Annotated in this window: 72 protein-coding genes, 1 pseudogene and 1 other annotated feature (1 of these 74 cut by a window edge); of the genes and pseudogenes, 23 read left to right on the top strand and 50 right to left on the bottom strand. The window is 41.6% G+C overall.

Going from position 1 to position 84,869, the window contains the following annotated elements:
• On the top strand, positions 1 to 221 hold a 221-nt coding region (locus A5868_RS19200; RefSeq protein WP_087654066.1), incomplete at its 5' end, for a transcriptional regulator.
• 616 nt (positions 222 to 837) lie between these two features.
• Here the strand turns inward: A5868_RS19200 and A5868_RS19285 are convergent.
• The 4 genes from A5868_RS19285 to A5868_RS01990 form a co-directional block, all read right to left on the bottom strand.
• Positions 838 to 987 (bottom strand): hypothetical protein, encoded by a 150-nt coding sequence (locus tag A5868_RS19285; RefSeq protein WP_254908392.1) that lies wholly within the window; start codon positions 985 to 987, stop codon positions 838 to 840.
• Positions 988 to 1,345: 358 nt separating this feature from the next.
• A complete protein-coding gene (ytpR, locus tag A5868_RS02000) occupies positions 1,346 to 1,957 on the bottom strand; it encodes a YtpR family tRNA-binding protein (protein ID WP_086306036.1) in 612 nt (203 codons plus the stop codon).
• A 210-nt stretch (positions 1,958 to 2,167) separates the two neighbouring features.
• The gene (locus A5868_RS01995) at positions 2,168 to 2,623 is read right to left on the bottom strand and encodes a universal stress protein (protein WP_010781949.1); all 456 of its coding nucleotides are present in this window, start codon (positions 2,621 to 2,623) and stop codon (positions 2,168 to 2,170) included.
• Between the two features lie 9 nt (positions 2,624 to 2,632).
• Positions 2,633 to 2,950, bottom strand: coding sequence for a thioredoxin family protein (locus A5868_RS01990; protein ID WP_010781950.1), 318 nt, complete (start codon positions 2,948 to 2,950; stop codon positions 2,633 to 2,635).
• Positions 2,951 to 3,240: 290 nt separating this feature from the next.
• On the opposite strand from A5868_RS01990, the gene A5868_RS01985 reads away from it, so the two are divergent.
• Complete coding sequence (locus A5868_RS01985) at positions 3,241 to 3,576, top strand: hypothetical protein (RefSeq protein ID WP_010781951.1); 336 nt, start codon at positions 3,241 to 3,243, stop codon at positions 3,574 to 3,576.
• Positions 3,577 to 3,618: 42 nt separating this feature from the next.
• Here the strand turns inward: A5868_RS01985 and A5868_RS01980 are convergent, their stop codons facing one another.
• The 3 genes from A5868_RS01980 to pepV all read right to left on the bottom strand — a co-directional run bounded on the left by A5868_RS01980 (position 3,619) and on the right by pepV (position 7,187).
• Positions 3,619 to 4,512, bottom strand: coding sequence for an SDR family oxidoreductase (locus tag A5868_RS01980; protein WP_086306035.1), 894 nt, complete (start codon positions 4,510 to 4,512; stop codon positions 3,619 to 3,621).
• Between the two features lie 196 nt (positions 4,513 to 4,708).
• Entirely contained in the window at positions 4,709 to 5,641 is a 933-nt protein-coding gene (locus A5868_RS01975) for a nucleoside hydrolase (protein ID WP_086306034.1), read from the bottom strand.
• Between the two features lie 133 nt (positions 5,642 to 5,774).
• On the bottom strand, positions 5,775 to 7,187 hold the full coding sequence (gene pepV / locus A5868_RS01970) for a dipeptidase PepV (protein ID WP_086306033.1): 1,413 nt from the start codon (positions 7,185 to 7,187) through the stop codon (positions 5,775 to 5,777).
• 299 nt (positions 7,188 to 7,486) lie between these two features.
• Between pepV and A5868_RS01965 the strand changes: the two genes are divergently transcribed.
• Together A5868_RS01965 and A5868_RS01960 are read left to right on the top strand one after the other, a co-directional pair.
• On the top strand, positions 7,487 to 8,326 hold the full coding sequence (locus tag A5868_RS01965) for an NAD(P)H-hydrate dehydratase (RefSeq protein ID WP_010781955.1): 840 nt from the start codon (positions 7,487 to 7,489) through the stop codon (positions 8,324 to 8,326).
• Between the two features lie 4 nt (positions 8,327 to 8,330).
• A complete protein-coding gene (locus tag A5868_RS01960; protein ID WP_086306032.1) occupies positions 8,331 to 8,765 on the top strand; it encodes an acyl-CoA thioesterase in 435 nt (144 codons plus the stop codon).
• A 42-nt stretch (positions 8,766 to 8,807) separates the two neighbouring features.
• Here the strand turns inward: A5868_RS01960 and A5868_RS01955 are convergent, their stop codons facing one another.
• The 5 genes from A5868_RS01955 to A5868_RS01930 form a co-directional block, all read right to left on the bottom strand.
• The gene (locus tag A5868_RS01955) at positions 8,808 to 10,157 is read right to left on the bottom strand and encodes an APC family permease (protein ID WP_086306031.1); all 1,350 of its coding nucleotides are present in this window, start codon (positions 10,155 to 10,157) and stop codon (positions 8,808 to 8,810) included.
• 246 nt (positions 10,158 to 10,403) lie between these two features.
• On the bottom strand, positions 10,404 to 11,405 hold the full coding sequence (locus A5868_RS01950) for an NAD-dependent epimerase/dehydratase family protein (RefSeq protein ID WP_086306030.1): 1,002 nt from the start codon (positions 11,403 to 11,405) through the stop codon (positions 10,404 to 10,406).
• A gap of 38 nt (positions 11,406 to 11,443) precedes the next feature.
• A complete protein-coding gene (locus A5868_RS01945) occupies positions 11,444 to 12,649 on the bottom strand; it encodes a glycine C-acetyltransferase (RefSeq protein WP_010781959.1) in 1,206 nt (401 codons plus the stop codon).
• A 688-nt stretch (positions 12,650 to 13,337) separates the two neighbouring features.
• Entirely contained in the window at positions 13,338 to 14,264 is a 927-nt protein-coding gene (locus A5868_RS01935) for an aldo/keto reductase (RefSeq protein ID WP_086306028.1), read from the bottom strand.
• Between the two features lie 125 nt (positions 14,265 to 14,389).
• Positions 14,390 to 14,692, bottom strand: coding sequence for a hypothetical protein (locus tag A5868_RS01930; protein ID WP_086306027.1), 303 nt, complete (start codon positions 14,690 to 14,692; stop codon positions 14,390 to 14,392).
• A gap of 159 nt (positions 14,693 to 14,851) precedes the next feature.
• Between A5868_RS01930 and A5868_RS01925 the strand changes: the two genes are divergently transcribed.
• Entirely contained in the window at positions 14,852 to 16,300 is a 1,449-nt protein-coding gene (locus A5868_RS01925) for a helix-turn-helix domain-containing protein (RefSeq protein WP_086305775.1), read from the top strand.
• A gap of 9 nt (positions 16,301 to 16,309) precedes the next feature.
• Here the strand turns inward: A5868_RS01925 and A5868_RS01920 are convergent, their stop codons facing one another.
• From A5868_RS01920 to infC, 5 genes are all read right to left on the bottom strand, one after another.
• Positions 16,310 to 18,865, bottom strand: a complete 2,556-nt coding sequence (locus A5868_RS01920; RefSeq protein ID WP_086305776.1) for an HAD-IC family P-type ATPase — start codon at positions 18,863 to 18,865, stop codon at positions 16,310 to 16,312.
• 165 nt (positions 18,866 to 19,030) lie between these two features.
• Positions 19,031 to 19,159, bottom strand: coding sequence for a hypothetical protein (locus tag A5868_RS19280; RefSeq protein ID WP_010781964.1), 129 nt, complete (start codon positions 19,157 to 19,159; stop codon positions 19,031 to 19,033).
• 208 nt (positions 19,160 to 19,367) lie between these two features.
• Positions 19,368 to 19,727 carry a 50S ribosomal protein L20 gene (gene rplT / locus A5868_RS01910; RefSeq protein ID WP_010781965.1) on the bottom strand — a complete coding sequence of 120 codons (360 nt, stop codon included), beginning with the start codon at positions 19,725 to 19,727 and terminating at the stop codon, positions 19,368 to 19,370.
• 61 nt (positions 19,728 to 19,788) lie between these two features.
• Positions 19,789 to 19,989 carry a 50S ribosomal protein L35 gene (gene rpmI, locus A5868_RS01905; RefSeq protein WP_010742869.1) on the bottom strand — a complete coding sequence of 67 codons (201 nt, stop codon included), beginning with the start codon at positions 19,987 to 19,989 and terminating at the stop codon, positions 19,789 to 19,791.
• Between the two features lie 73 nt (positions 19,990 to 20,062).
• Positions 20,063 to 20,587 carry a translation initiation factor IF-3 gene (infC, locus tag A5868_RS01900; RefSeq protein ID WP_010747120.1) on the bottom strand — a complete coding sequence of 175 codons (525 nt, stop codon included), beginning with the start codon at positions 20,585 to 20,587 and terminating at the stop codon, positions 20,063 to 20,065.
• A gap of 27 nt (positions 20,588 to 20,614) precedes the next feature.
• Positions 20,615 to 20,742, bottom strand: a sequence feature (ribosomal protein L20 leader region).
• A gap of 133 nt (positions 20,743 to 20,875) precedes the next feature.
• On the opposite strand from infC, the gene A5868_RS01895 reads away from it, so the two are divergent.
• From A5868_RS01895 to A5868_RS01885, 3 genes are all read left to right on the top strand, one after another.
• Positions 20,876 to 21,910 carry an FUSC family protein gene (locus A5868_RS01895; RefSeq protein ID WP_086305777.1) on the top strand — a complete coding sequence of 345 codons (1,035 nt, stop codon included), beginning with the start codon at positions 20,876 to 20,878 and terminating at the stop codon, positions 21,908 to 21,910.
• 198 nt (positions 21,911 to 22,108) lie between these two features.
• Positions 22,109 to 23,215 (top strand): glycerol dehydrogenase, encoded by a 1,107-nt coding sequence (locus tag A5868_RS01890; RefSeq protein WP_176281385.1) that lies wholly within the window; start codon positions 22,109 to 22,111, stop codon positions 23,213 to 23,215.
• 137 nt (positions 23,216 to 23,352) lie between these two features.
• A complete protein-coding gene (locus A5868_RS01885; protein WP_086305779.1) occupies positions 23,353 to 24,162 on the top strand; it encodes a Cof-type HAD-IIB family hydrolase in 810 nt (269 codons plus the stop codon).
• Between the two features lie 64 nt (positions 24,163 to 24,226).
• Here the strand turns inward: A5868_RS01885 and A5868_RS01880 are convergent, their stop codons facing one another.
• Positions 24,227 to 25,132 carry a magnesium transporter CorA family protein gene (locus A5868_RS01880; protein ID WP_010781969.1) on the bottom strand — a complete coding sequence of 302 codons (906 nt, stop codon included), beginning with the start codon at positions 25,130 to 25,132 and terminating at the stop codon, positions 24,227 to 24,229.
• Between the two features lie 194 nt (positions 25,133 to 25,326).
• Complete coding sequence (locus A5868_RS01875; protein ID WP_279625398.1) at positions 25,327 to 25,983, bottom strand: deoxynucleoside kinase; 657 nt, start codon at positions 25,981 to 25,983, stop codon at positions 25,327 to 25,329.
• Positions 25,984 to 26,361: 378 nt separating this feature from the next.
• On the opposite strand from A5868_RS01875, the gene mvk reads away from it, so the two are divergent.
• The 4 genes from mvk to fni are packed head-to-tail and all read left to right on the top strand — an operon-like array spanning position 26,362 to position 30,407.
• On the top strand, positions 26,362 to 27,303 hold the full coding sequence (mvk, locus tag A5868_RS01870) for a mevalonate kinase (RefSeq protein ID WP_086305780.1): 942 nt from the start codon (positions 26,362 to 26,364) through the stop codon (positions 27,301 to 27,303).
• Positions 27,296 to 28,285, top strand: coding sequence for a diphosphomevalonate decarboxylase (gene mvaD / locus A5868_RS01865; RefSeq protein ID WP_086305781.1), 990 nt, complete (start codon positions 27,296 to 27,298; stop codon positions 28,283 to 28,285). Before mvk ends, mvaD begins: the two co-directional genes overlap by 8 nt.
• The gene (locus A5868_RS01860) at positions 28,286 to 29,374 is read left to right on the top strand and encodes a phosphomevalonate kinase (protein ID WP_086305782.1); all 1,089 of its coding nucleotides are present in this window, start codon (positions 28,286 to 28,288) and stop codon (positions 29,372 to 29,374) included.
• The gene (fni, locus tag A5868_RS01855) at positions 29,364 to 30,407 is read left to right on the top strand and encodes a type 2 isopentenyl-diphosphate Delta-isomerase (RefSeq protein WP_086305783.1); all 1,044 of its coding nucleotides are present in this window, start codon (positions 29,364 to 29,366) and stop codon (positions 30,405 to 30,407) included. Before A5868_RS01860 ends, fni begins: the two co-directional genes overlap by 11 nt.
• 86 nt (positions 30,408 to 30,493) lie before the next feature.
• Here fni and A5868_RS01850 read toward each other — a convergent pair whose 3' ends face one another.
• The 4 genes from A5868_RS01850 to tgt all read right to left on the bottom strand — a co-directional run bounded on the left by A5868_RS01850 (position 30,494) and on the right by tgt (position 35,698).
• The gene (locus A5868_RS01850) at positions 30,494 to 30,967 is read right to left on the bottom strand and encodes a hypothetical protein (protein ID WP_010781975.1); all 474 of its coding nucleotides are present in this window, start codon (positions 30,965 to 30,967) and stop codon (positions 30,494 to 30,496) included.
• A 209-nt stretch (positions 30,968 to 31,176) separates the two neighbouring features.
• Positions 31,177 to 33,777: a bifunctional acetaldehyde-CoA/alcohol dehydrogenase gene (gene adhE / locus A5868_RS01845; protein WP_010781976.1), complete on the bottom strand. Its 2,601-nt coding sequence runs from the start codon at positions 33,775 to 33,777 to the stop codon at positions 31,177 to 31,179.
• 321 nt (positions 33,778 to 34,098) lie between these two features.
• Entirely contained in the window at positions 34,099 to 34,467 is a 369-nt protein-coding gene (gene yajC, locus A5868_RS01840) for a preprotein translocase subunit YajC (protein ID WP_254908379.1), read from the bottom strand.
• An 85-nt stretch (positions 34,468 to 34,552) separates the two neighbouring features.
• Positions 34,553 to 35,698: a tRNA guanosine(34) transglycosylase Tgt gene (gene tgt, locus A5868_RS01835; protein ID WP_086305784.1), complete on the bottom strand. Its 1,146-nt coding sequence runs from the start codon at positions 35,696 to 35,698 to the stop codon at positions 34,553 to 34,555.
• Positions 35,699 to 36,107: 409 nt separating this feature from the next.
• Between tgt and adhE (A5868_RS01830) the strand changes: the two genes are divergently transcribed.
• Complete coding sequence (gene adhE / locus A5868_RS01830) at positions 36,108 to 38,708, top strand: bifunctional acetaldehyde-CoA/alcohol dehydrogenase (RefSeq protein ID WP_086305785.1); 2,601 nt, start codon at positions 36,108 to 36,110, stop codon at positions 38,706 to 38,708.
• 55 nt (positions 38,709 to 38,763) lie between these two features.
• On the opposite strand, the gene A5868_RS01825 is transcribed toward adhE (A5868_RS01830), so the two are convergent.
• Positions 38,764 to 41,406, bottom strand: coding sequence for a cation-translocating P-type ATPase (locus tag A5868_RS01825; protein WP_086305786.1), 2,643 nt, complete (start codon positions 41,404 to 41,406; stop codon positions 38,764 to 38,766).
• Between the two features lie 597 nt (positions 41,407 to 42,003).
• The gene (queA, locus tag A5868_RS01820) at positions 42,004 to 43,035 is read right to left on the bottom strand and encodes a tRNA preQ1(34) S-adenosylmethionine ribosyltransferase-isomerase QueA (protein ID WP_086305787.1); all 1,032 of its coding nucleotides are present in this window, start codon (positions 43,033 to 43,035) and stop codon (positions 42,004 to 42,006) included.
• A 416-nt stretch (positions 43,036 to 43,451) separates the two neighbouring features.
• Here queA and A5868_RS01815 point away from each other — a divergent pair, with 416 nt between their 5' ends.
• The 6 genes from A5868_RS01815 to A5868_RS01790 all read left to right on the top strand — a co-directional run bounded on the left by A5868_RS01815 (position 43,452) and on the right by A5868_RS01790 (position 48,582).
• Positions 43,452 to 44,624, top strand: coding sequence for a betaine/proline/choline family ABC transporter ATP-binding protein (locus A5868_RS01815; protein WP_010781982.1), 1,173 nt, complete (start codon positions 43,452 to 43,454; stop codon positions 44,622 to 44,624).
• A 2-nt stretch (positions 44,625 to 44,626) separates the two neighbouring features.
• Complete coding sequence (locus A5868_RS01810; RefSeq protein ID WP_010781983.1) at positions 44,627 to 45,262, top strand: ABC transporter permease; 636 nt, start codon at positions 44,627 to 44,629, stop codon at positions 45,260 to 45,262.
• Positions 45,263 to 45,265: 3 nt separating this feature from the next.
• Positions 45,266 to 46,183 carry an osmoprotectant ABC transporter substrate-binding protein gene (locus tag A5868_RS01805; protein WP_086305788.1) on the top strand — a complete coding sequence of 306 codons (918 nt, stop codon included), beginning with the start codon at positions 45,266 to 45,268 and terminating at the stop codon, positions 46,181 to 46,183.
• A gap of 5 nt (positions 46,184 to 46,188) precedes the next feature.
• Positions 46,189 to 46,851, top strand: a complete 663-nt coding sequence (locus A5868_RS01800) for an ABC transporter permease (protein ID WP_010781985.1) — start codon at positions 46,189 to 46,191, stop codon at positions 46,849 to 46,851.
• A 149-nt stretch (positions 46,852 to 47,000) separates the two neighbouring features.
• Entirely contained in the window at positions 47,001 to 48,008 is a 1,008-nt protein-coding gene (locus tag A5868_RS01795) for a DUF4947 domain-containing protein (RefSeq protein ID WP_086305789.1), read from the top strand.
• Positions 47,998 to 48,582, top strand: a complete 585-nt coding sequence (locus tag A5868_RS01790; RefSeq protein WP_254908381.1) for a hypothetical protein — start codon at positions 47,998 to 48,000, stop codon at positions 48,580 to 48,582. Before A5868_RS01795 ends, A5868_RS01790 begins: the two co-directional genes overlap by 11 nt.
• Before the next feature lie 65 nt (positions 48,583 to 48,647).
• Here the strand turns inward: A5868_RS01790 and A5868_RS01785 are convergent, their stop codons facing one another.
• The 10 genes from A5868_RS01785 to A5868_RS01740 form a co-directional block, all read right to left on the bottom strand.
• Complete coding sequence (locus tag A5868_RS01785) at positions 48,648 to 50,480, bottom strand: ABC transporter ATP-binding protein (protein WP_086305791.1); 1,833 nt, start codon at positions 50,478 to 50,480, stop codon at positions 48,648 to 48,650.
• Positions 50,481 to 50,494: 14 nt separating this feature from the next.
• Positions 50,495 to 52,876 (bottom strand): ABC transporter ATP-binding protein, encoded by a 2,382-nt coding sequence (locus A5868_RS01780; protein ID WP_086305792.1) that lies wholly within the window; start codon positions 52,874 to 52,876, stop codon positions 50,495 to 50,497.
• Positions 52,876 to 53,322: a MarR family winged helix-turn-helix transcriptional regulator gene (locus tag A5868_RS01775; protein ID WP_010782001.1), complete on the bottom strand. Its 447-nt coding sequence runs from the start codon at positions 53,320 to 53,322 to the stop codon at positions 52,876 to 52,878. The genes A5868_RS01780 and A5868_RS01775 overlap by 1 nt, the downstream gene beginning before the upstream one ends.
• Before the next feature lie 229 nt (positions 53,323 to 53,551).
• Positions 53,552 to 55,375 carry an APC family permease gene (locus A5868_RS01770; protein WP_010782002.1) on the bottom strand — a complete coding sequence of 608 codons (1,824 nt, stop codon included), beginning with the start codon at positions 55,373 to 55,375 and terminating at the stop codon, positions 53,552 to 53,554.
• 261 nt (positions 55,376 to 55,636) lie between these two features.
• Entirely contained in the window at positions 55,637 to 58,363 is a 2,727-nt protein-coding gene (locus A5868_RS01765; RefSeq protein ID WP_176281386.1) for a YhgE/Pip domain-containing protein, read from the bottom strand.
• A gap of 163 nt (positions 58,364 to 58,526) precedes the next feature.
• On the bottom strand, positions 58,527 to 58,850 hold the full coding sequence (locus A5868_RS01760) for a hypothetical protein (RefSeq protein WP_010782004.1): 324 nt from the start codon (positions 58,848 to 58,850) through the stop codon (positions 58,527 to 58,529).
• A gap of 1 nt (position 58,851) precedes the next feature.
• Complete coding sequence (locus A5868_RS01755) at positions 58,852 to 59,784, bottom strand: NADP-dependent oxidoreductase (protein WP_086305794.1); 933 nt, start codon at positions 59,782 to 59,784, stop codon at positions 58,852 to 58,854.
• A 145-nt stretch (positions 59,785 to 59,929) separates the two neighbouring features.
• Positions 59,930 to 61,810 (bottom strand): ABC transporter ATP-binding protein, encoded by a 1,881-nt coding sequence (locus A5868_RS01750; protein ID WP_086305795.1) that lies wholly within the window; start codon positions 61,808 to 61,810, stop codon positions 59,930 to 59,932.
• Positions 61,800 to 63,539, bottom strand: a complete 1,740-nt coding sequence (locus A5868_RS01745) for an ABC transporter ATP-binding protein (RefSeq protein ID WP_086305796.1) — start codon at positions 63,537 to 63,539, stop codon at positions 61,800 to 61,802. Before A5868_RS01745 ends, A5868_RS01750 begins: the two co-directional genes overlap by 11 nt.
• 219 nt (positions 63,540 to 63,758) lie before the next feature.
• Entirely contained in the window at positions 63,759 to 65,213 is a 1,455-nt protein-coding gene (locus tag A5868_RS01740; protein ID WP_086305797.1) for a helix-turn-helix domain-containing protein, read from the bottom strand.
• Positions 65,214 to 65,446: 233 nt separating this feature from the next.
• Between A5868_RS01740 and A5868_RS01735 the strand changes: the two genes are divergently transcribed.
• Positions 65,447 to 66,469, top strand: a complete 1,023-nt coding sequence (locus tag A5868_RS01735; RefSeq protein ID WP_254908382.1) for a sortase domain-containing protein — start codon at positions 65,447 to 65,449, stop codon at positions 66,467 to 66,469.
• A gap of 19 nt (positions 66,470 to 66,488) precedes the next feature.
• On the opposite strand, the gene A5868_RS01730 is transcribed toward A5868_RS01735, so the two are convergent.
• The 11 genes from A5868_RS01730 to A5868_RS01680 form a co-directional block, all read right to left on the bottom strand.
• Positions 66,489 to 66,713 (bottom strand): hypothetical protein, encoded by a 225-nt coding sequence (locus tag A5868_RS01730; RefSeq protein WP_086305799.1) that lies wholly within the window; start codon positions 66,711 to 66,713, stop codon positions 66,489 to 66,491.
• A complete protein-coding gene (locus tag A5868_RS01725; protein WP_086305800.1) occupies positions 66,688 to 67,005 on the bottom strand; it encodes a helix-turn-helix domain-containing protein in 318 nt (105 codons plus the stop codon). The genes A5868_RS01730 and A5868_RS01725 overlap by 26 nt, the downstream gene beginning before the upstream one ends.
• A 256-nt stretch (positions 67,006 to 67,261) precedes the next feature.
• Positions 67,262 to 67,633 carry a type II toxin-antitoxin system PemK/MazF family toxin gene (locus tag A5868_RS01720; protein WP_010782013.1) on the bottom strand — a complete coding sequence of 124 codons (372 nt, stop codon included), beginning with the start codon at positions 67,631 to 67,633 and terminating at the stop codon, positions 67,262 to 67,264.
• A gap of 39 nt (positions 67,634 to 67,672) precedes the next feature.
• Entirely contained in the window at positions 67,673 to 68,803 is a 1,131-nt protein-coding gene (gene alr, locus A5868_RS01715) for an alanine racemase (RefSeq protein WP_086305801.1), read from the bottom strand.
• A gap of 19 nt (positions 68,804 to 68,822) precedes the next feature.
• Positions 68,823 to 69,173: a holo-ACP synthase gene (acpS, locus tag A5868_RS01710; RefSeq protein WP_086305802.1), complete on the bottom strand. Its 351-nt coding sequence runs from the start codon at positions 69,171 to 69,173 to the stop codon at positions 68,823 to 68,825.
• Between the two features lie 149 nt (positions 69,174 to 69,322).
• Positions 69,323 to 70,882 carry a degradosome RNA helicase CshA gene (gene cshA, locus A5868_RS01705; RefSeq protein ID WP_176281376.1) on the bottom strand — a complete coding sequence of 520 codons (1,560 nt, stop codon included), beginning with the start codon at positions 70,880 to 70,882 and terminating at the stop codon, positions 69,323 to 69,325.
• A 331-nt stretch (positions 70,883 to 71,213) separates the two neighbouring features.
• Positions 71,214 to 72,569, bottom strand: a complete 1,356-nt coding sequence (locus A5868_RS01700) for a UDP-N-acetylmuramoyl-tripeptide--D-alanyl-D-alanine ligase (protein WP_086305804.1) — start codon at positions 72,567 to 72,569, stop codon at positions 71,214 to 71,216.
• A gap of 167 nt (positions 72,570 to 72,736) precedes the next feature.
• A complete protein-coding gene (locus A5868_RS01695; RefSeq protein WP_010782018.1) occupies positions 72,737 to 73,801 on the bottom strand; it encodes a D-alanine--D-alanine ligase in 1,065 nt (354 codons plus the stop codon).
• A 100-nt stretch (positions 73,802 to 73,901) separates the two neighbouring features.
• Positions 73,902 to 74,351 (bottom strand): YaiI/YqxD family protein, encoded by a 450-nt coding sequence (locus tag A5868_RS01690; RefSeq protein ID WP_086305805.1) that lies wholly within the window; start codon positions 74,349 to 74,351, stop codon positions 73,902 to 73,904.
• Positions 74,335 to 75,681 carry a hypothetical protein gene (locus A5868_RS01685; RefSeq protein WP_086305806.1) on the bottom strand — a complete coding sequence of 449 codons (1,347 nt, stop codon included), beginning with the start codon at positions 75,679 to 75,681 and terminating at the stop codon, positions 74,335 to 74,337. The genes A5868_RS01690 and A5868_RS01685 overlap by 17 nt, the downstream gene beginning before the upstream one ends.
• Positions 75,682 to 75,702: 21 nt before the next feature.
• Positions 75,703 to 76,602 (bottom strand): metallophosphoesterase, encoded by a 900-nt coding sequence (locus A5868_RS01680; protein ID WP_010782021.1) that lies wholly within the window; start codon positions 76,600 to 76,602, stop codon positions 75,703 to 75,705.
• A gap of 130 nt (positions 76,603 to 76,732) precedes the next feature.
• Between A5868_RS01680 and A5868_RS01675 the strand changes: the two genes are divergently transcribed.
• Positions 76,733 to 77,131, top strand: a complete 399-nt coding sequence (locus A5868_RS01675; protein ID WP_086305807.1) for a hypothetical protein — start codon at positions 76,733 to 76,735, stop codon at positions 77,129 to 77,131.
• Between the two features lie 50 nt (positions 77,132 to 77,181).
• Positions 77,182 to 77,409 (top strand): annotated as a pseudogene (locus A5868_RS01670) (LOG family protein); the annotation flags it as partial.
• A gap of 32 nt (positions 77,410 to 77,441) precedes the next feature.
• Here the strand turns inward: A5868_RS01670 and gshAB are convergent.
• Entirely contained in the window at positions 77,442 to 79,703 is a 2,262-nt protein-coding gene (gene gshAB / locus A5868_RS01665) for a bifunctional glutamate--cysteine ligase GshA/glutathione synthetase GshB (RefSeq protein WP_086305809.1), read from the bottom strand.
• A 178-nt stretch (positions 79,704 to 79,881) separates the two neighbouring features.
• Between gshAB and A5868_RS01660 the strand changes: the two genes are divergently transcribed.
• Positions 79,882 to 80,091 carry a hypothetical protein gene (locus tag A5868_RS01660; protein ID WP_086305810.1) on the top strand — a complete coding sequence of 70 codons (210 nt, stop codon included), beginning with the start codon at positions 79,882 to 79,884 and terminating at the stop codon, positions 80,089 to 80,091.
• Between the two features lie 24 nt (positions 80,092 to 80,115).
• On the opposite strand, the gene ftsY is transcribed toward A5868_RS01660, so the two are convergent.
• The 3 genes in view from ftsY to smc are tightly spaced (at most 12 nt apart) and all read right to left on the bottom strand, a layout consistent with a single transcriptional unit that may run on beyond the window.
• Entirely contained in the window at positions 80,116 to 81,504 is a 1,389-nt protein-coding gene (ftsY, locus tag A5868_RS01655; protein ID WP_010782026.1) for a signal recognition particle-docking protein FtsY, read from the bottom strand.
• Between the two features lie 12 nt (positions 81,505 to 81,516).
• The gene (locus A5868_RS01650) at positions 81,517 to 82,338 is read right to left on the bottom strand and encodes a Cof-type HAD-IIB family hydrolase (RefSeq protein WP_086305811.1); all 822 of its coding nucleotides are present in this window, start codon (positions 82,336 to 82,338) and stop codon (positions 81,517 to 81,519) included.
• Positions 82,335 to 84,869: the 3' portion of a chromosome segregation protein SMC gene (gene smc, locus A5868_RS01645; protein ID WP_086305812.1), read on the bottom strand. The gene runs 1,059 nt beyond the window's last position; 2,535 of the gene's 3,594 nt are visible here — the last part of the coding sequence; its start codon lies beyond the right edge, outside the window; the stop codon is at positions 82,335 to 82,337. Before smc ends, A5868_RS01650 begins: the two co-directional genes overlap by 4 nt.

The raw sequence follows: 84,869 nt of genomic DNA, 5'->3' as shown, positions 1-84,869 counted from the left end.
TATCCTACTTAGGAAAAATTGAACGGGGACAAATTGAGAATATAAAAATTGAGACACTTGATAAAATTATTAAAGCATTCAAGATTGACTATCCTTCTTTCTTTGCCTTCAAAAAGGAAGATAATGATATCAGTAGAATAATTCATGATTTGAATTCTATAGATAAACGAAATGATATAATTAGAGTATTTAAGCAGATAATAGCGATTAGTAAAAATTGAGGATTACTTGTTTATTAAATTTATAAATCAACGTACATACCTCTACATTTTCCTTGTTTTCGACATAATAAAGATGTGGCAGAATAGCATCCTCTTCTCATTCATTTATGAAGAATTAATCCTTAAATAGACGCACAAAGAAGCTGCAGAAATTATCCGCAGCTTCTATTTATTTCTAATCCAATTGATGTTACCCATTGCCATTATGAGGCTAAAAATATTCTGTTCGACATGCCCAATCACCTCTCATTGGGATGTTGCTAAATTCAAAATCATAGATTACTTCCCGTCTTCTATGATTGAGTTGATCTTGTCGTGCACGTAAACGATCACTCTACTGTCCATTTTGTAATGAAGCTAAACCAACTTTAAATTCAATCCTAATTTTAGCGCCATGTTCCTTCGATTTCGTATAATCGTTCAACACCTTCAGCTTCGTTTCAAGAGTTGCAGTATAGCGTAGATTCCACATATCGCATAGTATCCGTTTTTTTTTTCATAAACTCGAATTAGGCTTCTTTGAATTGCTTTTGAAACAACAAAAAAAGGGGAATGATTAATAAATGAAATCCCTCTTCAGTTTTCGGCGAAGTGTATTCAAAAATATGTATTAAGATCAAATCCAGCTTAATTTCTTGCACGCTTTATAGATTCCGTCATCGACAGTTAGATCCGTTACATAATCCGCCAGTCCCTTTAATTCGTCCACCGCACTACCTATTGCGATAATAGTCCAGCTCTTATCAAACACCACCAAATCAATCATGTCATCGTTAAAGACCACCACATTTTTTTATGGTCGGTTAAATAATCAAAACATCCAGGATGCCCTGCTTCTTATTGCCATGTTGATGCTCGCATATTCTTAAACAAAATGCAGCTTAGCGAACTTTTTCGGTTCAGGGAACAGATTATCCTGCTCGTTGGATAACGCCGAGTAAAACTTGAAGATGTCCTTCACCCCACCTATGCTAAAAAGTCGAATCAATGAAATGCTTTATCGGTTCTTGTTTTGATCTATATAAGTGATCGCGATTTTCGACTGTTAGATTCCACAAGAATTCTCTGAAGAATCATTCGCTGACAGCCTATTCAGAGGAGAAATTATCCGCCAAATTTGTTTTTTATTTCCCTATTTCGAACAGTTCCCCTGTTTTAGCATCGTCGTCTAAAACGAGAATGCCTTTTTTCTCAGGTGCGTTTGGCAGGTGTAATTCTTTGGCTGAACAAATCATCCCAAAGCTGTCTACGCCGCGTAGGTTCCCTGGCCAAATCATTTGCCCGTCTGGCATCATCGCGCCTGGTTTTGCGACAACGACTTTTTGTCCCGTTTCAATATTTGAAGCACCGCAAACGATCTGCAAGGTTTCACCGCCATCGACCTCTGTTTCCGTGATATGCAGATGGTCTGAATCTGGATGGTCCACGCAAGTCTTCACATAGCCCACCACAAATTTTGGAGAAAGGTCTGCTGCTAAGCGCTCTTCAAAGCCGGCACGTTTCAATTGTTCATTCAACACGTCAATGTCTTTTTCTGTTAGCGCCACCTGACCATTTCCATGGATCATTAAGTAGTCTGAAACATTGAAAAAATTCCAAGCAACGGTTGTTCCTTCTTTTGTTTGGATGCGTGCGACATTCTCTTTACGCTCCGCAATGTTTTCTTTATTTTCGTCATTTTTGACGATCACCATTAATGTGTCGCCAACATTTTCTTTATTATACGCAAAAATCACGTTTATACCTCCAGTCATAGTCCTCTCGTATCTTAACAAATCTAGTGGGACTTTTGCATGAGAGTTTTTTCATTTCTAAAGTTGTGAACTAGCTTTATGAACACTAAAGCAAAAATTAGAACGTATTTGTTGAGAAATTTGAGACTGTCACGTTCCTCTCATAGGCGTTCGATTCTTTTTCTCCAAATAAAAAGCTGGTTAGACCAGCTTTTATTCGGCACTTGGATGAACGATCAAGACATCGCAAGAGGCTTCTTTGATCACGTAGCTGGCTACACTGCCGGTCATGAAGCGTTCTACAGCATTCAACCCCGATTGCCCAACCATCACTAAATCAATGTTGTATTTTTCCGGCAATGTTTTAGCCATTGCTTCTTTGGCAGAACCATATGCAATGATCCCTTCGATCTTCGTATAGCCGAAGTCCTTGCCGATCGCTTTACATTGATTGATCAATTCTTTTGCATCCGCAGCCAATTGATCCATAATATTCTCATTTAAAGGCGAATAGCTCATAAATGTATAGATTTGATGATCGATCACATTCGCTACATAGACCGTTCCTTGGTTTCGTTTAGCAACGGCCAACGCTTTTTTGAAAGCCTCTGTGGCTTGATCGCTGCCATCGATCCCAACTAAAATATTTTGATATGATTGTGTGAACATGACAATCTCCTACCCTTCCACTCGTTGCAAGAAGCCAGCGATTTCATCCTTTGTTTTACGATTTTTATTGACCAATCGACCCAATTCTTCTCCGTCATTGACTACGACAAAACTAGGAATCCCAAAGATACTCCACTCGGCTGCCACATCAATGTACTCGTCCCGATCCACTTGAATAAATTGAAATTGTGGAAACATGGATTCGATCTCCGGCATTTGTGGTTTGATAAAATTACAATCGCCGCACCAATCCGCAGTAAAGAAGAAAACATTCTTCCCTTTTTCTGCATAACCAGCTAGTTCTTCGATACTTTTAGGGATAATCATTTCGTCACGACCTTTTCTTTTACTACCTCCAATTATACACGTTTCATTCTTTTTGAGAAAGAAGCTTACTTCAAGACAGCCTTTCGATGGTCGGATAGTTTTACAGCTCTCTCACTCAGCCTTTCGATTATTTTGTCTGTAAGAATGGCATATATTTTTCAATTTGCTTTGCAACAATGGTAGAATAGAGCGTAGACAAGGAACAGACAGGGATTAAGGATGTCTGATCCTAACATAGACATAGAAATTTCATGATCTATCACGAGAAAGCAAGGAGGTTACACTGTACCATGGAAAAAGCAAAAAAATTCGCGCAAGGTCTCGCGGTAGGGTCATCCATTGGCTTAGCTGCTGGAATTGCCGCAAATCACTATTACAAAAAAAATCAAAAAATGTCTCCAGACAAAATCTTAGACCAAATCAAAGCAGACTTTTTAAAAGAAGGACCGATCGAAGGTTCTTGGATCTCTTTCGATACGGAGCATCTTCAAAAATTTGCGATTACGATGGATGTTCTCTCAGGTGGGATCACTCGATCCGAGGATGATCAGTTAGTCGCTTACGAATTCAAAGCAGATGCTAAAACAGGGGCTGTTTTAAGTATCGATCGTATCATCAATGACTAAAAAAGCGTATGCCGTAATCCTGGCATACGCTTTTGCTTTCTTCTAAAGATTGATTGGTTCCCCGCCGGTCACTCCGTAAATTTGAGAGGTAACGTAACTGGCATCATTTGATGCTAGGAAAACATACACTGGCGCTAATTCTGCAGGCTGTCCCGCACGCTCTAATAATGAGTCTTGACCAAATTCAGGCAAGGCCTCTTTTGGTTGTCCGTGGTCCAACTGCAACGGCGTCCAGATCGGGCCAGGAGCCACACCGTTTACCCGAATGCCTTTTTTCGCTAGCTGACTGGCTAAACTGACCGTGAAATTCGCGATCGCTGCTTTGGTTGACGCATAATCCATCAAATGATCGCTTGGATTGAATGCTTGAACAGAGGTTGTTGTAAGGATGCTGCTTCCTGCTGGTAAATGTGGCAAGGCTTCTTGCACGATCGCAAACATTGAGACAATGTTTACTTTGAACGTATCCTCCACTTGCTGAACAGGCAATTCTTCAATAGATTCTCGTGAAATTTGTTGCGCGGCATTTAATACAAGTGTATCTAGACCGCCGAATGCTGCCACCGTTTTTTCTACCATTTCTTTTGGTGCATGATCTTCACGCAGATCATACGGCAGCAACAGGGATTTTCTCCCAGCTTTTTCAATATATTCAGCCACTTCTTTCGCGTCTTTATCTTCTCCAGGGAAATAATGGATCGCAACATCAGCGCCTTCTCGCGCATAGGCGATCGCAGCCGCACGTCCAATCCCAGAGTCCCCTCCGGTGATCAATACGCGTCGATTTTCTAATTTCTTGCTTCCGACGTAGCTGTCTTCGCCACAGTCTGGTTTAGGTGCCATATCGTCTTGTAGTGCAGGAGTATCTTGGTCTTGTTTCTTAAATGGATTCTCATGAAACATTCTTCTTGGGTCGATCAAGTTCGGTTCGTTCATCGTCTCTCCTCTTTCACACGTTAGATTTAATTTTCCTAGGATAATTTCCTTCGATTTTTATTCCGTCAATCATTCCAATGATTTTCCACTTTCACAGCGTGAACTGGCAGTCAGAAAAAGTTAGAATATGGAACTGGCATCTTCACTTCCTAAATACAACCCTACGTGATATTTTCAAAAATTGACAATTATCTGCTTAACGCGACGAAGATTCCTTTATTTTTGCAAAAGTATCGACAAACCACTCCTCAAACTGCTTTGGCTCTACACTTACCGCAACTTCTGCATTGGCTGGCAACTGGAGATACCCTTCCAGATCAATCAATGACGCGCCATACGTCAATGATGGTACAGTCTCGATATCAATCCTTGTAGAAGTAAGTTCAAACATGTCTGGTCTTACAATCAAAGCGATGGCAAGAGCATCATACATATTTAGCCCCTCTTGGTAACTGCCGCTGCGGTATTTCGTAAATAACTGGTAAACCATTTCCCCAATCTCCCCGAAGCTTCTCACCTTATTTGTGATCTCCGGTAAAATTTTTGCTTGATCGCCTACTTCCAGCGGCGCAACTTGAATGGGCACACCGCTATTGAAAACGATTTTGGCCGCTTCAGGGTCTGCCGCAAAGTTAAATTCTGACAAAACGCCATAATTCCCACGACCCAAACTGCCGCCCATGACGACGATGCGTTCGATCTTCGCTAAATCTTCCGGATAAAGATGAAGGAACAACGCAATATCTGTCAATGGGCCAATACCCACTAACGTCGTTTTTTCCTCTTGCTGGACGACCTCATGCATCGCCGCCACTGCGGTAAGAGAATCGTCTGCAAAAACAGTAGTAGGCGGAAAGTTATAGCCGTCCATGCCAGATTCGCCATGGATCTCACTAGCATCGATCGCTTCTCTTAAAAGCGGCCGATCACTTCCTACTACAACTTTCGGTGCTTTCTTATATAAGGTCAGTAATTTCTCTGTATTGGCTTTTGTATGTGCCAGACTGACATTTCCGAAAATAGGACAAATCAATTTGATCTCCAACTCGTCGCTAAATAACGCCAGTGCAATCGCTACTGCATCATCGATCCCAGGATCAGTACTAATAATTAATGGTTTTCGCGTCATTTTTACACTCCTTCTCTTCATGAATGAATCCCTCTCAAAAATCATACAATACCTGCGGCTATTCTGCCAATCAAGAGGCGGCATACAAAAAAGCCACTTACAATTTTTCATTGCAAGTGGCTTTTCTAAAAATCTATTTTACCAAACGATAGATGGCATCTGCATAAATGACTGCAGAATTCAAAATGTCTTCAACTGACATGTACTCATTTGCTTGGTGCATTGTATCTTCGAAACCTGGGAATTGAGCGCCGTAAGCAACACCGCGTTCTAGTAAACGACCGAATGTTCCGCCGCCGATAACTTTTTCTTCCCCTTTAATACCTGTATGTTCTTCAAACGTATCTAGCAAAGTAGCTACCAATGGATCATCCGCTGGGACATAATGAGGCAGCATGTGGTGCGCGCCTTCTGTCACTTTCACGTCTGAACCGAATAATTCTTCTAATTTTGCTTTGATTTCGTCATTCGTCGTACCTTTAGGGTAACGGAAGTTCAATGTAATATGGTTATCGTTGTCTTGACCATCTTTGAAGCTGAAGATTCCAGCGTTCATGGTTAATTCGCCCATTTTTTCATTGTTGAAATCAACGCCTAGTTTTTTACCATACACATCTTCATGGATATAGTTTGCGCTGTTTTCGATGAAGGCTTTTGCCCCTTTTTCGAAATCATAGTTGTTCAAGAAGACTGCTAAGAAAGTACCAGCATTTGTTCCTAATTGAGGAGAAGCACCATGCGCTGCTTTTCCGTCTAAATGAAGCGTGACTGTTGAACCAGCTACTTCAGCTTTTCCGCTAACTGGGTTGTTTTCTACATAATCTGCAAAGTCTTTCGCTAATTTTTCAGCAGCGTCTGCATCGGCAACTTTCACTTCTGCCATTGCATTGCCGGGAACCATGTTTTCACGAAGACCAGCTTCGAAGTTCACTAACACATAGGATGTGCCGTTTGTGCCATCAAAGTGAGGGATCATCGTTACATTCCCTTTTTCACCATTGATGATTGGGAAATACGCATCTGGTGAGAAGCCAAAGTCAGGTTTTTCTTCATGTTCGAAGTAGTAATCCATATCTCCCCAGCCACTTTCTTCGTCCGTACCAAAGACAAAACGGATTTTTTTAGAGATTGGCAAGCCTAATTCTTTGATGATTTTTACTGCATAGTAAGCCGCAACTGATGGGCCTTTGTCATCGCTTGAACCGCGGGCATACAATTTGCCATCGCGAATTTCTGGTTCGTAAGGATCTGAATCCCAACCGTCGCCAGCAGGTACCACGTCTAAGTGACCGAAGATTCCTAAAGTTTCATCGCCATCACCATAATCAAAGTGGCCGGCATAGTTGTCGACATTTTTTGTTGTGAAGCCATCGCGTTCTGCGATCTCCAGCATTTTTTCCAATGCTTCCACCGGTCCAGGTCCGAATGGTGCTTCTTTTGTTACTTTGTCGTCTTCACGCTCACTTTTGATACGCAATAAAGTGAATAGATCTGCTAATAGATCGTCTTTGCGTGCTTCGACCTCTTTCTTAAAATCGATTGTCATTGAAAGATTCCTCCTTATTCGTTTTAAAGAATTAATTTTTCAGGAAAAATTAGTACCATTCGAATGCCGGTCATCTTTTTTTAAATACGCCAAAGCGTAAAGAAAAACGGGCAAAGTTGAATGGACATTCTTTAATTTAAACCACTCTAATGATAGCATTCTATTCAATAGAATAAAAATGAAAACTCTTTAAGAAATGCTAGGAAAATTTCTCCTTTTTCCCTTATAATGATACCCATAGCGAGTTTTGTTTTACTCTTCCTACTGAAACTAATCATTCAACGAAGGCAGGTGGCTCGATGGTTCAATTGAGCGAAAACATTTTACATAAAGTCATCACGAAACGACCGGAAATTTCTCATAAAGGAACGTTTGGACGGGCCGTGTTGATTGGCGGCGATCATCAATATGGCGGCGCGATCATTATGAGTGCCGAAGCTTGTATCAAGAGTGGTGCTGGTCTCACAACAGTCATCACTGCAGAAAAAAATCACGCACCGTTGCACACACGTTTACCTGAAGCAATGGTCGTTGATCTCAGTGAATCACAGACGATCTATGATGTCCTAGATACCGCAGACGTCATCTTGATCGGGCCAGGTCTTGGATTAGCCAAGGAAGCACTAATGCTTTTAAAATATGTCTTAAAAAATCAAAAAGAAGACCAGTGGCTAGTAATTGACGGGTCCGCTATTACTCTATTCAGCGAGCAAGAACTCGAACTAAAGGTTGCTGACCACACCATCTTCACTCCTCATCAAGCCGAATGGGAGCGGCTGAGCGGACTAACGTTTGTACAGCAGACAGACGAGAATAATCGTGCCCAGCAAGCCTTGTTAGGGGCGCGAATCGTTTTGAAAAGTCATCGAACGACCATCTATGACGAAGCGGTCGCTTATTATCAGAATCCGCTCGGGAACCCTGGCATGGCTACTGGCGGTATGGGTGACACCCTGGCTGGTATGATCACTGGATTTTTAGCACAATTTGAAAAAAATACCGATACGATCGGTGCAGCTGTTTATCTTCATAGTCTGATTGGCGATGCATTAGCTGAAAAAAACTATGTTGTTCTTCCCACTGCAATCAGTGAAGCCTTGCCTCACTACATGAAAAAATACGCCGTTGAAAGGAAATAACCTAATGGAAAAATATCCCGGCTACCTCCGCAAGCCCTTCTACTACGAAACAGATAAGATGGGCATCATTCATCACTCAAATTACATCCGTTGGTTTGAAGAAGCCCGCGTGGATGCTCTGACCTTTATGGAGTGTCCCTTTGAGAAAATCGAGGCTGATGGCATCATGATCCCTGTATTAGGTGTCAGCTGCGAGTATAAAGAAATGGTTCGCTTTGGAGATCAAATTTTGATCCAGCCAATCGTCACGAAATATACCGGCACGCGCCTAGACTTCGAATACCGCGTCTACAATGGTGAAAAATTGGTCACTACAGGCACAAGTCAGCATTGCTTTATGTCTTATGAAACCAATCGTCTAGTCCATCTGAAGAGAACGCACCCTGCGCTGCATGAATTATTTTTGACCTATTATGAAACAACCAAAGAAGACGTTTAAAAAAACACGCTCCGATGATGGGAGCGTGCTTTTTATCGTTTACTATTTGTATTTTTTCTTCAAGTACATATAGAAAGGAATACCCAATGCTGTGATCAAAATACCGATCATCGCTAATTGGAATTGGTTGATCAACGTCATTACTAAGATGAAGAGTCCACCAATGATCGCAACAATTGGAATGATTGGGTAAAGCGGCACTTTGTAAGGACGAACCAAATCTGGTTCTGTTTTTCTCAATTTGATAACCGCGATAAATACGAGCGTGTAGAAGATCCAGATTACGAATACTAACATATCTGTCAGCATATCGAAGCCGCCGATCATCATCATACCGATAGCGATTACTAATTCCAAAATCCCTGCAATGTAAGGAACTTGGTTTTTATTCAGCTTCACTAATTTATCAGAGAATGGCAATTGTTTTTCAAGACCCATTGTATACGGCAAACGCATACCAGTCATGGTGTAGCCGTTGATCGTCCCGTAAACAGAGATCAAAATACCGATCGTTACTAACTTACCGCCCATGCCGCCAAAAATCGTGTTGGCTACTTGCATCGCTGCATTGTCATTTCCAGCTAAGTCAGAAATATTCATCGTACGTAGGAAAGCAAACTGAACCAATAGATAAACGACCATGATCCCTAAGATTCCGCCAGCAATGGCACGAGGAAGGTCACGTGCTGGTTTTTTCAATTCTCCAGCGATATTCCCAACATGAATCCAGCCATCATAAGCGAACATTGTAGCTAATAGACCTGCACCTAAAGCTGGAGCAAACCCACCAACAGCAGGACCCGCAGTGACTGGGAACAAGCTCACCGTTACATCACCCTGACGCATCAATCCGAAAATAACGATCAATGCCAAAGGAACAAGCTTACAAACTAACGTGATTGATTGGAACATCCCGCCGGCTTTTGATCCCAAGAAGTTGATCAGCATGATCGAAGTCGCAGCAACGATCGCGATCGGCACTAATAATGAAGGACTCATACCGAACAAGTTGATAAACTGTGTTGAAAAAATGATTGCCAAAGCGGCTACATTTGCCGGGAAATAAATAATTACTTGCGCCCAGCCTAATAAGAAACTCCAGAATTCTCCATACGCGCGTTCGATATAGCGCAACATCCCGCCTGTTTCTGGGATTGCTGCAGCTAATTCCGCACCCGTCAATCCGGCACAGACACTGATCAAACCACCTAAGAACCAAGACAACATGTGTAAGCTGGTGGAGCCTGTCACTGCAGCAACACTGGCTGCTTTAAAGAATACCCCTGCACCGATTACAGTACCCATTACTGTTGAAAGTGCCGGAAAGAACGTCATCGTTCGTTTCAATTCACCTTTTGGCGAACCAACGACTTCTGTTTGGTCGACTGCCATAAATTTTCCTCCTTAAAATTCGAAGTGACTGTTTGTTCACTTCTTAACTTGACATCCAAAACAAATAGTAAAAGTTATTAGACAATAGAAATAAGACAAAAAATTGCGATATACCAAGGGTTCAATAACTTTCTTTATTTGTTCGGACATTATTTTAACATGGAGAAAGAAAAAGGGAAACGTTATTTTAAACATTTCCTTTTTTCTTATTTCCCCCTCATGTTCTATTAAGAAATCCTTGCCATTTTATGAATTGACTTTATCAAAAGAAATCTTTGTTTCTACACCTTCAGCCTTAAATTTTGCTGATAAACGTTCTAACATTTCATCTGTCATTTTATCTAAGTCAAAATTAGGACTGAAATCCCATTCTTTACGAGCATCACTATCATCAATCGAATTTGGCCAAGAATTAGCGATTCCTTGACGAACTGGATCTACATCATACTTCATTTCAAAGTCAGGAATACGACGGCGAATTGACGCTGCAATTTGTTCAGGTTCAAATGCCATTGCCGTAATGTTGAATGAATTGCGGTGTTCCAAGCGATCTGCATCCGCGTTCATCAATTTCACGATTCCTTCGATCGCGTCATCCATGTACATCATATCCATATAAGTCCCTTTGTCGATGAAGGACGTGTATGATTTGTTTTTCAATGCTTCATAATAAATATCTACCGCGTAATCTGTTGTACCGCCGCCAGGTTCCACTTTGTATGAGATCAGGCCTGGGAAGCGAACCGAACGGCTGTCCACATCATACTTATCATGGTAGTAATTTTCTAATAATTCACCTGCAACTTTTGTCACTCCATACATGGTTGTAGGGTGCATCACTGTATCTTGCGGTGTGTTGTCTGGTTCGCAGTCTGGACCATAGGCTGCAATGGAAGATGGTGCGAAAAATTTTGTTTTCGGTCCGATTTCACGTGCAACTTCTAATGCATTCATTAATCCTGTCATGTTCAAATTCCATGCAAATGCTGGACGTTTTTCAGCAGTTGCAGATAATAATGCTGCTAAATGGATGATCGTATCCACTTCATAACGTTTAGCGATATCTAAGAAGCTGTCATAGTTCGTTACATCTAATTCTTCAAATTGACCATTTTCAACAACTGGGCTGCCTTCAACAGTACGAATATCTGTTGAGATAACATTTTTAACACCTAGATCTTTGCGTAATCTTTCTGTTAATTCTGAACCGATTTGTCCTAATGCGCCTGTGATCAATACTTTTTTCATGAATGTCTCTTCCTCTCTGTCTCTCGTATAGTTGGTTTTTATTTGACTGTTTCTTTGATGATTCCTAATTCTTTACCGACTTTTTCATATACTTTGATAGCATCGTCTAGCATTTCTTTCGTATGTCCTGCATTCGGCATGTTCCGTACACGGCCTGTTCCTAATGGCACCGTTGGGAATACGATAGGTTTTACATAAACACCGTTTTCTAATAATTTCTTAGAGAACTCTTGTGCTAATTTTTCATCACCGACGATTACTGGAGTAATTGGTGTTTCTGATTGACCGATATCGTAACCGATTCGTTTCAATTCGTCTTTAAAGTAATTGGCATTTTCCCACAATGTATCCACATATTCTGGATGTTCTTCGATTAAATCAATTGCTTTGATACAAGCACCAGCAGCACCAGGCGTTAAAGATGTAGAGAATAAGAATGGGCGTGCTTGCGATTTCAACCAAGTGATCAATTGTTTTGTACCAGCCACATATCCGCCGACAACACCGATCCCTTTTGATAATGTTCCCATTTGGAAATCGATATGATCTTGCATATCAAAATGTTTTACTGTTCCGTGACCATGACCCATAACACCTGTACCATGTGCATCGTCCACATAAGTAATGACATTGTATTTTTCGCAAATTTCTACGATTTCAGGAATTTTTGCTACGTCGCCGTCCATTGAGAAGACACCGTCAGTAATATACATCACCTTGTTGTATTCGCCGCTTTCTGTCGCAGCCTTTGCTTTCGCTTCTAAATCTTCCATATCTTGATGATTTACACGAATGATCTTCGCACCAGATAAACGACACCCGTCAATAATAGAGGCATGATTCAATTCATCTGATAAAATCGCATCCCCTTTTTTCATTACTGCTGAAATGGCACCCATGTTACAGTTGAAACCAGATTGGAACGCGATCGCTGCTTCCGTTCCTTTAAATTCAGCGATTTTTTCTTCTAATTTTTGGTGAATGTCTAAAGTTCCATTGATTGTTCGAACAGCGCCTGCGCCTGCTCCGTAATGTTTTGTTGCTTCTACGTCTGCTTCGATCATTTCAGGTCGAGTAGCAAATCCTAGATAGTTGTTAGAAGCCAGGTTGATCATTTTTTGGTCATTGACAGTAATGATTGGACCATTGCTTCCCTCCAAAACATCAATAGTGTTGAACAATCCTTTTGCTTTTAGATCTTCCAAGTTCGTTTCTAGAAATTGGTCAAGAACTTTTGAACTCATAACGATTCTCCTCCATACTTGTTATTGCGCAAACCGATTTGTTATTTTTTCCACTCAAGCAAAACGAAAAGCTGAGTTGCTGTTTGCGCTTTCGTAACTTACACCCTTAGTTTATAAGCGATTGATAACGTTTACAACCTGTCTCTTATACACATCTAGATGTGTATAAGAGACAGGATTATAAAGTTCATATATTCACAATAAAATCCCAAAACGGCTTCGATAATTTTTAATATACCTTTAAAAGCTAGTATACCAATCGCTATAAAATCATTTTGTTAACGATTACAATCACAACTTCTACTTTGTTGTGTTTTTACTGGTTCAAAAACAGCCTCTTTCCCCTCCCTCCATCCTTCTAATCATTTTCAAATAAAAACCGTTATTATTTTCATACAAAAATTCAAATTCATCTTTTTTTATCGAATCACCCAAAAATAATATGAGATTCTTATTAAAAAAGCGCTCTTTCTCTTTGTCGCGTGACTCCTTTTCTTTTAGTTGATAGACCAAAGCCTTCTTTTTAGAAGCAAGCTCTCTTTGATTGGTCTCTCGTTATTTCGTAAAAAGCTTTCTATTATATAGATGAATAATCTGCTTGTTGCTTATCTATTTGTCTTCAACAAAAAACCTCCTCAACGGTAGAAGAGTTCTACCACTGAGAAGGTTAGTAAACAGGTATCACTTATTACGGCAAATCATTCCCTGCCGCAAAGTACACATCGTACCACTCTTGTTTCGTCAAGGTCACATCGCCGCCCGCTGCGCTTTCCTTGATTCTCGTCGGATTCATCGTACCGAGGATCACTTGCATATTCGCTGGATGACGTAAAATCCAAGCAGTCGCGATCGCGTTTTTGTTCGTGTCGTATTTTTTAGCCAGTGTCGCTAATAACTCATTCAATTCTGGGAATTTCTCGTTATCCACGAAGACGCCTTCGAAGAAACCATATTGGAATGGTGACCATGCTTGGATCGTCACACCTTTGCGACGAGAAAATTCTAGTACGCCACCATCATGATCGAAGGAACGTGTATCGGTCATGTTCGTATGCATACCATAATCGATCATTCCTGTGTGCATAATTGAAAACTGCAGCTGATTGATCAATAATTTTTGATCAACATGAGATTGCAGCAACTGAAATTGTTCTGGATTAAAGTTAGACACGCCGAAATGACGTACTTTTCCGTTTGCTTGCAACATGTCAAAGGCCTCTGCGATTTCTTCCGGTTCCATCAATGGATCTGGCCGGTGCAATAAGTAGCTGTCTAAGTAGTCAATACCCATCCGTTCTAAGATGCCATCTACAGAGTCTAGTAAATGTTGCTTTGAAAAATCATAGCGCTTGTCATCGCCTGTGACAATGCCGCCTTTTGATTGAATAAAGAAGTTGTCACGAGAAATTTTTGCTTCTTTTAAAGCTGCACCAAAAACTTTTTCTGATTTTCCATCGCCATACATATCTGCTGAATCGATGAAGTTGATTTTACTTTCTAATGCTGTCTCTAAAACCTCTGCCGCTTTTTGTGGCGTTAGCGCTGTCATTCGCATGATCCCTAAAGCAATCGCTGAAGTTTCCCAATAGCTGTTCCCGATTTTTCGTTGTAACATCGTGTCCATCCTCTCTGATAAAACATTTTTACTTACCTATAGAAGTATAGACTATTTTAATGATAAAAAAAATCCCAAACTCTTGTGAGTAAGGGAACCTTCTTCTAAACGAGTAAATCCTTCGGCTACAATACATCAAATACGTCGACGCTGACTTCCGTATGTTTGATGTCTGGTGCAAACCATAATGCGTTCCATTCGGGCAAACTTCTTTCAAAACGCGTTCTTTCTTCAAACTCTTCCCTCGAATTGTAATAGATATCTAACACGATATAGACATCTTCTCCATCCGTTCGTTGAAACATCTCAATTTTTTGATTGGTTACCTCTGAATGAAACTTGGGATTGCGGCCTGATTCAGCAAATTTTTCCATTAACTCAGGTAAATCTTTTTTAGTGGTTCGATACGTAAACACAACTTTGATCATAATGATCTCCCTTTCTTCTATAATACTTTAACTCAGAACTTCAGCCTACTTTACCATACAACCAAAAAAACCCCTACTTTATATACCCACTCGAATAAGGTGCAGCTTGACCTACCCCGCCCTTCTTTCGTATGCTTATTTTTGAAGGAGGGTTCCTCTATGTATTCCATGTTAAAAAAAATCATCACTGAAAAAGATATCTATCGTCAAATTTTACTTTTAGAGCAACTTCTCAACCATTCACAGTTAACAGCTAAAGAATTAGCAAAAAAAATCGGTACTACGGAACGAACGATTTTTTCTGATCTCCAGCTTATTCGAGGGTACTTGCCCGAAAATTGGCAATTAGATTCTGATAACAACGGCATTCGATTAACGGCCCAAGAACATTCCCTGACTAATGAAATTTGGGAAGCCTTCTTGCCGCATTCCGTGAGCCTGCAGTTGGTCAAAGACCTTTTTTTCACCAAAGAATTGAATGTTCCGCGATTTCTTGATGAGACGGGTGTGTCCTATGAAACACTCAAACGTCAGCGAACCAAAATCAACCGCGAATTGCAGCCATTTAATATCAGGATTCGCTTAACGTCAACAAGTGCCTATCTTACAGGTGAGGAAAGCGCGATCCGAATTTTTTATCATCGTTTGCTGGTACCTTTCACTCACAACAATTACTTTTTTGAAGATTATTCCATCCACGAGGAGCACTACTTGTACTTTTTGACCAAAGACCTCAAGGATGAGCTCACGGTGGATACCGAACAGATTTTTGGAATTTGCTGGTTTTTTATCAATAACATTCGGATCAAAGCCGGATGCCCCATTGATAATTTTGCTTTTGACGCCAACGATCCTTTGTTTAGTCTTTATGGTCCGCTTTTAAAGAGGCTTTACGAAAAAGAAGGTGTTTACTTGCGAGACGAAGAAATCTTTTTTGCTTTTTTCTGCTTTTTAGAAAGTTGGAACTACAATAATTTTCTAGGAAATCGGGTCTCAGAGGTTTTGAAGACTGAGTATTCCGAATTACGTGAGAAAGCGGAACAAACCGTCCAAGAAATCGCCGACGAACTAACATTGAAATCGCTCCTCCAAACAAATCTTTCCACAAACATCTTACTGCTGTTATTGAAATATGCAGAATCGCCTACTTTATCGAGACAATTTCAATTAGAATACCAGGAACTGTTGGTACAAAGAAATGAAGAATACACCATTTTAAGCGAGAAGAGCACGCTGCTGTTTAATAGCTTGCCACAATTTTCTACTATCGGGGATCAAACGTACTTTATCAATCTTTTCTCTCTATTGAGCCAGCAGGCAATTTTTATGATTCAGCCCCATATGCGGACCGTCTTCTTTGTATTTCAAGGAGAACCTGCCTGGAAAGCCTTTCTACAACAGGAATTAGATGATCTTTTGGGAAAACGGATCAATTTGATTCCGCTCGAGCCTTCGCAACTAAATGGTCTGCGAGTCCATTCGGGAGATATGATTCTCTCAAATATTCCATTGGATTCTACGCCATTACCAGTACTCTATATTTCTACGATGCCAACAAAAAATGAGCTCAGTCAATTGACTGAACTCACCTCTCGTTCCTATTTATAAGCAACTCGGTTAGTCATTTTGGTAATGACTGACCGCTTTTTCTTTTCTTTGGAAAATCCCTTTGCTGATTCGCTTCTCGATTTCTACAACCAAGAATAATAGTAGCGCATTTCCAGCAATAATCCCCTGTTGGACCAAACTAAGTGCGGTCGTTCCAATTAATTGTTGTCCAATTGGTAAGAAGACGACGCCTAATTGAAGAACAAAGAGGATTCCTAATGAAAGGAACAAGAAGTTATTTTCGAAGAAACGACGATTAATTGCCCGATCAAACATTTCACGACAATTGATCATGTAGACTGCCTGTCCCAAAACGATGCTTTGTAAAAGAATCGTCTGTTGCAGTGCGACTCCCTCGAACTGCATCGATAAGAAGTAAGCTGGGATCATGATCAACAAGGACACATATAGGATTCTGAAGAAACTATATCCTGACAGGATCCCCATCTTCGTGTCTCTTGGCGGACGTTTCATCGTGTCATCACTTGCTTTTTCAAAGCCTAATGCGTAAGACAGCGTGATGGTCGTCACCATATTGACCCATAAAATCTGGATTGGCGTCAATGGCAATGGTTGATTCATCAATAAGGCTAAAATTACGATTAACCCTTGTGCCAATGCGGTTGGTAAAAAGAAGTTAATTGTCTTTTGCAGATTATCAAAAATCCTGCGGCCTTCTTTGACCGCTTTTACGATCGTGTAAAAATTGTCATCCGCTAAGACCATATCTGCTGCCTGCTTACTGACCTCACTGCCTTTGATTCCCATAGCGATTCCAATATCTGCTTGCTTCAAAGCGGGTGCGTCATTGACCCCATCGCCAGTCATCCCCACAATTTCCTCTTTCTTCTGCAAGGCTGTTACGATACGCAATTTGTGATCCGGTGTTGTCCGAGCGAATACATCGACTTTTCCAACAACCTTCGTTAGCTCTTCATCCGTCAGGCCATCAATATCTGAACCTTCAAGTACTTTGGATGTGTGCTTCAAGCCAATTTGCTCACTGATTGCTTGTGCGGTCGCCTTATGGTCGCCAGTGATCATTTTCACTGAGATGCCCGCCTCCTGAGCCTGGGCTACTGCACGAATCGCGCTTTCCTTCGGCGGATCAATAATCCCTGCCAACCCAGCAAACGACAATTCTTCTAATGCGTCATGCGTCAATTCGTCACTAGAGGATACTTTCTTGTAAGCAAATCCCAAGACCCTTTGACCTTTACTAGCTAGATCTAGACCGCTTTTCTCCCATTTGGCTTTTTCTTCCGTGGACAATGCAGATTTTTCCAATAGAACTTCTGGGGCACCTTTAACAAAAATCACCCGTTCCTCATTCTCATCATGCATCGTTGCCATGTACTTGTAGCTTGAGCTGAAAGGAATTTTACCTAAAACAGGCTTTAATAGCTGCTCGTCTTCTGCTACATAATTCAGCAACGCTAATTCCGTTGGGTTTCCATGGATCTCTTCTATTTTCTGACTGTCTTTCGTCTTCAATTCTTGCGTGTTGTTCATAATTTCTTTGACTATAGGCAACTTGTCCGTTACAACTTCCTGTACAGTCATCTCATTTTTCGTAAGTGTTCCTGTTTTATCCGAACAAATGACAGTCATTGATCCTAACGTTTCTACTGCTGGCATTGCTTTGATGATGGCATTCTCATCCGCCATTTCTTTCACGCCCATTGACAAGATCATGGTCAAAACGGCTGGCAGTCCTTCCGGGATCATCGCAACGATCAAGGCAATACTTGCCGAGAACATCAAGCTCCAATCCATCCCGTACCTGAAACTCGTAAAGAATAGCAGGAAAACGATCAATGCTAAAATGCCGCGAAAGATTTGCTGGTTTAATTGATGCATCTTTTTTACTAACGGTGTTGTCTGTGCTTGGATCGATTGCAGCGCATGATTGATTTTTCCTATTTCAGTAGCATCTCCAGTCTCGACCACTAAACCACGTGCTGACCCGGTCTGTACGAGCGTTCCAGAAAAAGCCATGTTCAACTGATCTCCCGCCTGTGCCTCTTGAGAGATTGCTTCCACCGATTTTTCAACAGCTTCAGATTCCCCCGTCAAGATAGACTCTTCTACAGCAAGATCATGAACCTCGATCAAACGTAAATCAGCAGGGATGATATCCCCGGCCTTTAAAACGACGACATCTCCTTGAACTAAGGCTTCAGAATCAACCGTTATCGGCTGACCATCATCCAAAACGGTCGCCTCTTGTCCCATCATTTGCTTTAATCCATCTAAAGACTCTTCTGCTTTGCGTTCTTGCCAGTAACCGACAAATCCGTTGACGATCACCACTAAGAAAATAATTCCGCCTTCAACCACTTCACCCGTCGCAAATTTCAGCAAAGCAGCGGCGATCAATACGATCATTAACAGATCGGTAAAATGCTTACCAATTTTTCGCCACAGTTTGACCTGCTCCTTTTCTGCCATCTTATTCGGTCCATGATTTTCTAAACGGGCTTTACGTTCTTGTTTATTTAATCCCGTGGGTTTCGCTTCTAGTTTATTCAAAACTTCTTCAGTTGATTGTTTATACCACTTCATATTCATTCCTCCATCTCATTTATCTGATACCTTAAGTATACGGATTTCTGGCATTTTTTAAGGTCGATAATTTCATGGAGCCCTGAAATAATTGTGTTTACGACAAAAAACAGTCACGCACCAAATGAAATGGCACGTGACTGTTCAATGATTAATAGAAAAAGATTAATGTAAAAAGTTTTGCAGATCGTCCCCGTATTCATCAATCTTCTTCGTTGTGAAAATAGTTCCTGCAACCAATACGCCGCCTACGACCAATGTGCTGGCTACCATAAATTTAAACAATGTTTTCATGCTATTTCCCTCCTAATACTTCGTTTATGACCAAAGAAAATGAAACAGTACAACGAAATAACCGTTCAAGTTATTCTATGTATTAACCATAGCACAAGTGTTTCAATGTATCTTCTAATATGCTTGCGCACACGTGCCTCTTGCTCTTCATTCAGACAATAAAAAAAGCCCGCTCACAAGAGCAGGCTAAAAGATTGTTTCGCAACAATTATTTGTTTAATGAATCTTTTGCTTGGTCAGCTAGTGCAGTGAAAGCAGCTGCATCGTTAACTGCTAAATCAGCTAACATTTTGCGGTTGATTTCGATACCGGCAACTTTAAGACCGTGCATTAATTTTGAGTAGCTCAAGCCGTTCATACGAGCTGCAGCGTTAATACGTGCAATCCACAATTTGCGGAAGTCGCGTTTCTTTTGACGACGATCGCGATATGCGTAGTTGTATGAATTCATTACTTGTTCTTTAGCTGTTTTAAATAGAGTGTGTTTAGAACCGTAGTAACCTTTAGCTAGTTTTAATGTCTTTTTACGACGTTTACGAGTTACAGTTCCACCTTTAACACGTGCCATGTTTAATTCCTCCTAATAAATAAATCATTGAATTTTTAAAGTTGTAAAGCGGGTTGCGCAATTATTTCATGCGTGCCAATTGTTGGCGGATACGTTTGTAATCGCCTTTTGATACCATAGACGCTTTACGTAATTGACGACGTTGTTTTTTTGTTTTACCGTGGAAACGGTGACTTGTAAATGCGCGGAAACGTTTTAAACCGCCGTTACCGGTGCGTTTTACACGTTTTGCTAAACCGCGATGTGTTTTTTGTTTTGGCATGACTAAAATTCCTCCTACTTTTCATTTCGCATACTCTTTAACCAGAGTCAAAGATGCATTCTCAAAATTATTGCTAGTCTTTCTTCTCTTTCGGTGCAAGCACTAAGAACATGCTACGTCCGTCCATCTTCGCTTTTTGTTCCACTGTCGCGATATCGGCAGTTTCTTCAGCTAAGCGATCAAGAACTTTTTGACCAATATCTTTGTGGGTAATGGCACGGCCCTTGAAACGGATCGAAGCTTTCACTTTGTCGCCTTTTTCCAAGAATTTACGTGCATTACGAAGTTTTGTATTAAAATCGTTCACGTCGATTGTTGGGCTCAAACGAACTTCTTTAACGTTGATCACTTTTTGCTTCTTGCGCGCTTCACGTTCTTTTTTCTGTTGTTCGAAGCGATACTTCCCATAATCCATAATACGTGCTACAGGTGGTTTCGCACCAGGAGCTACTAGGACTACATCAAGGTTTGCTTGTTCAGCAATTTTTAAGGCTTCAACTTTTGATTTAACACCTAATTGTTCGCCGTCTTGTCCGATCAAACGTACTTCACGTGCACGAATGCCGTCGTTAACCATCATATCCTTTGCTATGGTCATTCACCTCCAAAATTTTTGAGAGAAAAAAAACAAATAAAAAAACGAGTTCTTTACGAACCCGCACGTAGTCGACTCATCGAAAAGATCAGTCATTAACTATCTAGCCCAGCGAGATATTCGCGTAAGGCGAGAAGCGGGTGCTTCTGCTTTCATTTCTCAACTTTACAAGTATACAATCTATTCTATGGAATGTCAACCTTTTTTTCTTAACAAACAATCGTTTTCAGAAAGTTTCTATTGAACTTTCTTTTATTTTTGTGCTAGCCTATATAAGAAGGATGTGATGAAATGGAGCAATCTTTTTTTAAAGAATTGATTCATTATAATAAAACAAAGGATTCCCCGTTTCGCTTAATTGGCGCCGGCCTTTGTATGATCAGCGTTTTACTCACCGGGTATTTATCCCATCAACTTGCCATCTCCAGTTTTGGTTCTTTAGGTATTTTTACTTTTCTCTATTATCAACGACTTCCATTAAAACAATTAATGTCTCGCTTGATGATTGTTGGTCTTTTTTTGATCTCGAGCAACTTTTTAGGAATGCTCTCCACTCATGCAGCCTGGACAGCACCTATTGTGGTCGCTCTTGTCGGCTTTTTGGGTCGCTTTTTCTTTCGTCTTTATGGCATTTCTAAGCCAGGACCATTCTTTATCATTATGGTTACAGCTATGGGTACTAGCACAAAGATTCCTTTACATAAAATCCCCGTGATGAGTGGCTACTTTTTTCTCGGTGTATTGTTTGCATTGATCATTGCATTGCTTTTGCACTTTGTAGAAACATCCCCCCTACCGGCCGAGACTGCCTCACGATCATTAAAAAGTCGGATAAATGATGATCCTGCAGTTATTATGGACAGTCTTTTGTATAGCGGGATACTCTTTTTTGCTGTGTATTTGAGTGTGGGCCTGCAACTAAGAAATCCTTATTGGCTAGTCGTTTCCTGTGCCTCTATTTTGCAGGCAGATAATCTGCGCGCGATGGCGCATCGAAATGTACAGAGAATTTTCGGAACTGCAGTCGGATTAGCAATTGCTGCTTTACTGTTAAATTTACACTTATCCATTTTTGCAACCTTACTCGTGATCACCACCTTGTTCGTCACAGTTGAATATTTTATTAGACGTAACTATGCGATCGCCCAATTCTTTTCTACGCCGATGGCATTGATGCTTTCGTTATTGGTTCGACAACAATATCTTTATAGTTTAATCCAATTTCGTTTCTTAGGAATCGTGATTGGTAGTTTGATCGGACTTTTAGCCGGTTGGCTCATGAGCACCAGTTTGACATTCTACAATCGGAAATTTCATTCTAAGTAACTCTCATGTCCCATATTGGACAGTAGAATATTTACATAACTTTACTTTTTAAATTAAGCGCGTGGGGAATAATTCCTGCGCGCTTTCTTTTGTACTTTTCTTATTCAAAATAGGCTGAGTTCAATAAAATAACTAAGCGTATTTTTTGAAATCGATTTCTTTCTGTGCAACACTGAATATAATCAATTATTGGAGGTTATTACTAAGGAAAGAATTTTTGCAAGTCCGTCTCGTTATGTTCAAGGCAAACGCATGTTGCAAGACGGCATAAAGTACATCAAAGCCTTAGGAGAGACCCCCTTACTTATTACCGACGAAGAAGTTTGGGAAATCGCCGGCAAAGAACTTTTTAAAACAATGGAAGAGAACGGGATGCATCCGGTCAAAGAAATTTTTGGCGGTGAAGCCTCAGAAAAAGAGATTGATCGGATCTCTGAAGATGCAAAAGGAAAAGATCTTGACGTGATCGTAGCCTTAGGAGGAGGAAAAGCGATCGACACAGGAAAAGCCGTCGCCGATGATGTTCAATTACCGTTAGCTGTTTTACCGACGGTTGCTTCCACTGATGCTCCTACCTCTGCGCTTTCCGTCATTTATTCGCCAGAGGGCGTTTTTGAAGGGTATCGTTTCTATGATAAAAACCCTGATCTAGTATTGGTTGATACCGAAGTCATCGTAAATGCGCCTTCTGAACTATTGGCAGATGGGATCGCTGATGCTTTGGCTACCTTTATTGAAGCACGCGCTGTCGCACAAAAGCGTGGGAAAACTATGGCCGGAGGTTCTCAAACTTCTGCCGGAATGGCGATTGCAGAAAAAGCAGAAGAAGTACTTTTTGAAAATGCGCTCAAAGCAATTGAGGCAAACAAGGCGCATGTGGTCACTGAGGCATTCGAACAAATCGTTGAAGCCAATACCTTGTTAAGCGGCCTTGGCTTCGAAAGTGCTGGATTGGCCGCTGCACACGCCATCCACAATGGCTTCACTGTCTTAAACGGCGATATCCATGAGCTTTCCCATGGCCAAAAAGTAGCCTATGGTACCCTCACTCAACTCATGCTAGAAAATGCGGAAGAAGCAGAATTGAATGAATATATCGACTTATATCAATTACTCGGATTGCCTACCACGTTGGAAGACCTGCATTTAAAAGACGCTTCTTATGACAATCTTTTAAAAGTAGGCAAACAAGCAACCATTGACGAAGAGACAATTCACGAGATGACCATGAACGTTACCGCGGAAGATGTAGCAGCGGCTTTAAAAGCAGTTGATACATACGTCACGACTTATTTTCCAAAATAAGCACTATACTAACACGCCATGAAACCGGACAACGCGTCCCTTTCATGGCGTGTTTTTCTATAGAAAGTTTGTAAAACCAAATACCTTCCCTTGGTTTTTGCTATAATGAGGACAAGAAAAATGAAGGAGGCTCTTCTATGTACCGATTAATTGCTTGTGACTTGGATGAAACATTATTAGATAAAGGCCGACATGTATCCGAAAAGACACGAGAAACGATAAAAAAAGCAGAGGCAAACGGTCTTGTATTCGCACCTGCGACTGGTCGCGGATTTTATTCGATCAAACAAACTTTGGAAGAATTGGACGCTGCAAATAAAGCGGCGCATTACATGATTGGATTCAACGGCGGTGTTGTCGTGGAAAATCAAGGCCCGACGATTATCAAAGACTTTCCCATGAATTTTGAAACACTTGCTCGTTTGTTTGAATTTGGATCAAATTACGAAGTGGCAATTCATCTTTACACGTTTGATCAAACCTATGTTTATCACAGTAACCCGGATGAGGACGCCTACTTATTAACGATTCCCCATGAAAAAAGACTAGATGATGATTTTGGTTTTCTAAAAGATCAGACTTGCTACAAAGCTTTATTTCAAAATTTAGATCGCAGCTATTTAGAAAAAATAGAAAAAGAAATGCCTCTTGACCTGCGGGAATCATTAGAGATCAGTTATTCTTCCAACCGCTACATTGAGTTCAACCCCAAAGGTGTGAATAAAGGGATTGCGCTACAGACACTGGCGGAACACTTAGCTATTCCGATGAATGAAACCATTGCTATCGGTGATAATACCAATGATCTGGCAATGATTCGTGCAGCAGAATTAGGAATCGCTGTGGCAAATGCCGTACCCGCAGTCAAAGAGGCGGCACAGCATACTACTAACGCCAATCATGAACAAAGTGCGGTAGCTGAAGTCATCGAATCCTTTATACTTTAAGTTAAATCCTGCTTTCTTCGTTATTAACACAAAAAAAGCGAAGCGATCGATGATCGCTTCGCTTTTAACGTATTCTTCGCCATAAAATCAAAATTAACCAGATTGAGAGTGCCACACTAATCACTACAGTAACGATCCAACTCGCTTCTGAATGCGTAAAAGGAAGCGGCATATTCATCCCAAAGAACCCTGTTACAATAGTCGGGATGGTTAACAACAATGACCAAATCGTCAAAATTTTCATCGTATCATTCAAATTATTGTTTAATAGATTATTGTACGTGCCAGATAACTGATCTAAAATCTCACTAGACAATCTTGTCATTTCTACCGCTTGTCTTGCCTCGATCAAAGCATCATCTAACTCTTCTTTTTCCTTATCAGTGAAGCTAGAAAAAATCGCCTGCGCCTTCACTTGTTCTAGCAGCACCGCATTCTGCTTAGTCGCGGTCACCAGATAAACCAATCCTATCTCCAAATCAGAAAGTGCCAACAGATTTTTGTTGGTGGTCTTTTCTCGAAGCTTTTTATTCAACTGAATTCTCTGACTATCCACTTCTTCAACTAATGGAAAATAATAATCAGAAATCAAAAATAGCGTGTGGAAGAGTAAGCTCGCAGTGCTTTGATTGGGTTCATTCGACAATAAGTTCTCGATGATATTTTCAACATACGCAGTTCGTTCATTCACAAAAGAAAAAAAGTATTGATCCTTTAAAATAAATGCCATGGGACTAGTCTCATAATGATTGTCCTTTTTCAAGAGGTTCGGCACATTAAAAATTAACAAAAAGGCCTTTTCCAACGGGTCATACTCTACCCGCGCGCGTTCATTATCATCCAAGGCATACGTCAGCATTTCATCACTAATCGCATAATCAGCTCGTAATTTTTTTATTTCATGCGCTTGGGTACTATCTACGCGGACCCATGAATACATCCCCTGATTGAACGTCTTTTTTATATCCATTAGAAACCTCCTTACTCCTAAACAACCTTACTTTAGTATAACAAAAAATATCTTATTGTATTCATTTCAAGTCGTTCATTTATCGCAGTGTTCAGTATGTCCTTATTATTTATGAAATCTCTCTCTTAGTTTTGATTAAATCAAAACTAAAAAAGCTTTACCAGAAAAAAATCTGGCAAAGCTTTTTTAACTTATTAATCTACGGAAACTCCTTGAACCTCTAAAATTTTTTCATCAATCAAACGAATCACTTCGTCCCGAGCAACTGCATCGTCAACAAAATTCAAGCGATCGCCATCAATTTGGATTTTAGGGCTTTCGTTATATTCTTCATACCATTGGTCATAACGACTATTCAATTCTTTATAGTAATCATACAAAGTTGGATCAAATTCCAATTGTTCATATTCCCGTCCACGCTTTTGGATACGTTCCATCATCGTTTCAAAAGAAACACGAATGTGAACTAACAGATCGGGATGCTTCTTATGTGCAGCATATGGTAGTTCTTGCATCATGTTAGCCAATAATTCATCATAGACCTTTACTTCTGTCTCTGTTGCTCGACCAAGATCGGCATTCAGATGGAACAATAAGGAATCCTCATAAATGGAACGATCCAACACATTATTGTCATCTTGCATCGCCTTTTTGATGCTATCAAAACGCTTATTCAAAAAATAAATCTGCAATAAAAAGGCATATTGTTCTGGATCCGCGTAAAACAACGGCAATACCTCATTATCTTCAATTGATTCATAAAAAGCTTGACTGCCTAAATGTTCTGACAACATCGCCGTCAAACTTGATTTCCCTGCTCCAATAGTTCCTGCTAATACGATCACGCTCATAAACCCCCAGCTCATTTCATACAAAATATAGTGCGTATTTTTCAACTTATCTAATATACCCCCAATATCTTGTGTCGTCAAACAAAATAACCAAAAAAATCTGATCACTTTTTCTTCTAAAGAATGTTTAAAAAAGCGTTGATTTTCAAAAACTTTTCAACGCTTTCGTTTACTTGTCCGCTGACTCTGAGTAAAATGGAAAGAGACAAAAAACAGACACCTACTGATAAGTAAAGATTCTTACAGTATTTTCTTCCAAAAGATAAAAAGAAAACAAATTGTTTTTGCTATAAGAACGATTCAATTAAAATGAATATTGAAGAGAAATAAATTATTTTCTAATATCTACTTACTCTAAAACGAAACAGGGGTTTTTTTATGAAATCGATTGGCTCGGGTTATGCCAGCGGAAAAATCATATTAATGGGAGAACATTCGGTTGTCTATGGAGAGCCAGCCATCGCTTTTCCGTTTTCCGGGACAGGCATCCAAGCAACCATCCAAGCGAATGACTTGGAATCATGGATTGAATCTAGTTTCTTCCACGGGCCGCTTTCTAAAGCTCCCAATACAATGCGTAATGTAACGGTGTTACTCTGGTACTTAGTAAAACATTTCAAGATTCCAGAACCGTTCTATTTAAAAATCGACAGCTCTATTCCAGCAGAACGCGGAATGGGGTCTAGCGCAGCGGTTGCCGTTGCGATCACCCGCGCCGTTTTTGATTGGATGGAGGAAGCTGCAACTCAAGAACAAGTGTTGCATTTCGTAAATCAGGCAGAAGCGGTTGCTCATGGGAACCCTAGCGGTATTGATGCGACAACCATCAGTGGTACTGAACCCATTCTTTATCAAAAAGGCATTGGATTTCGGCCTTTTCAACTAAATATGGATGCTTTTTTAGTCGTTGCGGATACTGGTGTAAAGGGTCAAACACGCAAAGCAGTCAAGGACATCGCAAAATTGATGGAAATGCGTCCTTACGAAACGAATAAACAAATGCGGTCATTGGGGAAACTGACTGCTCAGGCGCAACAGGCGATCTTAAAAAATCGACCACAGATTCTAGGGGATTGTATGAATCAAGCACAAGGTCTATTACGTTTGTTGGGAACTAGCAATTCCCACTTAGATCATTTGATTCAAACGGCTTTAGAAAACCAAGCATTAGGTGCTAAATTAACTGGCGGCGGACGCGGCGGCTGTATGATTGCTTTAGCCGAAAATGAAACTAGCGGACGTCGGCTGCAACGTATTTTGTTGGATGCAGGCGCCCGAAATACATGGATCGAAGGGTTAGGTGTGTACGCACATGTATAGTGGTAAAGCTCGGGCTTATACGAATATCGCCTTGATCAAGTATTGGGGCAAAGAAAATCAGGAATTGATTATTCCGATGAATAATAGCTTGTCGTTAACACTGGACGCTTTTTATACAGAAACGGAAGTTACTTTTTCTAAAGAACTAAAAGAAGACCAATTTTATTTAGACAACCAATGGCAAGATTCGAAAGCGACCTTAAAAGTGAGTCGCTTTCTTGATTTCGTGCGTTCAAAAACAGATTCCTCCCTACGTGCAGTCGTCAAAAGTAAAAATTTTGTCCCAACTGCGGCAGGATTAGCTTCTTCTGCGAGCGGCTTGGCCGCTTTGGCTGGCGCTGCGAGTGATGCCCTGAATCTAAATTTGACTCCTGAAGAGCTGTCTCGTTTGGCTCGCCGCGGTTCTGGATCTGCTTGCCGTAGTATTTATGGCGGGTTTGCAGAATGGCAAAAAGGAGATTCCGACGAAACTTCTTATGCCGTACAAATTCCAAGTTCGGATTTTGAGAACGACTTAAGCATGATTTTCGTCGTGGTTAACGACGCTCAAAAGGACATTTCTAGTCGTGACGGGATGCAGCGTACTGTGGAGACCTCCGCTTTTTATGATGGCTGGTTGCAAACTGTACCACAAGATTTAGCCAAAGCAAAAAAAGCTATAAAAGAAAAAGATTTTATCGCACTCGGTGAAGTTTCTGAGTCCAGTGCCTTAAAAATGCACGGAACAACTTTGGCAGCAACCCCGCCATTTACCTATTGGTCGGCGGAAAGTATGAAAGCTATGAACCTTGTTCGCCAGATCAGAAACGGGGGCTTACCCTGCTATTTCACAATGGATGCCGGTCCAAATGTTAAACTATTAGTAGAACGAAAAAATGAAGCGGCCCTACTATCCGCTTTGAGTGCTCATCTTGATGCCAAGCAATTAGTGGTCGCTCACGCAGGACCCGCAATCGAAATCTTATCGAAGGAGGATGCCTAAATGATCGAAGTATCCGCACCAGGAAAATTATATATTGCCGGTGAGTACGCTGTCGTAGAACCCGGACATCCCGCGATTATCGTAGCGATCGATCAATTTATTTCCGTTTCTATCGGTCCGGCAAAAAAAAGCGGAAGTATTCAATCTGCGCAATATAGCGACCTTCCTGTACGATGGACACGACGCAAAAACGAATTGGTTCTGGACATCCGAGACAATCCATTTCATTACATTTTAGCGGCGATCCATTTTACTGAAAAATTCGCTCAAGAAAAAGGGAAAAAACTCGCCTTCTTCGATTTAAAGGTGACTAGCGAATTGGATAATTCCAATGGTCGAAAATATGGGTTGGGTTCAAGTGGTGCAGTCACTGTAGCTACTGTTAAAGCGTTGAATGCTTTTTACGATTTACAGCTTTCACAACTTGAGCTATTCAAGCTAGCTACATTGGCTCACTTAAATGTCCAAGGCAACGGTTCTTGTGGCGATATTGCCGCAAGTTGTTATGGCGGCTGGTTGGCTTTTTCCACTTTTGATCATGAATGGGTGTTAAATAAACTGGAATCCGAAAAAATGACGACATTGATCGAAAGTGACTGGCCAAATTTAAAAATAGAACCTTTAAAAGTCCCAGAGGATTTACGCTTATTGATTGGCTGGACTGGAAGTCCCGCATCCACATCTGATTTAGTGGACCAGGTCCATCAATCTCGCGACGAAAAGAAAACCTCTTATGAGAATTTTTTACGCGACAGTACAGACTGTGTGGATCAAATGATCCAAGGGTTCAAGCAAAATGACATTACTCTGATTCAAAAAATGATTCGGAAAAATCGCCAACTATTGAATCAATTGACCAGCTTGAGCAATGTATCTATTGAAACAGAAGAATTGAAACGATTGAATGATCTCGCTGAAAAGTACGGCGGTGCAGCGAAATCTTCGGGTGCTGGCGGCGGTGACTGCGGTATCGTTATTGTTGATAAGCGTGCTGGCATTCTTCCTCTGATGAGTTCTTGGGAAAAAGCCGGTATTACGCCCCTGCCTTTACACGTCTATCACTTCACGGAGGATCGCCATGAATCGTAAAGATGAACATGTTTCCTTAGCTCGTGCATTTCACCAAAAGCCAAAAGAAAATGACTTTGATGCTGTTCGCTTGGTACATTCTTCTTTAGTCTCTGTACGACCGGAAGAAATCGATTTAAGTACAGAAATTCTTGGGCTTAAGCTTACTGCACCGTTTTATATCAATGCGATGACGGGCGGTAGTGAGAAAACAAAAAAAATCAACCATGATTTAGCAATTATCGCACGTGAAACAAACTTGATGATGGCAACAGGCTCTGTTAGTGCCGCATTGAAAGATCCAACTGTCGTAGACTCTTACACTGTCGTTCGCGAAGTCAATCCGAACGGGCTTATTTTGGGCAACATGGGTGCCGGCCGAACAAGTGAGGATGCACAAAAAATCATGGATCTGCTGCAAGCAGATGGTATGCAGATTCATTTGAATGTACCGCAAGAGCTCGTGATGCCTGAAGGAGACCGAGATTTCCATGAGTGGTCTCAGAACATACATGATACCGTTCAGAAATTGTCTGTCCCTGTAGTCGTTAAAGAAGTTGGATTCGGTATGAGCAAAGAGACGATCCGACAGTTACAAGCACTCAGTGTTCACGCCGTGGATGTTTCAGGTCGCGGAGGGACAAGCTTTTCACAAATTGAAAATGCTCGTCGAAAAAAGAGAGAATTGTCTTATCTAGACGATTGGGGCCAATCAACAGTTATCTCTCTCTTGGAAGCACAAGCCATTAGCGATATGACGATCCTTGCTTCTGGCGGCATTCGCGATGCCTATGACATATTTAAAGCGTTGTGTTTAGGCGCAAAAGCCGTTGGTCTTTCTGCGACAATCTTGAATCATCTAATCAGCAATGGTATCGATGATACGATCGAAATGATCGAGGATTGGAAAGTTCAGCTTCATCGCTTGTATCTTATGACAGGCAAAGCCACGACAGCAGAATTGACGCGTAACCCTATTATCTTGAGCGGCGCGCCAAAAGAATGGTGCCAGGCAAGGGAAATTGATTATACAGCATTCGCTTTACGTAAGTAATATGCGGACGCACAAAAAGGAGGAGATCAAGCGATCTCCTCCTTTTTGTTTTGACTGATCCGTCTTGCATATCGGACCGGCCGTATCTATCGTTTAAATAGGCGTTGAAGCCAACTCTTTTTCTCACCAATTCGAATGTTGCCGCTGATTTTTTTGTCATCCAGCATAGATTGGAAAAAGATATTGTCTTGCAATAGCAATTGATTAATAATTTGCAACCGTCTAAAATGTTTCTTCTTCCGTTCGTCGAAAGTCAGATCTTCTGGTAGATTCCCTGAAACTTCAAGTCGTGCATAGTCTCTTCGAATAAGCTTCATTAATTCATACTGTTTAGTAAGCAAATGATTGATTTGTTTGATTTCTGGCAATGTCACCGATACTTTCGAATCTGAGGGAGCGAGTCGCCCTAATGCCGCCACATAGTCTTGCATATCCAACATAAAAATGTGGTTTGCTTTACTTGCCATTAATTTCTTTTCATTTGCTAAATAATCAATCAATGCACCTAATCGCGCATTCGATTCAGCTAACTCATTTATCTCTCGTTTCAGTTTCTCCATGACCTCGAACCTTTCTTCTTATCCTGATTTCTAGTCTATCGTTTTTCACAGGCTATAACAATCAAAGAGATTCATTTTATCTAAAAAAAATGAATGTTTTAAATAAAAACAATCAAATTTATTTTTTTCTAAAAAATAGGAAAATTACTCTGCCTATCATGCACTAAAAAAAGGCCCTCATCTCATGAGGACCTTCCTGAATTTCTAATTTACGCTTTGTAATCGTACGCTGTTACGATAATTTCTTTTAGTTCGCTGATCAACGGTTCTTTCGGATTCGCTGTTGTACATTGGTCTTCGTAAGCCAATTCAGCCATACGATCAACCGTTGTATTCAACGTCTCTTGAGTCACGCCTTGTGCCTTCAAGTTCATGTCGATGCCTGTAGTTACACCTAAGTTGTAAACTGCTTCGATCAACGCTTCTACTAATTCTGCTGTTGTATTGCCTTTAAGTCCTAAGAACTTCGCAATATCTGCATAGTCAGTATCCGCACGGAAGTAGTCGTATTTAGGGAACATCGCATGTTTTTGAGGGTCCTTGGCATTGTAACGGATGATATGCGGCAATAGAATTGCGTTCGTACGTCCGTGAGGAATACCGTATTCTCCACCGATTTTATGTGCCACTGAGTGACAAATTCCTAGGAATGCATTGGCAAATGCCATACCCGCCATCGCTGATGCGTTATGCATTTTTTCACGCGCTTCTGGGTCAGCTGTTTTAACTGATTTTTCAAGGTTTTCGAAAACAAGCTTGATTGCTTGTAAGCTCAATCCACGAGTATAATCAGAAGCCATTACAGATACATAAGACTCGATCGCATGTGTTAACACATCCATACCAGTGTCTGCTGTTACTGAAGCAGGCACTGTCATAACAAATTGAGGGTCAACAATCGCAACATCCGGTGTCAACGCATAGTCAGCCAATGGATACTTCACGTGTGTTTCGCTGTCTGTGATAACTGCGAATGGTGTTACTTCCGCTCCTGTACCAGAAGTGGTTGGGATACATACCAATTTTGCTTTTTCAGGCTTCGCAATTCCGTAAGTACGTTTGCGAATATCCAAGAATTTTTGTTTCGCGCCGAAGAATGACGTGTCTGGGTGTTCAAAGAACATCCACATTCCTTTTGCCGCATCCATTGCAGAACCACCACCAAGAGCAATAACTGTATCAGGTTGGAAGTCGTTAAACATTTCCAGTCCTTTATAAACAGTATTCGTTGAAGGGTTTGGTTCAACATCTGAGAATACTTCAACCTTCACATCGTTTTCACGACGGCCTAATACTTCACGAACGATGTCTGCATAGCCGAATTGAACCATTCCTGGGTCACAAACTAACATGACGCGTTCAACGTTCTCCATTTTTGTTAGATACAATAGAGAGTTCTTTTCGAAAAAGATTTTTGGTGGAAGTTTAAACCATTGCATATTATTTCTCCGTTTCGCTATAGTTTTAACATTGATTAAGTTAATAGCAGATACGTTCTTAGATACAGAGTTTTTACCGTATGAACCACAACCAAGAGTCAATGATGGGATCATTTCATTGTAGATATCACCGATACCGCCTTCAGCAGATGGTGAGTTCACTAAGATACGGCAAGCTTTCATACGTAAGCCGAATTTTACTTGTAAGTCTTCGTCTTCGGTATGGATCACTGCTGTATGTCCTAATCCGCCTAATTCCAACATGCCTTGGCAAAGGTCGAAGCCATGTACATGGTCGTTTGCTTTAATCATAGCTAAAACTGGAGAAAGTTTTTCACGAGACAATGGATAATCTGCACCCACACCGTCTAATTCTGCAATCAGAATCTTTGTGCCTGCAGGAACTTTGATGCCTGCGCGTTGCGCGATATCTTCAGCTGAATGACCAACGATCGCAGGGTTTACTGCGTATTTGCCTTCGTTCATTACAGCGTCTTCTAATCTCTTCAATTCAGCTTTCTTCACTACGTATACTTGATGCGCTTGGAATTCCGCTTTTACTTCTTCGTAGACTTCTTTGTCAACAATGACTGCTTGTTCAGAAGCACAGATCATCCCGTTATCAAAAGATTTTGAAACGATCAAATCGTTTACTGCACGTTTGATTTTCGCCGTTTTTTCGATGTATGAAGGGACGTTACCCGCACCTACACCTAAAGCTGGTTTTCCAGTTGAGTAAGCTGATTTAACCATGCCTGGTCCGCCAGTCGCAAGAACGATGGCCACACCTGGGTGGTTCATTAACATTGATGTTGCGTCGATCGATGGCTTTTCGATCCATTGGATACAGTTTTCAGGAGCGCCGGCCGCGATAGCCGCATCACGAACGATACGCGCAGCTTCAGCTGAACATTTTTGAGCACTTGGGTGAAACGCAAAGACGATTGGATTTCCTGTTTTTAAAGCAATCATTGATTTGAAGATGGTTGTAGAAGTTGGATTTGTTGTAGGTGTTACACCACAAACAACACCAACAGGTCCAGCAACTTCGATCAACCCTTTTTGCTTATCTTCACCGATGACACCCACTGTTTTGTCATGTTTGATGCTGTTCCAGATATATTCTGATGCATACATGTTTTTGATGGCTTTATCTTCAACAACACCACGGCCGGTTTCCTCAACCGCCATTTTTGCTAACAGCATGTGTTTGTCTAGGGCAGCCATCGCCATTTCGTGAACGATATGGTCTATTTTTTCTTGATCAAAATCTTCCATTTCCTTCAGTGCAACATTTGCTTTTGTTGCTAATTCGTCAATCACTTGCTCAACGCTGACTGCGTCTTTTTCTTTTTCAATCGCTTTAGCCATGTGTATCCTCCTAAAAATTTTTGTGTTACTTTTCACATACACATCATACAACACACACAAGAGTTTGTAAATACTTTTTGTGATTTTTTTCACACCCGTTTTTATTATTCACAAAATCCATAATATACAGGCATTCTTAACATTTGCCTTTAAAGTATTTTAAACCTATAGCAACACGCCGCTCTTAGAACTTTTTTCACAAAATTGGGTTGGTTTTTTTCTAATGAATTGATTTCTCCTTCTTTCTAATTCTTTAGACGCAAAAAAGGCACGTATTTACATACGCACCTTTTTTAAAATTCTTTACGTAAGAGCTTCGTCTTACTTTTCTTCTGTTTTGTCTTCAGGTTTTTCTTCTACTAATGGTTCAGTTGGTTCTGTTGTCTCTGGTTCAACGACGTTTGTTTCAACAGGAGCAGCCACTGGACGAGCACCAGATTGTACGGTTCTGATTGAAGAACGGTCGAATACTAAATAGATACCTTCACAGTCTAATGTAACTGTTTTGTCGTCACTGTTGATCTCTGAGATCACGCCATGCAGACCGCCGATAGTTACAACACTATCTCCAACCTTCATTGCATCTAATAAACCTTGACGTTCTTGCTGTTGTTTCTTTTGAGAGCGGTTCATCATAAAGAACATCCCAAGCATCAACACTAGCAAAATAATCATTGAAAAGTTTCCCATTTTATATTTCCCCTCGCATTCATAGTAAATCCACTTTTAACTGTAACAAAATTTGTAAGCTTACACTAGCATTTTTAATCATACTTTAGAAACTTTTTGCGTTTTGCTTATTAAATCCGTACTCTTCAAAAAAGGCTTGGCGGAATTCTAATAGGTTGTCATCCATGATTGCTTGACGAACTTGTTTCATTAAATTAATCAAGAAGTATAGGTTGTGGTAAGAGGTCAATCGAATCCCAAAGGTTTCATCACAATGGATCAAGTGGCGAATATATGCCCGAGTATAATTCCGGCACGTATAGCAATCACATTTTTCATCCAACGGACGGAAATCATGGGCATACTTCGCATTCTTAACAACTAAACGTCCGCCAGAAGTCATGCATGTTCCGTTACGAGCGATACGTGTCGGCAATACGCAGTCAAACATATCCACCCCGCGGATTACACCGTCGATCAATGAATCTGCTGCACCAACACCCATTAAGTAGCGAGGCTTGTTCTCTGGGATCAACGGTGTCGTAAATTCTAAGACACGGTTCATTTCTTCTTTTGGTTCACCCACTGAAAGTCCGCCAATCGAGTACCCTGGAAAATCCATACTTACAAGATCTTTCGCACTTTGGCGGCGCAGGTCTTCAAAGCCGGCACCTTGAATGATTCCAAATAATCCTTGTGTCGCTGGATTTGCGTGCGCTTTTAAGCCGCGCTCCGCCCAGCGTGAAGTCCGTTCCACAGATTTCTTCACGTAATCATAACTTTCATCAAATGGCGGGCATTCATCAAAGCTCATCATGATGTCAGAGCCTAGTTTATTTTGGATATCGATTGCTTTTTCTGGTGACAAGAACATCTTTGAGCCATTCAGATGGTTCTTAAAATGGACCCCTTCTTCTACGATATTTCGCATATCTGCTAATGAGAAGACTTGGAAACCACCAGAATCCGTTAAGATCGGTTGATCCCAATTCATGAACTTGTGCAATCCACCGGCTTCTGCAACTAAATCTTCTCCGGGACGCAGCCACAGATGATACGTGTTACTCAAAATAATGCCTGCCCCCATCTCCTTCAAATCTTCAGGAGACATTGTTTTTACGGTAGCCAAAGTTCCTACGGGCATAAACATTGGTGTCGGGAACGTTCCATGAGGGGTGATGATCTCCCCTAAACGCGCCCCTGTATGTTTTTCTTTCTTTATTAAACGATAAGAAATCGCAGGTTCAGTCATTCAATTTCCTACTTTCTTCTATATATGTATAAGTGTGCAACTTGTATCATAATACTGGTTTTAGAGCGCTTTTGCAACTTTCTACGAACAGCTTAAAACTATTTATAAGATAAGGAAGAAGGATTGTTCAAAAAAACACAAAAAACGTCTTTTTTATATTTTTCAAATAAAAATAAATTCATCCTTATACCTTTTACAAAAAAATGGTTGCATACTCATTGATAAAAAAGCTTATTGTAAAAGATAAAATCTATACCAATACATATTGAATACTATATTTATGAGACAACGCACATGAAAACTCTCACATTAAATGAATTGTGAAATAAATATTTATTAAAAGATAGCGTTTACATTGCTAACTAGACCGATTAAGATGGAGGTGTTAAAAAATATTAGGAGGTAAGAAATGGTTAAAGCGGCAGAGAAGAAACAGGAACCAATCAATGTTGAGGCAATGATCAACGATCTAGCACAGAAAGGCAACGAGGCATTAAAGGTTTTATCTAGCTTTGATCAAGAAAAAGTGGACCGAATCGTTCACGAAATGGCGATGGCTGCATTAGACAAACACATGCTGTTAGCAAAAATGGCGGTCGAGGAAACGGGTCGCGGTGTTGTTGAAGACAAGGCAATCAAAAATATGTACGCTTCTGAATACATTTGGAACAATATCAAAAACAACAAAACCGCTGGGGTAATCTATGAGGACAAACAAAAGCATCTTGTTCAAATAGCTGAACCTGTAGGGGTTGTTTGTGGTGTGACGCCGACGACGAATCCGACCTCTACAACGATCTTCAAGTCCTTGATTGCTATCAAAACACGGAATCCTATTGTCTTTGCTTTCCACCCAAGTGCTCAAAAATGCTCAGCCGAAGCGGCACGAATCGTTCGTGATGCAGCCGTTGCTGCGGGTGCACCTGAAAACTGTGTACAGTGGATCGAAAAGCCATCTCTGGATGCGACACAAGGATTGATGAACCATCCTGATATCGCGATTGTATTAGCCACAGGCGGCGGTGCCATGGTAAAATCTGCCTACTCGACTGGCAAACCGGCTCTAGGAGTAGGTCCAGGGAATGTACCTGCTTATATCGAACGGACTGCCAATATCAAACGCGCAGTGAATGATCTGCTTGTTTCCAAAACCTTTGACAGTGGAATGATTTGTGCTTCTGAACAAGCGGTGATCGTTGACAAAGAAATCTATGACGAAGTGAAGAAGGAATTTCAAGCGCATCAAGTGTATTTTGTTAAGAAAAATGAATTGCGCCAATTAGAAGCCGTCGTAATGAATGAAGGAAAATATGCCGTTAATCCAAAAATTGTGGGCCTCTCTGCAATGACGATCGCTGAATTGGCTGGGATTGGTGTCCCAGAAGGCACAAAAATGCTGATTGCTGAAATTGACGGAGTTGGACCGGATTATCCACTATCCCGCGAAAAGCTTTCTCCTGTTTTAGCCATGATTAAATCAGAGAGTCGCTCTCATGGCCTTGACCTATCTGAAGCAATGTTGGATCTAGGTGGTTTAGGCCATACCGCAGTGATCCATACAGAAGATCCTGATATTGAATTGGATTTCAGTTTGCGAATGAAAGCTTGCCGTATCTTGGTGAATTCGCCATCCTCAGAAGGCGGGATCGGCGACATCTACAATGAATTGATTCCATCATTGACTTTAGGGTGTGGATCTTACGGGAAAAATTCAGTTTCTCATAACGTATCTGCCCTTGATTTGATCAATATCAAAACTGTAGCGAAACGGAGAAAGAACATGCAATGGTTTAAACTTCCACCTAAAATCTACTTTGAAAAGAACTCTTTACTGTATTTGACTCAAATGGAAAATGTGGAACGCGTCATGCTCGTTTGCGACCCTGGAATGGTCCAATTTGGCTATGCGGACATTGTACGTGATGCGTTAGGCAGACGTTCAAATGATGTGAAGATCGAAGTCTTTTCAGATGTCGAACCTAACCCATCGACCAACACCGTTTATAGAGGCTTGGAGATGATCGTGAACTTCCAACCTGATACAATCATTGCATTAGGCGGCGGCTCTGCGATGGATGCGGCAAAAGGAATGTGGATGTTCTTTGAACACCCGGACACCTCCTTCTTCGGAGCGAAACAAAAATTCTTGGATATTCGTAAACGGACATACGGCATCGCACCACCTGAAAAAACACAATTAGTATGCATTCCAACGACCTCAGGGACTGGGGCCGAAGTAACACCCTTCGCGGTTATCACAGATAGCGAAACACACGTAAAATATCCATTAGCAGACTATGCGCTGACACCAAATGTAGCGATCATTGATCCACAATTTGTACTAACTCTTCCATCTTCAATCGCCGCGGACACTGGGATGGACGTACTGACACACGCAATCGAATCCTATGTATCCGTGATGGCCTCAGATTACACACGTGGTTTAAGTCTGCAGGCAATCCAAATCGTCTTTAATTATCTGGAAAAATCAGTAAAAAATGGCGACGAAGAATCTCGCGAGAAGATGCATAACGCGTCTGCGATGGCTGGAATGGCATTCGCCAATGCATTCTTGGGAATTTGCCATTCCATTGCTCATAAGATCGGTGGAGAATATGGTATCCCTCATGGCCGTACCAATGCGATTCTTTTGCCGCATATCATCCGCTACAATGCCAAAGATCCGCAAAAGCATGCGATGTTCCCTAAATATGATTATTTCCGGGCAGATTCAGATTACGCAGACATTGCAAGATTTTTAGGCTTAAAAGGAAAGACGACTGCGGAATTAGTCGAAGCATTAGCCACTGCTGTATATGATCTAGGCGTATCGGTGGGCATCGACATGAGTCTGAAAGCGCAAGGTGTCACACAAGAAAAATTAGACACTACTGTAGACCATTTGGCCGAACTTGCCTACGAAGACCAGTGCACGACTGCCAATCCGAAAGAACCATTAATCAGTGAGCTAAAAGACATCATCGTGACTTGTTACGATTACAAAGTCTAGCAGACACACAAAAGCCCCCTTCGATGACGGTCATCGAAGGGGGCTTTGCTAGCTATTAAATATTCTCTGGATCAACTTCTGGTGCTCTATGGAACTTAATCAGTTCCGTCACAATAATCGGAACAATTGAAAGCAGGATCGCAATCATCCAGTGTGTCATACTGATCGGAACCAGATAGAACAATTCTTGTGTTTGTGGAATCAAGGCAATGGCTGTTGTGATCGCTAATGCTAACCAAGCCATTTGTGCTAACGATTTATTAGTCGCCAAATCTATTTTGAAAATCGACTTACTGCTGCGTACGTTGAATACGTGCAAAATCGATGAATAAGCCAATACTAGAAAGGCAACCGTTTGACCTACTTCTAAACTAGGCGGTGTAAAGTAGCTTACGTGCTCAACAAAGGCGCCTACATAAAAACCAATAAGAGTCACTACGGTAAAAATAGCAGCATTTAAACCAATCTTTTGCCACAATCCCCGTGCAAAAATCCCTTCATCACGCGGAATCGGCTTCTCATCCATAATCCCAGCTTCTGCCGGTTCTCTTCCTAAAGCAAAACCAGGCAATCCATCAGCTACTACGTTAACAAACAATAATTGAACTGCTGTAAATGGCGCTCCCCATCCTAGCAGCATTGCGATAACTACGATAAATATCTCGGAGATATTACAGCTCAATAGGAAATTGATTGCTTTACGAATCCCTTGGTAAACTGAGCGTCCTCGCGCTACAGCATCAACGATCGTTGCAAAATTATCATCGGTTAAGATCATATCAGCTGCACTTTTCGCTACGTCTGTCCCGGTAATTCCCATGGCACAGCCAACATCACTAGCCTTCAGCGCAGGGGCATCATTCACCCCATCACCGGTCATTGCGACAACGGCTCCAGTACGCTGCCATGATTTAACAATACGAATTTTATCCTCTGGCGTTACTCGTGCGTAAACAGATAAATCCTTCACGCGTTCATCCAGTTCATCATCGGTTAATTTTTGTAATTCTGCGCCGGAAAGAGCTTCTTTCCGAGACTTCATGATCCCTAATTCTTTGGCAATCGCTCCAGCCGTCACCACGTGATCTCCGGTGATCATAACTGTTTTGATTCCCGCCTTTTTAGCACGGGCAATGGCATCTTTTGATTCTGGGCGCGGTGGATCGATCATACCGATCAGTCCCATCAAACGCAAATCTTTTTCCAACGCCTCGGAAGTGATCTCTTTTGGTTCTTCATCGTGAATCGCAAAACCTACCGCAATCACGCGCAACGCCTTTTTCCCGAAACGGTCATTGACAATTGCCGCTTGGTCAACATCTCCATAATGGAATTTCGGCAAAAGAACGTCAAAAGCCCCTTTTGTAATAGAGATAAACTTTTTCCCGCGCTTATGTACAGTCGTCATCATTTTCCGATCAGAGTCAAAAGGAATTTCACCGATTCGCGGATATTTTTCTTCAAGTTCAGCTTTTGTATGGTAATTTTCTTCTACAGCGCGAACAATCGCCGCTTCCGTAGGATTCCCTTTGATTTCAAGTTCGTTGTCGTCATTTTCTACGAGGACATCGGTACATAAAGCTGCGATACTAAGAACTTCCATCGCCTCATCGGTCATGCCTTCTTCAGTATCTACCACCGAATCGCCATGCGTCCAGACTCGGCGGACACGCATTTTATTTTGCGTCAGCGTTCCTGTCTTATCTGAACAAATCACATTCGCAGAACCTAATGTTTCAACAGCAGGCAATTTGCGGATAATGGCATTTTTCTTCGCCATTTTTTGTACCCCATATGCCAAGGTTAATGTAACGATAACTGTCAGCGTCTCTGGAACCGCGGCGACGGCTAATGAGATAGCTGTAATGAACATGTCTAGCATAGGTTCGCCTTGCATTTCACCAATAAAAAACACAAAAGCCGCAGCTGCTAAAGCGATTAAACTAATACGCTTCCCTAAGTGATTTAATCGTTTTTGCAGAGGTGTTTTTTGCGTCTCATCACTATTCAAAAGACCTGCAATTTTCCCCATCTCGGTTTGCATGCCTGTCGCAGTAACAACCGCTTTTCCGCGTCCGTTCACTACGGTTGAGCCTTTGTACAACATATTTACTCGATCGCCAAGGGCTGCTCCATCCTCACCTATGTATTCAGGATCTTTCATCACAGGTTCACTTTCACCTGTTAAAGCGGATTCTTCCACGCGCAACTGAGAGGCTTCAACAATACGAGCGTCAGCGGTAATCAATGAACCAGATTCAAGCAATAAAGTATCTCCCGGAACTAATTCTTCCGCATCCACTTGCTCTTGCTTTCCATCTCGCATGACACTTGCGGTTTGCTTGTTCATGTCTTGCAAAGCAGATAATGCCTTTTCCGCATTTCCTTCTTGTACAATGGCTAATACAGAATTAATTACTACGATAGCAATAATCAAAAAACTCTCAAAATAATCGCCATGGTCAGTAGCAATCGCTGTATAGAGCGAAATTACTGCCGCCACTAATAAAATAATCGTCGTAAAATCAGTCAAACTAAGAAAGAATTTTTTTGCCAAAGATTCTTTCGGGGCTTCTTCAAACTTATTTTTACCGTTATTTTTTAATTTTTCTTCAACTTCTGAGCTACTTAAGCCATTCTCTAAATTGGCATCATATTCATTAGTTACAGTTTCTATTTTTTCTTTGTATGGATCCATCCTATTCCTCCTTATGTTATAAAAATACCGCCTATATAATTACTATAACATAGAAAAGTCAGTGAATTCAAAGTATACACCTTGAAATTTACTCAAAAAGTAACAAAATAAATTATTCAAAATAACTAAGTGAAATCGCTTCCAAATTTAAATAGGGTGTGCTATATTATAGATACAAGGAAGGAGGAACTTAGATCATTCGAAGGATTTCTCGATAAGAAAGTAGAAAAAAGTAAACAATAAAATTGTTAGTAATACAAGATTCACCGAAAAAGTTGTCAATAGTATGCGTGTGAAGTATTTCTTTATAAATAGTGAATGCGTATCACAGGTTGAGTAGTACATCAAACACACAAGTAAAAAAGATACGTAAGAAAAAAAGTTTCTTTAAAACTGAATAAAAGTGAAAACGTAGTAAAAACAAATATTTATGTTTATAGTCAAGAAATTCATGTAATACTTTGCATGTATCATTAAAAGTAATATAAAATTCGAATGAACTAATCCTTCCGATATTCTAAGAGCCAGGCAGTCGAGAGCCTGGCTTTTTTTTACGCAAAAAAACCAGCGAACAGATCGCTGGCCTCCTCTTTTCCTCTATTTTACGAACATCGCATCTCCAAAACTGAAGAAGCGATAGCGTTCTTCGATGGCATGGTGATAAGCCGCCAACGTCTTTTCACGACCGGCAAACGCACTGACTAGCATGACCAATGTCGATTTTGGCAAGTGAAAGTTTGTTGAAAAGGCTTGGACGACTTTAAACTCATACCCTGGTGTGATGAATATGTCTGTCCATCCACTGTCCGCCTTGATCTCTCCATTGAATTTCGTACCAATTGTTTCTAGTGTACGAATCGATGTCGTCCCAACTGCGATGATTTTTCCGCCGCTGTCGCGCACATCATTTAATTGTGCAGCAGCTTCTTCCGTCAGACGATAGAATTCACTGTGCATCTGGTGTTCCGCAATATTGTCTACACTGACTGGTCGGAAGGTCCCTAACCCTACGTGTAAGGTTAAATAAACCAGCTTCACTCCTTTTGCTGCAATTTTCTCTAACAATTCTGGTGTAAAATGCAATCCTGCTGTTGGTGCCGCTGCAGAACCGTTCTCTTTAGCGTAAACGGTTTGATAGCGTTCAGGATCTTCTAACCGTTCTTTGATATAAGGAGGTAACGGCATTTCCCCCAGTGATTCTAAGTTCTCTAAAAAGATGCCTTCATAAGAAAACTCCACGATCCGTCCTCCGTGTTCAAGCTCTTTCTTTACCTCCGCACGTAAACGGCCGTCTCCAAAAACAATCTCTGTTCCTACTTTTGCACGACGGGCAGGCTTGATCAACGTCTCCCACTCATCCCCTTGCGTATTGTTTAATAGCAAGACTTCTAAGTGTCCCCCCGTTTCAGGCTTTTCTCCATATAAACGAGCAGGCAGTACACGTGTGTCATTCATGACCAACGCATCTCCAGGGTTCAGCTCTTCAATAATTTCATCAAAATGTTTATCCTCAATATCGCCGGTTTCACGATCTAAGATCAATAATCGCGAACTGTCCCGTTTTTCTAGAGGGGTTTGGGCAATTAATTCTTCAGGCAACTCAAAATCAAAATCTTCTGTGGTTAACATAGCTTCTCCTCTTTTCCTCCGCTATTCTATCATGGGAAATCGGCATTGAAAAGTACGAGGCTGTCTTCTGTGACTTAAAAAAACGGATAGCAATCAACAGAAAATGCAGAATTGTTTTCTCGACTTAAAAAAACGTTTTTTATCTCTACGATTTATCGTCTTTAACTAATAAATAATCCCGACATCTCTCTTTATGAAAAGGTTATTTTATAATCAAAAACAACTTGTGACAGCGCTTAGTTCTGACTAAAAATGAGCTAGTTATTTGTTTTTAATCAGGCTTTATTGCATACTAAAATTATAAACCTGTTCATTTTTGTACAGGTAAATTGTCAGTTTTATATACTGTTTGAGAAAAATATTTTATGAAAATAATTAAGGAATCCTTTTCCTTAACATGAAGAAGGAGCGAAAAAATGATTAAATTTGACCATGTTTCTAAGATATATAATGGAAACAAAGTAGCTGTCGAAGACGTTAACCTCTCTTTTGATAAAGGTGAATTCATTTGTTTGATTGGTACTAGTGGTAGCGGAAAAACAACGACGATGCGAATGATCAATCGAATGATCGATCCAACAAAAGGGACCATTACCATCAACGGTGAAGACATTCAAAAGAAAAATCCTGTTGAGTTGAGACGCCAAATTGGGTACGTGATCCAAAATATTGGGCTTATGCCCCACATGACGATCCGTGAGAATATCACGCTTGTCCAACGGTTATTAAAGGTAGACAAAGAAGAGCAAAATAAAACCGCAGAAAAAATGATCGATTTAGTTGAATTGCCTCGGGATATGCTTGACCGTTATCCTCATGAGTTATCTGGCGGACAACAACAGCGGATCGGGGTTGTTCGTGCGCTCGCTGCCGATCAAGATGTCATTTTGATGGATGAACCCTTCGGTGCTTTGGACCCAATTACCCGTGACTCTCTGCAAGACCTTGTGAAAGACTTACAGGAACGTCTAGGAAAAACCATCGTTTTCGTTACACATGACATGGATGAAGCATTAAAATTATCGAGTCGTATTGCCATCATGGATGATGGAAAAGTGATCCAATTTGATACACCCGAAAATATTTTGCAAAATCCTGCGAATGATTTCGTGGAAGAATTATTAGGAGAAGATCGCTTGCTTCAAGCAAAACCCGACACAACGACTGTTGGCGAGATCATGATGAACACTGCCGTTTCTATTACTCCTGAGAAGAGCCTGCAAAATGCGATTCGCTTGATGCGTGAGAAACGTGTAGATACGTTGCTGATCGTGGATGAAGACAACATTTTGAAAGGCTTTGTTGATATTGAAACCATCGACCAGGAACGACGTCGTGGAAAAGCCTCTAGTATCGGAGATATTATCAATCCGAACGTCTTTTATGTAAAAGAATCTGCGCTGGTTCGAGACAGCCTGCAGCGTATTTTGAAACGCGGCGTAAAATATGTGCCCGTAGTAGACGACGCGAAACACCTTGTAGGTATCCTTACAAGAGTCTCATTGGTAGATATCATTTATGATGTGCTATGGGGCGAAGAAGAAACTTTCGGAGATGCGGCTGAAAGCATAACAAGCGAGGAGGCGTAATCATGCAAGCATTCTTCAATCAATACGGAAGTCAAATGCTGACAAAAAGCGCGGAACACTTGTACATCTCCGCTCTTGCGCTAGGACTCGGTATTTTAGTAGCCGTTCCTTTGGGCATTTTGTTGACACGTTTACCAAAAATCTCTAGTTTTGTGATCGGTGTTGCCAGCGTCCTGCAAACAGTCCCATCACTTGCTTTACTAGCACTGATGATTCCCATCTTTGGCGTCGGAAAATTTCCCGCAATCATCGCGCTATTCATTTATTCGTTATTGCCAATTTTGCGTAACACCTTTATTGGGATGAAAAACGTCGACAGCAACTATCGCGATGTCGCTAAGGGCATGGGGATGACAAACTTGCAGTCGATCTTTACTGTGGAACTCCCCATTGCGGTTCCAACAATCATGGCAGGAATTCGCTTGGCCGCTGTCTATGTTATTGCATGGGCGACGCTTGCTTCATATATCGGAGCTGGCGGGCTGGGAGACCTGATTTTCAGTGGTCTAAACAACTTCCAGCCTCCGCTAATCATTGCAGGTACGGTTCCTGTCATTTTGATGGCACTAATCGTCGACTTATTGTTGGGGCTCTTAGAAGACCGTATGACACCCGCAGCGCTAAAGGAGGAGGAGTAAAGAATGAAAAAATTAAAAATCTTGGCTTTACTCGGACTCTCGCTGCTCTTTCTGAGTAGTTGCTCTTTTCCTGGATTGGCCTCGAATGATAACGAAGATACGATCGCGGTTACGGGCGGGATCACTTCTGAAATGCAAATATTAGGAAGTATAGTTGCAGGCATGGTGGAACATTACACAGACAAGGACACCACCGTGATTAATAATTTGGCAACAAATATGATCAATCATCAAGCCATGTTGAAAGATGACGCTTCGATTTCTGCCGCGCGTTATACAGGAACGGATTTGTCTTCGATTTTGCAATTACCGGCTGAAAAAGATCCGAAGAAAGCCTTCGATATCGTACACAACGAATTTGAAAAGCGTTTTGATCAAACCTGGTTCCCTTCTTATGGATTTGACAATACGTATGTCTTTTTAGTTCGAAAAGACACTGCGGAGAAATATAATCTAAAAAAAGTCAGTGATTTGAAACGCGTAGCTGGTGAGTTAAGTGCAGGTGTGGATACCTCGTGGATCACTCGTAAAGGCGATGGCTATGAAGGATTCAAGCAAGCATATGGATTTGAATTTTCTTCGATCTTGCCTATGCAAGTCAGCTTGGTCTATGATGCATTAGCAGCCAAAAGAATGGATATCGTACTAGGCTATTCTACGGATGGACGGATCGCAAGCTATGATCTTGTCATGTTGGAAGATGATTTACGTTTCTTCCCTCCTTACGATGCAGCACCGATCGTATCTAATAAATTATTAAAATCCGATCCAAAAATCAAAGATGCGATGGAGCGCTTAGGTGGAAAAATATCTACTGAAGAAATGCAAAAATTAAATTATAAAGCAGATAATGATTTGGTTGAACCGCAAATTGTGGCAGAAGAATTTCTAAAAGAACATAACTATTTCGAAGGGGAGTGAGCGTAATGGAAAATCTGAATACCTTTCAACAATTTATCCAATATTATCAAACAAATGGCAGCATCATTTTCGCTCAATTTGTCCGCCACTTCTTGATTTCGATCTATGGTGTGATCTTCGCTGCGATCGTGGGAATTCCACTAGGGATTTTCATCGCCCGCCACACGAAGCTGGCTAGCTGGGTCATTCGTTTGGCCAATGTGATCCAAACGATTCCCTCATTAGCCATGATCTCAGTCTTAATGATTGGAATGGGACTTGGTGTCAATGTTGTAATCTTAACGGTTTTCTTATACTCCTTGTTACCGATCATCAAGAACACCTACACTGGAATGCGGCAGGTGGATAGAAATGCCTTGGATGTCGGAACAGGAATGGGCATGACGAATTGGCAACGATTATATATGATCGAGCTGCCGCTATCTGTCTCAGTTATCATGGCAGGTATCCGTAACGCGTTAGTTGTTGCGATAGGGATCACTGCAATCGGTGTATTCGTTGGTGCCGGTGGACTTGGTGACATCATTATTCGGGGAACAAATGCGACTGACGGAACAGCCATCATCTTAGCTGGTGCGTTACCGACAGCTTTAATGGCCATCATGACTGACTGGCTCTTAGGTCTGGTAGAACGCAGATTGGACCCAGCAACAAAAACGAGTAGATAGTTACTAAATAAAAATCCCTTCAAGCTTTCGAGCTTGGAGGGATTTTTTAAGCGCCACTCTCTTTCATCTCACAATCCCTCCATGGTATCATTTACTAATAGCAACTGTCTTAATGACGTTGCGAGTAGAAAATAATTGGGGAGTAAACTATGAAAGGGTTAGTTTGTAAGTATTGTGGCGGCAATCACTTTAATAAAACAAAAAAAGGGTATGAATGCAATTACTGTCACACCGTATATGAACTAGATGAAGAGGAACACCCACAGGAAAAAAACAGGCGTCAAAAAAGACCGCCAATCATTCGGATCACGTTATTGGTCCTCGTTGCCCTGCTGGCACTCACTTCTAGCCTTATTTCTGAACCAAAAAAGGTTCCACGGACAACTAAGCCCCACTCACTCACCTCGTCCGAGTCGAAGCCTCTTGAGAAAAAAGAGTATTCCGCCAATGAATTGAGCAACCCGGAGCGGAATGTCCGAATCGCTGAGCTTTCACTGAATCAAGAAGCCATTGAATTAGCCGAAGCTTCGATTGCCGAATATGGTGGAGAAAAGACCGCTGAGTTTGAACAACGCGTAGCAGCTGCTCAAAAGGATCATGACACATTTAAAAAGGAACGCGTGAAGCAACCACCAAAAGAGGATATGATCATCGAGAACCCGGATTCTGAATTTTCCGTTACAATGTATTACCGCGAAGGAGGCTTTTTTACTGCTTACGGACCGGACTTCGATCAATACTCCAGCCAAGATATTTTAAAGCTTTGGGGGAAGCCCGATGAAATCATCACCGACGCTGAAAAAATCAAACAAAATTTAACGATTTCCTTTGACGAGAATAACAAATCCTCTTCTTATGAGGTCAAAATGATCAGAAAGAGCTGGCAGCAAGGACTTTTAACTTGGCGGGAAGTCCGAGCACTTCTCATTATTGCCTATGATCGTTCTCATGGAAATTATTCCAAACAATTCGTGTATGAAAAGCAGGGAAAGCCGAACGTTTACTTTGAAGGGGATAAAGTAAGCTACGTGACACCTCTCGTGAGATACGTGGCGTTTAATCGCCTCCCGGAAAAATACCCTCGTGCTGGATTAGGAAAATATCCAGATGATTTCCCTGAAAATTATGGATCGGATGGCCGTTATCATGAAAAATAAAGAATGTATGAACTGCGGGAGCAAAACGTTTCATCAGGTGGAAAATGGTTGGAAATGCGATTATTGCGGAACGGTTTATCTGAATCCAAAAAAACCTTCAACTAAAACACCACCTGTCGACGTCTCCCCACATAAAAAAAATAAGTCGAGAATTATTCTAGGCATTGCTTTTCCCATCATGGCATTACTACTCGGGCTTATATTTTTCAAAGGAAATGAATCGCCGAAACAACCTTATTCGCCAACTTCCCCTGCTGCTAGCCAATCCAAACCAGAGGACGGTTTCCCTGGTGGTTGGACCCAAGAGCTTTACGAGGGGGTGGTTGTTGCTACGAAAAATTATGATGCAGACAATGAAAAATATTCATTCGAAAATGGGTCAAACTTTGAAGAACTGGAAAAGCAAGTAGGAAAGCCCGATACTGTCACCAGTTGGGAAAAGGAAGACTATGGAATGCCGCCAAGAGCCAGTGCTACGTGGAACAAATCAAAAGCTGGGGAGTACTCAGGCCATTCCATCACGATCACTTATAATAAAAACACAGGAATGATTACCGATAAAAACCGCTACTAATTTCTTTTATCAAAAAAAACGATCAAGCGCGCCCTATCAGGCATGCTTGATCGTTTTTATTCTGTTTATTCCTCAAACTGCGAATTATACAATGCCGCGTAAAGACCATTTTTAGCCAAGAGTTCTTCGTGGCTTCCTTGCTCCTTGATGTCTCCATTTTGCATATAGAGAATCTTGTCTGCATCTTTGATCGTTGATAAACGGTGAGCGATAACGAAGGAGGTTCTGCCCTTCATTAAATTGTTCATCGCTTCTTGGATCAGTCCTTCTGTTCGTGTATCGACAGACGAAGTAGCCTCATCCAGAATCAAGATCGGTTTATCTGCCAAGATCGCACGCGCAATTGTTAATAATTGCTTTTGGCCTTGGGAAATATTGGAGGATTCTTCATTCAACTCCATATCATAGCCGCCAGGAAGCGTCTTGATGAAATGATCCACGTGAGCCGCTTTTGCTGCTGCGTAGACTTCTTCATCCGTTGCATCTAAACGACCGTAACGAAGATTGTCCATGATCGTCCCTTTGAACAACCATGTATCTTGTAACACCATCCCAATATTTTTACGTAAATCTGCACGATTGAAATCTTTGATGTTATGCCCATCAATCTTGATCGCACCAGAATTGACATCATAGAAACGCATCAATAATTTGACCATGGTTGTTTTTCCGGCCCCTGTTGGACCAACGATCGCAACTGTCTGACCTGGATCGACATGAGACGTAAAGTCTTGGATGACGATCTTGTCAGGTGTATACCCGAATTGAACATGCTCAAAATCAACCATTCCTTTTGCCTTGTCAATTTGGACAGGATTTTCAGCCAGTTGATCTTCTTCCTCTTCAGATAAGAATTCAAAGACTCGTTCAGCCGCTGCAGCCATTGATTGCAGCATATTTGATACCTGGGCCAATTGTGCAATTGGTTGTGTCAAATTACGAACGTATTGAATAAACGCCTGTATATCCCCAACGGTGATCGAACCATTATACGCCATGATCCCGCCGACGATCGCCACGCCAACATACCCTAAGTTACCGACAAAGTTCATGATCGGCTGCATCAATCCAGAAAGAAATTGTGATTTCCATGCTGACTTGAATAAGATATCGTTTTGTTCCTTAAATTCAGTCAACGAGTTTTCTTCGTCATTGAACAAACGAACGATGGTGTAGCCGCCAATGGTTTCTTCTACTTTTCCGTTGATCACACCAAGGTATTCTTGTTGTGTCTTGAAGTATTTTTGCGAATTTTTTACAACGATCATGATCAAAATCAGTGAGATCGGTAGGATCAAGATCGCCACACCCGTCATCTTCACTGAAATCGAAAGCATCATGACGATAACCCCAATGATCGTGAAGGTTGAAGTGATCAGTTGTGTCAAACTTTGGTTCAAGGATTGTCCGAGCGTATCCACGTCGTTTGTGATGCGAGACAACACTTCACCCGTTGTACGGCTCTCAAAATAATTCATCGGCATCCGATTGATTTTTTCAGAGATTTCTTTTCGCATCCGGTACGTGATCTTTTGCGAGATCGTTGACATGATCCATCCTTGGATGATCCCAAATACAGAAGCTGCCACGTAGAGACCTAGCATGAATAATAGGATACCGCCGATTTTATCAAAATTGATATCGCCCGTTCCTTGATATTTTTTGATTAATCCATTGAATAATTCAGTAATCGCCTTTGATAAGATTTTCGGGCCCCAAATATTAAAAATCGTTGAGGCAATCGCGAAAATCATTACAAAGAACACACCGATTTTATAAGCACCCAGATAAGAGACTAATTTCTTAATGGTTCCTTTGAAATCTTTGGCTTTTTCTACTGGTGCGCCCACAGGTCCATGTCCGCCACCACGAGGGCGATTTTGTTTTTGTTCTGCCATTCTTTTCGCTCCTCCTAATCTGCTTCTTCTATGCCCAATTCAGCATTGCTTAATTGAGACTGTGCAATTTCTTGATACACTTTTGATGATTCCATCAATTCTTCGTGACGTCCTTGTGCAACGACACGTCCTTCATCTAAAACAATGATGTTGTCTGCATGAAGGATCGTTGATATTTTTTGCGCCACAATGATTTGAGTCACACCTTTAATGTTTTCAGCCAATGCTTTTCGCAAAGCAACGTCTGTCTTATTATCAAGTGCTGAGAATGAATCATCAAAAATCAAGATCTTAGGATTTTTAGCAATGGCACGTGCAATAGATAACCGTTGCTTCTGACCACCAGATACGTTTGTTCCGCCTTGAGAAATCTCACGGTCAAAGCCTTTGTCATTTGCATAGATAAATTCATCCGCCTGTGCAATCTCAGCTGCCTTTTTCATTTGTTCGTCTGAAATAGTAGCATCACCAAACTTGATATTTGATGCGATATCGCCTGAGAAAAGTACCCCTTTTTGCGGAACGAATCCCATGATCTCATGCAGCTTGTGCAAACTCATCTGGCGAACATCGACGCCATCAATAGTGATGCGCCCACCTGTTACATCAAATAGACGCGAGATCAAATTGACGATGGTCGATTTACCAGATCCCGTCGAACCAATCAAGGCCGTCGTTTGTCCAGGTTTAGCGATAAAGTTGATATGATGCAACACATCCGCATCTGCGTCACCATAGCGGAATTCAACCCCTTCAAATTTCACTTCTCCTTTGAAGTCATGGTCGTCTTCAGGATGTTCAGGGTCTTTGATGGTAGGTTCCGTGTTCAATACTTCGTCGACACGTCCTGCTGCTACATTAGAACGAGGCAAGATGATCGATACCATCGACAGCATCATAAAGGCCATAACGATCTGCATCGTATACGTGATAAAGGCCATCATATCTCCGACTTGCAGTTGACCATTATCCATATTGTGTCCACCGACCCAAACGATCAGCACAGAAATACCATTCATCAATAGCATCATGATTGGCATCATCAAGGACATCGCCCGGTTTACGAACATTTGTGTGTTCATTAAATTCGTATTCGCTACATCAAAACGGTCTTCTTCGAATTTTTCACGAGAGAAGGCGCGAATAACAGGGAGACCTGTGATGATTTCGCGAGAAACCAAGTTAACACGGTCAACTAAGTTTTGCAGAGCTTTAAATTTCGGCATCGTTGTTAACAGCAGTGTCAATACTAGGACTAAAACAGCCCCTACTGCTACACCAACGATCCAGCCCATCCCCGTTCCCGTCTTGTAAACTCGATAGATCCCGCCGATTCCGAGAATTGGCGCATACAGAACCATCCGCATGATCATGACGATCCCCATTTGAATCTGTTGAATGTCATTCGTATTACGAGTAATCAATGATGCGGGAGAAAATTTATCCATTTCGTTGTTTGAAAAAGACAACGTCCGTTCATATTGTCCGACACGTAAATTTTTACCGACAGTCGCGGCTACCAATGACGCAATCAGTCCAACGATGATTGCTGCTACCGCAGAGACCAAGGTTAAACCGACCATCTTAGCTCCTGTCTTAATCATATAATCATTTTGGATCGTCTTCGTATTGACATCCAACGCTTTGTATTCTGCCAATGTCATCTGAATCCCGACAGTCTTCAACGAATCTGCGCCTAAATCGCCTAAACTTTCTTTTGTCGCTTTTCGAGCAGAGTCAACCTTTGCTGGTAATGCCTCATTTTTAGCTTTGATCGCATCTCCAAGTTTCTGTGCCTCCGCACCTTTGGCTTGTGCCTGTTCCGCTAAGCTTTGTGCTTCGGCGCCTTTTGCTGCAGCCGTTGCTCCGTCTGTGGCTGTGGCTGCTGCTTGACCAGCTGCTTGGGCTTGTTCACCTAATGTTTTGGATTCTTTTCCAAGCGCTTGTGCTTGTGCGGCGTCTTTCGCAATTGCTTGGTAGTCTTCCATGACGCCCTTCGCTTCTTTCGCATTATCGACATCTTTCGATTGAGTCGAAGCGATCATCATCATTGGCAGATTGAAGATATCTGCTAGTTTTTCTTTCGTCATACCTTTTTGAAGATCTAATTTGTAAATGTCGACTTTTTTACCGTCAACGGTTTGAGTTGCTTCTTTATAATTGTCTTGGATCGTCTGCTTCTCTTTTTCGGTCATGAAAATTTCAATTCCTTGAAGCGTAGACTTTCTAATTTTGTCAGGCGTTGATTGTTCTAGTCCTCCTTGTTGGATACCGACGTCGACGATATCTGACGTTAAACTCGGTAAGCTCAAATCACTGGACGCTTGTACGATTAAAAGTAATAACACTGCGATGATTGCATACCAGTATTTGATAAGGTATTTAAAAATTTTCACTATTGATCACTTTCCCCTTCCGCAGATAATTTTTTAGAGTAGTCAACGAACTTAGCCGTCAATTCAAGATACTTCTTGGTATCTTCTTCACCCATCAGCTCGAATACTTGAATGATTTTATTCCGCATCTCCTGCTTTTCCGCTTTTGCTACTTCTTTTCCGCTTTCCGTCAAACTGACATTGATTCGGCGACGGTCATCAGGATCCATCGTCCGGCTGATCAAGCCACGCTTTTCAAGATTACCTAGTACGGCTGCAATGCGTGCGGTGGACAAATTCAATGTATCCGCCAAATGTTTGGGATTAGTGGGTTCGCCTAATCGATCAAGCACTTTAATAACGATATTCGCGCCTTTGCTGCTCTTTTCGATTTTGCTGAATGCACCATGACGATTCTTGACCATCAACTGCATCAGTTCACGCTCCGCTTCTTCCGCGAATGACATAAGACTCCTCCTTCTCTCAATTCATTTCTTATCCATTAATACCTAATAGTGTTAGTAATTAATGCTGTTTGATATTAACTCTATTTGGAATCAAAATCAACCATTTTTACTCAAAAAAATAAATGAATCCGTTTTATTTTTATATTCTTTGATTTTTTATTTATATGTGCCGCAACGTCTTTTTCTGAACACAAAAAAGTGCATCGATTTACCGATGCACTTTTTGTATTTATTTCTTCAAATGATAATTGTACGTACTGATGATAATGTCATCTCGATAAGATAAACGGAAGCGTAAACGCAACGCCGTTTGATTATGCAAGGAACGTTTCCATGTTCGATTCGGAACAAATTCTGGAATTAAGACAGTCGTTGTATAATTATGTTGTTTTGCATTTTTACATACGCGATCGACGTAACGGCTGACCGGATTAACGATCGAACGGTAAGGTGAACGAACAACTGAGAAACGAACATCCGGGAATTTTTCGCGGAATTCTCGGCGAATCTCTTTTTCTTTCTCCTCATTTTCCTCTAAAGAAACATGCATCGCAATGACATAATCCCCAATGGAACGTGCGTAGTTGATGGCGCCGATATTTACCTGCGTGACATTTCCGACTAATACAATAACGGTATTGCCGTCGTATTCATGCAGTTCGACATCGTCTGCCAGACGCAACTGTTCAGCGACGTTTTTATAATGTCCATGGATTTTATAAAAACCAAATATCAGAATTGGCATAATGATAAAGAAGGGCCAAATATCAGGTAAACGATACACAAACAAAATCACTACGATCGCAAAGGAGATACAAGCACCGATAATGTTGGCGATTGATTTTCTGATCCAATGGTGCCCTTCTTTGTGCCATTTCAAGACCATCCCTGTTTGAGAAAGCGTGAATGGAATAAACACACCTACTGAATACAATGGAATCAAGCGCTCTGTTGACCCTTGGAAAATCAACAATAGCACAATAGACCCTAGAGCCAAGGTAATGATCCCGTTAGAGTACCCTAACCGGTCGCCTCGGTCCTGGTAACGGTGAGGCAGGAACTTGTCCTTCGCTAAGTTGTACGCCAAGACAGGAAAGGCTGAGAAGCCTGTATTGGCTGCCACAGCTAAAATCAGGGCTGTTACAAATTGCAGCACATAATACATGATCCCTTTCCCAAAGACAGCTTCACCGACTTGTGATAAGACGGTTACTTCAGCCGTTGGTACGATCCCGAACCAATAGTTCAAAAACGTGATCCCAGTGAAGAAGAACCCCAAAATTAGTCCCATCATAGCTAACGTACCAGCCGCATTTTTTGCACGTGGTTTTTTAAAGAACGGCACCGCATTGCTGATCGCTTCAACACCAGTCAACGAAGAAGAACCCGAAGAAAAGGCTCTTAACAAGAGCGCCATTGAGATCCCCGGTACGACAGCTCCAACCTGAGCAGTCGAGTGAAGAGGTGCAGCCCCTGTAACAATTTTGAATACTCCTACAATAATCAGAATTGTAATAACCGCGATGAAGCTGTACACCGGCGTCATCAACAGGCCGGCACTTTCACGCAGGCCACGTAAATTCATCAGCATCAATAATAAAACTATAATGACAGAAATCAAGACGCGATGATGATACAACGCTGGAATTGCCGAAGCAATCGCCTCAGCACCCGCTGATACGGATACAGCAACTGTCAGCATATAATCGACCAGAAGCGAGCCTCCAGCGATCAAGCCGGCATTCTTCCCTAAATTCTCACTACTGACGACATAGGCGCCGCCTCCATGAGGATAAGCATGAATAATTTGACGATAAGATAAAATCAATGATGCTAATAAAATCAGTACCACAAATGCGATTGGCAATGAATACCAAATCGCCGCTGCAGAAAGGGTAACCAAAACGACTACAATCTGTTCTGTCCCGTACGCAACAGAGGATAACGCATCTGATGAAAGCATCGCCAAAGCCGCAAAACGAGATAAATTTTGATCATCATTTTCAGAAGACTTCAGTGGCCGACCAACCAGCAAGCGCTTAAGATAATCCACTAGACTCACTCCTTGTTCCTATTAATATATTTTTTCAAGATATTATTGTCTTTTGCATGCACCGATTTCCCAATCGAAAAAAATGGAAAAGGATCTTCTTTTATTCGCTATAAACGCCCTTAAAAAAAATGCAAACAAGCGAAATATTACTCGCACTCCAACCAAATGTCAATGACTTTTTTCAACGACTTTTCGTACCCTTAGTAAAACACGAAAACAGGCAAAACAACAGTAATACGCTGTTGTCTCACCTGTTCATTTTTAATGGAATATTTTACTTTCATGAGCGACTTTCGTCAGCTTCGTCAAATGCGGTTGCAGCACTGGATATGCCCATGTTCCTAAAATACCGAACACTACGAATAATCCGATCATAATAAGAATATCTCCTGTCGCATTTGGCCAATAGATCCCGCCCGCACTCTCGCGTAACAAGTTGACCGCGTGAGTGAACGGCAACCACGGATTGACTGCCTGGAAGAACTTCCCTGATACTTGAATCGGGTAATTCCCCCCGCCTCCGGAAATGGAGAGGACAAGGATAATAATCGCGATCCCCTTACCGACTGTGCCGAACAATCCGACGAGTGTATAGACGATCATCATGAAGGCCAAAGCCACTAGCACCGCAAAAAGCACACTGTACACGGGGTTCTTGACATAAACACCTAATAAGAACATATTTCCTAGCGTTACAATCAACGCTTGCCCAATGCTTACGACTAAATAAGTCAGCATACGAGCACCAAATTGTTCACGTTTCGTGTATTTGCCGCGGTCCTTTTTGTCTAAGAAAAATTCTGTGGTCGTAACACTTGAGAATAATACTGCGCCCACCCATAAACACAAAGCGGTATAGAATGGGGTACTGGCAGAACCGTTATTCTCGATTGGATACATTGTATTGGTTTGCAGATCTACCGGTGTCGTAAAGAAATCACTCTCTTTTTGCGCGTCCAGCTTCAACAGTTTCAAGACTTGACCAAAGTCGATCGTTTGATCCCCTTGTTGGATTGCATTGGCAGCTTTTTGAATTCCTGCACGCAAGGATGGGTAATCATTTTTGATCAAATCTGTCGCAAGGTTCAGAGCACTTTCTACCTCAGGCATTTTATCATTCGCTACTTTTAATCCACCTGTTAGATCACTTTTCACACCCGGCCAATCATTTTGCATAAAGTCCGCAGCCAATCCTAATTTCTGTTCGACAACGGGCAATTCATTGTTGTAAAGGTCTACGCCGGTATTGATGCCATTAACGATATCGTTCATATGACCATTTAATAGTACGTTTGCATCGTGCACTTCTTGACCAATTGCTGGCAATTGTTTTTGATATTTCTCTAAGAAGGTAATGGCATTGCTGACAGTTCCCTCAGTAGAGTTCAGCAGAGAAGCAAAATCAATTTGCTGTGCTTGATTCAAAACGCCTTGCGCAGTAGTAATCGTCGCTATCAATTTATCAAGGATCGTGCTGACCGTTTGTCCGACTTGTTCTGGGTTGATACTGCCGACTGCGGAAGCGACATTATTCGCTGCATCCTGAACTTGCTGTAAGAAATTTTTTGCTTGTTCAATATTTCCACTTTGAATGGCATTGTTTAAGTCTCCCAAACGACCGTTCAAATTATCTAGAGCTTGTTTAGCGTTTGTTAGCAAGGTTAAAATGTTTGCAAGTTTTTGACTCGCATCTGTGTCACCATTTTTATCTGCTAAGTCTTTCATATTTTGAATTAAATTTGCAACTGAATCAATTGCTGTCTGCTGATCTTTATTTCCTTGAATGAGGCTATTAATCAGTTTGCCTAAATTATCTTTTTCATCTTGAGTCAACTGATTATCTTCCAATGCAGTTTGGATCGAAGCAGCTAGGGAATCTGTCGTTTTAGCAACTTCCCCAATCGACTCCAGCGTCACTTGAACACTGCTTGAGATACTTGGAACAGCTGTCTTCAATTTTTCTGCACCATCTTTTGTCGTTGAGGCTAAATCGTTCGCTTGATTGCCTAGTTTTTGAATGTCTGGCAGAATCGTTTGGACTTGCTGGATGATCGTTAACCCTTGCTTGGCTTCGTTGATGCCGTCATTCAGCGTTTTTTCGATTTGGGCAAAGTCACTATCCACTTGCGCCAATTGATTTCCCGCCTGTTGAATCTCTGGTATTTTTTGCTGCAAGGTTAAAATCACACTTGCCTGTTGTTTGATCTCCGGCATTTTTTGATTCAATGCGATCAATTTTTGGCCCATTTCATCAACTTGCGGCAAGTATGCCTGCAATTCATTGGCTTTTGCCAGCTTGTCCTTTAATTCCGGTAATTTTCCTTGAACTTCAACTACTTCTTGTGTGTATTTATTGATTTCGCCCAAATTATCATTGGTTGTCAAAATCAGATTTTTTACTTTATTAATGCTGACTAAATTTTCATCAATGTTGTAGCCAATCTCATTAAAAACCTTTAACAATGTTGAACTAGCCGTTTTGATAAATTCTTGACTGATTTCTTGCTGGATCGAGCCAGCTCCCTTGTCGGTAATTTTCGGTGCGATCGCATTGATTTTTTGGTTCAAATAATATTCGATCTTCGGCTTTTGTATATCTCCGGTAGTAAAACTCAGCAGATCTTTGGAAAATTCTTTTGGTAAATAGATCCCCGCGTAATACTTGCCGGACCGGACACCGTCCACCACTTCTTTTTTTGAATCGACAAAACGCCAACCAAGTTGCTTGTTCTCATGAAGATTTTTGATGACTTCATTCCCGATTTCTACATCCTTGTCTTGGAATTTTGCTCCAGCATCCGCACTGTATACGGCGATTGGAAGCTCCCCAGTATTGGAATATGGGTCCCAAAGTGCCTTGATATTAAACCAAGCATACAATGATGGAATGATGATTAATGCTGCCATTAACAAAACAGCGATCGGGTTTTTAAAAATTCGGCGCCAGTCTAATAAAAAAAGACGCCACGTATGTTTAAGAGATTGAATAACTTTCATTGATTTCACCTACTATTTTTTCTCGCTGAACTAATGTAGCATGGAATTTCGGCTAATTTCAATTCTAGTGAGTGCCTGAAATCACCTTTTTTGACATTCCTAACGATTTGTCATAATTGTATCCCTTTTCAACAGCGAAATACTAAAGAAATGCTTAAAGACTAAGGTTTTTAATCTTTATGAAACGGTCTAAAAGCTGATCTGTCAGCTCTTCGATCTTCTCGCCGTCGCCCGTTTCTTTGGATAAATTTAAGATTGGGTTTGTTTCTAAATCTCGTAGACGGACTGGTTGGACTTGATTTCCTTCTTGGCGCAAGGTCACCTGTGGATGAGGCAGCTTGTCACCACATGGTCCAGCCGTTAAATACGCTAGCTGATACTCCCCACCCTCTACTGCGCGCAACCGATAATAACCATCGGCTAAGTCTTCCGTTCCCTCAAAATTTGCTGTTACTAACAGCCATTTTTGTTGATCCATATCATTCCATCCTTTTAATAATGATTTTTCCTGCTGCGGGATGCCCCTCAACGGTTTCATGCGCTGCGATCACATTGGCTAAATCGAATTGACGTACCTCCGCAATCGGCACATGAATTTCATCTGAAAGTTCTGTCAATGCAGTTAACGCTTCGGCATCTGAATAGTCTTTGGATGGACCGAAAGCAACATAGTTTCCAGCTTTCTTCTGCTCTTTTGGCAACTCGTTCAGCGCTACGAAGTTTCCTCCAGCCTTCATGATTTTCATTCCTGCCTCACTGGCACGTCCACCTTTAGTGGCATCAATTACTGTATCTGCCATGTCCGCAAATACCTCTCCTGCATCCACTTCATCGTAAGCAGCGAATTGATCCGCACCTAGCTGACGTACAAGTGCTTCATTTTGTTTAGAGGCAGAAGTTAAGACCCTCTTTCCTTGATGTTTTAAGAATTGAACCAGCAATGAGCCTACTGCACCAGAGGCACCTTGAACCATTACTGTCTCGCCAATCCGATCCTTCAATAAATGAGTAGTCAGATTATACGTTGTCAGCCAAGGTGTCACTGCACCAGCCGCGGATTCCCAAGTCATTGATGCGGGCTTCTTCACTACTTTTTTACCAGGAACGACAATTTCCTCCCCGTAAGTACCACTGACTGCATGAACGATCACTTCGTCACCCACAGTTACATGCGTGACCGCGTCGCCCACTTCTGTCACGATGCCTGCACCATCATTTCCTAAAACGTAAGGAAATTTCACGGTTCGAAACGCACGCATCGCACCTTGCCGAAGCGCGATATCATAAGGGTTGATCGCAAATGCTTGTATTTCTACACGAACATGGGTCTCATCGACGGTTCGGGGCTCTGCCTCGATCGTGATCATTACATCCTTCGCTACCCCGTAGTCTTTTATCGCAAAACGCTTCATTATATACACCCTCTCTAAAAAATCTCTCTTTCCATTTTAGCGGTATACACCGATTTGTACCAATCATATCCATTTAAAAGAGATATTTTTTTCGATAAAAAAAAGCGCGACTTGCAAATGCAAGTCGCACTTCCGAAAAAAGTCACTAATCTAGTTCCACTTTTCCTGTGTACAATTGGTAATACATGCCGCCTTCTGCCAGTAGACTGTTATGGTCTCCTCGTTCAATGATTCGTCCATGATCCATCACCATGATGACATCCGAATTTTGGATCGTCGACAAGCGATGGGCAATCACGAATACTGTGCGGCCTTCCATTAAACGATCCATTCCGGACTGCACGATGCTTTCTGTTCGAGTATCGATACTTGACGTCGCTTCGTCCATGATCATTACTGGCGGGTCAGCGATGGCTGCACGGGCAATGGCTAGCAACTGCCGTTGTCCCTGTGACAATCCTTCGCCATCACCAGTGATGACCGTCTCATATTTCTCTGGTAAATGTTGAATAAATGTATCGGCATTGGATAGTATTGCTGCTTGATAAACTTCTTCATCCGTTGCTCTCAGATTTCCATAACGAATATTCTCTTTCACGGTTCCTGTGAATAGGTGCGTGTCTTGGAGTACGATCCCTAATGAAGCGCGTAAAGAATTCTTTTTGATTTTCTTCACATTCACACCATCGTAGCGGATTTTTCCTTCTTGAATATCATAAAAACGATTGATCAGATTTGTAATCGTCGTTTTACCTGCACCCGTCGCGCCTACAAAGGCCACCTTCTGCCCTGGCTCAGCGTAAAGATTAATGTCATGCAAAACTAAATGATTATCTGTATAGCCAAAGTTAACATCCTCAAAGCGGACATCTCCTGTTAAACGAACATAAGAAATCGTTCCATCCTCATGAGGATGTTTCCACGCCCAGATTCCTGTTCGTTCCGCAGTTTCGACGAATTCTCCATCCACTTCTTTGACATTTACCAATGTAACGTACCCGTCATCCACTTCTGGTTTTTCATCTAGCAATTGGAAGATTCGATCTGCACCCGCTAATGCCATAATAACGAAATTAATTTGTTGCGAGATTTGACTGATCGGGCCATTTAACGAGCGGCTTAATTGTAAGAAAGAAGCAATCATTCCGACTGTCAATGCAGAAACACCATAAACCGCAAACAGCCCGCCGATGATCGCGACTAATACATATTGAATGTTCAAAAGGTTCATCATGATCGGCATCAAAGTATTCGCCGTCGCGTTGGCCTTAGCTGCACTTTCCTGCAACTGGTCATTGATCACATCAAATTCTTCCATCGCTTTTTCTTCATGATTGAAGACTTTTACTACTTTTTGTCCGTGCATCATCTCTTCAATGTAGCCGTTGACTCGCCCAAGCGAACGCTGCTGTTCCCCGAAATAACGCCCGCTGCGGTTGGTAATGAAGCGCAACATCACAAACATCAAAGAAACAGAAACAATTACAAAACAAGTCAAAGGAATACTTAATGAGAACATAGCGATAAAGACCGAGATGAAGGTCACGAGCGCCATCATCAAATTCGGGATACTTTGTGAGATCATCTGTCGCAAGGTGTCCGTATCATTGGTAAAATGACTCATGATATCGCCATCAGCATTTGAATCAAAATATTTGAGGGGCAACGTTTCTAAATGCTCAAACATCTGATCACGAATTTTTTTCTGAGTTCCCTCTGATACCTTTACCATAATCAGATTATACGAGAGTGTTCCTATGATCCCCACGACATAAATCAATGCCATCGTTGAAATTGCTTTTAACAACCCGCTGAAATCTGGATTGTTCTGACCAACTAGCGGCGTGATATAATCATCGATCACGACTTGCAGGAACAACGAGCCGCGAACATTGGCAAAGGCACTCAGCAAGATCATAAAAAAGACGATCACTAACTGTGTTTTATGTTCCTTTGCCATGATTTTCAGCAGACGTTTGATGGTTTTTACAGAACCGGATTTGGGTGCTGGTCGTTTATTCATCATGATCACCAAACCCTTTCTGTTGCGAATTGAAGACTTCCTGATAGATCACATTGCTTTCCATCAATTCTTCGTGTGTGCCGATACCGTTGATTTTCCCATCATCGAGAACAACGATGCGGTCGGCATCTTGGATCGAACTAATTCGCTGAGAAATGATGAAAGTCGTCGTCCCAGGAATTTCCTTGGCTAAGCCTTCACGAATCGCGCGGTCTGTTTTTGTATCCACCGCACTCGTTGAATCATCTAAAATCAGAATTTTCGGTTTTTTCAGCAATGCTCGAGCAATCGTTAAGCGTTGCTTTTGCCCGCCGGAAACATTGTTCCCGCCTTCTGAGATCATCGTGTCATACTTATTTGGAAACTCCTGGATGAATGAATCTGCTTGAGCAATCGTCGCAGCACGAACGACTTCTTCTTCAGTGGCGCGAGCATCTCCCCAACGCAGATTATCGGTGATCGTCCCGCTGAACAGAACATTGTTTTGCAAAACCATTCCGACTTGATCTCGAAGTGTCTCCAAATCATAACTGCGCACATCATGCCCGCCGACCTTGATTTCCCCGTGGGTGACATCATACAGACGAGGAATCAACTGAACCAAACTAGATTTCGAACTGCCAGTTCCCCCGACGATCCCAATCACTTCACCAGAAGCAATGGTCAAATCAATGTTCTCCAGCACTAATTTATTCATATCATCTTTGTAGCTAAAACAAACGTCGTTAAATTCCACCGAACCATCCGGCACTTCAGTTAACGGCTGGTCCCCATTTTTCAAATCACTTTCTTCACTCAAGACTTCTGTGATCCGCTCAGCAGAGGTACGAGCAATCATCAATTGCACAAATGTCATAGACATCATCATTAAACTCATTAAGATCTGCATTGTGTAGTTGAACATGCTGACCAATTCACCCGTCGTTAAATTTCCTTTGTCTACGATCAATTCAGCACCCAACCAAGACAACAGCAGCATACAGGTATACACTGCGATCTGTAAAAGCGGCATATTAAATGCCACGATCCGTTGCGCTTTCGTGAAATTATCATAGACCTTCTTTGATACTTGGCTGAACTTTTCTTCTTCATGCTCTTCCCTGACGTAGGACTTCACGACCCGAATCCCTTGAAGATTTTCTTGCACGACATTGTTCAAACGGTCGTATGTCCGAAAAACCTTTTCAAATAATGGATGGGCAAAACGAATGATCAATCCCAGCCCCACGATCATGATCGGCACAATCACCAAATAAATCATGGACAGTTCTCGGTTGATATGGAACGTCATCACCAACGAAAAAATTAAAATCAGGGGCGAACGAACCAAGATTCGGATCACCATTTGATACGCATTTTGTACATTGGTCACATCTGTCGTCAAACGAGTAATCAAACTCGAACTTGAGAAACGATCAATGTTTGAAAAAGAAAAACTCTGAATGCGTTCGAATAAATTATGGCGCAGATTTTTCGCAAAACCAGCTGAAGCAATCGCCGCTGTTCGCCCGCCCAAAGTTCCCATTGCTAAGGCAATTAGCGCGCACAAAAAAAGCAAACCGCCATAGCGCAGGATCGTATTCGAATCACTTTTTTCGATTCCATTATCGATCAATCCCGCCATGATCAAGGGCATGATCACGTCCATCAATACTTCCCCCATTGTAAATAGAGGCGTTTGCAAACTTTGCTTTTTATATTCACCGACATTTGCCAGTAATTTTTTTAACACGTACTCACGTCCTTTCATTAACAATTGCTTACTATAGTATAGAGAGTTTTGCTCAAAAATTCTAATAAATCATCTCTTTTCTCATAAAAAAGAACCCTCCCGCTTTTAGGAAGATTCTTTCTGCCTGCTGAATGGTCATTCCTCGTTACAATCACTCATTGGCCACGTTCGTTGTTCGTCAAAATAACGCGCCTCTGCCCGTGCCAGATCTACTATTTTTTAACGAATTTCTTTTACAAATGTTCCGATAGAGGATAGGTCACTTTCTGTTAAAAAGTCGTCAACAATTTTTAGGTTTCTGTAGGAGTAATTTTTGATTGGATAGTTTGCAATGACAAGATCGTACGCTTTGAAACTCTCGTCGTGTTGGAAATCCAATGCCGAACCTTTATGCGTCTCAATGACGACTCGATAATAAAAGCGGCTTCGGATCAGTTCTGCGATCATATTCGCATGACTCTCTCCAGAATCACTTACTACGAAAATCTTGACCTTCGATGAATGAACATCCAGGGAATGCGCCAGTCCCTTCCATTCCTTAAAAAGAACCGTTAAGACTGAAAAATAAAATTGGCTGAACCATGGATCGCCTGTCGTTCGTTCCATTTTCAAAAGCAGCTGTTGAATGCATTTAGTAAAATGCGGGTACTGTACCTTCGCATTCCGAGAAAAGTAAGCGGCTGAATCAAATAAGATTGAACGCGGATAGGGACACACTTGATACGCTGCTTGAATTTGCAGAAGCTTTTGCAGCATGCTTTTCCTTCGTTTGCCAGATAGCGTCAACCCATAAAACTTTGACAACTCATTTAAAAAAAGTTCTAAATATTTTAATGTCAACGCGCAACTAGGATCAAACCGGCTAATGAAACACGCACAAAATAAACTGTTCGCGACCTCATAATGCCAATCCTTTATCACGATGTATTCTGAACCTTCCACCGTTTCATCTGCTATAGGCCGTAGGGACAAGAGCGCAGTGATCATAGGCGGTTCCAGCTCCAATTTTTCGTGTTCTGTCAAAGCGAATCCCTGCGAAGCTCTCACGATGATCACTGCCAATAGGTAACTGCTCTCCAATAATTCGCGATCGTTGTAATCCATATCGAATGAGTGCGTCGCAACTCTGATAAAATCAATGATCTTCTCGCGTTCCAAATTAAAGGGCCACTCATTGACACCATACTTTTCTAAAAACAATTGCACATAAAATACACGTACCCATCCTTCATTTTTCGCAGTGATCCGAAATGGTCTGCGTTCAAGAACAAGTCCTTTTTCTTTCAACACTTTATCAAGTTGTTTGATCATTCGATAAAAGGTCGCTTCACTGACAAATAATTCATTGATCCAGTAATCCATATCCTCATTTGGCTGGAAGAAGATTCTTTCCAAAAAAGTAAATGCTTCCGATTCATCCATCAAATCTCGCGCTAACTGACGCGTCTTATTATGAAGAGCATCATTTAATCTTAAGCCATTCGTACGGGAATACTCAACGCCAACATGTTCTCCCCAATGATCATTGATTGCATCAACATCTGATAAGATTGTTTTTACGGAACAATCTAATAGATCTGCAATCATTTCTGGATTCTGCCACCCTATTAAATCTCTTAAAACACCGATGATGGCTAGACGCCGCTGTGTTGTGTTTTTAAGTAATCTTCGCACAAAAGTCCCCTCCTAAGCCGATCGTCATTATTCTTCAAAAACGATAATATTTTTTCATTATTTGGATTATAACATTACTTGGTCATTATATCATAAAATAACTCTACGAAAACGGAAAAATATCGGTATTTATTTAACTAAAATTCACAAATAACAACCAATATTAATAAATATGTTATTTTTATTTTTTTTTTTTTGCCCTGCTTTATTATCTAGGCAAATAAGAAAAAGGAGTGTTTTTCTTGAAAATCCCCAGAAGAAAACAATTCATCACTTCCGTTGTTATTGTATGTCTCTTATTACTGGCTGGTCCCTTCCATTTTTATTCTGTCGCTGAAGCGAAAGCGACCCCTAAAGACAAAACAGCACAGGAAAATCAAGTAAAAATCCATGGTGATGATACCATTACGATCGTACCAACCGATTCCTTTCACCCTTACCAATACTACAAAGCGGTTAACGAAAACCTCCGTCCAATAAAAATGACCTTTAATACGATCGATGCAAGCAAGCCAGGACACTATGAGTTGACCCTGAGTGCTAAAAATAAGCAAGATTACGATGAGCGGAAAGTTTCGATCATTGTTGAAGAGGCAACCACTGAAAATAAAGCGGCGACAAATCAAGTAAACGAATCGTCCATTGCAAAACCAAGTGCTCCAGAGCCTTCCTATCAAGCGCCAGTAGAAGCAACGACACCAACTGAAACGCAGCAAAAAGACAGTGAGGGAACACAAGAAGCACCTCCTCAACCAGAGCAATCCAATACACAGCCGTCGGTTCCACCTCAAGAAACGCCACATGAAGCAAAGACAACTGAACCCACGGTACCAGAGACACCCGCAATGCCCGCAAATCAAATTTCATTTTTAAGCTATTCTCTGCCTTACCAAAATGCCGGTCAGGGGAGTGGGCAAGGAATCATTGATGGCGGCGGTACCGCAGCAACTTGGGGCGGCAGTCCAATACAATCCGGCAGTGGCAATCAAAACACTCATTTCATCGGACATAACCCAGGCGTCTTTTCAGCGATCCTATCCCTCAGCGCAGGACAATCCATCACTGTTACTGATCAAGCGGGCAACGCGGTATTCTATGTCGTAACTGGCGTAGTCCAAGTAGACGACAGCGGACGAGATATTCATTCGGGTCAGGATCATTGGGGCCAGATTACTTCAGCCGGCGGCGGGGAACGCATTACCTTGCAGACCTGTTTAAGTGATACGGTTAATCAAATCGTCTTTGCACAAGGATAACTAAAAAACAGTCTGACACTTAATACATGTCAGACTGTTTTTGTACTTTTTTCTCTAAAATAAAACGGATGCTATGCGCCAAAATCATCGTAGAAAAGACGAGGATCGTTATGAGTTTCAACCATGCCGGGATATAGCCAGTAGGAGCACCAATTCCTCTCATGTGTCCAATAAGGATCAAACACAAACCGCCCAAATTATACGTGACTAGCAATAACTTATTGAGTATCCTGATCTTTTCCACGCTCTTCTCCTCCTTCTAAAAGAGATAGGCCATCCAATCCAAAACCTCTTACGACACTCCGCGGATCTGTTAAATAATCCAAAAAACTAGGTTTGGCTTGTCCCAACAATGCATCTGTACTTTTACGGAAAATTTTACTCAGAGCAATCAATTGATCATAATCTGGCGCGCTTTTGTCCAACTCCCATTTTGATACTGTTTGTGGTGTGACATGCAAACGGTTCGCGAGTTGTTTCTGACTCATTTTCTCCTTTTGCCGAAAATATCTAAGCTGTGATCCGATCTCAACCATGATTTCCCCCACCCATCTCAATGTTCCTTCTATAGATAGTATACAACGAAATATTTCTATGCAGCTACAAAGGAGCGGTAGACAATTCATTGAGTGGACAAAAAAAGGACGCAACGAATCGTTGCATCCTTGATATTTAGCGAATGTAAAAAATAATACCACTATACACACGTCCCTAATTATACGAACTGATTGAAAACACAAGTTCCGTACAGGCAGAATAATTAGATTCGCAAATCACTAACATTTGGCTCTTTTATGTAAGGTTCGTAGTAACTGCTGACATCGTCTCGATGCCAACGCTGATACGCAAAGCCGCATCCACTTCTGCCATCAAACAGCGATCCAAGTGGCAAACCTTTTCCTTCAAGCGAGATTTATCGATGGTTCGAATCTGCTCTAATAAAATGACCGAGTCTCGTTCGATCCCCGTACCGTTTGATTTGATCCCAATATGTGTCGGTAATTTAGGCTTTGCCATTTTAGCCGTGATCGCCGCAATAATGATCGTTGGACTAAAATGATTGCCTAAATTATTCTGGATCACCAACACTGGTCGGATCCCCCCTTGTTCAGAACCAATCACTGGCGATAAATCTGCGAAATAGATATCACCACGCTTAACCATAATTTTCCTCCCAAAGTTTCGTAATAGTTTCATTCATACTTACTCTTGATAAATTCTCGGTACACGTTCTGAAAGAATACAACATACTTCGTAATGAATCGTTCCTAAATGATCCGCAACGTCTTGCATCGTGATTTCTTGCCCATTGTTCCTACCAATCAATGTCACTTTTGTGCCAACCTTGAATTCATGAGGCAGACGAATCATTAATTGATCCATACAAACACGCCCAATAATTTCACAAAATTCGCCGTCAACTAATAATGAAAAACCTTGCATCTTCCGTACCCAACCATCCGCATAGCCGATTGGCACCGTTCCGATCCATTCCTTTTCAGGCGTATCGTATGTTTTCCCGTAACCAACACCTTCACCACTTGGCAGCTCTTTAACTTGGATCAGCTCAGAAACCAGTTCCATTGCCGGGATTAATGGATAGGTCTCAGGCAATTCATGTCCAGATGGATTCAATCCATACATCCCGATCCCATACCGAATCATGTTTCCAGGCATTTCTTTGTCATGCCATAAAGCCGTCGCACTATTGCTGGAATGAACATAACGAGGCAAATGAGCCAAAGCTTGAATAATTCCATTGAAACGATCTGCTTGTTTGTGCCAATAAGAAGTGTCCTGCTCATCAGCCGTAGAGAAATGCGTAAACAATCCCTCCCAAGTCATATCAGGGGACGCTTCGATAAACGCAGCCGCTTCTTTGACTTCGTCTGCTGTCAAGAACCCAATTCGTCCCATCCCAGTATCTGCTTTGATATGAATTTTTATTGGAGCAGTCGTTGTTTCTTCTAGATCGTTCAACACTTTTTGTGCTTCAATCAACCAGTCCTTTGTTGCGACTGTGATAGATAGATCATAATCAATGACTAACGATAAATAACTTGGAAACACGACACTTAATACTAAAATCGGCTCAGTGATTCCCGCTTCCCGTAGTTCAATCGCCTCATCTAATGTCGCGACGCAAAAACCAGTCGCACCCGCAGACAAAGCAACATGCGCTGTCGCTACCGCACCATGGCCATATCCGTCTGCCTTAACAACAGCGAACAATTCAACACCTTCTGGTAACCGTTCGACTTCATTTTTGATGTTCTCTTTCATTGCTTTCCTATGTATGATAGCTCTCGTAGGTCGATGATACGTTACAACCATAAAGTACGTGTCCTTCTTTCTATTCCTCTAGCACTACTTGTGCAATTGCTAGCTCCTCTGTGTGCGTCAAACTGACAAACACGTTTCCCTTGTGAGGTGATTTTGTAAAGGCCGGCGCACCATGATCATCGCGCAAAATTTCTAACTCTTGAAAACTAACTTTTCCAATACCCGTTCCCCAAGCTTTAGAAAATGCTTCTTTGCATGCATACCGTCCTGCTAAAAATTCTACCTGACGATGGGGAGAATGGCTAGCAAAAAGGGTCTGTTCTGCCGGAGTTAATATCCGATCCACAAAATGCGGCCGACGTTCTATAATTTTGGCGACCCGCTCAAGCTCTGTGGCATCAATTCCAATTCCTTTAATCATGCAATCCTCACCCCTTTCAAGTAACACTCTTATTTTACCAAAGACTTCTTTAAATGCTACGATTTTTTTCAAAGAATCTTTTCAAAGTCTGTCATAACAAGAAAAAACCATCAATCAAAAAGATTGATGGCTTTGATAGTCGCTGATAATTAGTCGTTCGAGTTCGTACGAATCACGAAACCACGTTTTTTATCATTGCTGCGGTTTGTATTTTTGTTGTTGTTGTTGCTGCGTTGCTTGTTGCCACCGTAGTTTTTATTTTTATTACGGTCGCGATCACCGCCACGGTCTTTACGGTAATTATCTTTGCCACGGCCGCCGCCACGGTTATTTCCACCGCTGCGTTTTCCTCCGCCACGATTGAAGCCGCCTTTTTTATTTGAAGGCAATGGGCGTTCTGGAGTGATTTTTACTGGTACAGCATCTGAAGGATCTTTTGCTGTCGTTTTCAACAATAAAGCAACAAGCTCTTCTGGTGAATACGCCGCTAATAATTCTTTAGCAGACTCATTGTATTTTTCAAGGCTGTCGGAATTTTCTTCCATTTGACTTTGAACTTGTTCCATCGCTGCACCTAATTGGCCTTTGAAGGCTTCTTTTTCGGTTGGCGGACGCATTGGGTTCATGCGTTTTTTCGTCAAGTTTTCAATCACATGCAAGTAGCCCATTTCGTTTGGTGTAACGAATGTGACAGACATTCCGCCTTTACCAGCACGGCCTGTACGACCAATACGGTGAACATAGCTTTCTGGATCTTGTGGAATATCGTAGTTGTATACGTGGGTAACGCCAGAAATATCCAAGCCGCGGGCTGCTACGTCTGTCGCTACTAAAATATCAAGATCGCCACGTTTGAACGAACGTAATACGCTCATCCGTTTTTGCTGTGACAAGTCGCCATGGATACCTTCAGCTTTATAGCCGCGTGCTTCTAAGCCACGAGCCAATTCGTCTACACGGCGTTTTGTACGACCGAAAACGATCGCTAGGTCTGGTGTTTGAACATCAAACAAGCGCGTCATGACATCGAATTTTTCATAATCTTTTGCCCGAACATAATATTGATCGATCAAATCAGCCGTCATTTCTTTGGCTTTGATTTTCACGTGTTCAGGGTCTTTCATGAATTTCACGCCGATTTTTTTGATTGCATCAGGCATTGTTGCTGAGAACAACAATGTTTGGCGTTCTGCAGGGACCTTACTGATGATTTTTTCGATATCTTCTAAGAAGCCCATGTTCAACATTTCGTCTGCTTCATCCAAGACCAATGTTTCAACAGTTTCTAATTTCAATGTGTGACGGTTGATGTGATCAAGCATCCGTCCTGGTGTTCCTACAACGATATGTGGACGATCTTTCAACCCACGAATTTGACGGCCAATATCTGCGCCACCGTAAACTGCTTGTACACGAATCTTTTTATCGCGTCCTAGACGATACAGTTCTTCTTGCGTTTGAATGGCAAGCTCACGAGTTGGTGAGATAACCAGACCTTGTAACCCATTTTTCGTTGTATCGATTTTATCTAGCATTGGCAAGCCAAAAGCGGCTGTTTTACCTGTACCTGTTTGTGCTTGACCAATAACGTCTTTTCCGGCTAATGCTAAAGGAATAGTTTGTTCTTGGATCGGTGTTGCTTCTTCAAATCCTGCGCGTTCAACCGCTAGTAATAGTTCTGGTGCTAATTTTAATTCTTTGAATTTCAAATGATATCCTCCTATTGTCTGTTGACCTTATCATTTAGAGCGTGTGGTTTGGTATCTGCGTTTGGTCTGCAACGGTCCCTTTAGTTGCCGACCTTGGCGATACTACCGAAAAACCGCTCCGCGAAGTCAGGCGGAAGGATCATCTCTCACAAAAAGGGGCTGCGACATCGTTCAACTGAAAAATGCCCCAACCGCTTCTCAAAAATAATTGGTAAGCCAGCGAAACATTCGCTAGCGAATCTTTAATTTATTGGATGACTCATTCAATCATTACTTCATTTCTCGGCAATGGCTCATTTTAGCACATCATTTCGTTTTCTGCAAGTTTTCACTACGACTGCAAAGTTTCAACAACTTCGATCAAGCCCATTCCGTTACTGCCTTTTAGAACCACACTGTCTTGTGCTTGCAAACTCTTTTTGACAGCGTCCATCATTTGCTGTTTTTCTTCTTTGTTGAAGTAATGAACAGCCAAAGCTGGATAACGATCTGCTAAAGCCACCTTTAATCCCTTTATGTCATTACCATATAAAAATACTTCATGAAAATCACGATCATTCAAATGCTCCACCATACTGGTGTGAAGAGAAAAGGAATCGGAACCCAATTCCAGCATATCCGCTAACACAGCCAAGCGGCGGCCTCCTGTCGGAAGTTTGGCAAATGTATCTAGTACTAGACCCATCGCCGTTGGATTCGCATTGTATACGTCACTTAAAATATCGGCGCCATTACTAGCCTTCAGCCACTGCGTCCGATTTTGCGTGACCTGTACATAGGCTAGTCCTTGAAATATCTCATCATTGGACAAGCCAAACCAGCGGCCGATTGCCATAGCGATCAGCGCATTTTGCACATTGTAATTTCCTGGCAGAGGAATTTGATAACCCTTGTCATCTACCGAAAATACGGTTGCCCCTTTGTCTTCATTTAGGATCGTAGCAGAAAGATCGCCTGCTTGGATGCCAAATGTTTCAATTGTTTGAGGCAAGGAGCGTATACGCTCCTCTAATAGAGGTTCCGCAGCCGGAATGATCAATAATCCATCTGAGGCTAATCCTGTTGTGATCTCCATTTTCGCATCAGCGATTTTTTCACGGGACCCTAGATTTTCAATGTGTGCTTCCCCAATAATGGTGATCGCAGCAACATCCGGTTCAGCGAGTTCAGACAACACACTGATTTCCCCCGCATGATCCATTCCCATTTCAAGAATCAGTTTCTCTGTTCCTTCAGGCATATGTAAAATTGTGTAAGGCAACCCAATATCATTGTTGTAGTTCCCTTGTGTTTTATACGTCCGAAACGTTTGACTCAGGACCGATTCAGTCATATCTTTTGTCGTTGTTTTGCCATTCGAACCAGTAATCGCGATCACATCTGGATTTTCCTCCAGTAAATAGTAACTCGCTAACGCTTGGAAAGCAGACAGTGTGTCTTTGACCAAGATCACTGCAATCCCTTCAGGGGCAGTTGCGGGATCTTGACTCCATAGCGTAGCCGTTGCGCCATTTTCGATCGCCTTGTTTACAAACGTATGGCCATCATTCGTTCCCTGCAATGGGACGAACAAATCACCGGCTTCAATTTTTCGTGAATCGAATTCGACACCAGTAACGGTCACCTCATTTTCCGCCAATACTTCACCTTGAACGGCCTTGCTGATGATTGTCGTTGTAAAATTCATGGTGTTCCTCCCAAATGTTGTTTCTGACTATAGGCGTTGCCAACGTACTAAATTTTGAGCAATTCGTCAAAAGTTAGCCCGGCAAGCCGAACGATAAAATGAACTTGAGACCGCCTCTTTAAGAAGAAGATCTCAAGTTCTGCTAGTAGTGATAAACAGCGGCCGGACTATTCAAATGCGGCTTGCTGTTCGTAACGCTTCAGGCCTAATTGAATCAATTCTTCTATTAAATCACCGTATTTTAATCCCATATTTTCCCACAATAATGGGTACATACTAAATTCAGTAAAGCCAGGCATCGTGTTCAATTCATTCAAGAACAATTCATTCTTGTTCGTCAAGAAGAAGTCAATCCGAGAAAGTCCCGAACCACCAAACATGGTATAGGCAGATTTAGCATAATCTCTTGCTTTTTGCATAACCTCTTCCGGCGCTTCCGCAGGTATAGCCATTTGTATTGTGTTGTCAATGTATTTGGCATTGTAGTCATAGAAAGCTTCTTCTTTGACAATTTCTCCTGGTAACGTCGTCCGCACATCGGTATTTCCTAAAACTGCTACTTCAATTTCACGCGCGTCGATTCCCTGTTCCACTAAGGCACGAGAATCATAACGATACGCTTCTTGTAATGCATTTTGCAGCTCTTCACGATTTTCGGCACGAGAGATCCCTACGCTTGAACCCATATTTGCAGGTTTTACAAACATTGGATATAGCAACATGCCTTCGCATTTATCAAAAATTTGTTTTGGATTTTCTTTCCACTGGTTTTTCAAAACAGGCACATAAGGAACCTGTGGGATTCCTGCCGCTTGCAAGATGTATTTGGTCATAATTTTGTCCATAGCACAGGCACTTGTCATAACACCCGCACCGACATATGGCATATCCAATGTTTCAAGAAATCCTTGGATCGTTCCGTCTTCTCCATTGGGTCCGTGTAAGACTGGAAAGACGATCGCATCCTCTTCTTTGATATCACCAGGCGCAATGACCTTGCCATTAAACCCTTCAACTTCATGCCCTGTTGGGTCCCAAGTTAAGCGCAACGTCTCATCTGTTTCTGGTGCTTCTGTCAACAACGGGCCTTTGACCCATTGACCGGTCTTATCAATATAAACAAGTTGTACTTGATAATAATCAAAATAAACCGCAGAAATTACTGAAAAGGCCGACAAAATTGATACATCATGTTCTGGACTTTTTCCACCATAAAGTAAAATAATTTTCAACTGAGTATCCTCCATTACTTTCTGATCCCTCATATTTTAGCACAAAAATCAAAATCCCCAAAAAGAAATTTTACAAGTGTTACAAACCTTATCATTTAGATTACATTAAAGTCTGTTGAATCAAGCTTTTCAGGACCTCTTTAAACTGTTCCCGATCCTCATTCGTAAAAGGCTTCGGTCCTTTCGTACGCTGCTTCGCTTGCCGCATTTTACTTCCGATAAAACGCTGTGTCAATAAGGCATCTATATTCATTTGCGTATATTCCATCCCAGATTGATGCAGGACATGCGCCGCTTTAGTCAACGTCAAAGAAGCTAAACCGTAATCCTGTGTGACCAAGATATCTTCTGGTTGGATGACCGAAACAATCTTAAAATCTGCTGAATCTGCTCCACGGTCAACATAAATGAATTCCACAAAAGCTGGGTATTCTTTTTTTGAATAGTGATCGATACTTGTTACGATAACCACGGGCAAAGCATATTTTTCAGCCACTTCGATCGTGGTATCTTTTACTGGCGAACCATCGCCGTCAATGATCAAACGCATGTTTCCCCATCCTTCCAACTAGCCAGACTCCAATAAATAGAATGATGATTGAGCTGAATTTAACGATATCCATAGTCATAAGAATATCCGAACCATGCAAATGACTCAGTAAAAAAATATCTTCTATAGGCAGTTGTTTGATTCGTAATGTTAAAAGCAGCAAGAGCATCAAGATAAATTGATGCGTGATACTTCCCTTATTGGATGTAGAGTATTTTGCTGTGAGCCGCTGCTGTTGCTCGATGCTTTCTGTGTCATAAAATAATCGATTCAGCCAACCGCTCGTTCCACTTTGGAAAAAAGTCAATACTAGAATTGCCAATGGAAACAGAACACGGACACTCAACAGCAACAATCCAGCTGCTAATCCAGCCAGTTGCACCTTTAACGGATTGTTGAACGAGCGGCGTATTTTGCCAGCAAAGAGGATCGAACTGATCATCCCTAAAAGATAAGGCAGAAACAAATACACGCCCTGTGAAGCCGTCCCTTTATAGACTGCGATATAAAAAGCACCAAATAAAAAGATGAAATTGCCCAACATCCCATTAAGGAACGTTAGCGCATTTTGCCAAAGCGGAAGCTTCCACCGGTTTTTCACCTGATTAATAAGAACTACTGCCACAATGAAGACGCCCGCAAATAATAGAATCCCTTGATTCAATAAAGACTCATTAAATAATAATCGTCCGCTTCGCAACAGGAAGAGTGCGATAAAAAACAACAGAAACCATATTAATTCTGAAACAGAGAAAACATGCTTTGTTAATTCTTTAAAATCCATTTCGTAGTGTGGATAATGCTTCACCGTATGATAAGCACAAACAAAATAAAATGCAACCACACTTGGTACGATGACTGCTTGGATCGGAAAAGACAATGTTGTAGTAACTAATAACGGTGTCAAAACAAGCAGGGCGATCAAATAACCTTGATTGCTCATTGTTTGATACCCTTTAGATTTTTCATAGAAAGTCACGCTGGTATTCGCAGGAGGCAGCCAAGAGGCACTCAACCCCCACAAGATGCTTCCCAACAAATAGAACGCAAAATTAATTGTACCCATCAACGTCAAAAATGACCCAATCCCCCCCAGTAAAAGAGAAACCATCAATAACGTATACTGATCGATGGATCGGTACAATCCGCGAATCAGAAAGACACCTGTCACTCGAAAAGTATAAAAAAGCACAAACGGCAACACTGTGACAGACTGCTTCGGGTCAAGCAAATGCATAAACAATAAATACGGAATGACGATCATCGTGTTCGCTAACACAAACGGGGTCGTCTGAGTAAACTTTAGAAAAAATTGTTTGATTGTTTCCATTAGACATGTGTCCTCCTGCTACTAATAAGAAATTAACGTTAGTGATTTTTTAAATTCTTCGATCAGATGTTTTTCTTTATACGCATCGAATTCCGTCCGATGTTCGTTTAATAACCGACGCATCTTCATAGGAATAAACACCTCTGCCAAATGATTATCTAAAATAAAATCACGGGTGATTCCCCACTCGTAATAATACCCCAATGGCCGACAGCTATAAACCGTTCCTTGAATCGTTTGGTCAGAAAATCGTCTATGGGTATGGCCAAATACAACGTGTTGAACATTGGGATATTGATCCAATAATTCACCTAACGCTTTAGATCCTAAAAAAGCATTCAATTTATTCCAAATTTGATAGTCACCATCCAAATGAACGATGAACTCTTCTTTTGGAACGAAATGAGTTGCTAAAATAACTTGATAGTTCTTCTTTGCTAAATCATCTAATGTACGGCGCAACTGTCCCAGAATCTCGTGATCTACTGACTGATCATCAGAAAAGCGTTCAATGATACGGTCAAACCAATAAATATTTTTTATAGAACGAATTTGCTTTGGATCATTTAGCTCAGAGAAGCCATAATCATACCAGCCGTTAAAGCCTAGCAAAACCGTTTTCTCATTCAAGGCTAGATAGCGAAGATTTAAGAAATGACTATCTGGATAATGCTCGATCATCTGCTCTCCTTTGATATTTCCCATCTCGTGATTCCCCAAGTTAAACGTCGTCGGGAGTCCACGTTTCCGAAAAAAATCATTGATTGTCAGTGTCTGAGCGATCTTATTAGCAGTATCGCCAGCAAAGTGAAGACGCGTGACGTCCTGTTCCTTCAATAAATTAAAAAGCTTTTCTAGTTCCTTTACGCCAAAATGATTGATATCCGCGTGCAAATCCGTGATAACAGCTAATTTCCCCATTTTGCCGCCTCCTTCCCGTTTACTTTACACAAATCAATCTAATAATGCGAGTCAAATGCTGATTTCTCCGTGAGTAATTTTACGTCTGTGCTATACTTATTTTGAAGAGATTATTAAAGGAGGGAACGCGATGGTCACCTATCAAAATTTACAAACCGATTTATTGCAAGCGCTTGATTTGCACATTGATATCCTAAAGGAAGTCGATGATATTGAAAAAGAGGAATTGCCTGGTTTCTTATTCATGATGAGGAGTTTAGGCTTTATGCTCGACCGCGCAGCATTAGTTTTAGCTAGCAAAGATGACGAAGAAATGTATTACATGATGTTCCAATATTATAGTTTGCTAAAGGAATTGAATTTGAATTTGGCGATGCATTTTCCTCGGGCTACTATCCAAGGTGAGCCTCTGATTGATATGGTCCATCGTTTTCCAGATACTTACGGAAAAGAGATGCGGGTGTGGTGGGAAGCAAAGACTGGCTTGACTGTCGAAGAAACAAAGCAAACGATTGAATTGAACGACTAATGTGCTTCGAAAATCATTGTCAAAATCACGTTCTGCGAAAGCTATTTTATGGAGGAATCGGTACGTTAGAAGAAATCACGGAAGCCTTCTCTTGGGCTCGGGTTGGTCAGAATAATAACCCGTGCATCTTCTTTGATGTAAATGAATACTATCTTCCCTTGCAACATTTTTTTGATCAAATGGTCGAGCAATCCTTCTTATCGAAAGAAGACCGTGAGCGCGTGCTATTCTCAAACTCTTTAGCCGAGATCGACAAATTTATCCATACAAAAAAATAAACCGGGCCGCTTACGCAGTCCGGTTTATTTTTTTAGATCGTCATTTCTGGATATAAGAAACGCAATACGTCCGTAGTTAATCGGCGGCTTTTGCCAATGTAGGGATAAATATGCATGTGCATCATCGGATTGAAATTTGCTTCGATAATCCCATAATCTTCTGCTGTTTCGTAAGGCTTGTCCATGTTCGGAATGATCAAATCAATCCCGCTGATACGGGCGCCCAAAACAGCCACTGCTTTGACAGCAAGGTCCTTATAGCTGTCATGCATCTCATCAGTCACATCGATGGAGTCGCCGCCCGTCGAGACATTTGAGTTTTCTCTTAAAAATACTTGCTGATCTTTCTTAGGAACGCTGTTGATCTTCAAGCCTTGTTCCTTTAGCATCAATTGCTCCAATTCACCCAATTGGATTTTTTCCAATGGTGAACGGTGGTTATTTCCTCGCAAAGGGTCGGCGTTTTTCTCAGTCACTAATTCTTCAATCGTCTGTTCTCCGTCTCCAATCACATTGGCAGGAATGCGCAGCAGTACCGCCTTCACTTGATTGTCGATTACGAAGAAACGATACTCCGTTCCCGGTAAGAACTCTTCAATAATGATCTCATCGTCTTCCGCAAAAGCGATCGATAGACCACTATTAAAATCCGCGATCGAGGTCTCGCCTTTGAAAATCGTGATCCCCAGTCCATAATTCGTCGATTTTGGTTTGATGACAAACGCTTTTTGAGCAAACCTAGGATAGGCCTTTTTTGCTTCCGCCATCGTCCCAAAGGTTTCACCATCTGGCACTCGGAAGCCCGCACGCGCCAGCATTATTTTAGTTACTGTCTTATTTTCCATCAGCAAGGGGGCAATGTACGTGTCCTTACTTGTCATATTTCCGTTTTTTACTAATTCTTGGTGTTCTCCATGCTGCAGCTTCACGAATTGATCCTGTCGGTCTAGCACTTCTGTCTCGATCCCTTTTTGAATGGCATCGAACAAAAGATTTTGCGTCGACAATTCCATTTCTTTGAAGCCCGCTAGCTGGTAAGGATGCGCCCAAGCCTGATCATAAAATTGGCGTCCCAGTTCTACTGCCACTGCCGCTTGCCCGTCTTTTTCATCTAAGGCAAGAATTCGTGCAGCCAACGTTTCTTCAGGATGATCTAACCAAGTCTCATATCTTTTAAGCAGGTCAACACCCTCTAATTCCAGTTCACTCATCATTTCCAGCATCTCAGAAAAAATCATCTTTCCTTCTGCCAGATATGCGGTCGGTTTAGCTGGATGTTCCATAGAAACGGCGTCGCTGATGTCATTTCCTTCGGCTACCCATTCATCCGCTGCTAACTTCTCATCGGTCCATAACAGGTACAGCATGAATAAATGAATGAACGCAATCTCATCTGCATCAATCCCCACACGGTCAAAAGGGTTCAAATCAATGTTACGCAATTCTACGTAGCGAATCCCTGTATGAAAAAGATCTGCAACCTTTTTTCCGCCACGCATTCGAATAGGTGCGTAGAACTCTTTCTCTTCGGATAAACGTCCTTTTGCAACATTCTCAGCTAAATCTTCACTATATCGAGTCAATGTCGCGTAAGAAACTTGTACATCTGGTTTATTTACATATCCATAATGACTCGTCCGGATACTGCGAACTGGCTCTTTTGGACGATCCTCATCCTCAAAATACCGTGCCTCGCTCAAGGGACTGGCTCCAAATAAGTAGGTCAACAACCAGCGATACCGTAAAAAATTACGCGCGATTTTCATATATAAACGAGTCTTAAAGTTTTCCATTGATGCTTCTTCGGTTTGTGCCAAAAATAATTGCTTGATCAGGTCCAAGCCATATTCAAAGTTAAAATGAATCCCACTTACCATTTGCTTACGTTTGCCGTATTCCCGTGCTAAGTAGCGACGGTACAACACATCTGCATGGCGCTCCAATTTTGCAATATGGATGGCTTCTTCTTTTTCAGGAAGCGCTGGCGGCATAGAAAACGGCCACATCATTTCCTCTTTTGACATACTTCGTTGAGCCACATCATGGATCGCTTCTAAATAAGCCAAAACTTCATCTACTGATTCCGTGACTGGCGTAATCAATTCTAATTGTGATTCAGAAAAATCTGTTTGGATATAGGGATGGAAGCTGCGATTTCCCACAGAAGCTGGATGATCCGTCTGTACCAAATCTCCCGCTAGTGTGACTCGTTGACTTTCCTTTTCAATCCCATACCGTGCTTGCATTAAAAAAGGTTTGACCTTTTCGTATGCCATCATTTCTTTTGTATTCATTTGTCCACAACCCTCCCATGCTACATTATATAGAAGAACATTCAGAAACAGAACGGAAATGCTTAAAAAAAGCATAGCGTTTTAAATGATAATATGATTAACTATTAGTAATAAATTAATAAATGCACAAATGAAATCAGCTAGTGATTTCTCACTTAGCAGAATGGAGGACTTCCTTATGTACGGAAATTTACAGACCACCACAAATGATCTAGCTCCCCTAAATCAGGAGACCCCTGATACAAAAGAGATCGTCTTATTACGGCCGCACCAACAACATCAATTTCATTGCGACGAGGTTCATCGGGTAATGGATATCAACATGCGCTATACGGATATCAGCCTCCACTTGCCGCCTTATTTTCAGAATAAAAAAAAGGACTGCTGAGAAAAAAATCTCAACAGTTCTTTTTTACTCTTCTTTCAATAAGCCCTTAAATAATCCAACGGCAAAGTCATTGGAATCAAATGCTTCTAAATCATTGATCCCTTCTCCTAAACCAACCAGTTTTACTGGCAGATGCAGTTCATTTCGAATCGCCAAGACAATCCCGCCTTTTGCTGTCCCGTCCAATTTGGTTAAGACTAGGCCAGTAACATCGGTTGTTTCTTTGAACTGACGTGCTTGTACGAGTGCATTTTGCCCGGTTGTCGCATCGACCACTAATAATACTTCATGAGGGGCTGTTGGAAATTCACGCTGGATTACTCGCTTGATTTTCTCCAGCTCATTCATCAAATTGACCTTATTTTGCAGTCGTCCTGCTGTATCGATCAATAAAATATCGTAATTTTCCTTTTTAGCTTTATCTACCGCATCAAAGACTACGGCTGCCGGATCGCCACCTGCATTGCCACGAACAACTTCTACACCAGAGCGCTCGCCCCAGACGACTAGCTGATCGATCGCACCTGCACGAAATGTATCGGCTGCAGCTAATAGTACCTTCTTGCCTTCATTTTTGTACTGATTGGCTAGCTTTCCGATGCTCGTCGTTTTTCCTGTACCGTTCACACCGACAAACAAAATCACGCTCAAGCCGTCATTCTGCAAATTAATTTTATTATTTTCGTTGATGCCTTCCGCTTCGTAAATCTCCACAAGCTTCTCAATAATAACATTTTGAATCTGTGCTGGCTTTTTAGCGTTTTTCAATTTAACTTCTTGCCGCAATGAATCTGTTAATTTGATCGCTGTATCAAAGCCTACGTCCGCTCCGATCAGAGTCTCCTCTAATTCTTCAAAGAAGTCTTCATCTACGCGGCGGAATCGGGCAAACAGCTCATTCATGCGATCGCCAAAGGATTTTCGAGTTTTTTCTAATCCCTTATCGTATTTTTCTTGCACGGTTTCTTCTGACTGATCCACATCAGAGGACTGCTCGATCTCTGGTTCTGCTTCTGGAATCGTTTCTTCAACTTCTGGTGCTTTCTCATCTTCAACGGCTTCATTTTCTGTTACAGATGTATCGTCATCCTCATGAGTCGGTTGTGCCACTTCTTCCGTTTCTTCAGTTAAGTCGGGAATTTCCGGTTCAGCAGGCAACACTTCTTCTGCGGGTACATCTATTGTTTCCGCCGCTTGTTCTAGCGCTTCTTCCTCTTCTTCTGCACTTCTTTCAGCAACCTCATCAGTCTCCAGCGCGTCTTCACTGTCTGTATCTTTCGTTACTTCCGTCGTTTCGACGCCATCGCCATTCTCAGAGGAATCTTTCGTCTCCTCAACGACCTCTTCTTGCTTTTCAGGTTCGTCTGTTTGCTCACCGGTAAAGGCTTTTTTTATGCGGTCAAATAATCCCATTTAAAATCCCCCTTATATCAAATCTGATCCATCGAATACAAATTTTTGGATCGCATGTGCCACACCATCCGCTTGGTTCGTTTTCGTAACAAAGTTCGCAGCAGATTTTACACCATCCGTCGCATTTTCCATCGCCACGCCCATTCCTGCGTAAGTGATCATGGACAGATCGTTTGCTTCATCCCCCAAGGCCATCATTTCTTGAGGTGTGATTCCCAGACGTTCACCTAAAACAGAAAGGCCAAATGCTTTCGTTACACCCTTTGGCATAAATTCTAATAAATTTGGACGCGTTTTAAAAATCTCAAAACGCTCATATTCTTCTGAGGGAATCAAGGGGATCTGCTGATCTAGATACTCAACATTAACCGCTGCGACAACTTTATTGTACAGGGCTTCTTCCTTTAATCCTTCTATTGTTTTAGGAACATAGGTCAACGCTTTATTCAACGTTGGATAGATAGAAGGATGATCCTTCGCTGTCTCAAATTGTAAACACAGAGCGTCTGATAAAACATCCATTGGCAACTGAATCTTGGTCAACAACTGATGGAGATGGGTGACATCGGCTAACTCCATCGCCGTTTTGCCCAGGATCTCTCCTGTATTGGTTTGAATCAACCCGCCATTAAAGGTAATCGAGTAGTCATCTGCATCAAGTAAATTCAATTCTGCTAGATACTCCTTGATTGCAATCAACGGACGACCGGTACAAATGACGATCTTCACTCCTCGAGCTTTCGCTTCGGCAAGGATTTTCTTGTTTGTATCAGAAATAGTTTTCGCATCCGTCAATAAAGTCCCATCTAAATCAATCGCAACTAATTTTATCATTTCAGTGTTTCCCCTTTCTTCATTTGGAATTTCCCGTCATCCTTCACTTCTTCAAGGCGCACCGAAATAATTTTTGAAACGCCTGACTCTTGCATGGTCACACCATAAAGCACATCTGCTGCTTCCATTGTTCCTTTACGGTGAGTGACTACAATAAATTGCGTATCGTTTTGAAACGCGCTCAAGTAACGGCCAAAACGGGCTACGTTGGCTTCATCCAAAGCTGCTTCGACTTCATCTAGCACACAAAAAGGTACCGGGCGCACCTGAATAATTGAAAACAGCAGCGCGATAGCCGTCAACGCTCGTTCCCCACCTGAAAGTAAGGACAAGCTTTGCAGTTTCTTACCTGGCGGCTGTGCCTCGATTTCGATTCCCGTGTTCAACAAGTCGCTTGGATCTGTTAATACCAATTCTGCTCGACCGCCGCCGAACATATTGGGAAAGACAACATTAAATTTCTCGCGAATCGCTTGGAAAGTTGTATAAAAACGTGTTTTAACTTCATCGTCCATCTCATCCATCGTTTCAAACAGCTGCTCTTTCGCAGACAACAGGTCATCTCGTTGTGTCGTTAGAAAATCATAGCGTTCTTCGACTTGCTGGTATTGTTCAATCGCATTTAAGTTGACTGGACCAAGTTTTTCAATCGCCTGTTTCAAGCGACTCACTTCGTTTTGAGCAATTTGCTGATCAATTTCATCATCAGCCTGCGTCGCGGCTCCTTCAAAGGTCAAGCTATATTCCTCCTGCAGGTAAGCCAACGCATTGTCCAATTTTAGTTCGTAACGATTCTTCTGGACATCTGCTTGTGATTGTCTGGCCAGCAATTGTTTTTGATCGCGGTTCGCCTCTGTTAGCGCACTATCCGCCTGATCCACTTGCTGCTGCAGACTCTGACGATTTTCTTTCCAAATCATCAACTGCTCCTGCAAGTGTTCGCGGGCAGTCGCTAGCTCTGTCAATCGTTGATTTAGACTTTCTTCTGTTTCTTCGTGATCTGAAGAATCATTTGATAACGCAGACAGATGATTCTCCAGGCTTTTGATTTGTCTATCCAGCTCATCGATCTGATTTTCAAAACTCAAGGACTGCCGTCCAAGATACAGCAGACGTTCATCCAGTACGGCGTAATCCGCTTGTAAACGGCTTAATTCAGCATTGATAGCTGCACGCTTTTCTTCTAGCTGATCACTTTCCTCATTTAATTGTTGGATTTCTTGATTGATTTGCTCTTGTTTCGTTTTTAATTCCACTTGTTTAAATGCTAATTCTTCTTTTTGTACCTGATAATCCGTTAAGAAACTTTCCAATTCCTTCGCTTCATAAGAAAATAACGTTTGCTCCTTATTTAAACGCGTCAAATCAGTGCGTACATGTTCTTCGATGCTTTGCGCTTCTTGATAAGATAAACGTGTCTGCTCCCCTTGCGTTCGCAGCATCTCTAAGTTTTCCGTTTGTTCCGCCACTTTTGACTGCAACTCTCGGACAAATACTTCCTTTTTCTGCAACGCTTGGTTGATTTCCTCATAACGCTTCGTCCACTCCGCAAGTTCATGCCCTTGATTAAACAAGTTTCCACGATTTCCTTGTTTCGTCGCACCACCGGTCATAGAACCACCGGCGTTCATCACGTCGCCGCCTAAAGAAACCACTCGAACTTGATAACGCAACTGACGAGCCAATTGGTTGGCACTGTCCAAATCACGAGCAATCACGATCGCACCTAGTAGATTCTGCACAACCGGCGCAACGTTTTCTGAGAATGAAACGAGTTCGCTAGCAACGCCTAAAAAGCCATCTTGCTCCTTAATCGCCTGATACTGATGCGTACCGAGACTGCGAGGCTTGATTGTAGTTAACGGTAGAAATGTTCCACGGCCACTGCGTTGTTTTTTTAGAAAAGTGATCCCTTGACGCGCATCTTTTTCAGTTTCTACAATGATATGCTGTGCCGAAGCACCAAGCGCCGTTTCGATTGCCAATGTATATTCTTGTGGTACCTGAATCAATTCCGCCACGGCCCCAACGATTCCGCTTAATTGGTCTTTATGCTGCAAGACGCTGCGGACACCTTGATAAAAGCCGCTATAATTTTCTTGAATCTCTTGTAAACTTTTTTGACGCGCACGGGCTTGCTGAACCTGACTCATCAGGTCATACATCATTTGCTGTTCTTTTTGCAATTGCTGTTGTGTGGCGTTCTTCTCTTCAGTTAAGCGTCGATACTGTTCTTGCTCTTCGGTTAATCGACCTTCAAGCTCCTGTGTTTTCGCTTGTGCGTCGCTTTGCTTAGTCGTCAACTCTTCCAACTGCTCCCGCAAAGCTTCATAGCGTGTGACACTTTGCTGATTTTTAGCTGTTTCCTGAGTGTACTGACGATCTAAATATTTCAGCTCATTACTGACATTTGCCGACTCTTGCATCAGTTCTACATAAGTCCCGCGCAATTCCTCTAATAATTCTTTCGGTGATTTTTTGTATTTCTCTGCTTCTGCTGTCAGCTGTTGAATTTTTTCTTCTAATTCACG

Source organism: Enterococcus sp. 12F9_DIV0723 (assembly GCF_002174375.1).
Classification (GTDB): domain Bacteria; phylum Bacillota; class Bacilli; order Lactobacillales; family Enterococcaceae; genus Enterococcus_A; species Enterococcus_A gilvus.
Note: the sequence above shows the minus strand (reverse complement) of the source record. Positions and strands in the feature narration are given on the sequence as shown.

Excerpts from the sequence above, each read along its gene's own strand:
- A5868_RS19285 (WP_254908392.1), bottom strand. The coding sequence starts at position 987 with ATGATTGATTTGGTGGTGTTTGATAAGAGCTGGACTATTATCGCAATA.
- A5868_RS01995 (WP_010781949.1), bottom strand. The coding sequence starts at position 2,623 with ATGTTCACACAATCATATCAAAATATTTTAGTTGGGATCGATGGCAGC.
- A5868_RS01990 (WP_010781950.1), bottom strand. The coding sequence starts at position 2,950 with ATGATTATCCCTAAAAGTATCGAAGAACTAGCTGGTTATGCAGAAAAA.
- A5868_RS01985 (WP_010781951.1), top strand. The coding sequence starts at position 3,241 with ATGGAAAAAGCAAAAAAATTCGCGCAAGGTCTCGCGGTAGGGTCATCC.
- A5868_RS01980 (WP_086306035.1), bottom strand. The coding sequence starts at position 4,512 with ATGAACGAACCGAACTTGATCGACCCAAGAAGAATGTTTCATGAGAAT.
- A5868_RS01975 (WP_086306034.1), bottom strand. The coding sequence starts at position 5,641 with ATGACGCGAAAACCATTAATTATTAGTACTGATCCTGGGATCGATGAT.
- pepV (WP_086306033.1), bottom strand. The coding sequence starts at position 7,187 with ATGACAATCGATTTTAAGAAAGAGGTCGAAGCACGCAAAGACGATCTA.
- A5868_RS01965 (WP_010781955.1), top strand. The coding sequence starts at position 7,487 with ATGGTTCAATTGAGCGAAAACATTTTACATAAAGTCATCACGAAACGA.
- A5868_RS01960 (WP_086306032.1), top strand. The coding sequence starts at position 8,331 with ATGGAAAAATATCCCGGCTACCTCCGCAAGCCCTTCTACTACGAAACA.
- A5868_RS01955 (WP_086306031.1), bottom strand. The coding sequence starts at position 10,157 with ATGGCAGTCGACCAAACAGAAGTCGTTGGTTCGCCAAAAGGTGAATTG.
- A5868_RS01950 (WP_086306030.1), bottom strand. The coding sequence starts at position 11,405 with ATGAAAAAAGTATTGATCACAGGCGCATTAGGACAAATCGGTTCAGAA.
- A5868_RS01945 (WP_010781959.1), bottom strand. The coding sequence starts at position 12,649 with ATGAGTTCAAAAGTTCTTGACCAATTTCTAGAAACGAACTTGGAAGAT.
- A5868_RS01935 (WP_086306028.1), bottom strand. The coding sequence starts at position 14,264 with ATGTTACAACGAAAAATCGGGAACAGCTATTGGGAAACTTCAGCGATT.
- A5868_RS01930 (WP_086306027.1), bottom strand. The coding sequence starts at position 14,692 with ATGATCAAAGTTGTGTTTACGTATCGAACCACTAAAAAAGATTTACCT.
- A5868_RS01925 (WP_086305775.1), top strand. The coding sequence starts at position 14,852 with ATGTATTCCATGTTAAAAAAAATCATCACTGAAAAAGATATCTATCGT.
- A5868_RS01920 (WP_086305776.1), bottom strand. The coding sequence starts at position 18,865 with ATGAAGTGGTATAAACAATCAACTGAAGAAGTTTTGAATAAACTAGAA.
- A5868_RS19280 (WP_010781964.1), bottom strand. The coding sequence starts at position 19,159 with ATGAAAACATTGTTTAAATTTATGGTAGCCAGCACATTGGTCGTAGGC.
- rplT (WP_010781965.1), bottom strand. The coding sequence starts at position 19,727 with ATGGCACGTGTTAAAGGTGGAACTGTAACTCGTAAACGTCGTAAAAAG.
- rpmI (WP_010742869.1), bottom strand. The coding sequence starts at position 19,989 with ATGCCAAAACAAAAAACACATCGCGGTTTAGCAAAACGTGTAAAACGC.
- infC (WP_010747120.1), bottom strand. The coding sequence starts at position 20,587 with ATGACCATAGCAAAGGATATGATGGTTAACGACGGCATTCGTGCACGT.
- A5868_RS01895 (WP_086305777.1), top strand. The coding sequence starts at position 20,876 with ATGGAGCAATCTTTTTTTAAAGAATTGATTCATTATAATAAAACAAAG.
- A5868_RS01885 (WP_086305779.1), top strand. The coding sequence starts at position 23,353 with ATGTACCGATTAATTGCTTGTGACTTGGATGAAACATTATTAGATAAA.
- A5868_RS01880 (WP_010781969.1), bottom strand. The coding sequence starts at position 25,132 with ATGGATATAAAAAAGACGTTCAATCAGGGGATGTATTCATGGGTCCGC.
- A5868_RS01875 (WP_279625398.1), bottom strand. The coding sequence starts at position 25,983 with ATGAGCGTGATCGTATTAGCAGGAACTATTGGAGCAGGGAAATCAAGT.
- mvk (WP_086305780.1), top strand. The coding sequence starts at position 26,362 with ATGAAATCGATTGGCTCGGGTTATGCCAGCGGAAAAATCATATTAATG.
- mvaD (WP_086305781.1), top strand. The coding sequence starts at position 27,296 with ATGTATAGTGGTAAAGCTCGGGCTTATACGAATATCGCCTTGATCAAG.
- A5868_RS01860 (WP_086305782.1), top strand. The coding sequence starts at position 28,286 with ATGATCGAAGTATCCGCACCAGGAAAATTATATATTGCCGGTGAGTAC.
- fni (WP_086305783.1), top strand. The coding sequence starts at position 29,364 with ATGAATCGTAAAGATGAACATGTTTCCTTAGCTCGTGCATTTCACCAA.
- A5868_RS01850 (WP_010781975.1), bottom strand. The coding sequence starts at position 30,967 with ATGGAGAAACTGAAACGAGAGATAAATGAGTTAGCTGAATCGAATGCG.
- adhE (WP_010781976.1), bottom strand. The coding sequence starts at position 33,777 with ATGGCTAAAGCGATTGAAAAAGAAAAAGACGCAGTCAGCGTTGAGCAA.
- yajC (WP_254908379.1), bottom strand. The coding sequence starts at position 34,467 with ATGGGAAACTTTTCAATGATTATTTTGCTAGTGTTGATGCTTGGGATG.
- tgt (WP_086305784.1), bottom strand. The coding sequence starts at position 35,698 with ATGACTGAACCTGCGATTTCTTATCGTTTAATAAAGAAAGAAAAACAT.
- adhE (WP_086305785.1), top strand. The coding sequence starts at position 36,108 with ATGGTTAAAGCGGCAGAGAAGAAACAGGAACCAATCAATGTTGAGGCA.
- A5868_RS01825 (WP_086305786.1), bottom strand. The coding sequence starts at position 41,406 with ATGGATCCATACAAAGAAAAAATAGAAACTGTAACTAATGAATATGAT.
- queA (WP_086305787.1), bottom strand. The coding sequence starts at position 43,035 with ATGTTAACCACAGAAGATTTTGATTTTGAGTTGCCTGAAGAATTAATT.
- A5868_RS01815 (WP_010781982.1), top strand. The coding sequence starts at position 43,452 with ATGATTAAATTTGACCATGTTTCTAAGATATATAATGGAAACAAAGTA.
- A5868_RS01810 (WP_010781983.1), top strand. The coding sequence starts at position 44,627 with ATGCAAGCATTCTTCAATCAATACGGAAGTCAAATGCTGACAAAAAGC.
- A5868_RS01805 (WP_086305788.1), top strand. The coding sequence starts at position 45,266 with ATGAAAAAATTAAAAATCTTGGCTTTACTCGGACTCTCGCTGCTCTTT.
- A5868_RS01800 (WP_010781985.1), top strand. The coding sequence starts at position 46,189 with ATGGAAAATCTGAATACCTTTCAACAATTTATCCAATATTATCAAACA.
- A5868_RS01795 (WP_086305789.1), top strand. The coding sequence starts at position 47,001 with ATGAAAGGGTTAGTTTGTAAGTATTGTGGCGGCAATCACTTTAATAAA.
- A5868_RS01790 (WP_254908381.1), top strand. The coding sequence starts at position 47,998 with ATGAAAAATAAAGAATGTATGAACTGCGGGAGCAAAACGTTTCATCAG.
- A5868_RS01785 (WP_086305791.1), bottom strand. The coding sequence starts at position 50,480 with ATGGCAGAACAAAAACAAAATCGCCCTCGTGGTGGCGGACATGGACCT.
- A5868_RS01775 (WP_010782001.1), bottom strand. The coding sequence starts at position 53,322 with ATGTCATTCGCGGAAGAAGCGGAGCGTGAACTGATGCAGTTGATGGTC.
- A5868_RS01760 (WP_010782004.1), bottom strand. The coding sequence starts at position 58,850 with ATGGATCAACAAAAATGGCTGTTAGTAACAGCAAATTTTGAGGGAACG.
- A5868_RS01755 (WP_086305794.1), bottom strand. The coding sequence starts at position 59,784 with ATGAAGCGTTTTGCGATAAAAGACTACGGGGTAGCGAAGGATGTAATG.
- A5868_RS01750 (WP_086305795.1), bottom strand. The coding sequence starts at position 61,810 with ATGATGAATAAACGACCAGCACCCAAATCCGGTTCTGTAAAAACCATC.
- A5868_RS01725 (WP_086305800.1), bottom strand. The coding sequence starts at position 67,005 with ATGGTTGAGATCGGATCACAGCTTAGATATTTTCGGCAAAAGGAGAAA.
- A5868_RS01720 (WP_010782013.1), bottom strand. The coding sequence starts at position 67,633 with ATGGTTAAGCGTGGTGATATCTATTTCGCAGATTTATCGCCAGTGATT.
- alr (WP_086305801.1), bottom strand. The coding sequence starts at position 68,803 with ATGGTTGTAACGTATCATCGACCTACGAGAGCTATCATACATAGGAAA.
- acpS (WP_086305802.1), bottom strand. The coding sequence starts at position 69,173 with ATGATTAAAGGAATTGGAATTGATGCCACAGAGCTTGAGCGGGTCGCC.
- A5868_RS01700 (WP_086305804.1), bottom strand. The coding sequence starts at position 72,569 with ATGAATTTTACAACGACAATCATCAGCAAGGCCGTTCAAGGTGAAGTA.
- A5868_RS01690 (WP_086305805.1), bottom strand. The coding sequence starts at position 74,351 with ATGCGTTTGATCATTGACGGCGATGGTTCGCCAGTAAAAGATACCACG.
- A5868_RS01685 (WP_086305806.1), bottom strand. The coding sequence starts at position 75,681 with ATGGAAACAATCAAACAATTTTTTCTAAAGTTTACTCAGACGACCCCG.
- A5868_RS01680 (WP_010782021.1), bottom strand. The coding sequence starts at position 76,602 with ATGGGGAAATTAGCTGTTATCACGGATTTGCACGCGGATATCAATCAT.
- A5868_RS01675 (WP_086305807.1), top strand. The coding sequence starts at position 76,733 with ATGGTCACCTATCAAAATTTACAAACCGATTTATTGCAAGCGCTTGAT.
- gshAB (WP_086305809.1), bottom strand. The coding sequence starts at position 79,703 with ATGAATACAAAAGAAATGATGGCATACGAAAAGGTCAAACCTTTTTTA.
- A5868_RS01660 (WP_086305810.1), top strand. The coding sequence starts at position 79,882 with ATGTACGGAAATTTACAGACCACCACAAATGATCTAGCTCCCCTAAAT.
- ftsY (WP_010782026.1), bottom strand. The coding sequence starts at position 81,504 with ATGGGATTATTTGACCGCATAAAAAAAGCCTTTACCGGTGAGCAAACA.
- A5868_RS01650 (WP_086305811.1), bottom strand. The coding sequence starts at position 82,338 with ATGATAAAATTAGTTGCGATTGATTTAGATGGGACTTTATTGACGGAT.